Here is a 115,343-nt window from a genome sequence, read left to right as displayed (position 1 = left end):
CGACCACCGGCCGGATCGCCGCGTCCGAGCAGGGTCAGCAGCGATCCCTCCTCGGAGGTGAACAGGTCGTGCCGGCGCAGCACGTGGTCGACGTCGGCGTACCGGGTCACCGACCAGAAGCCGAGATCCGGGCCGGCCTGCTGCCAGTGGACCGGGTCGTGCTCGCGCAGGGCCTGCCAGATCGGGTGCGGGTCCCGGTGGGCGTACAGGCCGGGGTCGATCAGATCGAGGCTCGCGGCGGCGTCGAAGCCGAACGGGCAGCGGCCGGTGGCGGGAACGGCGGTCGCGGTCATGCCGCCACCGCCAGGGTGTCCCGAAGCTCGTCGACGACCGTCGCGAGCCGGCGGATGGTCGCGTCGCGGTACAGCGTGCGGGCCGGGACCCGGACCGCGAACCGGCGGTGCAGTTCGCCGACCAGTTCGGCGGCGAGCAGCGAGTGCCCGCCGAGCTCGAAGAAGTCGTCGTCCACGCCGATCGGCTCGACCTGGAGGGCGCGGCCCCACACCTCGGCGAGCTCGGCCTCGGTGGCCGTGGACGGCGGGTGGTAGTCGCCCTCCACGGTGCGGGGCGCCCGGTCCGCGGCGGGCAGCCGGGAGCGGTCCACCTTGCCGTTGGCGGTGAGCGGCATCCGGTCCAGCGGCAGCACGGCGGCCGGGATCATGTACTCGGGCAGCTCGGTGCGCAGGTCGCGGCGGATGGCGGCGGCGGTCTCCGGCCCGGCGGCGCCGGCCAGCACGACGTACCCGACCAGCCGGGTGCCGGTCAGCGGGTCGACCTGCGCGATCACGGCCGCGTCGGCCACCTCCGGGCGGCGGCGCAGGGTCCGCTCGATCTCGCCCGGCTCGACCCGGAAGCCACGGATCTTGACCTGTTGGTCGGCCCGGCCGAGGTACTCGATCGCGCCGTCGGCACGGACCCGGACCCGGTCGCCGGTGTCGTACATCCGGTCACCGGGGGCGCCCCACGGGTCGGGCCGGAACTTCTCGGCGGTGAGGCCGGGGCGGCCCAGGTACCCGCGGGCCAGGCCGCGGCCGGTGGCCCACAACCGCCCCTCGATGCCCGGCCGCACCGGGCGTAGCTCGTCGTCCAGGACCCGTACGCCGGTCCCGTCGATCGGGCGCCCGATCGGGGTGGTCCCGGTGGCCGGGGCGGTCGTGCTGGTCCAGCAGGTGGTGAAGGTGGTGTTCTCGGTCGGGCCGTACCCGTTGGTGAAGGTGAGCCCGGGCACCGCGTCCAGGACCTGGGCGATCTGCCGTGGCGCGACCACGTCTCCGCCGGCCAGCAGGTGCCGGACGCCGCGCAGGGCGCCGGGGGAGGTGCGGGCGAGCTGATGGAAGATCCCGGCGGTCAGCCACAGCACCGTGACACCCTCGGCCGCGACCGTCGCGGCGATGCTCGCCGAGGTGACCGGGCCGGGCGGATGCAGGGCGAGCCGCCCGCCGGTCGTCAGCGGCGCCCAGATCTCCAGGGTGGACGCGTCGAACGCGACGGGGGACGCCTGCAGGAACACGTCGTCCGGTCCGAAGCTCGCCCAGCGGGTGTCGTGCACCAGCCGGACGACCGCGTCGTGCGGCACGGCGACGCCCTTGGGGCGGCCGGTGGATCCGGAGGTGTAGCTGACATACGCCAGCGTGCCGGGCGCGATCGGCACCGGGACGGCGGGGCCGGCGGCGGGGCCGGTCAGGGGTAGTACCGGCACCGCCGGGTCGCCGGGCGGCGTGTGCCCGGGCCCGGTCAGGATCGCGGCCGGTGCGGCGTCGCCGAGGATCCAGGCCAGCCGCTCGGCGGGCGCGGACGGGTCGGCCACGAGATATCCCGCGCCGGCCTTGAGGATGCCGAGCAGCGCGGCGATCAGGTCGGGGGAGCGATCGGCGAGCACCGCGACGACGTCGTCGGCCCGGGTGCCGGCCGCGGTCAGCCGGGACGCGACGGCGTCGGAGGCCCGGTCCAGGTCGCGGTAGGTGAGCGAATGGTCGCCGGCGCTGACCGCAGTGGCGTCCGGCTGGGCCTGAACCTGGCGGACGACGAGATCCACGATGCGCGGCGGAAAAGAGTGGGTCACGGCTCTTCCTCCGGGGTACGGGCCACGCGGGACGGCGGCCGTCTAGTGCCTTGACTGTAGTTATGCTTACTGGGGTTGACAATGGAGCCGCGAGAATTAACTCTAGTTAACACCCAGGACCGACGGAAGGAGACGACATGACGGCCCCGGAGAACGACGAGCAGTTCACCGTCGTCCGCAACGAGGAGGAGCAGTACTCCGTCTGGTGGAGCGACCGGACGCTGCCGGCGGGATGGTTCGACGCCGGCTTCACCGGCACCCGCCAGGAATGCCTGGACCACATCGATCGGGTGTGGACCGATATGCGGCCGGCGAGCCTGCGCCGGTTCATGACCGCGAACCAGGCGGCATGACCGGGGCCGAACCCGCTGCCGCGGTCACCTGGGAGCAGGTGCTCGCCTTCCGCCTCGGGCGGCACCTGCTCGCCGGGGAGCCCGGCGATGCGGGACACACCGTCACCGGCGTCGCGTCCCGGCTCTGCGGCCTGCACGCGCAGATCGCCTCCTGCGCCGAACTCGCGGTCACGGTCCGGTCGGACAAGCTCGGACCGGGCGACGTGGCCGCCGCGGTGACCGACCGCGCGCTGGTGAAGACCTGGGCCATGCGCGGCACGCTGCACCTGCTGCCGGCCGCGGAAATGCCACTGTGGACCGCGGCCGGCCGGCTGCGGCGCGGGCACCTGACCCCGTCGTGGCTGCGCTACCAGGGCGTCACCCGGGACGAGCTGGACGCGATCCAGGCGGCGATCCCGGAGGTGCTGTCCGGCGCCGAGCTGACCCGCGAGGAACTGGCCGTCGCGGTGTCCGACCGGATCGGCCGACCCGAGATGGCCGAGCGGCTGCGCTCCGGATGGGGTGACCTGTTCAAGCCGTCCGCGTACCGCGGCGACCTGTGCTTCGGCAGCGGACGAGGGCGCAACGTCACCTTCGTCAACCCCCGGGACTGGGTGGACGCCGACTGGGACTCGATCGCCCCGGACGCCGCCCTGGCGGAGGTGGTCCGCCGGTTCGTGGCCGCGTACGGACCGGTGGCCCGGGAGGACTTCGCCCGCTGGTGGGGCTGCCAGCCGGCCGAGGCCGGACGGGCGATGGCCGCGCTCGGCGACGAGCTCACCCCGGTCGACGTGGCAGGGCATCGCGGCTTCGTCCGCGCCGCCGACCTGGCGGAGCTGACGACCGCCGCGCTGCCCTGCGGACCGCACGCCCGGCTGCTCCCCGGCTTCGACCCGTACGTGGTGGCCGCCTGCCCCCGCAACCACGAGGCGCTCCTGCCGCCGGAGCGCAAGGAGGAGATCTACCGGCCGCAGGGCTGGATCTCGGCGGTGCTGCTCGACCGTGGGCGCATCTGCGGGGTCTGGAGGCACGAGCAGAGCCGTGCCGCGGTGACCCTGTCGCTGCAGGGCTTCGGCACGGTCGCGGCCCGTACCCGCAAAGCCTTTGGCGCCCGCGCCGAGTCCCTGGCCCGCGCCCTCGGCGGCACCGCCCGGATCGTCTGGGCCGACGCCTGAACCCACCGACCGCAGGAGACCCGATGTCCGCACCGACGCTGACCGGCGATCGACGCCGGCTCCTCGCCGAACGCCTGCTCGCCCGGCAGGCCCGCCCGGTACCGCGCCGCGACCCGGCGGCCCCGGCGCCGTTGTCCTTCGCACAGCAGCGTCTCTGGCTGGCCGACCGGATGGCCACCCGGCCGGAGCAGTTCTGCGTCCCGCTGGCTGTGCGGCTGAGCGGCCCGGTCGACGCGGACCGGCTCCGGGACGCCTTCCAGTCCGTCGTCGATCGGCACGAGGTGCTCCGGACGCGGTACCGGCCGGGCGCCGACGGGCCGGTGCAGATCGTGGCGGCCGGCGCGGCCGTCGACTTCGTGGTGGACCCGGACCTGGACCCGGCAACGGCCGCCGAGTACCGCTACGACCTGGAGACCGACCTGCCCCTGCGGGTGCGCTTCATCCCGCGCGGCCCGCACGACGCCGTGCTGGTGCTCACCGTCCACCACATCGCCTCCGACTCGTGGTCGGTCGGCCTGCTCTTCGACGAGGTCCGCGAGGCGTACGCGGCCGGGCTGGCGAACCGCCCGGCCGACCTGCCCGAGCTGCCGGTCCAGTACGCCGATTACGCCCTGTGGCAGCACGCCCAGGCGCGCGGCGACCGCCTGCCGGCGCGGGTCGAGGCGGCCCGGCGGGCGCTGGAGGGCGCTCCGGACAGCCTGGAACTGCCGCACGACCGGCCCCGCCCGGCCACCCGCACCGGCCTGGGCGCCTTCCACCGCAGCACGCTGCCGCCCGGCCTCGCCGCGCGGGTGTACGCCGCCGCCCGGGCCGCGAAGGTCAGCCCGTTCACCCTGCTGCTCGCCCTGTGCCGGGTGCTGCTCGGCCGGCATGCCGGGACCGGCGACGTGGTGATCGGCATCCCGGCCGCCGGGCGCGGCCGGCCCGAGATCGACCGGCTGATCGGGTGCTTCCTCAACATGCTGGTGGTGCGCGGCGACATCGGCGCCGCCGGAACGGTGTCCGAGCTGATCGCCGCCGAGCACCTCCGGGTACTCGCCGCCTTCGAGGCCGAGGTGCCGTTCGAGCGCCTCGTCGAAGCGGTCGCGCCGGCGCGCGGTACCGGCGTGACACCGCTGTTCCAGACCACCTTCTCGTACCGGCCCGCCGAGCCCGGCCTGGGCTCGCTGGGCCGGGCCACCGTCACCCCGTACGACCTGCCCGGCGGCGTCGCGCTGTACGACCTCGCCCTGGACCTGACCGGTACCGCCGACGGAGGGATCGCTGCGGTGTGGGCCTACGACGACGAACTCTTCGACGCAGGCACGGTGGCCGCGCTGGCTGGGCGCTTCTCAGGTCTGGTCGCCGCCGCGGTGGCCGCCCCCGCCGGTCTGGTCGCCGACCTGCCCGTGCTGACCCCGGTCGAGCACGACGACCTGCTGCGCCACGGCCGGGCCGGCGTCCGCGGCGAAGACGCCGGCACCGACCTGTGCACGGCGGTGTGGTCGGCCGGACCCGGCCCGGCGGTGTCCGACGCGAACGGTGAGCGCGACCACGCCTGGCTCACCGGGTACGCCGACCGCCTCGCCGCCCACCTGCAGAGCCTCGGCGTGCGGTCCGGCGACCGGGTCGGCGTGCTGGTCGGCCGGCGGGCCGAGCTGCCCGCGGTGCTGCTCGCCGTGGCCCGTACCGGCGCCGCCTGGGTGCCGCTCGACCCCGCGCATCCGGCCGACCGGCTGCGCTACGTGCTGGACGACTGCGGCGCCCGGGCGCTGGTCACCGACGGCGCGCCGGCCGGGCTGGCGGACGGGATCCCGGTGGTCGAGGTGGACGCGGAACGCCCGGACGCCGTCCCGGATCCGGTGCCGCGCTCACCCGAGCAGCCCGCGTACCTGATCTACACATCCGGGTCGACCGGTCGGCCCAAGGGCGTCGCGGTACCGCACGCCGCCCTGTCCCGGGTGTTCCGCGCACTCCGCGAGGAGCTGCGGTTCGGCCGGCACACCCGGTTCGTGGCGGTCAGCACCGTCGCGTTCGACGTCGCCCAGCTCGAACTGCTGCTGCCGCTCACCGCAGGCGGTCACGTCTACGTCGCCGACGCCGTGCAGGCGACCGAGCCCGGCGCGCTGGCGGCCCTGATCGACGCGTGGCGGCCCAGCACCGTGCACGCCACGCCGTCGCTGTGGCGCCTGCTGGCGCAGCTCGACTGGCGGCCCGACCCCGGCATCCAGGTGCTCTGCGGCGGCGAGGCGATGCCGGCCACCGTCGCGGCCTGGCTGAGCGAGCACGTCGCCGAGGCGTACAACTCGTACGGCCCGACCGAGGCGACCATCTTCGCGTCGCTGCACCGGCTCGGCGGGGACGCCGCGAACACCCCGATCGGCTGGCCGCTGACCAGCCACACCATGTACGTGCTGGACGCCCGGCTGCGGCCGGTGCCACCCGGCGCGCCGGGCGAGCTGGTGATCGGCGGCCCCGCGCTCGCGCACGGCTACCCACGGCTGCCGGCCCGGACCGCGGCGCAGTTCGTGCCCGACCCGTACGGACCGCCGGGCAGCCGGATGTACCGCACCGGCGACATCGTCCGGGTCGGACCGGACGGGCGGATGCGGTTCCTCGGCCGCGACGACCACCAGATCAAGGTCCGCGGCTTCCGGATCGAGGCTGCGGAGGTGGAGGCGGCCCTGACCGCGTGCCCGGGCGTCACCGGTGCGGTGGTCACCGCGGGCCGGGACGCCAGCGGCGACGCCCGGCTGATCGGGTACCTGACCGGCGACGTGCCCGCCCCCGCCGCGCTGCGCGCGGCGCTGCGTGAACGACTGCCCGACTACATGGTCCCGTCGCTGTTCGTGACCCTCGACGCCTTCCCGCTCACCCCGACCGGCAAGGTCGACCGGGCCGCCCTGCCCGAACCCGGCCCGGTGACCGGCGACCCGGCAGACCGGCCGCAAGGCCCCACCGAGGAGGTCGTCGCCCGGATCTGGGCCGAACTGCTCGGCCTGGACACGGTGCCGGCGACAGCGAACTTCTTCGACCTGGGCGGCCACTCGCTGACCCTGGCCCGGCTCGCGTTCGCGCTGGGGTCCGAATTCGGCGTCGAGGTGGCCTTCAACGGCCTGTTCGAGCGGCAGACCGTCACCGAGCAGGCCGCCCTGGTCGAGGAGCTGCTGGTGGCCCAGATCCTGGCGCTCGGCGACGACGAGGCCGACGAGCAGCTACGGAGGCTGTCATGACGGTCGCCCGCAGCCCGGTCCGGCTCACCCCGGCCCAGCAGGCGTTGCTCACCCGGCGGCTGCGGGGCGGCGGTTTCCCCGCCGTCGCCCCGCGCCCCGGCCCGGCCGCGCTCACACCCACCCCGGCCGAGGCCCCGCTGTCGTTCGCCCAGGAACGCCTGTGGGTACACGACCGGCTGTATCCCGACTCGGTCCTGTACGCCACCGGGATCGCGCTCCGGGTCGAGGCGCCGCTCGACCCGGACCTCGTGGCCGAGGCGATACGCCGGCTGCGCGCCCGGCACGAGGTGCTGCGCACCCGCTTCGCCGAGCGCGACGGCACCGTCCGGCAGATCGTCACCGACGAGGACCCGCCGCTTCGCGTCAACGACCTGCGCGGCGTTCCGGAGGACGAGGCCGAGGCGCGCGTCCAGGAGGTGCTGCGCGACGACTTCAGCCGCGGGTACGACCTGAGCAGCGGCCCGATGACCCGGGGTCGGCTGATTCGGTTGCCCGGCGACCGTACCGTGCTGTCCTTCGCCACCCACCACGTCGCCGCCGACGCGTGGTCGTTCGAGATCGCCCGGACCGAGCTGAGCGACTGCTACGCCGCGCTCGCGGCCGGACGCCCTTACGACCCGCCGCCGCCCGACCGGCAGTACCGCGACGTCGCCGTGGCCGAGCGCCGGGCGTGGCCGCCGGAGCGGCTGCGCGCGGTGGCCAACGACCGGGCCGACGCGTTGCGCGACGCCCCCGCCCGCCTGGACCTGCCCACCGGGCGGCCACGCGCGAACGGTCGCGGCTCGGGCGACATCCTCGTCGACGGCCACCTGCCCGCCGCGCTCGTCGAGCCGGCCCGGGCGCTCGCCGCCGAGACCCGCAGCACCTTGCTCGCCCCGATGCTCGCCGCGTACACCCTGGTCCTGCACCGTTTCAGCGGCAGCGACGACCTGCTGGTCGGGATGCCGACGGCGGGCCGCACCGACCCCGCCGTGGCCGGGCTGATCGGCTTCTTCAGCAACAACGTGATCGTCCGGTTGCGCGTCGAACCCGGCGCCACCGTGCGCGACCTCGTGCTTGCCGCCCGGCGCGAGTCGCTGACCGCGCTCGGCCACCAGGACCTCCCGTTCGACCACCTGACCGATGCGCTGCGCGACGGGCGCCCGGCCGGCCGGCTGCCGTTCCACGCCTCGTTCAGCACGTTCCGCACCGAGCCGGCCCGGGAGACGTTCGCCGGCCACCCCGCGTCCACCGTGGACGTCGACGTCGCGCACGAGCCGTTCGACCTGGCCCTCAACATCGTCGACCAGGGCGGCACGTGCACCGCGATCTGGAGCTGGGACGGCACCCGGTTCGGGCCGGACGCGGTGGCCCGGTTCGCGGCGGCGTACCGGCGCGCCCTCGCCGTCCTGGCGGACCCGGACCGTCCGGTGGCGGACGCCGACCTGCTCGACCCGGCCGAGCGGGAGCGGGCCCTGTACGCCTGGAACGACACGGCGACTGGCGACGAGCCGGAGTTCCGGGTGCACGCCCTGGTCGAGGCGCGGGCCGCTGCCGACCCGGACGGGGTCGCCGTGTGCTGGACCGGTGGCGCCCTGACCTACGGTGGCCTGGACCGCCGGGCCAACCGCCTGGCCCGGGCCCTCGTCTCCCGCGGCGCCGGACCCGGCACCTGCGTCGGGGTCGCCCTGCCCCGCGGGCCGGAACGTGTCGTGGCGCTGCTCGCCGTGCTGAAATCCGGCGCCGCGGTGCTCGCCCTCGACCCGTTCGCCCCGGCGGAGCGCCGGGCCGGGCAGATCGCCGACGCCGGTGCTCTGCTCACGCTCAGCACGGCCGCGGACACCGAGACCGGCCCGGACGTCCCGGACACCCCGCTCGACGTCGCGCTGCACCCGCAGTCGGCGGCGTACCTCATCTCGACCTCCGGCTCGACCGGCGTCCCCAAGGCCGTCGTCAACACCCACGCCGGGTTCAGCAACGAGATCCGCACCGCGGCCGGTGTGATCCGGCTGGGTCCCGGCGACCGGGTCCTGCACCAGGCGGCCGGCGGGTTCGACCTCGCGCTGGAGGAGGTCTTCCTCGCGCTGACCAGCGGCGCCACCGTCGTCCCGGCCCCGGACGGCGCCGATCCGAGCGGGCTCCTGGACACCATGGCCACGCACCGGGTGACCGTGGCGGACATCGTGCCGTCGGTGCTGCGCGCACTGCTCGACCAGGCCGACCTCAGCGGCTGCGCGACGCTGCGGACCGTGGTGGTCGGCGCCGAGGCGCTGCCGCGGGAACTCGTCCGGCGCTGTCACAGCCGGCTCGGCGTGCCGCTGCTCAACTCGTACGGGCCGTCCGAGGCGGCGATCGCGGTCACGTGCCACCCGATCCCGACGGATTCCACCATCGTCCGCATCGGACGGCCGATCGCCAACACCACTATGTACGTGCTGGATGCCCGAATGCGCCCGGTCCCGCCCGGCGCGGCGGGCGAGCTGTATCTCGGCGGCGTGCAGCTTGCCCGCGGCTACCACGGCCGGCCCGGCTTGACCGCGGACCGGTTCGTCCCGGACCCGTACGGTCCGGCCGGCGCCCGGCTGTACCGCACCGGCGACCTGGGCCGGCAACACGACGACGGCACGGTGGAGTACATCGGCCGCGCCGACGACCAGATCAAGATCCGCGGGTACCGGGTCGAGCCGGGGGAGGTGGAGGCGGTTCTGGCCGGCTGCCCCGACGTTACCGGTGCGGCGGTCGTCGCCGTGCCCCGCGGCGGCACCCACTACCTGGCCGGCTTCCTGCTCGGCGACGCCGACCCGGACGACGTCCGCGCGCACTGCCGTGGCCGGCTGCCCGGGCCGATGATCCCGGACCGGCTGATCCCGGTGCCGGCGTTCCCGGTCACCGGGAACGGCAAGGTCGACCGGGCGGCCCTGCGCCGCCGGGCCGCCGCCGCACCCGAGCGGGCGGTCGTGGCGGGCCGGCCACCGCGCGACGCCACCGAGGAGACACTGGTCCGGATCTGGGCGGCCGCGCTCGGCCGGGAAACCGTGGGCGTGCACGACGACTTCTTCGACCTCGGCGGCAACTCGCTGTTGGCGATCCGGGTGACCACCGGGGCCCGCGAGATCGGCTACGACCTGCCGCCCGCCGCGCTGTTCGAGAATCCCACCGTGGCCGAGCTGGCCGCCCGGCTCCGATCCGTCTCGGACCGGTCCGCGAGCCGCACCAGCCTGGTGACCTTGCGGCGGGAGGGTGCGGGTGCGCCGATCGTGCTGGTGCACCCGGTCGGTGGCTCGGTCTTCGGCTATCGCGAACTCACCGGGCATCTCGCCGGGCATCCGGTGCACGCCCTGGCCAGCGCGCCCGGCCCGGTGCCGGACGTCGGCGGGATGGCCGACCGGTACCTCGCCGAGCTGATCGCCTTCGGCCCGGACGCGCCGGGCGTGCTCGCCGGCTGGTCGATGGGCGGCGTGGTCGCGCTGGAACTGGCCCGCCGGATGCGCGAGCGCACCGGGACCACGCTGCCGGTGGTCGCGATCGACTCCGGCCTGCCGGACGAGCTGGGCGCACCGGACGGCCCGTACTCGACCCTGCAGTCCTTCGTGTACGACCTCGCCCGGCTGCTCGGCGCCGAACCGCCGGTGCTGCCGCCGGACGCGGACGATCAGCCGGTCGACGAGGTGCTGGCGGGGGTGCTGCGCGACCTGCCGGACATCGGGCTCACCACGGACGTGCTCGCCGAGCGGTGGGCGACCTTCGCCGGCAACGACCGCGCCCTGCGCGCCTTCCGGCCGCGTCCCCACCCCGGCCCCGTGCACCTGGTGGTGGCCGGTGACCACCGGCCCGACCTGGACCGGTGGCGCGCGCTCTCCGAATCCCTGCACGTGTCCCGGGTGGGGGCCGATCACTACGACGTCGTGTCCGGCCCGGGCGCCGAACTCACCGCTCGGCTGATCCGGGCCGTGGCGGCGGGCCGGGAGCCGTAGATGCGCGCGGTCCTGTTCGACGTGGACGACACCCTCCTCGACTTCCGCGGCGCGGACTCGGAGGGCTTCCGCCGCCATCTCGCCGACCTGCGGCCTGATCTCGGCCCAACGGAGTTCGCGGTGGCGCAGGAACGCTGGCGGTTCTGGGGCGCACACTTCTTCGCCCGGTTCACCGCAGGCGACCTGACCTTTCCGGAGCAGCGCCGCCACCGCGCCCGCGCGGTCTGCGCCGACCTGGGTCTCCCGCTCGCCGCCGGACCGGCCGCGGCCGACGCCTGGTTCGCCGGATACCTGCGGCACTGCGAGCGGGCGTTGCGCGCGTTCCCGGATGCCGGACCGACGCTCGACGCCCTGCGCGCCGGCGGTATCCGGCTCGGCGCGGTCAGCAACAGCGGCCACGCCAACCAGGACCGCCGGCTGCGCCTCGTCGGCCTGCGCGACCGGCTCCAGGCGATGGTGTGCGTGGACGACGCGGGCGGCGTGGGCAAGCCCGACCCGGGCATCTTCCGGGCCGGCTGCGCGGCGCTGGGCGTAGCGCCCGCCGAGGCCGCGTACGTCGGCGACCACCTCGACCACGACGCCCGGGCGGCCACCGCCGCCGGGTTGACCGGCTACTGGCTGGACCGCGCGGCCACCGGCGCCGAACCGGGCCCGCCGGTGCTGACCGGCCTGGCCGAACTCGTCCCGCTGTTCGTACCCGCCCCGGAAGGAACCTGCCCGTGACAACGCCGTTCGCCCATCGCTGGGCCCGCCTCGCCGCCCACCGCGGCCCGCTCTGCCTCGGTGTGGCGCCGTCACACAAGTGGCTGCGGGCCTGGGATCTATCCCCGGACCTGGCCGGCGCCCGCGCCTACTGCCGGATCGTGCTCGACGCGGCGGGCGACCGGATCGGCGCCGTGAAGGTACAAACCCCGTTCTTCGAGCGACTCGGTCCCGCCGGTCTGGAGCTGCTGGGCGAGTTCGCCGACGCCGCTCACGACCGCGGCATGCTCGTCCTGGCCGACGCCAAGCGCGGCGACGCCGACGACACCATGGCGGACCTGGCCGCGACCTTTCTGGGACCGGACAGCGTGCTGCGGGCGGACGCGGTGAGCGTTGCCGCGTTCATGGGGTTCGGCACCCTGGCGCCGCTGCTGCGCCACGCGCACCGCACCGGCACGGCGGTGTTCGTCCTGGTGCGCACCTCCAACCACGGCGCTACCGAGGCGCAGACCGCGGTGTTGCCGGACGGGCGGACCGTCGCCCAGCATCTGGCCGACGCGGTGGCCACGGCCAACGACGGGTACGGCGACGCCGGTCCGGCCGCGGCGGTGGTCGGCGCCCGCGCCCCCGAGTCCACCGACCTGCTGGGACGGCTGGGCGGTGCGGTGGCCGAGGTGCCCGGGCTCGGGCGGGCCGATCGCGATCCGGACGAGGTCGTCGGGCCGTGCGGGTTGCTCCGACCGGGACGGGCCATGCTGACGGTCACCACCGGGGTGCTGCGGCACGGTCCGGACCCGGCCGCGCTGCGCCGTTCGCTGTCTGCCTGGCAGGCCGAGGGGGCCACGCGGCTGAGCGCTGTGGAGGTGCCGGCATGACCGAGCGGAGCGAGGGCATCAGCCAGCCCAGGCTCAAAGGTCATGACGCCGACGAGCGGAGCGAGGAGGAGGAGGCATGACCAGCGGCGTACTGGTCCGGCCGGAACGTGAGGGCGGGCCGTCGAAGCACTTCACCGCCCGGGCGGGGGAGACCCGCCTGGGTCTGGTCCGGCGGGCCCGGCAGATCCACCGGATCCTCGCCGAGCGGCACCCCGGCGCCCGCCTGCAGCTTCGCTGGGGCGACCCGTTCCAGCTACTGGTGGCCGGGGTGCTGGCCGCGCAGACCACGGACGAACGGGTCAACTCGGTGACGCCGGAGCTGTTCGCGGCGTACCCGGACGCGGCAGCGCTGGCCGGAGCCGACCCGGCCGGCCTTGAGGAGATGCTGCGTCCGGTCGGCTACTACCGGCTCAAGACCGAGGCCGTCCAGAAGGTCGCCCGGCGGCTGGTGTCCGAACACCGGGGTCGGGTGCCCCGGACGCTGGACGCCCTGGTCGCCATCCCGTGGGTCGGCCGCAAGACGGCGAACATGGTTCTGGCCAACGCGTACGGACGCCCCGCGCTCACCGTGGACACCCACGTGGGCCGGCTTTCGGCGCGTTGGGGATGGACCGACGCCTGGGATCCGGCCGACGTGGAGGCGGAGGTCGTCCCGCTGTTCCCACGCCGGGACTGGGCGCCGCTGGCCGACCGGGCGACCGCGCACGGCCGGCGGATCTGCCATTCCCGCAAGCCCGCCTGCGGCGCCTGCCCGCTCGCCGCGCTGTGCCCGTCGTACGGCGTCGGCGAGACCGACCCGGAGCGCGCGGCGGGTCTGGTCAAGTCCTGACGCCGTGGCCCGCCGCCGTTCCGTGAACCGGGGCGGCGGCGGACGCGTCAGCTCTGGTGCTGGTCCCGGATCATCCGGGCGAGCCGCTGGATCCCGTCGCGGGCCCGGGCCGGGTCAAGCGCGGAGCACGACAGTCGGATCTCGTCGCGGCCGCCGCCGTCCAGGGCGAAGAACGCCATCGGGGTCCAGATCACCCCGTACTCCGTGGCGCTGCGCCGCAGCGCCGCCTCGTCCGCCCGGAACGGGACGCGCAGCCGCAGGAAGAAGCCCCCGTCGGGGACGTTCCACCCGACGCCGAGCCGCTCGCGCTCGCCGGCCGGGAAGCACTCGTCCAGCGTCCGGAGCACCTCGTCCAGCGTCTGCCGGTAGTGCGCGGCGGCGGTCGCGGTCGCCTTGTCGAGCCGGAAGTCGTGCCGCAGCAGGAATCCGCCGAGCGCCGCCTGGGCCAGGCCGGGTGCGTTGCAGGTGACCATGCTGCGTACCTTGGCGATCTCGGCGGCGAGCATCGTGCGGCGCCCGTCCGGGCGGCGCACGGTCTGGTCGGCGACCAGATAACCGACCCGCAGCCCGGGATAGGCGGTCTTGGCGAACGAGCCGATCTGCACCACGCGCCGGCCGGTGTCGAGCGACTTCAGCGACGGCATCGGGTCCGGCCCGGTGAACACCCGGTACGGGCTGTCCTCGAGGATCAGGAAGTCGTGCCGTCGGGCCGCGGACAGCAGGGCGACCCGGTCCGCCCGGCTCAGCGTGGCGCCGGACGGGTTGGCGGCGTCCGGGACGACGTAGCAGGCCCGTACCCGGCGTCCGGCCGCCCGCTCGGCGTGGACCACCCGGTCGAGTTCGCCGAGGTCGATCCCGTCCGCGGTCTCGCGAACCGGCCGGACGGTCAGGTCGAGCAGCCGCGCCGCCCCGGAGACGCCGACGTAGCAGGAGCCTGGCACCACCAGCACGTCGTCCCGGGAGGCGAACAGCGTCCGCAGCGCGAGCAGCAGCGCCTCCTGCGCGCCGACGCTGACCACGATGGACTCCGGCGGCACGTGGACGTCCTCGGACGACGCCAGCAGCCGGGCGATCAGGTCGCCGACGAGCCCGCTCGTCGGGCCGTACTGCAGCAGACTCCGCTCCGCCGCACCCGGGTCGTCGCCGGCAGCCCGGTGATCGACGTACGCGCGGACGTCGGCCAGTACGTCGTCGAGGGAGAACTCGGCGTCGTACGGGCGCCCGGGCGCGAACGAGACCGCGTCCGGGAACCGTTCGGTCACCTCGTTGAGGAAGGTCATCGTGTCGAGCAGCGGGTCGGTGACGCTGCCGTGCAGGAGGCCGGCATCCAGGTCGCCCGGGCCGCTGCGGTGGCCGGCGAGGCGTCCCTCGGTCACCGCCCGGCCCGCCGCCGCGTGGCCGGATCCGTCGGCGAGCAGGGACTGGTCGACATCATCGCTGTTCCGGCAGCCGGCGAGCAGCAGGGCGTCGGCGTACTCCTGGGTGAGCCCGGCCAGTGCCTGCTGCACCTCGGACGCGCCGCCCACGGCGAGCGCGTGCAGGACCGGCCGACCGACGAAGGTCGCGGTCGCGCCCCGGGCCAACGCGGCCAGGACGTCGGCGCCGCCGCGGACGCCGCCGTCGACGAAGACGGGTACGTCCACCGCCGCCGCGACGTCTGCGACGGCGTCCACCGCCGCGATCGCCCCGTCCAGTTGCCGCCCGCCGTGGTTGGACACCAGGACACCGGCCGCGCCGGACTCCACCGCCAGAGTCGCGTCGTCGCCGCGCAGCACGCCCTTCACCACGACCGGCAGCCGGGTGCGCGACACCAGCCAGGCCACGTACTCCGGGCCGATCGCCGGCTCGAAGGCCGCCGCGGTGTGCGCCGCCGGGTCGGACGGGTCGGCCGTCACCGGGTACGGGGCCAGGTTGGCCGGGGCCAGGCCGGGCGGCAGCCGGAAGCCGGACCGCCTGTCCCGGCGGCGGTCGCCCAGCCGCGGCGCGTCCACGGTGAGCACGATCGCCTCGACGCCGGCCGTTTCCGCGCGCGCCAGCAGGTCGGCGGTGACGGACCGGTCCCGCAGCGGATAGAGCTGAAGCCACAGTGGACTCAGGGCTGCGGCGGCCAGCTCCTCGAGCGGGTGCCCGGAGAGCATCGCGGCGATCACCGGCAGCCCGGCCGCGCCGGCCCCGGCCACCGTCGCCGACTCGCCGCCCGGATGAGCCAGACCGTGGTAGGCCATCGGCGCGACCCCCACCGGCGCGGACCAGCGCCGGCCGAACACCAGGACGGCGGGGTCGGCGGCGGCGATCCCGCGCAGCATCCGGGGACGCAGCCGGATCGCCTCGAACGCCGTCCGGTTCGCCGCCAGGGTGCGCTCGTCACCCGATCCGCCCGCCACGAAGTCCCAGGCCGCCGGGTCGAACAGCGGCTGCGCCCGGGTGGCCAGGGCGGCCATTCCCAGGTACGTCATGTCAGGCCCGGCCCGACCCGCTGAGCGACTCGGCGCGCAGCCGCTCGACCGCCTCGTACAGCGCGCGGATGTTGTTCGAGCCGAAGCCGCGGGCGTCGTGCCGCTGGATCAGCTCGTAGAACAGCGTCGGCCGGGAGTGCGGCGGGCGGGTGAAGATCTGCAGCAGGTACCCCCACTCGTCCCGGTCGGCCAGCACGCTGGTCTCGCGCAGGTCGCCGAGCTGCTCGTCGAGGTGCCCGACGCGGGCCTGCAGGGTGTCGTAGTAGGAGCCCGGCGTCCGCGCGAAGCCCACCCCGCGGGACGACAGCTCGCGTACCGCCGCCACGATGTCCGACACCGTGAAGGCGAGGTGCTGTACGCCCGGCCCGTTGTTGCCGCGCAGGAAGTCGTCGATCTGGCCGGGCTCGTGGGTGGGGTCAGGCTCGATCATGGTGAACGTCGCGCCGTCGCCGGTACGGACCACGATCGAGTCCATCGCCTGCGCGCCGACCTCGATGTACTCGCCGGAGAACCACTCGAACCCGAACGCGCGCTCGTAGTGCGCGACGGTGTCGCGCAGGGTGCCGGCGGCCAGGCACACGGCGACGTGGTCCAGACCCAGGTCGGCGCCGACCGGCGGGACCGGGCCGAGCCGGTGCCATCCGGCGCCCGGCAGCCAGCCGGGATCGGTGACGGAGGTGGACAGCAGGGTGTGGCGGACCGCGCCGAATCCCTCGACTGCCGGCGCGCCCAACGTCCCGGCCGGGAATGCCCGCGCTCCGGCGGCGATCGCGCGCCGCATGACGTCGGCGGGGTCGTCACAGGTGAACGCGATGTCGGCGATGCCGTCACCATGCCCGTCCAGGTAGTCCCGGACCGGACCGGTGCCGCGCGGCGCCGTGACCACGATGTTCAGCCCGCCGCGCAGCAGGGTCGAGGTCCGGTCCGGTCGCTCGGCCCGGGCCACCGGGGTGAACCCGAAGGCCGAGACGAAGTAGCCGAGTGCGGCGTCCGCGTCCTCGGTCATCAGCTCCACATGGCTGATCGTGCGTACGGTCATCAGGGCTCTCCCTCCGGTCGGCGGGCCGGCTCGTCCGGCGCGCGCAAGTGATCGATGTCCCGCCAGATCTGCACCGCCATTCGGTAGGAGTGCAGGTCCTCGGCGAGGAGCGCGAGTTCGCGCAGGTCCCGGACGGCCTCGGCGCGCTGTCCGGCCAGGGCGAGCGCCCGGGCCCGGGTGACGCGGGTGCGCACCTTGTCCAGATGCGCCAGTCCGCCGGGGTCGCTCAGGATGAGGTCGGTGGTGCGCAGGCAGCGCGCGCTGAGCCCGGCCGCCAGTTCGTACCGGGCCCGCAGCAGGAGCACCCGACGCCGCTCCACGGGCAGCGCGACCAGGCGTGCGGCGGTCTCGGCGTTCTGTAGCCAGTTGCCAACGTCGGCGAGATCGCCGCCGGTGTCGAGCAGGACCGAGGTGGAGGTCCGGCACAGCCGTATCCACTCATGCAGCGGGTGCGTGGGCAGCATCGGTGTGCGGTGGGCGCGGTCCAGGTGGTCGCGGGCCTGCTCCGGGAAACCCATCCGGGCGAGTGCCAGCGCGGCGGCCTCGTGGGCTCGGCCGATCACCGCGGAGCGGCCGGTGGATTGGGCGACCCGGAGCAACCTGTCGATCGCCGTTCGCGCCGGTTCGGTCTCCAGTTGTTCGACGAGGATGGCGATGAGGACGGCGAGCACCTCGACGTGAGTGGCGGTGTGCGCCAGCATCGTGTCGCCGATCCGTTCCGCGGCGGCGGTGGCCAACTCGCGCGCGCGGCGGAGATCGCCGCAGGCGAGCAGTTCGGCTGCCCGGTTCGCCTCGACCATGATGTGCAGCCACGGGTGCCGGCCGATCTGGGGCAGGGCGGCCAGCTCGTCCAACAGCTCGACCCGGGCCGTCCCGTCGTCGAGTGCGGCGAGGATGCGCTGTCGGCGCATCCCGGACGTGGCGGCGAGGTGGAAGTCGCCGGCCGCCCGGGCCGCTCGCCAGGTGACAGCGAGGGCCGCCGAGGCGGCCGCGTAGTCCTCGGCGTCCTCCGGGTGCGGGCTCAGCACCTCTTGGAGAAGGGACGTGTCCGGGGACGGAGTTCCGGCGTCGGTGGGCGGTTCGCCGAGCAGATCGCTCACGGTCATGTCGAGCGCGGTGGCCAGGTTGCGGAGCACATCCTGTGTGGCTCGGCGCCGTCCCGCCTCGAGCCGGGAGACGTAGCTCGGCGTGACGAAGTCCCCGGCCAGCTCGCGCTGCGTGAGGCCCTTCGACTCCCGCAGCGTCCGCAGCCGCCGCCCGAACTCCGTCCGTCGATCCACCCTCACACCGCCTCATCAACTGGAGTTACGTTACTACTGTAACGGCTTCCTGACTCCAGTCAACCGCATGGATAGGAAGCGATCTGCTGCGGTTGGTCGGTGTCTCGGCGGTGTGAAAGTTCGTGACGGGGCCTTGCCTCGACGTGACGGTCATGCATACTGTAGTCATCACGCGGTTAACTGAAGTCAAGTCCAAGTCACGTCGGGGACATCTCCCGAAGGGTTACCTCTGATGCCACAGCTCACCAAGGCGCCGCGCCCCGTCCTCGCCGGCGTGGCCCGCCTCCGCTGCCACCGCAGCGGCTGCCCCAGCCTGACGCGACATGGTGGCCGGTGAATGCCGGTCAATGACCTGGATGCCTCTACCAACGCCGAGCCGGCTGGCAGCCCCGAGATGGGCGCCAGAAGGCAACCTTCGACGCCCGCGAAATGCGACCCTTCAAGAGAGGATCACCCCATGCGACTCAGGCTCCGACTGCTTGTTCCGGTACTGGTGACAGGCGCCCTCCTGCCGCTCACCGTCGCCGCCTCCGTGCCGGCCGCGGAAGGTTGCGCGGCACCCGCTTCCTGTCTCGCCGAGAAGGGGGCCATCACGGTCGTCGCCCACCCCGACGACCCCGGCGACCCGACCGACGATTGGCCGTGGGACCACGCCGGCTGACATTGCACCTTGTTCAACCTGAACCGCGCGGCGCTCACGCACCGCCTCCGACCTCGCCGGACCGCACGGGGAGGTGGAAATAGATTCATTGCACGAGCCCGCGCCGAAACGGCGCGGGCTCACGCGTGTCCGGGGTCCCGACACCGACGGCCCGAACCCGGTCTTCCCCGAGGCGCGATTCAGCTCCTGACGCGCCGTCGGACGGCGATCGTGGCCAGCGGACGCGACCGGGCGCGCAGGATCGTGACCGGAGTCCCTCGTCAGAGGTTCCCGAAGAAGATGTTGGAAGGATGTCGAGAACGGCCTGGCAACTCCGTCCCAGGCACGGAAGCGGTCCCCGTGGCCGTACAACACCGAGGAGACCCAGCATGACGATTCAGCGGATGGACAACGTCCGTCCCGGCCTCTCGCCCGCACAGTTGGCCACGGGTGAGCGTGCTTCAGCTCCTGCTAGGACTCTCCGACCGCGACGCCGCCGAGGCCGTACGCTGCCGTCTCGACCTCAAATACGCCCTCGGCCTCGACCTTGACGACCCGGGCTTCCACCACAGCGTGCTCACTGACTTCCGCGACCGACTGCTCGAGGAGGGCCGGACCGATCGGCTTCTCGACCTCGGTCTGGCCCGACTCAAGGAGACCGGCCTGGTCCGCGGGCGGACCACCCAGCGCACCGACTCCACCCACGTCCCGGCCGCCGTGCGCGACCTGACCCGCCTCGAACTGGTCACCGAAGCGGTGCGCGCCGCCCTCGAGGAACTCGCCAGCACCGCCGACCACGCGCTGGCCGGCCTCGCCGACGAGGAATGGGGCCACCGCTACGGCCGGCCGGTGCGCCTGGGGAAGAACCCCACCCGGCCCAAGACCAGGATCAACACCGCTGGGGCAGACACCCGGCGGCTGCTGGAGCACCTGGCCCGCGACCATCCCACCTTACTGGACGGACGCCAAGTCCAGGCGCTGCGTCGGATCCTGATCCAGAACTACCACTGGGACGGCGCTGGCCGTCTGCGCTGGCGCGAGGATGGCGACGACAGCGGCCTGCCGCCCTCCGCGCACCGTATCGTCTCCCCCAACGACCTGGCGGCCCGATACGCCCGCCGAGGCCGGACGGACCGAGGTCCTCGGCGCGGAACATCCGCATACTTGGCAACCGGTGCGTTCCGGGTCCGAACGCGAAGCGCGATGACCCACCGGACGCCGCGCGTCAGGAACGAGTGAGGCGTTGGCCTGGGCCCTTCGTTAGGGGCTGCCTCGTTTCTTGATCAACACGAGGAAGTGCCTTCTGATCTGGGACGATCTGGTTTGTCGAGGACCTGTGCCATCCGATACGGACGGCACGTGCCAGGTGACGGCTACCGAGGACGATTGGCGCGGGCTGGGTGGCATCCGCTCTCACGAGGTCGACTTCGGCTTGGTCGACCTGGCTCCCCGGAGTGCGAGGGTTTGTGTCACCAGTTCGTCGAGCATGATGGTGAGGTTCTTCTCCTGCGGGTCGCTCGGTGTGAACCGGGTGTAGTCCTCGAAGTCCTCGGCGAGGGTGAGGGCGATGGTGTGGTGCACGTCGGTGACGTTCAGGTCGCTGAGGATCAGACGCAGATGCTCGACGGCCCGGACGCCTCCTTGGATTCCGTAGCCGATGAACCCTGCGACCTTGTCGTTCCATTCGGCGTAGAGGAAGTCGATGGCGTTCTTGAGCGCGCCGGAGATTGAGCCGTTGTATTCCGGGGTCACAAACACGTACGAGTCGAACGAACCGATCTTCTCAGCCCAGTTGCGGGTATGGGCGTGGGTGTACTGGCCTTGCCGGGCCGGGATGGGTTCGTTGAGGTGGGGCAGCGCGTGGTCGGCGATGTCCACCACTTCGAAGGTCGCGTCATCGCGTCGGACGGCGATGTCGAGGACCCACAGAGCGACAGTGTCGGCCTTGCGGCCCGGACGGGTGCTGCCAACGATGATCGCCACCCGTGGCGGGGTGGTGTGGTCCGCCTGGTGGACGGCGGCCAGGTCAACTTGTGCTTGCATGATCGCCTTTCGATGGTCGCGTGGGAGTTTGGGGGCGCGGTGGGGTTGACGCATCGCGGTCAGTGGAAGCGGTACGCACCGAGTTCCTGCATTAACGTCATGACAGGCGGCTCGTCGCACCTGTCGTCGAGGCTCCTCCGGTAGCGCTGAAACGCCTTGAGCTGATGCAGCAGCTCCGGGCCGGCTGCCAGGTCCACGAAGGACACAAACGTCACGTTGTCTTCGAGCTGAAAGGTCGCGTAGCGCAAGTCGTCTGGCTGAACCGAGGCCAGCTCCTCATAGACGGCGCGCAGCAACTCCAACTCGCGATCGACCTCGTCAGGCTTCAGCCTCCAGCGGATCATCACCTGCACGATCTTGCTCCTCACGTCGTTGAACCCTTCGCCGGACGCTCTCCCGGATGCAGGGGTGCACGCCCAGCCGATTTCGCTAGACAGTCTGTATTTCAGAATACAGCTTGTCAAGCTAATGCTAGGATGCTGGTCATGGCCACCCGCAAGTACGAGCAGCGCCTACGGGCAGAGGCAGCTGAGGAGACACGACGCCGCATCCTCGACGCGCTGTATCAGCGACTGCGCGAGGCTCCGGCGGAGCCGGTCAGCATTGACCGCATCGCCCAACTAGCCCGCGTCGCGCGCCCCACCGTCTATCTGGCCTTCGGCTCGCGCGCCGGCCTGTTCGACGCCGTCGGGGCGGATGTGCTGCAGCGAGGCGGTTTTGAACGCATGCTTCAAGCGTCAGCTCACGCGAGCGCCCGCGAGGGTCTGCGCGGCGGAATCCGCGGCGTCACCGAGATGTACGCCGCCAACCGCGACGTGATCCGCGTCCTGTCCTCGATGGCCCAACTCGACGCCGCCGCAGTCGGCGGAGCGACCCAACGACTTGAGCAGGGCCGAGCCAGCGGCATGGCCCACCTCGCGCAGCGCCTGGCCGACCACGGGGCGCTGCGCCCGGACGTGACGGTGGACCATGCCACAGACCTGCTCTGGCTGCTAACCAGCTTCGAGAGCTTCGACCTGCTATACACCGGCCGCAAGCTCTCCGTCGACAAGGTCGCGAAGGCGCTCACTACTACCGCTGAACACAGCCTGCTCCAGTAAGGACGCACACTTCTGGCGTCCGGCTGGTCAGACGGGCGTATCGCGTTGTCCGGTGAGCTTCGAGCCCTGCGGAAACCGGGCGCGTAGGGCTCGGACGCCGACGCTGATCGGCTCCATTCTCCAGTGGTTCGCCGAAACGGTGATCGGCGTGCTGGAGGCCCTGTGGGAACTGCTGTCGGTCACCGCGTTCGTCAGCCTGGACGTGACCGGCCTGCCGCAGGTCACCGCGTTCGCGAGCACATCGCTTCACATCGTGAACGTCTGCTACGTGCTGGCGTTCCTCTGGGCGGCCATCCTGGTGATGGGCCGCGACACCATCCAATCCCGGGTCGGGCCAGGCGAGCTGATCCCTCGCCTGGTCATCGGCCTGATCGCCGCCAACTACGCCATCCCGATCTGTTCCACCGTCATCGGGCTGGCCAACGCGTTGACCGCCGCGTTGACCGGCCAGGACATCACCTCGCCCGGCTCGATGCAGCAGCTGCGGGACACCACGGTCAGCGCGTTGGGCAGCCCGACCGGCGCGACCGCGGGCAGCTTCCTGCTGCTGCTCATCGGCCTGCTGATCGCCGTGCTCACCGGCATCCTCCTCGTGCAGTGGATCATCCGGCTCGGGTTCCTCGTCGTTGCTGTCGGCGTTGCACCGATCGCCCTGGCGTTGCACGGGACCGAGCAGACCGAAGGTGGCGCCAAGCTGTGGTGGCACGCGATTCTCGGCACGAATGGCATCGTGGTCCTGCAGGCGGTCGCCCTGCACACCACGCTGACGGTCTTCCTCAACCCGGACAGCAACCTGGGCGTGCTTGGCCTGCCGGATACCCGTCGGCGACCCCGCAGCGGTCCTGAACCTTCTCATCGTGGTGTGCCTGCCGTGGGGCATCGTCAAGATCCCCGGGCTGATGAGCCGCTACGTCACCCGCACCCCGCCGTACCCGATGGGCATGATCCTGCGCGTCGTGCTCGTGCAGCAGCTGACCCGCGGGATCTCCCGCGCGTTCAGCGGCCGAAGCGCCGCACGGACCGCCGGCCGTGCCAGCGGCGGCGCGGCCGGCGCCAGTGGCACGAATCGGCCGTGGCCGGCGCACTCGGGTGGCGGAGGCGGTGGCCAACCTGCCGACATCATCGCGATCGCTTGGCCGACGCGCCGTCCCAACTACTCCTACAACCGAGAGGAGATCGCCGACGGCGTCGACGTCTACCCGGGCGATGAAAGCCCGCGCCGCTGGTGCGCGGGCGCCCGAGTCACGACGTCACCCCGCACGCCCGAATTCCGACGGGCGCTTCCCGCGAGTACCCCGAACCGGTCGGTCGTGGCCAGCCACGCCTGCCACTCGGCCGGGTCGTGCGCGGCGTCCCACGGTTGGATGAACGTGTCACTCTCCTTCAGCGGAGGCTTGTTCCGCGGTGATCAAACGATGCACAGCTTGGACGTCGGGTCCGAGCCTGGTCAGATGGGCGACGAGGTCGGCGCCGGCTGCCGCGAGTGCTTCATCGGTCATCGGGTCGAGCGCGTCGAGGATGAACAACGCTGCGGTCGTTTCGTCTCGCAGCTGGGTCCGGCGGGCCTGACGCCAGTTCCAGCGGCGGCAGGTCACCCCGGCGTCGTCGCACCACGCCACTTCCCCCGGTGCAGGGTGCTCGATCATGTCGATGCCGTCGGCGACCGTGTCGAACGGCTCCGTGCCGCTGGCTCGGATCAGCCGGGGCGGGCCGATGTACCGTGTGAGGTCCTCGCCGCCGAGGGGGATCTGGTGCAGCACCGAGACCGCGTTGTAGATGTCGGTGAGCCGGTTCACCCGTGGCAGCCCAGAATCCGCGCGCCGCAGCAGCGCCTCCAGGCTGTTGCGGGTGCGTTGCGGCTTGGCCCCGAACGCCCGGTACGCGTCCCGCCACGCCGCCACATGCGGCAACTGCTCCACCGGCCGATCGTGCAGCCACTCGCGGGCGGCGGCCTCCGCCTCCCGCAGCAGCGTGTCGCTGACCTGGTCGCGTGGACCCGGGACGACTCCGTCAACGGCCACGAGCAGGACGCGGTAGTCCGGGCGCAGGGCGAATACCGCGTCGTCGACCCGCCCACCGGCGAGTATCGCCTCCAGCATGCGCAGGTCAGGCACGGCCAGCCTCCGAACGCAGACCTGTCCCCACGACCGGTTCGAACACAGCGAGGCAGAACCTCGCCGGTTGCGTGTGGGGATTCTCGTAGGAATGCGCGACGTCCCCGGCAAACGCGAGCGCATCACCGGCGCTGAGGGTGTTCGACTCGTCGGCGACGTGGACCGTGATCGTGCCGTGCTGGACTTGCAGGAGCTCCTTGGTACCCGCCGCGTGGGCCTCGCTGACGTGCCGGTCGCCCGGTTCCAGGGTCCAGTCCCACAGCTCCACCACTTCAGTCCCGGCCACCAGCACCCCCCGGCCACCCGACTCGCCACTCCACAGCACGGCACCTTCTCCGCTGCGGGTGACCTTGACCGGCTTGGCCTGAGGCTGCTCAACCAGCGCTGGCAGCCCGATCCCGAGCGCGTCGCTGATCCTCAGCAGGGTCCCCACGCTCGGGTTCACGCCACCCTGCTCCACGTTGACCACCATCCTGCGGCTCACCCCGGCGGCCTCCGCCAGCTGATCGAGTGTCCAGTGCCGCGCTTGCCGCTCCCGCTTCACCCGGGCGCCGATCGCCAACGCCAGGTCGGCCGTACCCTGATCCATGAGTGCATGATACTGCACTGCCAGTGCACTTCGCTTTGGCCGGTCGGTCGGTGGTCTTCGATACACGCGCTGGATAGACCGCCGGTCCGCCTGGCTGAGTCCCGCCAACACTGACCATCGCCGAAACGACCGACGCTCGCTTGTCCGACCTGAGCGGCGTCGGGCCTGGGACGAACACAGGCCTGTTCGAACCGTTCCGGCGCCTCCAGGACCGAGTCGTGTCGGGACACGGCACCGGATTGGGTCTGTCGATCGTGCGGTCGATCGCCCACGCGCACGGCGGAGACGTCGCCGCGTACCCCCGCGACGCCGGTGGGTTGATCGTGACGGTGACCCTCCCGCTGGTACCGGCGCCCGATGGCGACGCGGGGCTCCAGCGACGTCGACTCTGAGGGCTGCTGCCCGAAACAACGCCCCGAGCCGTGGCACTCGGTGTTGCCCGGTGCGGGCGGCCCGCCCCATCCCGATCATTGGTCGGCCCGCGCCAGCAGCGACTGGGGTCGGCGCTGGTGGACGCCGCCTCGTACACCAGCGCAGCTTCCCGGGCCTGTCTCGCCAACGGTGTTTCAGGCGATCTCGGTTAGTAGGTTTCGGCTGGTGGGAAGCGGTCGTTGAAGGTGATGGCGAAGGCGTTCAACGCGCCCGGGCGGCCCCGGCGCTCAGGCAGCGGCCAGGTCCGCCGTACTGGGCGACTGGGCGCCCGGCCGGGCGCAGACGTACGCGGACAGCCGCGCCGCGTGGTCGAGTACCCGGTGCAGCGTCGGCCCGTCGACCCGGCGCAGCGCGGCCCGTCGCCCGGCCCCGAGCAGGTCCGCCGCCGCGAGGGCGTCGAGCAGGCCCACGGTGAACGCGTCGCCCGCGCCGACCGTGTCGACGACGGACACCGGCCGGGCGGGGACGCGGGTCAGGCCGTCCCGGGTGAGGGCGAACGACCCGCGTGCGCCCTCGGTCACCACGACGATGGCCGGGCCGGACCCGAGCCACTCGGTCGCCACCGCCTCCGGCGAGGCGTCCGGCCACAGCCAGGCCAGGTCCTCGTCGCTGACCTTCACCAGGTCGCTCAGCCCCACCATCGCCACGATCTGGTTCCGGACCCGATCCGGGTCGGCCGCCAGGGCCGGCCGGATATTCGGGTCGTAGCTGACGGTGGCCCGCCCGCGCAGTTCACGCACGATCCGATCGACCGCGTCCGCGCCCGGCTCCAGGTACGCGCCGATCGACCCGACGTGCAGCGCGACGATCCCGGCAGGCAGCGGCGGGGCGTCCGGCAGCTCCCAGTGCAGGTCGAACTCGTACCGGGCCGCGCCGGTGGCGTCCAGGAACGCCGCGGCGGTCGCGGTCGGCCGGTCGTCGACCGTGGTGCCGACCAGGCGTACGCCGGCCGCCCGCAGATGCCCGCGGACCAGCGCGCCGTGCGGGTCGTCGCCGGTGCGGGTGAGCAGGTGGACGGGCCGGTCGAGCCGGGCCAGGCCGACCGCCACGTTGGCCGGGCTGCCGCCCGCGTGCCGTCGCACCGACCCGCCCCGGCCATGCACCACGTCCACCAGCGCCTCGCCGACCACGAGCAGACCCTCTGCCGGCCCGGAGTCAGCCCCAGAGTCAGCCCACATCGGACAGCACAACCGTCACCGGAGTCTCCAACTGGGTGGCGACGGACTGCCAGGTGTCCCGGAACCTGCCGTACGCGGTCTTGATCTCGACACCGACCGGCAGCTCGGGGCACTCGTTCTCGCCGTTGGTGCCCCAGTTGACCCAGCCGGACTGGCGACGTTGGACGATCTGGAACGCCCCGGACGGCGCGGAGGTCCACCACACCATGGCCCGACCCAGCCGGCTGTGGAACTCGACGGTCTTGTCCGCCGGGCCGGGGAAGATGGTCTCGTCCGGGACGGCGGAGACGTCCACCGGCTCGTCGGTCAGCGTCCAGGCGCGCTCGGGCAGGTCGGCCAGGACGTGCGAGTCGGCGCGTACGCTGGCCAGCCGCCGGGAGATCTCATCCGCGTCCAGGGCGCCCTCCCAGGCGCAGAACAGCCGCCAGTACAGGTCCCAGTGTGCCGCCTCGATGTCCCCGGTCAGCAGGCTCCGGAACGCCGCGAACTTCGCCGACGTCGAGGTCGAGCCGGCGATGGTCTCCGTCACCATCCGCACCAACTGCCGGGCGTACGGGTCGCCGGCCCGGTAGCGGGTGCCGCCGTACGCCGCGAAGCGGTCGAAGACCAGCTCGCCCTGGCCGCCCTCGAACTCGTCCCCGACCGTGATCTTGTTGGTGACGGACCGGCCGTTGACAACCGTACGGAAGTCGTCGAGGTGGTATCGGCGCCGGAAGTACGGGGTGCCGTGGGTGAACCACCAGTCGATCGCGAACCGCTTGTCCCGCAGTTCGGGCAGCAGGCCGTCCGGGACGGTACCGTGCATCCGGTAGTGGTGCAGCACCGGGCCGCGCTCCACGGCCTCGATCTCCACGACGCTGTGCTCCGGCGGGTTGATCAGCCCGTTCTCCGGGGTGAAGAACGGCCCGTAGAAGCCGCCGATGGCGTTGTTTCCCGAGGGCAGCAGGTCGACGCCCTCGGCGGTGGCCGCGAAGTGCCGCAGGCCCCACTTGGCCGAGCCGGTCCCGCCGGCTGTGCCGCGACACAGCTCCAGGTCGAAATAGCCGGTGTCCAGCCGGACGAACGCGTCGGCCTCCCGCGCCGGCAGTTCCCGGATGCCGCCGACCGGGTCGTCGACCGGGCCGACGAGGGTCAGCTCGGTGTCCCCGTCGAGCGAGACCACCGCGACGAACGTGCTGCGTCCGGGCTCCGCGCCGGCGCGGAGCCGCTGGCAGGTCACCTCGTCACCGGCGCTGGTCCGGGCGGTCCAGAGCGCACCGTCGAGGTCGTCCTCGACGGTGAAGGTGACGGGTTCCCGGGTGCGCCGGCCGCGTACGGGGTCGGTGATGACGACGGTGGGAAGGGGCACGTGTTACCTCACTGGGGATGGTGCGGGGAAGGGTGGACGACGGCGGCCGGTACTCAGCCGGCCTCCGCCGGGGCGGGGTCGGCGATCCGCGTGCGTCGGCGCAGCGGCCGGTTCTTCAGGCTGTCGATCGCGACGGCCAGGATGATGACCACGCCCTTGATCAGCAACTGGGTGAAGAAGGGGACGTTCATCAGGATCAGCCCGGTGGTGAGTACGCCGAGGATGATCGAGCCGATCAGCGTGCCGAGGATGCGCCCGCGACCGCCCATCAGGCTCGTACCGCCGAGCACGGCGGCGGCGATGGCGTCCAGTTCGTAGCCGGTACCGGCGGTGGGCTGGGCGGACACGACCCGGGCGGCGAAGATGACCCCGGCCAGGCCGGCGCAGGCACCAGCCACCGCGTACACCGACATGGTGACCCGGCGGACGTTGATGCCGGCCAGCCGGGCGGCCTCGGCGTTGCCGCCGACGGCGTAGACGTGCCGGCCGTAGCGGGTGCGCTCGAGCACGAACCAGGCCACCAGGTAGACCACCGCCATCACCACGACCGGCACGGGCACACCGGTGACGTAGCCGTTGCCGATGTCGCGGAAGTTGAGCGTGTTGGAGACGATCGGCTGGCCGTCGGTCATCGTGTACGCCAGCCCGCGCAGGAACGTCATCGTGCCGAGCGTGACGATGAACGCCGCCAGCGACAGGTACGCGGTGAGTATGCCGTTGAGCAGCCCGGCCACGCCCCCGGCCAGCACGCCGGCCAGTACGGCGACCGGAGTGGGCGCCCCGGCCAGGGCGGCGAGTACGGCCGCCACCCCGGAGACCGCCAGGATCGAGCCCACCGAGAGGTCGATGCCGGCGGTGAGGATGACGAAGGTGATCCCGGCGGCCAGGATCGCGTTGATCGAGATGGAGCGGGCGATGTTGAGCAGGTTGTCGACGGTGGCGAAGTTCGGCGCGATGACGGCCATCAGGGCCACCAGGGCGACCAGGACGACGAGGATGCCCACCCGCTCCCACCAGTACGCCAGGTCGAACGACCGGGGCGCGGGCGGGTGGTCGGCGGACGAGAGCTTCCCCTCGGCCGGGGTGAGGGTCTGGTGTGTCATCGGGTTACTCCTCCAATGGCCTGCGATGCGGTTCCGGTGGCGTGGGCCATCACGGCCTCCTCGGTGGCGGAGACGGAGGCGAGTTCGCCGACGATCCGTCCGGCGCGCATCACGAGGATCCGGTCGCTGATGCCGATCGCTTCGGGAAGGTCCGACGAGACGACCAGGACGGCCCTGCCGTCGGCGGCCAGCTCGTTGACGACGTCGTAGATCTCCTTCTTGGCGCCGATGTCGACGCCCCTGGTCGGCTCGTCCAGGATCAGCACCCGCGCGTCGCGGGCCAGCCAGCGGGCCAGTACGGCCTTCTGCTGGTTGCCGCCGGAGAGCGCCCGCGCGGGCAGATGCTCGGCGGACTGCCGCAGGCGCAGCCGGCGCATCTGCGCCCGTACGGCGGCGCGGATCCGGCCGCGGCGCAGCACGCCCGCGGTGACGTGGTCGCCGAGCGAGCTGACGGAGATGTTGTCCTCGACCGAGTGCTCCGGGAAGAGCGCCTGCTCCTTCCGGCTCTCCGGCACCATGGCCAGCCCGGCGGCGATGGCCCGGGCCGGGCTGCCGGGGCGTACCGGACGGCCGTCGACCGTGACGGTGCCGGTGGCGGCCGGATCGGCACCGAAGATCATCCGGGCGACCTCGGTCCGGCCGGCACCGATCAGACCGGCGAGGCAGACCACCTCGCCGGAGCGCACCCGCAGGTCGACCGGGCCGACGCCGGTACGCCCGGTCAGGCCGGCCACGTCCAGCACGACCGGGCCCGGTCGGCGTACCGGGTGCGCGTAGAGGTCGTCGAGGGTACGACCGACCATCATCCGTACCACGTCGGAGGAGTCGATCTCGCCCTTGTCGCGGGTGCCGACGTACCCGCCGTCCCGGAAGACCGTGACCCGGTCGGCGAGCTGCCACACCTCCTCCATCCGGTGCGAGATGTAGACGAGCGCGACCCCGGCGGCGCGCATCTCCCCGATGATCCGGTAGAGCTGCTGGGCCTCGCCCCGCGACAGCGCGGCGGTCGGCTCGTCGAGCACCAGGATGCGGGCGTTCTCGCCGACCGCGCGGGCGATCTCCACGAGTTGCTGCATACCGACGCTCAGCCCGCCCAGTTCCCGGCGCGGGTCGATCCGTGCGCCGATGCGGGCCAGCTTGTGCCGGGCGGCCTCGACCATGGCCCGCCGGTCCAGGGCGCCGTAGCGGGTGCGCGGCTCCCGGCCCAGGGCGAGGTTCTCCGCCACGGTCATCGCCGGCACCGTGTTGAGCTCCTGGTGGATGACGGCGATGCCGTGCCGTACGGCGTCGGCGGGTGAGGCGATCTCCACCTCCTCGCTGTCGATGAGAATGCGACCCGCATCCCGGTGCACGTTGCCGGCCAGGATCTTCATCAGGGTCGACTTGCCGGCCCCGTTCTCGCCCATCAGGGCGTGCACCTCACCGGCCCGCAGCTCGAAGTCCACTCCGCGGAGCGCCTGGGTGGCGCCGAAGCGCTTGCTGATCCCTTCCAGCCGCAGCAGCGGCTGGCGATCCGACCTGGTCATCTGGTGCCCTCTTCGCTCCCGGGCGGTGCGGCGCCGTCGTCGGCGGCGCCGCACCGTGGCGGACAACTACCAGCCCTGGTACTCGTTCACGCTGTCCCGGGTGACGAGCTCGCTCGGGATGAGGATGGTGGTCTGCGCCGGAGGCTTGCCGTCGATGATGCCCTGGGCCACCTCGACCGCCTGGCGTACCATCTCGGCCGGATTCTGGGTGGCGGTCCCGACGAACGGTGAGCCGGTTCGCTTGAGTTCGGCGACGCTCTCGGGACTGCCGTCAACTCCGGTCACCTTGATCCGGCCGGCGGCCTTGACCTGCTCGACGGCGAGTACCGCGCCGAGCGCCGAGGGGTCGTTCATCCCGAAGATGCCCTGCACGTCGGGGGTCGCGGTGAGCATGTCGGTGGTGACGGCGAGCCCGGAGGCACGGTCGTTCTTGGACGCCTGCTGACCGACGACCTTGATCCCCGGGTTCTTCCGCACCACGTTGTTGCAGCCGGTGATCCGGTCCCGGATCGTCTGGATCGGAGTGCCGTCGACGAGCAGGATGTTGCCCTTGCCGCCCAACTGCTGGATCAGGTACTCGCAGGACTTCTCACCGGCCTGCACGGCATCGGTCATGATGACCGCGTCGGCGCCCTTGGCCGGGGTGTCCACGGCGATCACGATGATGCCGGCCCGCTTGGCCCGCTCGATCGCCGGTTCGATGCCGTTCTCGTCCACGGCACTGATGACGATCAGATCGACGCCCTGCTGGATGAACGCGTCGATCTGGTTGTTCTGGTTCGCCAGGTCGAGCTGGGCGTCCTGGGTGTTGGTGGTGGCGCCGATCTTCGCGGCGGCCTCCTTGGCGCCCTTGTCCATAGCCGAGAAGAACGGGTTGGACATGTCCTGGACCATCAGCCCGATCTTCTCGATCTTGTCGGGCTTGGCGGCGGCCTCACCGTCGCCCGAGGTGCAGGCGGCGGAGGCGAAGGCGGTGACGGCGGCGACGGAAAGGACGGCGACGGTACGCGCGATATGTTTCATGACCTGATTTCTCCAGGGGCGGGGAATGGTTGATAGGTGACCGGGTCGGGTCGGTGGAACCTGGGCTGGAGCCGCAGCCCGCCGGCCCGGGTCGGCGGAGACGGCATTGGTCAGCAGCCGCAGGATTTTCTGACGATCAGTTCGGCGCCCAGCTTCCGACGGTCGTCGGGCCGGTACACGGGCGTGGGATGCTCGCCCCGGCGTTCCGCGGCAACCTGCTCGTCGATGATTCGGGTCAGGGTCTGGGCGGCCAGCACACCGATGGTCTCGCTGTCCTCGTTGAGGACGGTCAGTGGCGGGTTCAGCAGGGGCGCCCAGGCGAACTCGTCGAAGCCGACCACCGCCGTGTCGTCGGGAATCCGGATCCCCTTCTCGTGGAGCACCCGCATCGTCCCGTGCACCATCGGGTTGTTGCCGGCGATGATCGCCTGCGGCCCGGTCGAGCCGGTGGCGTCGAGGTACGCCCGCAGCGTCTCGTACGCCGACTGCGCGTCGTTTCGGCTCTCCAGCACGGTGAGCCGGGCGTCGTGCTCCTGTGCGGCGCTGCGGATGCCCAGTTCGCGCTCGGCACGCGTCGACCAGCGACCGGGGTAGACCAGGAAGAGCCAGTCGGTGAGGCCGTGCTGCGCCAGGTGCGTCCCGACCTTCATGCTGGCCGCGAAGTTGTCCGTGGCGATTCCCGGGAACCGCACCTCGCCCTCCGACGGGACCGAGTCCACGAACACCACGGGGATGTCCCAGTCGCCTAGCAGCCTCGCGTTGTGCGGGCTGAGGGTCAGGGTGGCGATCACTCCGGCGGTGCGGGACTGGATGAGGTCGCGCACGGTCGCGTCCTCCACGGCGGCGGCGTACTCGCCGTCTGCCGCGATGTCGGCCACGATGGCCGTGCGGTCGGTGGCCCGCAGGGTGCGCTGGATGCCCTTCATCAGGTCGATGTAGTAGTAGTTCGAGGTGCTGGCGGTGATCACCGTGACCGAGCTGCGAGTGTTCTTGCGCAGCTCCTGCGCCGCCCGGTTGGGCACGTAGCCCAGTTCGCGGGCGGCCCTGAGCACCAGTTCCCGGCTGGTCGCGGAGACGCCGTCGTTGTTGCTGAGCGCCCGCGAGACCGTGTAGACGGAGACCCCGGCAGCGCGACTCACGTCACGCAAGGTGGGCTTCTTGGCCACCGAACCTCCTAAACGATTAGGCAGAACGCGGAGTAATCGAGGTCTGTCTCCTAAACGATTAGCAGGCAACGTAGTCCGCCGTTGACCAGGGCGTCAAGAGTTGGAAACACGGTTACCCACCGTCATCAAGGCGTGACGGGGCACCCGGCCGGTGAGGAGGGAAGGGGTGTCAGAAACTCTTCGTCGGGTCGGTGATGGCGGGTGCGGGCGGGAAGGTCGCGTGGGTGAGGTTCTCGGAGATGTGCCAGACCCGCTGGGCGTCCACTTCGCTGCGGAGCCGGGAGTACAGGGTCTGTTCGGCGGGTGCACCGGAGAGATGCTGGAAGCCGCTGGGGCCGTAGAAGCGACCGCCGCGGGCGTCTGGGGAGGTCGCGGCGTACAGGGCGGGCAGCATCGCGGTCTCGGGCGTGCCGAACAGGATGCCGCGGCTGCCCAGAGCGCGGATGAGGCGTCCTCCGGAGGTGGCTTGCGCCCGGCCGACCTCGGGGCGGGCCTGAAGCAGGTTGGTGGCGGCGACACCGGGGTGTGAGATGTTGCTGGTGATGCCCCAGCCTGCGGCCCTGCTGCGCCGGTCCAGCTCGAGTCCGAACATCCCAAACGCGATCTTGGACTGACTGTAGGCGTGGAAACCGTCGTAGGACTCTTCCCAGTTCAGGTCGTCCCAGTTGATGCCCCGGCGGTTCGCGGCGATGCTGAGCTGTGAGGTCACTCGGGCGTGTCCCGCGCGCAGCAGGGGCAGCAGGTGACTGACCAGGGCGAAGTGGCCCAGGTGATTGGTGCCGAACTGCAACTCGAACCCGTCGGCGGTGATCTGCCGATCCGGTGGGGTCATCACGCCCGCGTTGTTGAGCAGGATGTGGATCGGCCGGTTGTCGCCGAGCAGCGCCGCACCCAGCGCGGCGACCGAGCGCAGCGACGACAGGTCGAGGTCCCGCAGCGACACGACCGCGCGCGGGTACCGCTCCCTGATCTTCGCGACCGCCGCCTCGCCCTTGCGCGGGTTACGCACGGGCATGATGACCTCGGCGCCGGCGCCAGCCAGCCGTGTCGCCAGGCCGAGACCGACACCATCACTCGCGCCCGTCACCAGCGCGACCTTTCCGGAAAGGTCAGGAACGAGATTGTCCGGTTGCCTGCGTCCCATCGGAAGCTCCTCAACGTTCACGAACGGGTTCCACGCCTCGAGTGGCGTGTTCTCAGGCTGCACCGCCGCTCCGGGGACATCCACGGCCTCTCGATCCCAGGCTGCCCGGACCGAGCCGACGCAAAGGGGGATCAGCAATCCGTGGCTGGCGCTCAGGCAACTGCGGTACAACGGCGAGAGCGCTGATCACGCGGACGGATCAACCGCAGGCTGGGGGAAGCAGTCATGATCGATCGGGCCGGCCTCGCCGAGTTCCTGCGTCACCGCCGAGAATCACTGCAACCCGAAGACGTCGGCCTGCCCCGAGGAGAACGCCGCAGAACCAGCGGTCTGCGCCGCGAAGAAGTCGCCACACTCTGCCACCTCTCCACCGACTACTACAGCCGGCTCGAGCGGGAACGCGGACCCCACCCCTCCGAACGCCTGATCGCCTCGATCGCCCAGGGCCTGCACCTGTCCCTCGACGAACGCGACCACCTCTTCCGCCTCGCCGGGCACAACCCACCCCCACGGGGCTCGACCAGCGAACACATCAGCCCCGGCCTGCTACGAATCTTCGACCGGCTCGCCGACAGCCCTGCCGAGATCGTCACCGAACTCGGCGAAACACTCCGACAGACCCCCCTCGGCATCGCACTCACCGGTGACGTCACCCGATACACCGGCCCCGCCCGCAGCATCACCTACCGCTGGTTCACCGACCCGGCCAGCCGTACCCTCTACCACCCCGACGACCACGAGCGAATGTCGCGGGTCTTCGCCTCCGGGGCACGCAGCGTGGCCACGCTGCGAGGTCCCGGTTCCCGGGCCGCCCGCCTCGCGGATCTGCTGCTCTCCGAGAGCAGGGAATTCGCCGCGCTGTGGGCCGGACACGAGGTCGGCCTGGGTTTCGACCAGGGCAAGCGCTTCGTCCACCCTGCGCTGGGATCCCTTGAGCTTGCCTGCCAGCATCTGGTGGACCCCGAACAGTCGCACATTCTCCTCGTCTACACCGCTGTCCCCGGCACCGAAAGCTACGAGAAACTCCAGCTTCTCTCGGTCATCGGGGCGCAACACGTCGGTTCGTAGCCGCGGATCGCTTCGGCGGTGCCGACGCGGCCACGCCGACCAGCAGCCACGCCCGCTGGCGCGGCTGCCAGCGGGCGTCGACGCTGGGGTCGGGTCGTCGGCCTTCCGGGCCTCGTGCTGCCGGCGGGGTCACCCCTCCTCGGCCACACCCAGGTACAGCAGCCGGGGTGACCGGGGGTGGAACGCCATTGCCGTGACCCTGTCGTACGCGTTGTGCACCGTGCTGACCCGACGGCTGCGGGAGTCGTACCGGTGGATGTCGGTGCCGTACGCCATGAACGACGTACCGAAGACGAAGTAGACGACGTCCGGGTCGGTCGGGTGGGCGACCAGCAGTGGCCCGTTGGGGATGGTGACCTTGCTGTCCTGGTCCACGACCGGGTTGAAGCGGCGACCGCCGTCGGTGGACCGGTAGATGTGCCGCCCGCCGGACGGTGCGCCAGCGTCCAACTCCGCCTGGTCGAGCGCCATCGCGTAGACGACGTTCGGCTTGGCCGGGGAGACGGCGACACTGAACGCGTTGACCGCACCACCCGGCCGGCTGAGCCCGGTGGACGCGGTCCAGGTCCGTCCGCCGTCGACCGTGACATGGGCGCCGATCGACATGCCGCCCAGCACCACATGGTCCAGGTTGGCCGGATCGAACGCCGCGGTGTAGAACGCGGTCAGCGACCCGGCTGCTCGTCCGACGGGCCGCCAGGTGCGCCCGCCGTCACGCGAGTCGTGGAGCTGCCCATCCCCGTCGGAGACCCGCAGGTGGTCGCCGTCCCGCTGGTCGACGCCCAGCCCGGTCACGGTGCCGGCCGGCGAGGTGAGCGGGGTGACCCCGGCCGGCGTGGCGAGCGAGAGGTTGCCGTCCTGGTCCCAGGCGTACGCACGGCCGCCGGGCGCCGCCACCAGCCTGAGGTACCAGCCGGCCACCTTCCCCACCGGAGTCCAGGTGCAGCCGGCGTCCCGCGAACTCGCCAGCAGGTTGTTCGACAGCGAGAGCAGGGTGCCGGGGCGATCCAGCGTGACCAGTCCACTGGTGTAGACGACCGGGGTCAACACCTTGCTGGTCGGTACGATCGACCGGCCCTCGTCGCGGCTGAACGTGACCGAGCCGTCGCCGGTGACCGTACGGCACGTCGGCGTACTCCAGCGAGGTGCGCCAGCGGCGGCCGAGTCGGCGTGTGCCACGGTGGGTACGGCGGCCCCGAGTACCGCCAACGCGGTCGTGAGTCCGACGGTGAACGTGTTGCGCAAAGCTGCCTCCTGCGACGTCGTGCCCCCGGGCACGCCTCTAGATCCACTTCGTTCTTCCTACTGGAGACCTGGTCACCTAGGCTAGACAGACCGCTTGGCGGACTTATGCCAAGGCAGGAATCTGCCAGTTGGAGGTCAGGTGGCGACCGAGACCACCGGGCTGTTGGCCCTCGGGGTCGCGCCCGAGGACGAGCGGCTGTACCGAATCCTGCTGCACCGCCCGCGCGCCACGCTCCCGGAACTCGCGGCGCAGACCGGCCGTACTCCGATCGCCGTGCGCCGGGCCATCTCCCGGCTGGAGGAACTCGGTCTGGTCAGCCGGCTGGCTGGCCGGCCGGTCCGGTTCCTGCCCACCCGGCCGGACGTCGCGGTGGCCGCCCTGATCGCCCGGCGGTCCGAGGAGATGGAGTCGGCCCGGTTGGCCGGCTTGGCGCTGCTCGCCGAACTGCCGCCGGCCGAGCACCGGGCGCCCGAGGATCTGGTCGAGATCGTGCACGGCCGGGCCGCGGTGGCATACCGGTTCAGCCAGCTACAGCAGGCCGCGACCGAGGAACTGCTGGTGCTGGACCGGCCCCCGTACGTGCAGGACCCGGACCGGCAGAACAGCGGCGAACTGGAGCGTCTCGCGCACGGCATCCGGGTACGCGGGATCTATGCCGTCTCGGCCTTCGGGGTCCCGGGCAAGCTACGCCTCGCCCAGGAGGCGGCGGCTGCCGGCGAGGAGGGCCGGGTCAGCCCGGACGTACCGATGAAGATGGCCATCGCCGACCGGAAGTCCGCGATCCTGCCGCTGACCACCGAGGCTCCGGCTCTCATCGACAGCGCCGTCATCGTGCACACCTCCACCCTGCTCGACGCGCTGGTCACCCTCTTCGAGGCGCTCTGGCGTTCGGCGTTGCCACTGCCCGCCGGATCCGGCGACAGCACGGCTGCCCGCCCGGCGAGCCCGCCGGATGCAGAGCTGTTCACCCTGCTGGCGGCCGGGCTCAAGGACGAGGCCGTCGCCCGCCAACTCGGCGTGAGCCTACGCACGGTGCACCGGCGGACCAGTGAGCTGATGGACCGGCTCGGCGCGCGTACCCGGTTCCAGGCCGGACTGCTGGCCGCCCGGCGCGGATGGTTGTAGGCGACCGGAACGGCCGGGCCACGCAGACCGTTGGGAGCGGGGCTTGCGGCGAGCCTAGGCTGTGTGCGTGGAAGGAATGGCCTGGGTCCTGCTGTGCCCGTGTCTCTTCTTCGTGCTGCTGTTCTTCGCCGCGACCGTGATCCTGTGGTTCCAGACCAAGCCGGGCGGCGGATAGCTGAGCCGGCGCAACCGCCCCAGGCACCGGGTGGTGTCCTGGGGCGGTGTCGGCGAGCGGCTAACCGGGTCTGTCAGGCGTGTTCCGCCGGGTGGTCCCGGTCAGGTGATGCCTGGGAACTGGCGTCAGGCGACCTTTTGCAGGTAGAAGGTGCCGGAGGCATCGTCGCGACCGACGCTGTACTGCCGGACGATGGTCTTGTTGGCGAGGCTTCCTCCGCCGGGTGCCAACATCGAGCCGCTGTGCACGTTCTGGATGCCGATGGCGGTGGACGGGGCGACATCGCGGTAGAGGACGAAGCGTTGGCTCGGCCCGTAGTGGCAGTTGGTGATCTCGATCTCGGCCTCGTCGGCGAAGCTCTGGTCCAGGACGTCCATGCACCGGCCGCCGCCCCGGGCGATGATCAGGTGCTCGCCGTACTCGCCTGGGGTGCGGCACAGTTGCCAGTCCAGCCTCGTGCTGGTGGACGATGCGGCGGTCAGGCGTACCGCCTTGTGGTTTTCGTTTTCCGGGGTATAGAGGGCCATCTGGTTGCGGGTCAGGAAGCGGTAGTAGCCGGGCTCGCAGGTGTATTCCGGTGGGATCGCCTGGGTGCCGACGTCTTCGGTGCCGTCTGCCGGCACCGTCGGCCCGACCGGCCGGGTCGTCGGCTCGGGGCCGCAGAGCCGGCGTTGGGCGGCGTAGCGCAGCGTGAAGGGCGGGTAGAAGTCCTCGCAGCGTACGGCGCCCACCTCGGAGTTGCCGAACGTCTTGTAGTCGCCGCCCGGGCGACGGAGCCACTGGGTCTGTTGCGAGCCGTCCGGCAGCGTCACCCGGGAACAGTGCACGCTGTTCAGGGCGCCGGTCACCTGGGTGGTGCCCTTGTAGAGGGCGTAGTAGCCGGGGTAGAGGAATCGCCAGAGCACCCGGGTGCGTTCCAGTTCGGTGTGCTCGGTGACGTTCTTGACCGTGTAGCCGACCTTGCTGCCGATCACGAAGACACTGGCGATGGTCCATTGCGTCGACACTTCGACGTTCTTGGAGACCTCCGTGATGACCTTGTCCGTCACTTCCAGGGTGTATTCGTACTCCGTTTCGGTCCCGCCGGTCACGTTGATGGCGGTGAAGTGCGTGACGGTCGGCGTGGTGACCGCGGTGGCGGCCTCGGGGGCCCGCCGGCCCAGGTCGTCGATGCCGCACGGTTTTTCGGGGACGGGAACGGTGATCGCCTGGGCCGGGCCGATGCCGACGACGAGGGTCGATGCCGCAGCGAGCGCGAGGACCAGGCCGGCCCGACCGATCCGGGCCGGGGTGGTACGGGGAGAAGCCACGTTTCCTCCTTGGGGAGAGCGGCCGGCTATTGGTGGTGCCTGTAGATGGGTATAGTCCTGTAACCGGTTACAGGCCACTGCGCCTTTGAGCAAATGGCGCATTTGCCGTAAGTCGGATTAGATCGACGTACCCGAATCTGTTGATCAGTCCGCCGTGATCAGTCCACTGTGATCCGTACCGGGGAGCGGTCGGGGCCGGTGTCGCGCAGGGTCACCGTGACCTGCGCGCCGGACCGGCTCACCTCGCCACGATCCGCGTGCACCGGACGGTCGGTCTCCAGCACGACGACGTCGGTCTGCTGGGTCGGGCGCAGCACGACCGTCGACCCGAGTCGCTCGACGAGTTCGCAGCTCGTCGCGACCAGCGTCGCCGGACCGACCCGGACCCCGTACGGGAGCATCAGGCCGCTGCGCGCCGGCAGCCGCAACCGCCGGCCGGGCAGCACCGGCTCGCCACGGTACGACGGTGCGCAGGAGATCGCCGCCGTGCCGACGTTGAGCAGGTGCAGCAGCCGCTGGCCGGACCGGTCCACTGTCGACGTCGCCACCAACCCGACCCCGTCGGCGTCCAGCCGCAGCCGGGGGCGTACGCCCAGCGTGTCGAGCGCCTGCCGCCAGAAGTCCAGGTCGCACGGGAGGTCGCAGCAGAGCACCAGGGCACGACCCGTACCCACCTCGACCGACGCCGCGCACGCGGAGCCGCTGCCGACCTCGGTGAGTACCGTCGCACCCCCGTCGGCGACGGCGAGGAGTTCGGCGTAGCCGACCCGGACCTCCGCCCGCCCCGCCGCCCAGCCGTGCCCGACGACGGAGGGGAAGTAGTGCGCGGTCCCCTCGGCCCGGCCGGTCGGGCGCAGGCCGAGCGCGTCGGCCAGGATGGTGCACGGCGTGCCGTCGTGGTCGGCCCGGGGCAGCACCCCGTGCAGCAGCAGCCGGCCGCCGGCGCGCAGGTAGCCGACGATCCGCTCCTGCACCTCGCGGCCCAGGGTGGCGGCACTGGCCAGCGCCAGCACCCGGGGCGGCGAGGTCTCCAGCCCGGTCGACTGGAGGTCGATCGCGGGGAACGAGAAGCCGCCGAGCAGCAGCGCCCGGGCCAGTACGTCGCGCGGCCCCATCCCACGAACCCGTTCGAGGTCCGCGATCTGGGCGGCCCGGGATGCCGACGCCGGGTGGTGGTATTCGGTCAGGTAGTGGTCGGGCACGAAGCCCAGGGCGAGGTCGTCGTGTTCCTCGTCGGAGTCGGCGAGCAGGTCGGCCACGCCGCGCACCGCGCGCAGCGCACGCCGGGTCGGCTCGTAGGTCGGGTTGAGCTGCCCCTCCGGCCCGACCGGGGCGGCGAAGCCGTGCCGTTCGCCGGTGAAGGCGAGCCGGTCGTTGCCGTCGCCGACCGGCACCGCCAGCGGTGGGTTGTGTCCGCCCGCGAAGAGGTAGAGGTTGAGCAGCCGGTTGCCCTGGGCCACGCACAGCCGGGTCTTCAGGTCGACGGCCTCGGGCGAGTAGCACATCGCCAGGTCCTCGCCGTAGTCGCCGTTGCCGGCCTCGAACTCCAGCGAGGTCAACGGCTGGTCGGCGTCGTGCACGGCGGCCATGAACGCGTTGCCGACGTAGAGGTCGGCGACGTTGGTGACGGTCAGGTCGCCGAGGTAGAGGTCCGAGCCCGAGGTCAGTTGCGGCTGTCCCCGGTACGCCTCGAAGAGCTGGCTGATCCCGATCGGGAACGTACGCCCCCGGCCGGCCGAGGTGCCGTGCACGTTCACCAGGAACGGCACCCCGGTCACCCCGTACCGCTCGGCGGTGTCGCGCAGGGTCTCGACGTACCGGCGGTAGCGGTCCCGGGTGTAGCGCCCGAGGTCGTCGTGCAGCGCCAGCGAACGGTCCTCGGCCGGGGTGCGCAGCGCCGCGGCCCAGGCCGTCGGGTCGCCCGGGTCGGCGCCGACCCGCGCGGCGGCCCGCTCCGGACCGTGCCGCTCGACGGCCCAGCGGGCCAGGTCGGCGCAGACGACGTCGGTCAGGTCGGGGGAGTTGGACACCCAGGACAGCATCCCGACCTCGTTGTCGAGCTGGACCGCGACGACCGGTCCGCCCCGGTCCACCAGCCGTTCGGCGAGCACCGGCATCACCTGTGCGTACCAGTCGCGGGCGGCGTCGAGGAACTCCGGTGCCAGGTAGTCGAGCGTGCGGGTCTCGATGCTGGCTCCGTCCCAGGTGGTCGGGAGCAGGTGCGGGGTGTCCTCGTACAGCCGGTAGGGGACGCCCTCGTTCTTGACCTCGGCCATGATGAACGGTCCGGGCCGGACCACGGCGCGCAGGCCGTGCTCGTGGGCGAGGTCGAGGAAGCCGGCCAGGTCACGCTGCGGGTGGGTACGTCCGTGCAGGTCGACGCTGCGATCGGGCAGTTCGTGCCAGAGCCAGGGGACGTACGTGGCCACGGTGTCGCAACCGGACTCGCGGAGCCGGGCGAGTCGGTCGGCCCAGTCCGGCGGGGCGACCCGGAAGTAGTGCACCTCGCCGGCCAGCACCAGCCGGGGCCGCCCGTCGACGACGATCCGGCGATCCTGGAGTACGACACGGGACATCGGCTTCTCTCCCTCTTGGGCGGGGCGTTGCGGGTGTACGCGGTCGGATGTGGCAGCGCGGCCTCTGGTTGGTGCGGGCTGGCTCTTGTGAAGTTTCGGCTACCTGCCTATGGTGCCTGTAACCGGTTTCAGTTAACCGCACGTTACGGACCGAGGGGGCCATGGGCAACAGTCGGATCACGGTGCGGGAGATCGCCCGGCTCGCCGGCGTCTCCGTCGCCACCGTCTCCCGGGTCTCCAACGGCACCGGCCAGGTGTCGGCGGAGATGCGCCGCCGGGTACTCGAAGCCATCGAGGCACACGGATACCGTCCGGACCATCTCGGTCGCGCGCTCGCCGCCCGCAAGCACGGCGCGGTCGGCCTGGTCTTCCCCGGCCTGTCCGGGCCCTACTTCACCGAACTCATCCAGGGATTCGAGTCCGAGGCGGTACGGGCACAGGCCAGCGTGCACATCCTCTGTACGCACCTGCGGGAGGACTCCGACAGCCAGGTGCTGGAGATGGCCCGCCGGGTCGACGGGGTGGCCGTACTCGGCGGCACCGTCTCCGACGAGGCGCTCCGGCAACTCGCCAGCAGGGTGCCGGTGGTGGTGCTGGCCGGGGTCGGCCCGGCGGGTGTGCCCTCGGTACGCGCCGAGAACACGGCCGCGATGACGGAACTGACCCGACACCTGCTGGTCGAGCACGGGCTGCGCCGGCTCGCCTTCGTCGGCAGCCCGGACGGCTCGCCCGACGTCAGCGAGCGCTGGGCGGGCTTCCAGGCGGCACACCGGGAGTTGTCGCTGCCCGACCCCGACGCGCCACTGCGACTGGGCCTGCAACAACAGGACGGCGTGCTCGCCGCGGAACGGCTGCTCTCCGGTCAGCCGGCACCCGAGGCGGTGGTCTGCGCCAACGACGAGACCGCGCTGGGCGTACTGGTCGGTGCCCTCGGGCGTGGGCTGCGGGTGCCACAGGACATCGTGATCACCGGATTCGACGACGCCCCGATCTCGGCCCTCGTGTCGCCCGGGCTGACGACGGTCCGGCAACCCGTACGGGAACTGGCCGCCGAGACCGCCCGACGGATCCTGACCGCTTCGGACGACCCGATCGACGGCGGGCCGGAGGACGTGCTGCTGCCGACCGAACTGGTGATCCGGCACAGCTGCGGCTGCCCGGCCACCGACAACCCCTGACCACCTACCCCACCACACCTACCTGACCAGCCACTGCACCACACCTACCTGACCACCACCGATCCGGCGGTTCCAGTTCTGCTGGGACCGCGGGACGGCTGTACCCACAGGAGGCCCCCGACCGTGAAGAAGCCGCTCCGGATCACCGCGCTCGCGCTGGCGGTGGCGTTGGCCGCCGCCGGTTGCACCGGCACAGAACAGCAGGGCTCCACCACGACCGCCGACGGCATGGTCGACTATCTCGACTACGGGGGGTTCGGTGGCGGGAGCAACCCGCAGGCCAACTACAACCCCTACCTTCCGGCCACCGCGCTGGGCGCGGTCGGCTACCTCTTCGAGCCGCTGATGGTCTTCGACAAGTACCACTGCGAGCCCAAGCCCTGGCTGGCCACGGCGTACACCTGGAAGGACCCGAAGACCCTGGTCTTCACCATCCGGGAGGGGGTGAAGTGGACCGACGGCAAGCCGTTCGGTGCCGACGACGTCGCGTTCAGCTTCAACCTGCTCAAGCAGCACCAGGCGCTGGACAGCACCGGCGTCTGGCGCTATCTCAGCGCCGTCGTCGCCGACGACCCGCGTACCGTGACGATGACCTTCACCGAGCCGGGCGCGTCGGCCTTCCTCCTGGTCAGCGAGTTGCAGATCGTGCCGAAGCACATCTGGTCCACAGTGTCCGACCCGGTGACCTTCACCAACGCGACCGACCCGGTCGGCACCGGTTCGTTCACCGTCAAGGCGTTCAACCCGCAGCAGTTGACGATCGCCCGCAACCCGAACTACTGGCAGGCCGACAAGATCAAGGTCAACGAGATCCGGTTCCACAACGGTGACGGCGGCGGCCAGATCGACCAGCTCAAGCTGAGCCGCGGCGAGTATGACCACAACGGGATGTTCGTCCCCGACATCAAGAAGGCGTACGTCGACCGGGACCCGGAATTCAACCACTACTGGTACCCGCCCGGCGGCACCATCAGCGTCTACCTGAACCTGACCAGGGCGCCCTTCGACGACCTGGCGTTCCGGCGGGCGCTGACCACCGCCTTCGACCGGCAGGAGATCTCCGACAAGGCCCAGTTCGGGTACGTCAAGCCGGCCAGCCAGACCGGGCTGATCGTGCCCGGCCAGGCCGGGTGGCTCCCGCCGGACATCCCCAACCAGGGCGTGCTCGGCTACGACCCGGCGAAGGCCGACGCCGACCTCACCGCGGCCGGCTACCCCAAGAACGCCGAGGGCAAGCGACTGGGCAAGGACGGCAAGCCGATCACCTTCACGTTCAAGGTGCCCGGGAGTTGGACCGACTGGGTGCAGGCCGCCCGGATCGTCACCGAGAACCTGACCGAACTCGGATTCACCGTGCAGACCCAGACGCCGACCCCGGAGTCGTACGAGAACGACCGTGCGATCGGCAGCTACGACGCGCTGTTCGGAGTACACGGCGGAAGCTGCAACATGTTCACCAACTTCCAGGCGCCGCTGGCGAGCGACCAGTCCGCCCCGATCGGCAAGAAGGCGGCCAACAACTTCGTCCGGTGGACCGACCCGCGCACCGACCAGCTCATCCAGGCGCTGAAGGTGGCCACCGACGAGAACGCGCAGAAGGCGGCCGTCGCCGACCTCTCCCGGATCATGATGGACCAGGTGCCGATGATCCCGCTCTGGTACGGCGCCAAGTGGTTCCAGTACCGCACCAAGAAGGCGGTCGGCTGGCCCAGTGAAGAGAACCCGTACGCCAACCCCGGTGACAACCTGCTGATCATCACCAACCTGCGGCCGGCCGGCAGCTCCTGATGCTCTACTTCGTCCGGCGCTTCGCCTTCTTCGTCGCCACCCTGTGGGCGGCGGTGACCCTCAACTTCCTGATCCCCCGGCTCCAGCCGGGCGATCCGGCCGAGGCCATCGTGTCCCGGCTGGCGGGGCGGAACGAGGCCATCGATCCGGCCCAGGTACGGGCGGTCCGGATCATGCTGGGTGCGCCGGACGGCAGCCTGCTGGAGCAGTACGTCCAGTACCTCGGTGCGGTGGCCCGGGGCGACTTCGGGGTGTCGTACAGCTACTTCCCGTACAGCGTGACGCACATGATCGGGCAGACCCTGCTCTGGACCGTCATCCTGGTCGGGGTCACCCAGGTCATCTCGTTCGTGGTCGGCACGCTGCTCGGCACCTGGGCCGCCTACCGGCGCAACAGCCGGGTCGACTCGATCATCACGCTCGGTTCCACCTTCCTCGGTACGCTCCCGTTCTTCTGGCTGGCGCTGCTGCTCATCTACGTGTTCGCGATCACGCTGCGCTGGTTCCCGGAGCGCGGCGGGTACGGCGGCGGCAGCACGCCGGGCTGGAGTTGGCTGTTCGTCTCCGACGCCATCCAGCACAGCGTGCTGCCGGCGACGGCCCTGCTGATCACCGGGCCGATCGGCTGGATCATCGGAATGCGCAACAACATGGTGCAGAGCCTGGGGGAGGACCACGCCCGGCTGGCCCTCGCCCGGGGGCTGCCCCGGCGCCGGATCGCCCTCACCTACGGCGCCCGGCTCGCGATCCTGCCCAACGTCACCGGGTTCGCCATCGCGCTCGGCGGCATCCTCGGCGGCACCGTACTCGTCGAGAGCGTCTTCAACTATCCGGGCATGGGTCGGCTGCTGCTCGAAGCGGTCTCCAACCGCGACTTCCCGCTGATGCAGGCGATCTTCCTGTTCACCACGATCGGGGTGCTGGTGGCCAACTTCCTCGCCGACGTCCTCTACGGCGTACTGGATCCCCGGGTCAGAAGGGCCGAGTCGACATGAGCACGCCGGTTCCCGCGGTCAGGGCTCCCGGTGCCGACACCGAGGCGGTGCAGGTCGCGACCCGGGTACTGGGCCGGGGCACCCGGCTGCCGGGCTGGTTCGTGATCCTCTGGCGGAACGGGAAGTGCCGGCTCGGTCTGCTGATGCTGGCCGGGTTCGTACTGGTGGCGATCTTCGCCCCGGTGATCGGCCGGTACGACCCGCGCGACGACGACTTCGACACGTCGGCGGGTCCCAGCGCCGCGCACTGGCTCGGTACGACGGCGCTGGGCGAGGACGTCTTCGCCCAACTCGTCTTCGGGGCCCGCACCTCGCTGGTCGTCGGGATCGCCGCCGGCCTGCTCTGTACGGTCATCGGACTCGTCGTCGGGTTGACCGCCGGCTACCTGGGGGGCTGGCTGGACGAGGTGCTCTCGTTCTTCATCAACCTCGGGCTGGTGGTGCCGGCGCTGCCGCTGATGGTGACGCTGGCGGCGTACTCGCCGGTCCGCGGTCTCACCCTGATCATCCTGGTGATCAGCGTGACCGGGTGGGCGTACGGCGCCCGGATCAAGCGGTCGCAGATCATCACCCTGCGCACCCGCGACTACATCACGGCGGCCCGGTTCGCCGGGGACCGGACCGCGCGGATCATCGCCCACGAGATCGTGCCGAACATGACGTCCCTGATCGTCGTCGGGTTCATGGGCGCGGCGCTGGGCGCGATCGGCGGCGAGGCCGGGCTGGCCTTCCTGGGCCTCGGCGACCCGCAGACCGTGAGCTGGGGAACGATGCTCAACCAGGCCAGTCTCGGCGGGGCGCTGCTCAGTGGTCAGTGGGCCTGGCTGATCGCGCCCGGCGCGGCGCTGGCCCTGCTGATCACGTCGTTCACGTTGATCAACTTCGGCATCGACGCGCTGAGCAACCCACACCTGCGGGAGGACTGAGCAATGAACCTTTTTCAACCTGAACCGCGCGGCGCTCACACACCGCGTCCGACCTTGCGGTCCGACGAACCGCAAGGGGAGGTGGAAAAAGGTTCAATGGCGTTGCTGGAGGTCGAGAACCTCTCCGTCACGTACGCCCCGCGCGACGCCCCGGTCACCCGAGCGGTCCAGGACGTGTCGTTCCGCATCCGCGAGGGCGAGTTCGTGGGGCTGCTCGGCGAGTCCGGCTGCGGCAAGTCGACGCTGGGCAACGGCATACTGCGGCTGCTCTCCCCGCCGGCCCGGATCAGCGGTGGCCGGGTCGTCCTGGACGGCGTCGACCTGACCGGGGCCGACGAGGAACGGCTGCGCGGGCTGCGCTGGACCAACCTGTCCACCGTCTTCCAGAGCAGCATGAACTCGTTGAACCCGGTGCTCCGGATCGAGGCGCAGTTCGCCGAGACGTTCGCCGCGCACCGGGTCGGCGAGGAGGTCGGGGCGCGGGTCGTCGAGCTGCTGCGGATGGTGTCGCTGGACCCGGGGGTGCTCAGGGCGTACCCACACGAGCTCTCCGGCGGGATGCGGCAGCGGGTGGCGCTCGCCCTCGCGCTCGCCCTGCGCCCGCGCCTGGTGCTGCTCGACGAGCCGACCACCGGGTTGGACGTCGTCGTCCAGCGCAACATCCTCGACCGGCTGGCGACGCTCCGCCACGAACTCGGCTTCGCCGTCCTGTTCATCAGCCACGACCTCGGTACGGTGCTGGAGATGGCCGACCGGGTGATGGTGATGTACGCCGGGGAGATCGTCGAGGACCGCCCCGCCCCGGACCTGGTGCGGGAGGCCCAGCACCCCTACACCCGGGGACTGCTCGGGTCGTACGCCGATCCCCGGTCGGCCGAGGTACGGGTCAGCTACATCCCGGGCCGGCCGCCCGACCTCTCCGTCGAGCAGCCCGGCTGCCGGTTCACGCCGCGCTGCCCGTACGCCGAGGATGCCTGTGGGCAACGGCGGCCGGAACTGCGGCCCGATGACGGTGGGTTGGTGCGCTGCCTCGTCGCCCAGGATGGTCGGCTGCCACGGACGCCCGCCGGCGCCGGGCCCGGACTGCCGGTGTTCGTCGGGTTCCCGGCGGCGGCCGGGCTGGACCGGTCCGCAGACCCCCCGCCGGAGCAGGCGGTCGGTGACCCCGTGCTCCTAGTCGACGACGTCACCAAGCGCTACACCACCCGGCGCGGCCTGCGGACCACCTCTGTGGACGCGGTACGTGGCGTCTCCCTGGCGTTGCGACCGGGGCGGGTGACCGCGCTGGTCGGGCAGAGCGGCAGTGGCAAGACCACGATCGCCCGGCTGGTCACCGGCGTCGAACGCCCGACGTCCGGTCAGGTCCGGTTCACCGCCGCCGACTCGACGACCGAGGTACGCGTCGACCGGCTGCGCGGCCGGGCGTTGCGCGACTACCGCCGGCACGTACAAATGATCTTCCAGGATCCGTTCAGCGCGCTGAACCCCACCCGGACCGTCGGGTACGCCCTGTCCCGCCCGCTGGTGAACTATCACGGCCTGCGTGGTCCGGCGGTCCGGGAGCGGGCCGCCGAGCTGCTGGAGAGCGTCGGGCTCGCTCCGGCCGGGCAGTTCCTGGACAAGCTCCCGCACCAACTCTCCGGCGGGCAGCGGCAGCGGGTGGTGACGGCCCGCGCGTTGGCGCCCGAGCCGGAGATCCTGATCGCCGACGAACCCGTCTCCATGCTGGACGTGTCGATCCGCGCGGAGATCCTCGAACTCCTCGGCAAGCTGGTGCGGACCCGGCGGTTGGCCATGCTCTACATCACCCACGACCTGCTCAGCGCGCGGCTGCTCGCCGACGAGGTGTTGGTGCTCAACCACGGCGACCTCGTGGAGCAGGGCCCGACCCTGGAGGTCGTCGGCGCGGCCCGCGACGACTACACCCGGCTGTTGCTGGACTCCATCCCCAACCCGTTCTCGGCGGCACGCCGCCCCGGATGACGGGTGTTGGCCGGCGCTCGGTGGCGGGGTGACGACCGGAGCAGGACCGGCGCCTGGAGCACGGGCGCCGGTCCCGGAGCCGGGCCCGCCGGCGGTGTGCCGCGCGGACCCGGTGGCCGGTTACGGCCGGGCGTCGAGTTCGACGAGTACGGCACCCGGCTGTGGCAGCTCCAGCTCGATCACCGCCGCGTTGGTGGCCGCGCCGTTCCGCGCCGCCCCGAGCTCCTCGACCGTCAGCGAGTCGGCTGCCCGCAACGCCGCCCACTGCGTCTCGGTCGGCCAGTCGTCGACGCCGAGCTGAGCGGCGAGCGTGGTGACGTCGCCGTGCCCGCGGTCCAGCCGGGTGATCCGTACCGGACGGCCGGCGGCGCCCTCGACGGCGAGCCGGATCCGCCGGGCCAGGCTCGGCTCACCGTCCCGTTTCGACTGGTCGAGCGTTGACACCCAGACGAGTATCGCCAGGCTGCCATCCGTCCGGCGGCTGGCCCAGCTCTGCACCAGCCCGTCGGCGCCGTCGCCGGACGCCCGTACCGGCAGTTCGGTGTCACCGAGCCGGGCAAGCATCCACAGCGCGTGGTAGCGGGGCTTGGCGATGCCGCCGACGGTGAGCAGGCCGAAGCCGCCGTGCAGCAGCCGAGGCGGGCGGCCGAGTTCCTCGAAGTGGTCGCTGGCCACCCAGTAGGACAGCGCGTCGACCCGGCCGGCCGCCGAACGCATGCCACTGAGCAGGAACGTCGCCGCCGACATGCCGTCGTTGACCGGGTGGAAGTGGGTCGGGGTGACACCCCACTCGGTCCACAGGATCCGGGCGTCCGGGAAGCCGAGCCGGCGTAGCGTCGGCCGCAGGTCCAGCGGGGGACTGCCGTAGGTGTGGGTGCTGACGAAGTCGACCGGGGTGCCGGCGCGGCCGGCGTGCTCCAGCAGCGCGTCGACCCAGCCCGCCGCGGCCGAGGAGGGGCCGCCGACGGGGATCCGCGGGTCGACCTCCTTCACGGCTCGGGCGGTCACGTCGTAGAGCCGCATCCACTCCTCCTGGTCACCGGACCAGAAGACCTCCAGGTTCGCCTCGTTCCACACCTCGAAGTCCCAGGTCAGCACGGTGTCGCCGTACCGGTCGAGGAGGTGGCGGACGAGTGCGCGGACCAGGTCGCCCCACCGGTCCCAGTCCTTCGGCGGTGAGACGACGGCGGCGTACCCGAACACCGTCCGGGTCGGGTCGCTGGCCAGTTCGCGGGGCATGAAACCGAGCTCGACCACCGGCCGCAGCCCGGCCTCGAGCACCAGATCGTAGACCTGGTCGACGACGCTGAAGTCGTGTACGGGCTCGCCGTCGACCTCGCGGTAGACGCCGAGGTCGTCGTGCAGGATGGCGTGGGCGCGGACGGTCTCGACGCCGATCTCGGCCCGGATCCGGCGCAGCGCGGCGAGCAGTTCGGCACCGATCTCCCGCCCGCCGGACAGGTCACGGCAGAGCAGTTGGGAAAGGCGTTCGCTGCCGATCATCGGTTGCCAGGGCCGGTGCAGGGGAGTGCCCTGGGCCGAGCCGTCCAGCCGCAACTCCACAGTCGGGACCGCGCCGCCGACCGGTGGCACGGTGGCCGTGGTCGGGGCGACGGGGAAGGGCAGCGCGGCGGCCCGTACCGGTTCGCCGAGCGGGCCGGTGACGGTCACCTCGGAGACGGACCCGACGGCATAGGCGTACGGCTGGCCGGGTTCGCCGGTGGTGTCGACGTACCAGGGGTCGGGGACCGCGAGGACATCACCACCGAGGTGGTCCACGGGTGCGAACGGTCCGTCCACGGCGCCATCCGAGATCGGGGCGCGGTGCACCAGGTAGCCGACCGCCTCGGGCACCGGCGCCCAGCCCAGCCGGACGTGACCGAGGCCGGGTATCGCTGCCAGGTCGTTCGGTGGGGGCAGGACCGGTGTCACCTCGCGGTCGCCTTCATCGCTGCGGAGTGCGATGCGGGACTGCCAGTCGGCTCTGGCGTCGGAGACCGGCTGCTGGTCGGTGGTCACCGGGGCACCTCCTTGGGGCTCGTGTGATTCCGGTCCAGGAACTGTAACCGGTTTCCGTCACGCCCGTCGCCTCGGGCGCCCGCCGCCTCGGCGCTCTGCGGGCTCGTATAGTCGCGCGGTGAACCTGGAACCGGTCCGGCAGGCGTATGCATCCGTCGCGGAGCTCTATATCGAGCTTTTCGGCACAAGTCAGCAGGTACACGCCGACGACCTCGCCTTCATCGGGCGACATCTGGCGGGCCGACCCGGCGCGGTGCTCGATCTGGGCTGCGGGCCTGGCCACCTCACCGATTACCTTCGCTCGCTGGGCGCCGACTCAACGGGAATCGACATGGTCCCGGAGTTCATCGCCCATGCACAGGCAGCCCACCCGAGCGGTAGCTACCAACTCGGGTCGATGGAGGATCTCGCCGTCGCCGACCACTCCATCGCCGGCATCCTGGCCTGGGGCTCGTTGATCCACCTGCCGCCGCACGATCTCGACGGCGTGCTCGCCGGGTTTCGGCGGGTGATGGCTCCGGCCGGAACGTTGGTGGTTGCTCTCTTCGTGGGTGACGAGGTCGCCGCCTTCGACCACAAGGTCGTGACCGCCTATCGCTGGCCCGTCGACGAGTTCTCCGAGCGACTGGCGCGAGCCGGCTTCACGGAGGTCGAGCGCCTTCAGCGGCCCGCTGAAGGCACCCATCGGCCGCACGCCGCCATCGCGGCGATCGCGACCGAAGCGTGAGCTGAGTCGGCGAGCCCCCGTGCCCGCGCACCGGCTGCTATCTATCGGCCGATCAGCGCCACTCGATGAAAATGGCGGTGTCACCCAGGACGGAGAACGCGCCGCCTTGTTCCACCCTCTGCGGCGTGGAACCGGGTTGGGTGGCGGAGATCCAGTACTCGCGCTCCGTCTCGGCCGCACTCAGGAACACGACCTGGCTGCCGTCCGGGGAGATGACCATGGCGATGTTCTGCCGGTTGTTGTCGGGCAGGATGGGGCCGCTCGGCGTGCTCGTCCCGCCGTCGACGTCGAGGGCCGCGAGGTTGCCGTTGCCGAAGGGGCACAGCAGGGTGTCGGCGTCGAGCCACCCGACGGCGCCCGAACATCCGTTGTCGCCGGCCCTTGCGGAACTGTTGGTGAGCCCCGTGCTCTGAGCCGGGACCGCGAACACGCCGTTACCGTTGCCGCTGACCCCGGGCGCCCAGGCGCTGAAGCGTCTGCCGTCCGGCGAGACGGCGACGTCGTAGCCCACCACCCCGCGGACCGGATCTCCGACCAGGAACAGCGGACGCCGGCCGGGCACCTCGGCGGCGGTCCGCTCGGTCCGCTTGTGGTCCCCGGCCACCGACCGGCTACCGATCCTCGTGTCGCCGTCGGTAACCCGGTAGGTGAACCAGACCTCCGCGCCGTCCGGGCTGAGGACCGCGTACTGCTCGTTCGGGGTGGACCCGAAATCGATGTCGGTCGCGGTCAGGTTCGTGAGCTGTCCACCACGGTCGACGTAACCGACGTGGCCGGCGCCGCTGTCCTGGTCCCGGATCACCACGGCGAGCCTCGTGAAGTCGCGGTCGAAGAGGGACCGGACCATCCGGACGATGGCGGTGTCGTCCTCGCCGTCCCGGGCCGACCTGCCGAGCGGCCCGTAATCGCTGGGTGTGCACAGCGCGGTCAGACCCGAACGGGCCTCCGGCGCCGGGTACGCCTCGGTCTGCTGCTCGGTGGCGACGACCGTGGCCGGCACCGTGAAGATGGCCTTCGCCTCGTGCGTCCAGGTCTTCGGATCCCAACCGTCCACCGAGACCTGCCAACCGCCGTCCGCGCCGGCCGAGCAGACGGCCGTGACCAACAGGTTCCGATCTCGGAACTCGGCGTCGGGGCCCGACTGTCCGGTGCCGGGGTCCGCGCCGCGCTCGTCGTTGCCGTCGTCCGGGGAAGTACAGGCCATCAGGGCGCCCGCCAATAGCGACGCGGTCAGGGTGGACAGGACGCGCTTGTGGGGTGGCATGCGTTGCTCATCCTCCGGCGGGTTGCGTGGTCCTGGGTAACCAAACGGATGATATCGGCCATATCCTATATGGCGTCGCACGCCGCCGGGTGGCAAGTGGCCGGCGGAAACCGGCGGGGGTCAGCGTTGTCGTCCCCTCCGGCCGGGGGCCTGCGGTGGTGGCATAGCGTTTGGGTTGTGCGAGGGCTCTCATCGTCGGATCTGACCGGGCGGGCGCGGCTTCGTGAGGCAGCGCTCGCGTTGTTCGCGGAGCGTGGCTTCGAGGCCACGTCGACCCGGGCAGTGGCGGCGGCGGCCGGGGTGTCGCCGGCCCTGGTGATCCACCACTTCGGTTCGAAGGAGGGCCTGCGGGCGGCGGTGGACGAGGAGGTACTGAGCCGACTGGGCGCTGCCCTGCGGGAACTTGACGACGGCTCGCCGGACCTGATGGCCTCGCTCGGGGAAGTGTCCGCCCGGATGTTCGGCGCGGACCAGTTGTTGCGTGGCTATCTGCGCCGGGTGCTGTTGGAGGGCGGCGAGGCCAGCGTCGCACTGTTCGGCCGGCTCCTGGCAGGTGCCCGCGCCGAGCTGGGCCGGCTGGTCGCCGCTGAGCGGACGCGGGCGAACACCGACCCGCAGTGGGCCCCCTTCCAGATGCTCTGTCTGATCCTCGGCCCGCTGCTGCTGGAGCCGGTGATGCAGCCGAACCTGGACCGGTCGATGTTCGACCCGCAGGTGTTGGCGGAGCGCAGCGCCGCGAACCAGCGGTTGTTGCGGCTCGGCTGGTTCGGCCACGAGCCGACGGCAGACTAACCACGTCGATCGGGACGAGCAATCGGGGTCATCCCGGACCTTGGTCCGGGGCCTTCCCCGATTCTGACTGACCAAGTGTTCAGTATTTTGAACGCATGGACAGCATGCCGGTGGGTACCCCCGTCGAGACGCCTTCCCCGCCAACAGTCCGGCCCCGCCCGCATCTGCACTACCTGGACAACCTGCGGGTCGCGATGATCCTGCTGGTGGTGATCCACCACGCGGCCCAGGCGTACGGGCCGCCCGACTGGTGGTACTTCCGCGGCGACCAGCACACCGGAGTACTGGCGACGCTGTCGGCGGTGGGCGGGTCCTTCCGGATGAGCCTGCTCTTCTTCGCCGCTGCCTACCTCGTACCCCGCTCGCACGACCGCAGGGGCGGCTGGGGATTCACCCGGGGTCGGCTCAAGCGGCTGGGTGTCCCGTTCCTGATCGGGGCGGCGACGATCATGCCCGCGCTGATGTACACCTACTACGTCCAGTACCGCGACTATCCGCCGATCTCGTTCGGTCGCTACTACCTGGACGTGTTCCTCGGCCTCGGGCAGCGGCCGGCGGACTGGACCGGCCCGAGTTGGCCCGACCTCCAGTTCGGCCACCTCTGGTTCATCCAGAACCTGCTCGCCCTCAGCCTGCTCTACGTGCTGTTCCGGTGGACCGGCGGCCTCCTGTCCCACCGTCGTACCCGACACACTCCCGCCCGGCTGATCCGGACACCCGGACACCGCGCGCTCGTGCTGTTCACCGTGACCGTGGCCGCCGCGGCGTTCGTGGTCCGGATCCGCTACCCCCTCGACATGTGGGTGCCGCTGCTGGATTTCATCCAGGCCGAACCCGCCCGCCTCGTCCAGTACGCCGCGTTCTTCGCCGCTGGCGTGCTCGCCTACCGGCACGACTGGCTGTCGCGGCTGTCCCGGCGTACCGGCTACACCTGGCTCGCCGTCGGCGTCGCCCTGGCCGCCGTACTGTTCGGCACCGGCGTCGACACCCCCTTCTTCGCCCCGGGCGGCCTGTCGTGGGCGTCGGCGTGCTGGACGCTCGTGGAGACGTTCATGGGTGTCGGGCTCTGCGTCGGCCTGCTGACCCTGTTCCGGGAGAAGGTCGCTGGTCACAGCCGACTGACTCGGTCGCTGGCCGGCGATTCCTACGCCATCTACCTCGTTCACCTGCCGATCGTGGTCGCCCTCCAGTTCGCGTTCGCCCACGCTCGACTGCCGGTGCTGGTCACCTTCGCCGTCGTGGCGATCCTCGCCATGGCCGCCAGTGCGGTCGCGGCCCACCTCCTCCGGCAACTGCCGGGTGCGAAATCCGTGCTCTGACCAGAGCCGTGGCTGACCAGGTGGCGCCGGCCGTCGAGACGTTGCCGCACAGGGCGTCGGTGGCGACCCGGTGACTGGCCCGACCTTGCGCGGACGAGCATCGCGACCGGTTTCGGTGCGCCGGATCGGCGGTAGCCGGGTGCCGAGACACCCTGGTTGCCGCGTCACAGATCCGGTTGCGGTCCCCTGTGGACTGACGCGGTAGGGTGCGGGTGAGATCGTGCCCCTCCGGAGCCAGCGGCCGTTCGGCGTTGACGTTCCTGCCGGGGCACGTTGGCAGCACCGTGACCAGACTTGGAGTTCCCGTACCGCCATGGCCCTTGCCGTCGTGCACCAGTCTCTCCGAACGCGACGAACCGTCGCCCTGCTGACCCTCGGCGTCGCCGTGTCGGGCCTGGTCGGCTGCGGTCGCAGCGAGCCGACCGACTTCGACACCTTCATCGAGCGTCACCGGTGCGAGAAGTTGGTCCGGGGCGGGGATGGTGACATCGACCTCTCCTGCATCGACCCGCAGACCGGCCAGCGGGTGGAGATCGAGTTCGAGGCCAACGACCGGCCCGGCCAATACTTCACCGACACCCCGTTCGGCGGGATCGTGCACGTCTTCTCGCACGACGAGGTCCGCGACTCCAAGATCTACCCGAAGATCAAGAAGGGCTGATCCCCGGCGGGACGACGATCGTGGAATCCCCGTTCGGGGCCGACCTGCGTGCGGCCTCCGCGCGGTGCTGCCGGAAGCTCAGTCCACCCGTGGGTGGGTGTCGAAGAAGTTCCAGATCGACTCCGTGGCGGTCAGCGCCGTCGAGGGCGGATCCAGCCCGAGCAGGCGCTCCGCCGTCGACTGTTTCGCGCCCGGCCACTGGTGCCCGGCGCCGGCAACGGTGATCAGATCGACGTCGCGCCCGCCGGGGCAGTGCGCCGCCGAGGTGGTGACGGCTCCTGCGGTACGGGCCTCCGGGGTGGGACACCGAGCGATTTTCCGCCACCTGTCGATCTGGTCGGACACGGGCCCACCGTCGATCTTGACCGGTAGCGGCCCGACTCCGCCGTTGTTCAGCGTGCTCGGCCGACCGTCGTACGGGATCACGCCGTCGGCCGTGCCGTGGATGTGGAGCAGGGAGATCGGTGCCGGCGTCGGGCACGGCCCGAGGAGCGTACCGGCCACCACACCGATCGCGGCGAAGGTGGTGGTTTCGCAGGCCAACCGGTAGGCGAGCATCCCGCCGTTGGATATTCCGGTGGCGTAGATCCGGCCTGGGGCGACCGGCAGCTTGGTGGAGAGGTCGGCCACCATCGCCGCGATGAACGCGACATCGTCGACCCCGTCCCGGGCCGGCGATCCGCAGCAGTCGGAGCTGACCGCCCAGGACCGGTTCAGCCCGTCCGGGTAGGCGACCACGAAGCCGCGCTGGTCCGCCATGGCGTCCCACCCGTACGCCGTTTCCGCCTGCTGGCCGCTGCCGAGGGCACCGTGCAACATCACCACCAGCGGTACCGGCGTCGACAACGACAGCTTGGCCGGCCGGTACAGCCGGAACGTGCGGTTTCGGCCGTCCACCGTGAGACGGTGCACGGAGGACCCCGGGGCGACGGCCGGCTTCTCCGGCGCGGGCGCGGTCGCGGTCGGCCCGGTCGGGGCGACGCTGGCCGGTGTGGCCGGTGTGGCCGCCTCCCGCCGCGGCGACCGCCCCAGGTCGCAGCCGGTCAGTACGGTGAGCACGCTCGCGATCGCCAGTACCGCCACCGCGGTGCGACAGGCCCTAGCTCGCCGGTCCATGAATCCTCCATCCCTCGTGGGATCCGGTACTCGTCACTGAACCTTTTTCAACCTGAACCGCGCGGCGCTCACGCCCCGCCTCCGACCTTGTGCTCCGCCGGACCGCAAGGGGAGGTTGAAAAAGGTTCACTGGAGGTCGCTGGCCGGTCGGCATCCTGCACCGACCGGCCAACGACCGGTTACGGAATCGGCACTTCCGGCGGATCGTCACTTCCCTACGCTGGGAAGGCTCACCGCTGCGCGCCGACGGCCGTCTTCTCCTTGGCGGTGGACGGGGCGTTGGCCCCGGGCAGCCGGATCAGCTCCCAACCGCCCTCCGGGATATCGTCACTCCGGTCGGTCCTCAGGTTCATCGGGTTCGCCATGCCGAGGTAGACGGCTGGTCCGTCCACCACCATCGTGCGGATCCCGTAGTTGAGGTAGTTGCCGACCCCGCTGGTGTCCACCGGCTTGGCCGGCCCGTTCGTGCCGTCGAACTCCCACAGGTCGCCGCCGTACGACGCGGGATCGACCGCGCCGAGCCCGCCCTCGACCGCGCTGCGGAGCTCCACCGGCAGATCCTTGACGAGGTAGCTCCAGTCCATCGTGCCGATGTAGAGCGAACCCCCGGCCACCAGCATCTTCCAGGTGTAGTTGTTGTAGCTGCTGCCGAATCCCGCCGCGCCGTACCTGGGCTTGTATCCGGTCGGTTTGAGCTGCCAGTCGCCCGCCCCGTTATTCGCCTCCGGGTCGAACGCGGGCAGCTCCGCCGCGCCGTACAGCAGGTCGGCCGTGGCCTTGCCCTTGTCGAACCTGCTGGCCCGGAAGATGCTAGCGCTCCGCTGCGTGTTCTTCGTGGCGAGGAGGTTCTGCGCCTCGCTCTCCGGCGCGTAGCGTGTCGTGTGGGCCTGCGCGGCCTTCATCGGCACGTGCATCGTCCCCCAGTAGAGGTTCCCGTCATACGAGGCGAGACCGCCGAGGCCGTAGGTCGCGGCGACGACCGGGTCGGGCTCGTACTGGCTCACGTTCCACACCTGTTTCCAGGCGTTGATGTCGGCAGTGGTGAGGCCCCGGCTCCCGTCCACCAGGTATGGGCTCATCCAGACGCCGGCGGTGTGTTCGCTGTCGAAGCTGCGGGCGACGCTGGGCCAGGTCGTGACGAACATCCGACCCTTGTGCACCACGAGGTCCGCGACCTGCTGCGGCAGGCTGGCGACCATGCTGAAGGCGAACGGGCTGCGCTTGCTGCCGGCCCAGCGCAGCACCGCTCCGCCGGCCTGACCGTCGATCCCCATACCCACACCGGCGTAGAGAGCGTGGTCGGCGACCAGGAAGTTCCGGATGGTGCCATATGCGGGGAGGGTTGTCGACCCGAGGTACCTGCCCGACGTACCGTCGAACGCGAACAGGTTCAGGCCGAGGATGCTCGGTCCGCCGAGCAGCACGACGCCCTGGTGTGAGCCGGCGGCACGAATTCCCACCGTCGACTCCAACCGTTGCCGGTCGACCTCAGACCTCCCCCTGATGGCTGCTGTCTTGTCCACCATCTTGCGGGTCGGCTTGTTGTAGACGTAGATCTTCGGCGGTCGCCAGTCACCCCCGGCCGGCGGGATGGCCGGGTTCTCCGACCGTTGCGGGCTCTCGCCGTACTCGCACACGTAGTCGTCGTTCTCGATCGGTGCGGTCACCGCGAGACTTGTCCCGATCGTCAGGCACTGCACGTTGGGCGCCGTCCCGAACCACAGGTTGTCGCCGGATGCCGCCAGGCCCCACACGTACGACTGGTTCACCTTCGGCTGCCCGTCCTCGCATCCGGCCCAGGCCCTGGGCGGCGGGCTGCTCCCGCCGAAGCACTCGTCCGGTGCGGCCTTCGCCAGCAGTTCCGGCGCGATGCCCGGCGCCGTCAGCGCCGGGTTGGCTTCGAGCGGCTTGTCGTCTTCCAGGCGCTTCTCCGCCCGTGGTTCGCCGTCGACGGCTGATTCGCTGTCGGGGGCGGCGCCACGGGCGGCCGGCATGGCGGCGAGCGCGAGCGAGGTCGCCACGAAGGTGGCGGCGGCGGTGGAGAGCAGAGACCGGGCAATCCTGGTCCTGTCCATTCGTGATCCTTTCTCGGGTTGGGATTCGTCGCGTGGCTGTCGCCACGAACGTCGGCAGGGCGGACGGCAAGGGGAAGGTGCGGGAGGAACCCTCTGATGGGCGGCATCCACCGACGCGCGGGGGTGACGCCCCGCGGCGAAGGTCGCTGCTGTCGTCCCGGGAATCGCTTGCGTCGTCCGGGACACCGAGGGTGTGCGGGCTCTGCCTGGGTGTGCAGAGCGGGCTAAATCAGCCTGAAGAAGTACTGAAACGGATGTCCTGCGCCATCGGCCCCTCCGGCCTGAGGTGGGTGTCAACCGGTTACATCATGACGTTAGCTCATGAATGGGGCATTAGGTGCAGGCAATGTGAAACTCCGCGAGGGATCTCGGGAGAAAAGACGAGGAGTCGTAGTTCCGACTGGAGTCGGCCGCGCCAGAAAGACGAGGCTGTTTCAGGAAAGAACCGAAAAATAACTCACTTTTAGCACTTTCGAGTCTATGACCTGCCAAAACGTCGTCAAAGAGCGTAAGTTCGCAGGGGTCAAGACGGCGCCCGTGAGCACCGCACCGGCGCGGTGGACGAGGTCCTCGCCGCGCCTGGCCCTAGGACGGGATTTCGCATGAGTACTGCAACCGCCGGGCGTGATCCGGTCATCGTGGTGAACCCGTGCGGCGGGGTCGAGCCTGGTCCACGGATCGTGGCGGCCGCCGGTAGCGGCGGCGGGGTGGGCGTGCTCGATCTTGCCCGGGGCGACCCCCGGGCGTTGTGGGCACTGGAACAGGCGGCGTCGTGGTCGGCGACGCCGATCGGGGTACGGATCCCGGCGGGTTGTGCCGCTGCGATGACGGATGTGGAGCGGGCCGCGAAGGGCAACCTTGGCCAGGTGGTGTTGCCGCCGGACAGCCCGTGGCCGGTGGGTGAGGCCGCCGGGCGGTACCGAGTGCTGGCGGAGGTGACCAGTCGTACGGAGGCACGCGCGGCGGCCACCGCCGGTGCGTACGGGTTGATCGCCCGCGGCTCGGAGTCGGGCGGACGGGGCGGCGAGCTGAGTTCGTTCGTCCTGTTGCAGCAGTTGCTCGCCGACGAGGCGCTGGACCTGCCGATCTGGGTGGCCGGCGGGATCGGGCCGCGTACCGCCGCCGCGTGTGTGGTCGGCGGGGCGACCGGAGTGGTCCTGGACGACCAGTTGGCGCTGATGCCGGAGTCGGACCTGCCGGAGGACGTGCGGGCCGTGATCGCGCGGATGGACGGCTCGGAGACGGTGCTGCGCGACGGCGTGCGGGGCGTACGCCGGGACGGTCGGCCGGACGGCACCGCCGAGCTGCTCCCGGTCGGTCAGGACGGCTGGTTGGCGGCGGTGTTCCGGGAGCGCTGGCGAAGTACGGCCGCCGCGGTGCGCGGCATCCGTGCGGAGATCGACGACGCGCTCACCGACGACGTCCCGGGCGAACTGCTGGCCCCGGGTTCGCCGTTGGCGCGGGCGCTCGGGGTGCGGATCCCGGTGGCGCAGGGGCCGATGACGCGGGTCAGCGACGTGGCGGCGTTCGCGGCGGCGGTGGCCGGTGACGGCGCGCTGCCGTTCGTCGCGCTCGCCCTGGCCAGCGGCGAACAGTCCCAACGGATGCTGCGGGAGGCCGCGCGGGCGCTGGGCGAGCGGCCCTGGGGAGTGGGGGTGCTCGGGTTCGTCCCGGAGGAGGTACGAGCCGCGCAACTCGCGGCGGTGCGGGAGGTCCGGCCCCGGGTGGCGATCATCGCGGGCGGTCGGCCAGGGCAGGCCAAGGCACTGGAGGCCGAGGGCATCACCACGTTCCTGCACGTACCGTCGCCGGGCCTGTTGCGGCAGTTCCTCCGCGCCGGATCGCGGCGATTCGTGTTCGAGGGCGCCGAGTGCGGTGGGCACGTGGGGCCGCGGACGAGCTTTCCGCTCTGGGAGGCGCAGGCGCTGACCCTGGCGGACTTCCTCGACAGCGCCCCAGCCGGTACCGCCGGTGAGGTGCAGGTGTTCTTCGCCGGTGGCATCCACGACGCCCGTTCGGCGGCGATGGTGGCGGCGCTGGCGGGGCCGTTGGCGCGGCGCGGCGTACAGGTCGGGGTGTTGCTGGGCACCGCCTACCTCTTCACGAGGGAGGCGGTCGACTGCGGGGCGATCCAGCCGCTGTTCCAGCGCCAGGCGATCGCGGCGACCGGTACGGCGATGCTGGAGACGGCGCCGGGACACGTCACCCGCTGCCTGCCCAGCCCGTACGTCGACGACTTCCACCGGGTGCGGCAGGAGCTGGCGGCGGCGGGGGCGGCCGGCCGGCAGGTGTGGGAACGGCTGGAGATGCTCAACGTCGGCCGGCTGCGGATCGCCAGCAAGGGCCGACGGCGCGACGGGGACGCGCTGGTCGCGGTGGACGAGGCGGGTCAGCACGCGGAAGGGCTCTTCATGGCGGGCCAGGTGGCCGTGCTGCGTGACACGCGGACGACCGTGGCCGACCTGCACGCCGGGGTGACCGTCGGGGCGCAGCGCCTGCACGCCGAGCGGAGAGCCGCGCTGGCCGCGACGCCCGAGCCGGAGACCGTCCGGGCCGCACCGGTGCCGGTGGCCCCGCTGGACGTGGCCATCGTCGGCATGTCCTGCGTCTTTCCGGACTCGCCGGACCTGCCCAGCTTCTGGCAGACGATTCTCGGCGGTCGCGACGCCATCCGGGAGGTGCCCGCCCAGCGATGGCCGGTGGAGACCTACTACGCGTCCGAGGTGGCGCCGGGCCGGGCGGGCCGGATCAGCGTGTCGAAGTGGGGCGCGTTCATCGCGCCGGTGCCGTTCGACGCCATCCGGTACGGCATCCCGCCGGCGGCGTTGGCGAGCATCGACCCGACCCAACTGCTGGCCCTGGAGGCGTCGCACCGGGCCCTCGTTGACGCCGGGTACGGCTACGACGTGCCGGGCGTCGACCACTCCCGTACCGGGGTGGTGTTCGGTGCCGAGGCGGGCAGCGACATGGGACACGCGCAGACACTGCGTACCATGCTGCCGGCGTACTTCGGCGACGTCCCCGCCGAGCTGGAGAACCAGCTGCCCAGGGTCACCGAGGACTCGTTCCCCGGCATGCTGGCCAACGTGATCGCCGGGCGGGTCGCGAACCGACTGGACCTGGGCGGACCGAACTTCACTGTGGACGCGGCCTGCGCCTCGTCGCTGGCGGCCATGGACGCGGCGTGCAAGGAGCTGGCGGCGGGCAGCAGCGACCTGATGATCTGCGGCGGCGCCGATCTGCACAACGGCATCAACGACTACCTGATGTTCACCTCGGCGCACGCGCTGTCGCCCACCGGTCGGTGCCGCCCGTTCGACAGCACCGGCGACGGCATCGCCCTCGGCGAGGGGGTCGCCTGTGTCGTACTCAAGCGGCTCGCCGACGCCGAGCGCGACGGTGACCGCATCTACGCCGTCGTCAAGGGGGTCGGTGGGTCCAGCGACGGGCGCGCGCTGGGCCTGACCGCGCCGCGCGCCGAGGGGCAGCGCCGGGCGCTCGACCGGGCGTACGCGCGCAGCGGCATCTCCCCGCGACAGGTCGGGTTGGTCGAGGCGCACGGCACCGGCACCGTCGTCGGGGACCGTACCGAGTTGGAGACCCTGACCAGGTTCTTCGTCGAGTCGGGGGCCCGGTCGGGCAGTTGTACGCTCGGCTCGGTCAAGTCGCAGATCGGCCACACGAAGTGCGCCGCCGGGCTCGCCGGTGTGATCAAGACGGCTCTCGCGCTGTACACCGGGGTCCGGCCGCCGACCATCAACCTGAGCCGCCCCAATCCGGCCTGGGACCCGCAGCGCAGCCCGTTCGCCTTCAACACCTCGGCCCGCCCCTGGAGCGCCCCGCCCGGCGAGCGGTTCGCCGGGGTCAGCGCCTTCGGCTTCGGCGGCACCAACTACCACGTGGTGCTCGCCGCGCACCCGCGTACCCCGGAACCGCGCCACGCGCGCCAGGAGTGGCCGGCGGAGCTGTTCTGCTTCCGGGGCCCCGACCGGGCCGCGGCGCACCGGGGCGTACGGAAGCTGGCCGCCACGCTGCGGACCACCGACCGGTACGGCCGGCCGTGGCGGCTACGTGACCTGGCCGGTACGGCCGCCGCCCAGGCCGACCCACGCTCGGGAGAGGCCCAGGTCGCGATCGTCGCCCGGGACGTCACCGAACTCGATCTGCTGCTGAACCGCGCGCTCGCCGGCGAGCACGATCCCGGACAGGGACTCGTCCAGCCGCCACCGCAGCACACCGGATCCGGCACCGCCGCCGGGAAGGTCGCGTTCCTCTTCCCCGGGCAGGGCAGTCAACATCCCGGCGCCCTGACCGACCTGTTCGTCACCTTTCCCGAGCTGCGCCAGTATCTCGGGCTCGGCCAGGAGTGGGCTGACCTGCTCTTCCCGCCGAGCGCGTTCGATACCGCCACGGAGGGCGCCCAGCAGGACCGGCTCCGCGACACCCGGGTGGCCCAGCCCGTACTCGGCATCGGCGGGCTCGCCGTCGACCACCTGCTCCGCCGGCTCAACATCCACCCCGACCTCACCGCGGGACACAGCTACGGCGAACTCGTCGCGCTCTGCGCGGCCGGCGCGTACGACCCGTCGACCCTGCTGCGGCTCAGCCGGCAGCGCGCCGACGCGATCCTCGCCGCCGTCGGTGACGGTCCGGAGACCGATCCGGGCACCATGGCCGCGGTCACCGCCACCGCCGACCGGGTCGGCGCGGTTCTGGCCAGTTCCGGCCTTGCCGAGCAGGTCGTCCTGGCCAACAGCAACGCACCCACCCAGCAGGTGATCTCCGGCCGCACCCCGGCGGTGCGGGCGGCGATCTCGGCGCTCAAGGCCGCCGGTCTGACGGCTCGCGGGCTCAACGTCGCCTGCGCGTTCCACAGCCCCCTCGTCGCCACCGCCGTCGATCACTTCGCGCAGGTGCTCGCCGCTCAACCGGTCGCCGCGCCCACCATCCCGGTCTGGGCCAACCGCACCGCCACCGCCTACCCGGTGGACGCCGACGAGCTGCGGCACGAACTCGCGGCCCAGCTCGGTGCCCCGGTCCGCTTCGTCGAACAGATCGAAGCCATGTACGCAGCCGGCGCCCGTACCTTCGTCGAGGCCGGACCCGGGCAGGTGCTGACCGGCCTGGTCCAGGCCGTCCTCGCCGACCGGCCACACCTCGCCGTGGCCTGCGACCGGCGTACCGGTGAAGGGCTCCGGGACTTCCTCATCGCCGTGGCACAGCTCGCCTGCACCGGGGTACCGGTACAGACCGGCTGGCTCTACCACGGCCGCGACACCGTCGTGGCGGGCACGACCGAGCCCGACGACCGCCCCTTCTGGACCGTCGACGGGCAGCTCGTCCGCGACCGCGACGGAGGCAGCCTCCCGGGCGGCATGACGCCCCCGCGACGCAGCAAGGAGTTGTCCATGATCGCAACAGTCGGGCCCACGGCCGGTGGCAGCGACGACCGTGACCGGCGGGATGGGCGGGACGAACTGCTCGCCGAATTCCTCCGGACCAATCGCGAGTTGATCGCCGCTCAGCACGACGTCATGCTCGCCTACCTCGGCAGCACCGGCGGCGGACATCTCGTCGGACGGTTACCGGGGAACCACCATCCGGCAGGCCCACCGGTCGAGACCACAGCCGTCACGGCAGGCCCGCCGGTACGGGTCACGCCAACGCCAACGCCAACGCCGGTGGCGAACCATGCCGTACCGATCCTGCCGGCGCCGGTGAGTCAGGCCCGGTCCATCTCGCCGGCGCCGGCCACGGGCAGCCCACCCGTGCCCCTCCCGGCCGGGCCGACGTCGGTCACGGTGCCGATGGTCGAGCCGCCCGGCAACGGAAGAGCCAGCACCGGCGCCGGAGGAGCCGGCATCGGGGCCGGAGGAGTCAGCATCAGCGGCGGAGGAGCCGGCGCTGGCGGTGGCACCGGGAGCGCCGTGGCCGCCGTACCGGTTGGCACGCTCGCGACGGAGCCGTCGGGGCTCGGCTTCCAGGCCGCGGTGTTGGTGGTGCTCAGCGAGCGGACCGGTTATCCGGCCGACCTGATCGAACTCGACCTGGATCTGGAGGCCGATCTCAGCATCGACTCGATCAAGCGGGCGGAGGTGGCCGGCGAGGTGGCCACCCGGCTCGGCCTGTCGGCCGAGGGCGATGAATCGGAGTTGGAGGGGTTGGTGAAGGCCCGGACCGTACGGGCGATGGTCGACTGGCTCACCAGCCGGGTGAACGACGCCGTGGCATCTCCGGTGGCGAACGGTGCGGTGGCTGCCCCTCCGGCGGCCGTCGGCGTCGCCCCGGCGGCCCGGACGATGACGGCGAACGTCGCCGCCGTGGCGCCGCCGGCCGGCGGGCCCGTCGCCCCGGCCGTCTCGCCGGCACCGGGCGGGGACGCGATGCCGATCGCGAGGGACTTCCAGGCCGCCGTGTTGGTGGTACTCAGCGAGCGGACCGGTTATCCGGCCGACCTGATCGAACTCGACCTGGATCTGGAGGCCGATCTCAGCATCGACTCGATCAAGCGGGCGGAGGTGGCCGGCGAGGTGACCACCCGGCTCGGCCTGTCGGCCGACGGCGATGAGTCGGAGCTGGAGGGGCTGGTGAAGGCCCGGACCGTACGGGCGATGGTCGACTGGCTCACCAACCGGGTGAACGACGCCGTGGCCGCCACGGTCCCCGTACGGTCCTCGACCGAGGCCGCCCGACCGGCCGTGGCCGAGGTGTCGTCCGCCGCACCGGTACGGGCGCGTACCGGACCGGCCGTGGCGGTGCCCGCCGGGCAGCAGCACCCGGCCCCGTCACCGACCCCGTCACCGGCCCCGGCGCCGGTGACGGCGGTGGGCGGCCCGAGACCGGTGGACGGTGCCACGTCGCTCGGTGTCGCGCCGACGCGGATGCTAGCCACGATGGTTTCGGTCCCGGAGGCACCGAGGCAACCAGCGACGGCGCTCGCGGATAGCACGCTGGTGGTCAGCGGACCCGCACCGGCCGCCGTACGGCTGGTCGACCTGCTACGTGGACACGGGGCGACCGTACGCATCGGCAGCGCGGCCGAGCCCGGCAGTCTGGACGGGGCGGACGGGCTGGTCCTGCTCGACGGGCTGGCCAGCGGGCAGGCACCGGTGCTCCCGGGTGCGTTCGAGCTGATCAAGAGGGCAGTGACCGGCGGGGTGCCCCGGGTGTTGGCGGTCGCCGACCCGAACGCCGGTGCGGAGGCGGACGGGCTGCGCGGCCTGTTCCGCACCATCGGCCGGGAGCACCCGTCGATCAGCTCGCGCCTGGTCGTCGTGGACGGTACGGAGCCCGCGGAGCGGCTCGCCCAGACACTGGTCGACGAGATGCTGGTCGGGGGCGAGGCGGCGGTGGTGAACCGGCGCGGCGGCCGGCGGTCCGGGTACGACCTGATGCCGGCGAGCCTCGGGGCGCTGGCGGCCGGTGGTGCCGGCCCGGCCGGCGACGGCGTGGCGGAGGCGCGGGCGATGGGACTGGACCGCGACTCGGTGGTGCTGCTGATCGGCGGCGCCCGTGGCATCACCTCCTGGGTCGCCCGTGCCCTCGCGTCGGCTGCCCGGTGCCGGATCGAGCTTGCCGGCCGTACCCCGTTGCCGTCCGGCCCCCCGGATCCGGCCCTGGCGACGGCCACCGACGCGGCGGCGGTGCGGGCGGTGCTCGCGCGCCAGCGGATCGGCTCCCCGGCGGCGATCGCCCGCGCGGCCCAGGGGGTCCTCGCCGGCCGTGAGGTCGAGGCCACCGTGCGGGAACTCGGTGAACTGGGCGCCAGAGTGCGCTACCACAACCTGGACGCCCGCGACGCGCAGGCGACCGAGCGGTTGATCACCGCGATCCACGATCAGTACGGCCGCATCGACGGGCTGGTGTACGCCGCCGGCGTGATCGAGGACAAGCTGATCGTCGACAAGGATCCTGAGTCGTTCGGCCGGGTCTTCGACACGAAGGTGACGGGCGCCCGGTCGGTGCTGGACGCGCTGGACGCCCTCGGCAGTCGTCCGAGGTTCGTCGTGTTCTACGGCAGCATCGCGGCGGTGTTCGGCAACCGTGGCCAGTGCGACTACGCGGCAGCCAACGACGCCCTGGAGACGATGGGCGCCCGATGGGCGGCCCGGACCGGCAACCGCTGCCTGACGGTGCACTGGGGGCCGTGGGCGCCGGCCGAGGGGCACGGCGGCATGGTCAGCCCGGAACTGGGCCGGGAACTCGCCCGGCGCGGCATCGGCCTGATCGACCCGGAGGAAGGCGCACAGAGCCTGCTGAGGGAGTTGGCCTGGGGCGACCCGACGCTCACCTCCGTCGTCTACACCGCGTCGGGCTGGTGACCGGCATGCCCGGTGACCCGGTCGCGATCGTGGGGATGGCGGTGCTGCTGCCGGCCGCGGGTGACCTGGACAGCTACTGGCGCAACCTGGTCGAGGGCGTCGACGCGATCACCGAGACGCCGCCGCACCGATGGGACGCGGAGTTCTACGACCCGGACCGGGCAGACCGGCCGGACCGGCTCTACTGCCGTCGGGGCGGGTTCGTCGACGACCTGGCCACCTTCGATCCGCTCAAGTTCGGCATCATGCCGGCGTCCATCGCCGAGATCGAGCCGGACCAGCTCATCGCGCTGAACGTCGCGGCGGCGGCGATCGAGGACGCCGGGGGAATGGACCGGCTGCCCGCCCGTGAGCGGGTGGGGGTGATATTCGGCCGGGGTGGCATCCTCAGCCCGGCCCAGGCCCGGTACGCGCAGCGGGTGCGGATGTCCAGCCAGGTCATCCAGGTGCTCCGCGAGTTGATCCCGGACCTGCCGGAGAGCCGGTTGGACGCGGTACGGGCGAGGTTCGACGAGCGGCTCGGCAAGCATCAGCCGGAGGGGACGATCGGACTGGTGCCGAACCTGGCCGCCTCCCGGGTGGCCAACCGGCTCAACCTGCTCGGGCCCGCGTACACGTTGGATGCCGCCTGCGCCTCGTCGCTGATCGCGGTGGACCAGGCGATCGGCGAGCTGAACAGCGGCCGGCTCGACGCGGTTCTCGCCGGTGGCGTACACCACGTGCACGACATCAGTTTCTGGTCCGTGTTCAGCCAACTCGGCGCCCTCTCCCGACGGGGCGAGATCCGGCCGTTCGACAGCTCGGCGGACGGGCTGCTCATCGGCGAGGGCACCGGGGTCGTCGTACTCAAGCGGATGGCCGACGCGGTGCGCGACGGCGACCGGACGTACGCGGTGATCCGCGGCAGCGGGATGTCCAGCGACGGGCGGGCCGCGAGCATGGTCAATCCGGCCAGCGCCGGTCAGGTGTTGGCCGTCCGGCAAGCCTGGGCGGCGGCCGGGCTGGACCCGACCGCACCGGACGCGCTGGGCCTGCTGGAGGCGCACGGCACCGCGACGCCGACCGGGGACGGCGCCGAACTCACCACCGTCGCCGAGGTGTTCGGTCCGCATCGGGGTGGGGCACGACCGGTGATCGGTTCGGTGAAGTCGATGATCGGCCATGCCATGCCGGCGGCCGGGATCGCCAGCCTGGTCAAGGCGGCCCTGGCCGTGCACCGCGGTGTGCTGCTGCCGACATTGCACTGCGACACGCCGCGGCCGGAGCTGGAGCGTACCCGGTTCGCGCCGATCACCACCGCCCAGCCGTGGGAGAGCGACGGACCGCGCCGAGCCGGCGTCAACGCGTTCGGCTTCGGCGGCATCAACGCCCACGTGGTCCTGGAGGAGACCCCGGACGCATTCGCGGACCGGCGGGGCGGCACGGGCTCGGCCGGCCCGGTGACCGGGCGGGTGCCGGTGCCCGCAGCGGAGTCCATGGCCGTGCGGGAGTCCGTTGCCGCAGTGGAGTCCGTTGCCGCTGGGGAGGTGGGCGGTCCGGCCACGGTACGGGTCACCGTCGAGCAGCCCGACGAGGTGCTGTGGCTGGCCGCCCCCGAGCCGGCCGCGCTCGCCCGCCTGCTCGACACCGACGATCACGACGTACGCCTCCTCGGTGCCGCCCGGGCGCGTCAGGCCGCCCACGCCGGCGTACGGCCGCTGGCGCCGGACGAACGCTGCCGGCTCGGCATCGTCAGCCCCGACCCCAAACGCCTCGGCACCGCCCGGCGAGCCGTCGCCAGAGGACAGTCCTGGCGCGGTGCCCGGGACATCTGGTTCAGCCCCACCCCACTGCTCGCCGACGACTCCGGTGGGCAGCTCGCCTTCGTGTATCCCGGGCTCGAGGCGGAGTTCAGTCCGCGCACCGCGGACATCGCGGCGCACTTCGGTCTGCCGGACCGGCAGTGGTCCGCCGACGATCTCGGCCGGCACGGTACCGGCGTGATCGAGGTCGGCAGGCTGCTCGACGACGCCCTGCGCCGGATCGGAATCACCCCGCACGCGGTCGCCGGGCACAGCATCGGTGAATGGACCGCCGCGGCCACCACCGGGCAGGTCAGCTCGGCATCCATCGACGAGTTCCTCGCCGCGTTCAACTCGACGTCGGTCGAGGTGCCCGGCCGCGCGTTCGCCGTGATCGGCGGGGCCGCGGAACAGGTCACCCCGCGACTCGCCAGCTTCCCGGGGGTGGCGCTCTCCCACGACAACGCGCCCGCCCAGTGCATCGTCAACGGACCCGAGAGCGAGATAGAACTGCTCGTCGAGGCGCTCCGCGACGACGGCCTGCTCTGCCAGAAGCTGCCGTTCCGCTCTGCCTTCCACACGCCGATGTTCGCGTCCGGGTTGGAGTCGATCGGCGCGGCCCTGCGTCGCTGGCAGGTCCGCCCCACCCGGGTACCCGTCTGGTCCAGCACGCTCAGGGCGCCGTTCCCCACCGAGCCGGCCCGGGTACTGGAGATCTTCGTCCGGCACATGCTCGAACCGGTCTGGTTCCGGCAGACCGTCGGGGCCATGTACGACTCCGGCGTCCGGGTGTTCCTACAGGTCGGCGCCGGACAGCTCGCCTCGGTCATCGGCGACAACCTGCGTGGCCGCGACCACCTCGCCATGCCGGTCAACGTCACGCACCGCAGCGGGCTGGACCAACTGCGCCGGGTCGCCACCGCACTGTGGGTCGAGGGCGCCGCACCGGACCTGCGCGTCCTCGCCGCGCGTACCCGGGTCACGGCGCCCGCCACCGCCCAGCCCGCCCGCCGAGGCCCGACCGTGCGGCTCGACCTCGGTGGCCCGCTGGTCCGCCTCGGGGAGGGAGCCGACGGTCTGCTCGGCGTCTCGGTGCACCTCGCGCCGGGCGGCAGCCCGGAGGACGCCGGTGGCGCCGGCGCCACGTCCAGCCCGATCGAGGTAGCGGGCAGACCCGGCTCAGCCGCTGTGGAAGGAGCCGTCCCCGTCCCGGCGCAGGACTCCGTGGGGGCGCGGGCCTCGGCAACGGCGCGGGACTCCGTGCCGGCGCCTGCCTCGACAACGGCGCAGGACTCCGTGCCGGCGCGGGCCTCGACAATGGCGCAGGACTCCGTCCCGGCGCAGGATTCCGTGCCGGCGCGGGCCTCGACACTGGCGCAGGATTCCGTGCCGGCGCGGGCCTCGATAACGGTGCAGGACTCCGGGTCGGCGCAGGGCTCGGTGGTGGCGCCGGCCGATGCGGCGCTGCCAGGATCGTCGGCCCTGGCCACGCTGCACAGGCTCGCCGGCCACTCCAGTGCTGCGGCGGAACTCGCCACGCTGCTCTCCGCCACACCGGCCGTCGAGGCCACCGATGGTGGGACCGGGCAGACGACCCCGACACCACCGCCGCGCCCGTACCGCACGGTCCTGCGGGTCGCCCTCGACACCATGCCGTACCTGCGTGACCACTGCTTCTTCGTCCAACCCGACGACTGGCCCGACGCGGAGGACCGCTGGCCGGTGGTACCGGCCACCACCGTCGTCCAGCACATGGTGGACGCCGCCGAGCAGGCCGCCCCGGGTACCCGGGTGGTCGGGGTACGCGCCGCGCGGTTCAACCGTTGGTTGATCGCGGCGCCGCCGCAGGACGTCGAGATCACTGCCCAGCCGGTCGGACCGGGCCGACTCGATGTGGTCCTCGACGGTTACGCCCGCGCGACGGTGGAGGTGGCGCCGGACTACCCGGCCGACCCTCCGGCGGTCTGGCGGTACGACCCGGCCACCGAGCGCCCGCCAGAGTTGCCCGCCGACGAGATGTACGCCGAACGCCTGATGTTCCACGGTCCCCTGTTCCGGGGCGTGACAAAGGTGCACGCCCTCGGCGACATGCACGTCCGTGGCGTGGTGACCGCCCCGGCCCCGCCCGGCGCGCTGCTCGACAACGCGCTCCAGTTGGTCGGCAACTGGCTCATCACGACGCAGCCGGTGCGGACCGTGGCGCTGCCGATGGAGTTCGGCCACGTCCGGTTCTTCGGGCCGTCACCGGCGCCCGGTACGACGCTCGAGTGCGTGGCCCGGGTGCGCTCGATCGACGACCGGCAACTCGTCGCCGACACCCAGCTCTCCGTCGACGGCCGGGTGTGGGCACAGATCGAGGGCTGCGTCGACCGGCGGTTCGACAGCCATCCCACAGCCCGTCCGGCGGAGCGCTTTCCCGAGCGCAATCCGATGTCGCTGCGCCAACCGGAGGGCTGGAACATGGCCTTCGACTGCTGGACGGACCTGGTCACCCGCGGCATGGCCGCTCGCGGCATCCTTGGTACCAGCGGTTACGCCGACTACGAGCGGCAGCCGCCCAGGGAACGCAAGCACTGGCTGCTCGGCCGGATCGCGGTCAAGGACGCCGTCCGCTTCCAGCAGTGGGAAGCCGGCCATACCGACGTCTACCCGATCGAGTTGACCGTCACGAACGAGCCGAACGGCCGGCCCCGGGTACGCCTGCGGCCCGGTCGGGGCTTCCGCGACTGTCACGTCTCACTCGCCCACACGGCCGAGGTCGGAGTGGCGATCGCGAAGCCCCGCCCGCCCGACGCACCGCCCGGTGCCCCCGGCGTCGGCATCGACGTCGCCGAGATCGCGGACCAGCCGGACGGCACGGTCATGGCCGCGCTGTCCGAACCGGAACGGCGGCTGCTCGCCTCGGTGGCGACCGGCGAGGACCTGTCCCCGTGGCTCGCCCGCTTCCAGGTCGCGAAGGAAGCCGCCGCCAAGGCGGAGGGCACCGGCCTCACCGGGGACCCGGGCCGGTTCGCGGTGGTGGACGCCAACCCGAGCACGCTGATCGTCGAGGTCGGCGACCGCGTCTACCAGGTCGCGCACCGAGACGTGGCGAATCCTGAAGACCTGCCGGTACGGCGGTACGTCGTCGGCTGGACCTGGGGGCCGGAGCCTGCCCACCGAACCGGCCGCCCGTAGCGACCGGACCACGAGAAGGGACATCACATGCCTGTGGACCGGGCCGTGATCCTCGCCGAGGTTGGCGAGATGCTGCACGCGATCCTCGACGACGCCGGAGTCGACGGTGAGATCACCATGGCGACCAGGTTCCAGGACGACCTGGAGATGGAGAGCATCGACGTCGTCTCCCTCGCCGGTCGTCTACAGGGGCGCTACGGCGACGCGGTCAACCTCGCCCAGCTCGTGGCCGGCCTCGACCTGGACTCGATCCGGCAACTACAGGTCGGCCAGCTCGTCGAACACATCGCCGCCGCGCTCGACCGGACGGAAGCCAGCGGCACCCCGGACACCAGCGTCGGCACCGTAGACACCAGCCAGGGCAGAGCGGGTACGCCGGCATGAGCGAGCTTGGCGAGCGAATCGTGTGGTTCAGGGTGTGTGTGCCTCGTGGCGGCATGGAGCGAAGCGGAGTGCCGGCATGAGTATGGTTCGGGCCAACGGGCTGTCCGTGCACGTGGAGGAAGTCGCCCCAGCCGAAGCGGTCGCCGGCCGGCACGGTGCCGCACCGACCGCCGTGTTGATCCACGGCCTGACCACGGACACCCTGGCCAGCTGGTATCTCACCCTCGCCCATCCGCTCGCCGCCGCCGGCCTCCGCGTGATCATGTACGACCTGCGCGGCCACGGGCACACCGAACGCCCGCCGGAAGGCTACGCGTTGGACGACTTCGTCGACGACCTGACGGCGCTGCTGGCCGCGCTCGACGTGACCGGCCCGATCCACCTGTTCGGCAACTCCTTCGGCGGCACGATCGCGTTCGGCTACGCGGTACGACACCCCGAGCGGGTCACCGCCATCGCCGCGATCGAGTCCTCCCCGCCCACGGCGGCGTGGTTCGAGCAGGTGGCCCAGCAGCTCGACCACGCCGCCGCGTACCTGCCGCGTGAACACGCGCTCGCCGAGATCAGGGCCGAACGCGGGGAACTCGCCAGCCGTCGGGCCAGGACCGCCCGGGAGGTGCTCGCCGGCACGAGCCTCGTACGCGACCTGCCGGCCAGCCGGCTACCGGCGGAGGAGGTGATCGCCGCGATCGGCTGCCCGGTGCTGTGGGTGTACGGCGGCGCCTCGCCCGTGGTCGGACTGGTCCCCGAGGCCCGGCGGCTGTTGCCGCGGGCGCGGTTCGTCACCGTACCCGGCCAGCGGCACTCCCTCCTCGTCGACCAGCCGGCTGCCGTACGCGACATCGTGCTGTCCTGGCTACGCGAGGACTGCGGCCTTCCACCCGGCCAGCCGGGCCACACCGGGCTCTCCGGTCAGGACGGTCGGGATCAGCCGTCCGCCCCGGCGACCACCCACTGATCCGCTCACTGATCGACTCACTGACTCCGCTTACTGATTTCGCTCACTGATCCGCATCGCAGAGGAGGACCTTCGATGGAGTCACCGCCCGCTGGCCAGGCGATCATCATCAGTACCGGTCGGTGCGGGTCGACGCTGCTGTCCGACTTGGTCGCCGAGCAGTCCGACACCCTCTCGGCCCATGAGTTCTTCGCGTCGGTGGAGACCTGGACCGGCGCCAGAGGGGTGCTCAGCGGAGCCGAATACTGGTCACGGTTGAGCAGCCCCAGACCGGAACTCGCCACGCTGTTCCGGATCGGCCTCGGCCCGGCCGAGGTGTGCTACCCGGCCGACGGTCGATGGGCCGGCAACCTCGTCGAGCTGCCCCGGGTCCTCGCGACCACGCTGCCGAAGATCTCGTCCGACCCGGACCACCTGTTCGACATGCTCGCCGAACTGGTGCCCGGGTTTCCGGCTCAGTCGTTGGCTCGGCACCATCAGATGTTCCTGGACCTGCTCACCTCGCTCGCCGCCCGGCGGCGGTGGGTCGAGCGTTCGGGCGGTTCCAGCCACCTCGCGCGGTACCTGCTGGAGGAGTTCCCCACCGCGAAAATCGTCTACCTGACCCGCAACCGGGAGGACACCGCCCGGTCGATGAGCCGGCACTCCTCCTTCCAGCTTCTCCAGCTCAGGCTGGAGTTTCTCGGCCAGTACGGGATCGACCCGTTCGAAGTCGGCGCCGACCAGCAGGTGCCGGAGGAGCTGGAGCGCTACCTGCCGAGCCGATTGACCGCCGAGACGATGAGCGAGCGTGGCCAGGACGTCCAGCGTTACCGGGGGTTGTGCGCGTTCCTCACCAGCGAGGCCGAGCAGGCCATCGCCGATGCCGGGCCGCGGGACCTGTTGCGGATGACGTACGAGGAACTCGTCGACGACCCGCTGGCGCAGCTCGCGCGGCTGGGCCGGTTTCTGGAGTTCGACGACTGGGAGCAGTGGGCGCAACGGGTGGCCGGGGCGGTCGAGTCGGGCCCCCGCCAGCGCGATGCGGCGGCTATCGCCTGATCGGCGGAACGACGCGCCGCCCCGCCGCCAATTCGCATCGAGGAGTCCAGCGGTGGTTGTCGGTCACCGGCCACCCGTCAGGGCGGCTCGGGTGTGTGGCGCGGTCCAGTCCAGATCGGGCCCGGCCGGAACGATCCGGGTCGGGTTCAGCCACGGGTGGGTGACGAAGTAGTGGCGCTTGATCTGTGCGAAGTCGGTGGACTCGCGGAACGCCGGCCGCTGGTAGAGGTCGCGGGCGTACGCCCACAGGTGGGGGTAGTCGACGATTCGGCGCAGGTTCGCCTTGAAATGGGTCGCGTAGACCGCGTCGAACCGGGCCAGGGTGACCCAGAGCCGTACGTCGGCTTCGGTGAGCCGGTCGCCGAACAGGTAGCGCTGCCGTGCCAGCCGAGCGTCGAGCTGGTCCAGCGCCTCGAACAGGTCACGCACCTCCCGCTCGTACGCCTCCTGTGAGGGGGCGAACCCGCACCGGTAGGGGCCGTCGTGGACCCGGGTGTAGAGGAAGTCGTGCAACTCGTCGATCTCGGTACGCAGGTCGGCCGGGTAGAGGTCGCCGTCGTCCGTCGCCCACTCGTCGAACGCGGTGGCGAGATCCGTACTCAGTACCCGGTAGTCGTTGCAGACGATCCGGCCCGTCCTCCGGTCCCAGAGCACGGGTACCGAGACGTGGCTGTCGTACTCCGGATCGGTGGCCTCGTACGCCTCCGACAGGAAGGCGAAGCCGTTCACCTCGTCCGGGCCGTGCCCCTCCCCGGCACGGAACGCCCAGCCCCGGCCGTCCCGGATCGGATCCACCAGAGAGATCGACACGACGTCGGTGAGGCCCCTCAACCGCAGGACGATGGTGGACCGGTGGGAGAACGGGCAGGGCGCCGCCGCGTACAGGTGGTAGCGCTGCGGCTCGGCCCGGAACCCGCTCGACCCGTCCGCGGTGATCCGGTCGCGAAATGCCGGGTCGGCCCGTTGCAGCGGCTGGCCGGCGCGGTTCTTCGGCAGGTAGGGACCGAACTCGTCGAAGTCGACGGGGCTGGCGGTGCGGGCGGCGACGGACATCGCGAGGAGTACCTCCGGTGATCGTGCGGAGCGGACTCGTTCGTCCGATGGTGACGTGTCAGGCCGAGGCTTTCACCGCGGTCCAACCGCCGTCCACCACCAGGGTGGTACCGGTGACGTAGCCGGCGTCCGGCGAGGCGAGGAAGGCGATGGCCGCCGCCACCTCGTCCGGGGTGCCGAACCGGCCGGCCACGGTCTCCGCGACGCTGCGCTGCCGGTCCACTTCGGACACCCTGTCCCAGGCGGCGGTGCGGATCGGGCCGGGCAGGACGGTGTTGACCCGCACCTCGGGGCCGTACTCGACGGCGAGCTGGCGGCCGAGCGCGACCAGCCCGCCCTTGGCGGCGGCATAGGCGGGGTGCCCGGGCAGCCCGACCAGCGCGTGCACGGAGGAGACGAGCACCGCCGCGCCCCGACCGGCGCGCAGGTCGGCCAGGCAGGCCCGCAGGCCGAGGAAGGTGCCGGTGAGGCTCACCGCGAGCTGTCGGTCCCAGGACTGCCGGCTGGTCTGGTGCGCCGGGGCGACCTCGCTGAAGTAGGCGTTGCTGACCAGGATGTCCACCGGGCCGAATCGATCACGCAGCGTCGTCACCGCGCCGTCCCAGGCGGTCTCGTCGGAGACGTCGGCGACGATCGGGAAGGCCCGGCCACCGGCCGCGACGATCTCCTCCGCGACCTGGTCCGGAGCCCGGAGATCGACCAGGCCGACCGCCGCGCCCTCGGCGGCGAGGCGTCGGGCCGTGGCCGCGCCGATGCCGCCGTAAGCCCCCGTGACCAGGGCAACCTTGCCGTCCAGTCGTCGCATCCGCTGGTTCACCACCCGTCGCCGTCCGGCCCGTCGCCGTCCGGCAGAGCACGACATCAAGCACGACCTCAATCAGGAAGAAATCCTTCCGGCCACGATCCCCGGATGCAACCTTCCGGGTCCTCGGCCACCTCGGACTCGCCGGGCACCTCGGCACCCCCCCGGTCCTCATCCGGCTCCGTCCTCATCCGGCCGGCTCGCCGCCTGGCCGACCGCGACCAGGTCGGTGGGGCGGTCACTGGGGACGACCAGGGTGCCGCCGCAGGCCAGCGTCCAGTAGATCCCGGCGACCGAGCTGTCGAACGAGATCGAGGAGCAGAGCAGGAACGTCGTGGGGTCAGCGCAGCGGTGCGGGCCGGATCTCCGGCGGTGCCGGTTCGACCAGGAACACCTGACCGGCGTGCCCCGGATCGCAGGGCCGCTGGACCAGTTCGGCCCACTCGGCGTCCAAGTGGTCGACGGTGACGCAGAGCCCGCTGTGTACGAGCCGGAGCCGGAAGCCCGGCCGGGGCGACTCGACCGGGTCCAGGTGGAACTGCTCCCCGGCCCCCTCCTGGCCGCAGTAGTCGTCCTCGACCCGGGCACCCACCTTCCGGCTGCCCTCCCGGATGCCCATGCAGCCGGGTCCGAACTCCGGGTGGTCGGTCCGGATCAGATAGCTGATGCCGCCACCTGAGGCGGTGATCGGGGCACTCAGGCTCCTCGCCGGGAACGCCCCGGCACAGCTCGCCTGGAAGACCTGTCCGTCGCCGCGTCCGGCGCGTTCGGAGAGGCAGAGCCCGGAGTGCGCCACCCGGATCCGGGTCGCGCCTTGGCCGCCGGCCTCCCGGGTACCCGGGTCGACGTCGCCGGTCGGAGCGGATCGGACGGTCCCGGTCGGACCGGTCCGGGCGGTGCCGTCCCGGTCGGCCGGTCGGGACAGCCACCATCCGGTGAGGACGGCGGCGATCGCCACCACCGCACCCGTGGCGACGGCCAGCAGCAGCAGGCCGGGCCGGGGTCGCCGGTCGGGCGGGCCGGGGAGTACGGCCGGCTCCGGCCCGGCCGGCCCGGCAGTCGGCGGCATCGCGGCGGCGTCCACGAGGCGTCGGCGTGCCGCCAGCCACCGGTCCACCGACTCCGGGGACTCACCGCAGGCCCGGGTCAGCGCCCGGACCAACTCCTCGCGGGGCAGGGTGTTCCGACCCAACATGGTGGCGAGGGTGCTCGCCGGCAGGTTGTCACCGGCCGCCCGGGCCAGCCGCTCGATCCGCCGAAAGCTCAACCCCGACCGGTCGCGCAACTGCCGGAGCAGCCCGACGAGGTCGGTCGGCGTCTCGGCGCTGCCAGGATCGAGGTCGTCGGTGCCATCGGGCATCGGTGGGGTACCTCCGGCGGACGGTGCCACGAGGCCGCCGGCGGGACGGGCAGCCGGTGCGGACAGGTGCGGACCGGAGCCTCGGCACGGGACCGATCGCCGATCATGGACATGTTAGCGCGCGTCCCTTCCGCGCCTCGGGTGACCGATGGTGCTGGGTCGCTGACCACCGTCGTCGTGCGGCTGCGATACGACGCCGCGCGTGGTGACCCGGCATGCGATACGACGCCGCGCGTGGTGACCCGGCATGCGATACGACGCCGCGCGTGGTGACCCACATGCGATACGACGCCGCGCGTTGTGACCCGCACCGGACAACGGCCATACTGACAGCCTTCCATGGTGGCGAGACCGACACGCTTTCCAGAGCGGCCAGCGCGACGGCGTTCCGGGGAAGGTCGGCGAGGAGCACAGGAGGTGGCACCATCAGCGCCCGCAGGGTTCTCTTCGTCGGTGGCAGCGGCATCATCAGCTCCGCCTGTTCCCGGCTCGCCGTCGAGCGGGGGATCGAGCTGACGGTGCTCAACCGGGGCACCACCACCCGACGACCGCTGCCGGCCGGGGTCACCGTGCTCCGGGCCGACATCCGCGATCCGGACTCGGTCCGGGCCGCGCTGGGCGGTCGGGAGTTCGACGCGGTGGTCGACTGGATCGCCTTCACCCCGGCACACCTGCGTACCAGCATGGAGCTGTTCCGGGACCGGACCGGCCAGTACGTCTTCATCAGCTCGGCCTCGGCCTACCAGACCCCGCCGGCCCGGCTGCCGATCGTGGAGTCGACCCCGCTGCGCAACCCGTACTGGCGATACTCCCGGGACAAGATCGCCTGTGAGGACCTGCTCGTCCGGGCGTACCGGGAGGAGGGGTTCCCGGCCACGATCGTGCGCCCGTCGCACACCTACGACCGGACCGCGGTGCCGTTCGACGGCGGCTGGACCGTGCTCGACCGGATGCGCCGGGGTCGGGAGATCGTCGTGCACGGGGACGGCACATCACTGTGGACACTCACCCACCACACGGACTTCGCCCGGGGCTTCGTGCCGCTGCTCGGGCATCCCGCCGCGATCGGGGACGTCTTCCACATCACCTCCGACGAAGCGCTCACCTGGAACCAGATCGCCGAGACGCTGGCGGCGGCGGCCGGCGTACCGGCCCGGATCGTGCACGTGCCGTCGGACGCGATCGCGGCGGCGGATCCCGAGTGGGGTGCCGGGCTGCTCGGCGACAAGGCGCACTCGATGGTCTTCGACAACACCAAGCTGCGCCGGCTGGTGCCGGACTTCGTGGCGACGGTGCCGTTCGCGCAGGGCGCTCGGGAGATCGTCGACTGGTACGACGCCGATCCGGTCCGGCAGCGGGTCGACGTCCGGCTGGACGCGTTGCACGACCGCCTGGTCGAGACGTACCGGATCCGCGACCTGGTCCCGGCCGGCTCGGAGGACTGAGACTCGTCAGCGGACCAGGGCTCGGAGGGCTAGGGGCTGTCTCGCGGATCTCTGGCGGGCTGCGGCGGGCCCAGACGGCGCCCGGCGGCGTTGGAGGTTCGCCCGGATACGACACCGGTATCCGGACAAACCTCCGCCTTGCCGGATCACCGCCTGGACTCCGCCTCGCTCCACCGAGATCCGCGAGACAGCCCCTAGCCCCTGGGTACGGTGGCCAGCCGGATCCGGACCAGCAGGTCATGTACGGCCGGCTCCGCCGTCGGCCGCTCGGGCAGCCGGGACGCCTGCTGCGCCTCGTCCAGCGCGGCGTGCAGGGCGGTGAGATCGGCGTCCAGCCGGTCGGCTCCGGGCGCCTCGGCGACTCCGGCGAGCAGGTCGTGCTCGCCGGCTGCCTTGGCTCCGATCAGCGCGCCGAGGTAGTTCGGCGCCTCGGCCAGTTCCGCCGCCAGGGTCGGTAGCTGGGCCACCAGTCGGCCGGTCCGCATCAGGTGGATGCCGGTGAGCAGGGTCCGGAACGTGTAGAGCAGCGGCTTCAACTCTCCGGTCTGGTCGAACAGCCGGTGCTGGGTCTGCGCGAAGCCCCGGTAGTGGTGCGCGTGGTGCCGGGTGAGACAGCCGGGCGCCAGCGCGGCCAGCTCGGCGTGCGCGTCCCCGGTCAGCACGACGAGCGGGGAGAGGAGCTGCTCCAGGACGTACCCGTTGCGCCGCAGCAGCAGTTGGCCGAACTTCGCCGCGTCGTGGGTGACCAGGTCTATCTCGACCCCGTCCCGGGTCCAGCTCCGGTCCACTGTGGCCGGACCGTGCCGCAGCCCGACCACCTCGGCGGCCGGCAGCAGGTGCGCGCCGCGCAGGTCGACGTCGGAGTCCCGGGACGGGAAGCCGTAGAGGTGGGCGCCGGAGACGGTGGCGAAGAGCAGCGGGTAGGGCTGGTCGGCCAGCACGTCGCGCAGCGCGGCCGGGTCCAGCCGGGTCAGGTCGGGTGCGGCTCCGCTCCGGCCGGTGTCGCCGGTCGCCCGGGAGCCCTCCGGGCGCGTCATCCCGGTGCCTTCCGAGCGCGTCATCCCAGTGCCTCCCGGGTGCGTCATCTCCGTGCCCTCCGAGTGCGTCATCCCAGTGCCTCCCGGGCGCTGCGGGCGCGTACCGAGTAGAGCCAGGCGTCGACCCGGGCCGCGTCGGGCGCCGCCGGCAGCGGGGTGTGGGTGACGGCGTCGTCGAGGTCGGCGTGCAGGGCCAGCCGCCAGCGTTCCACCTCGGCCCACGGGACCTCGCCCCGGCGTACGGCCAGCAGCCGGTCGCGGTACGGCCCCACGTCCAGTTCCAGCCGGCCTTGCCGGAGCAGGTCACCGGCGGCTACCAGCAGCCGGAGCAGGTGCATGACGTGCTTCCACCGGGGCTCGCCGCGTTGCCGCAGGTCCGCCTCCAGCTTCTTGAACTGACTGAGCACATAGCCGGAATAGGTCTGGTAGACGAGCTGGGACAGGAACGCCGGCCGCAGTTCGAGGAGTTCCTCGCCGACCGGGGTGACGGTGAGCACGGTGCGGGAGTGCAGCACCTCCAGCAGGTTCGGGTTGGCCTTCAGGGCCAGCTCGCAGAAGCGCTCGACCTCCCAGGAGAACCGTTCCGGCTCCGGCCCGTCGAGGTGGCTCGGTGGCTTGGCCAGCGACCAGAAGGCGGTCGCCGGAGCGGCGTAGACGCCCCGGACGTCGGTGTCGGACTCCTCGGTGGCCAGCCCGAAGGCGCGGGAGCCGACCACCGCGGCATAGATGGTGTGCCGGGCGACCAGGCCGGGCCCGTCGACCGCCGCCGTCCCCGCCTCGACCGCCAGGTTCCGCTGGTACGCCTTGCGCAGCGCGAGCTGCCCGCGCGGGCTGCGTAGCCGCCGCCCGTCGGTGAGCTGGACCAGGTAGCCGTCGTCGGTCGGGTCGTGGCCGAGTACCCGGCCGGTGGCGCCGCGCTGCACCCGGGTACCCGCCAGGTCGGCGGCGGTCTGCCGCAGCACCACCTGGGTACCGTCGGGCAGCCGGGGAGCCGTTGATCGCCTGGACATGGCGGACATCGTGCCGTACCCGAGGTCCCGGCCGCATCCGAGATCACACCCGCACCGCCCGCACCAGCCGTGCCAGGGACGGCGCGGCGGGCCCTCGGTCGACTCCTGTCGTACCCGGCGGCGACAATCGGGTGATGTTCCTCGCCACGCGGCCCGGCCCGGCCGGACGGTGCCGTCCCCCGGTCGACCCAGTGGGTACGCTCGCTACCGGCGTGGGGCCCACCCCGGCGCCCAGCCCGCCGACCAGCGGCGCACGACCGGCAACTCTGGGAGTTCACCTCGTTGACTGCACAGCCTGAAATCCTGTACGGGGCCGACGACCTCACCCACCTCGAGGGTCTGGACGCGGTCCGGAAGCGGCCCGGCATGTATATCGGGTCGACCGACGGCCGTGGCGTGGGTCACCTCTTCAACGAGATCGTGGACAACTCCACCGACGAGGGGGTCGCCGGTCACGCGACCCGGGTCGAGGTCACCCTGCACGCCGACGGCTCGGTGCAGGTCGACGACGACGGCCGGGGGATCCCGACCGACGTGCACGCCAAGTCCGGGCTCTCCGGCGTCGAGCTGGTGCTGACCCGGCTGCACGCGGGCGGCAAGTTTGGCAACTCCGGCTACAAGACCTCCGGCGGCCTGCACGGGGTGGGCGCCTCGGCGGTCAACGCGCTCTCCCGGCGGTTCGACGTCACGGTGCGCCGGGACGGCAAGATCCACCAGATGTCGTTCCAGCACGGCGTACCGGGAATATTCGACGGGGCAGGCGCCGGGGCCACCTTCGCCGCCCACCCCGGGCTGCGGCTGCTCGGCAAGATGAAGCGCGGCGAGTCGACCGGCACCTCGATCCGCTACTGGTACGACGCGCGCTACTTCGAGAGCGGCGCCACCCTCGACGTCGAGGCGGTCCGCACCAAGCTCCGGCACACCGCGTTCCTGGTGCCCGGCGTGACCTACGTGCTGCGGGACGCCACGGGCGGGGCGATCAGCGCCGAGACGTTCCACTTCCCGAACGGCCTGGCCGACATGGTCGACTACCTCGCACCGGCCGCCGACAAGCCGGTCTCCGGCACCCTGTTGATCACCGGTGAGGGCAGCTACCGGGAGAACGCCGCCGACGCCAACGGCGTGATGCGGAGCAACGTCGAGCGCCGGGCCGAGGTCGAGGTGGCGTTCCGCTGGGGCACCGGCTACGAGCGCACCGTCGAGTGCTTCACCAACACCATCCGGAACGTGCACGGCGGCACCCACCGCCGGGGCTTCGAGCGGGGCGCCACCCGGGCCCTGGTCGACGCGATCCGCAACGCCCGTGGGCTGCTCAAACCGAAGGAGGACGCGCCGGTCCTGGACGACATCCTCGAGGGCCTCACCGCCGTCGTGCACGTCCGGATCCCGGAGCCGCAGTTCACCTCGCAGACCAAGGACGAACTCTCCACCGCCCCGGTGACCAAGGTGGTGCAGGCCGTCGTCGAGCAGCACATCCGGGCCTGGCTGGAGGATCGCAAGACCAAGACCGAGGCGCGTACGGTGCTCCAGAAGATCGTCGACGCGGCCCGGGTCCGGCTGACCCAGAAGCAGCAGAAGGACGCCGCCCGGCGTAAGACCGCGCTGGAGGGCGCGGCGATGCCGCCGAAGCTGGTCGACTGCCGCTCCACCGGGGTCGAGCGCAGTGAACTGTTCATCGTCGAGGGGGACAGCGCGCTCGGCACCGCCCGGCTGGCCCGCTCCAGCGAATACCAGGCGCTGCTGCCGATCCGGGGCAAGATCCTCAACGTGCAGAAGGCCAGCCTCCAGCAGGTGCTGGACAACGCCGAGTGCTCGGCGATCGTCCAGGTGCTCGGGGCGGGTTCCGGGCGTACTTTCGAGCTGGCCTCGCTGCGGTACGGCCGCATCCTGATCATGGCCGACGCCGACGTGGACGGCTCGCACATCCGTACCCTGCTGATCACGCTCTTCGCCAAGTACATGCGGCCGGTCATCGAGGCGGGCCGGCTCTACGCCGCCGTGCCGCCGCTGCACAAGATCAGCACCAAGGGCAAGAACGCGGAGACCCACTACACCTACACCCAGGCGGAGATGGTCGCCACGGTCGGCCGGCTGGAGAAGGCCAAGAAGCAGGTGGTCACCCCGATTCCCCGGTTCAAGGGGCTCGGCGAGATGGACGCCGACGAGCTGTGGGACACCACCATGAACCCGGCCAGCCGGATGGTCCGGCGGATAACCATGGACGACGTCGAGGCGGCCGAGCAGGTCCTCGAACTGCTGATGGGTGAGAAGGTCGAGCCCCGGAAGAACTGGCTGATCGACTCGGCCAACCGGGTCGACCAGGAGGCGATCGACGCCTGATCCGCCGGGCGGACCAGCACGCGGAACCGACAGCGGCCGGGGGCACCGGCCGGGCGAGGGAAGAGAGCGCTCAAAGTCATGGCACGCCGTACGGGTAAGGGACCCAAGGTCGACCTGTCCTCCTTCGACCAGGCGGGGGCCCGGGTCCTCGACAACCCACTGGCCACCGAGGTCGAGGACTCCTACCTGGAGTACGCCTTCTCGGTGATCCACTCCCGCGCGCTCCCGGACGCACGGGACGGCCTCAAGCCGGTGCACCGGCGGATCCTCTACTCGATGAACGAGCAGGGGCACCGGCCGGACCGGGCGCACGTGAAGTCGGCCAGGGTCGTCGGCGACGTGATGGGTAAGTATCATCCGCACGGCGACACCGCGATCTACGACGCGATGGTCCGGTTGGCCCAGGACTTTTCGTTGAACGTGCCACTCATCGACGGGCATGGAAATTTTGGATCCCCGGACGATGGACCGGCAGCCGCGAGGTACACCGAAGCGCGGATGTCCCGGGAGGCGATGCTGCTGGTCGGGGAGCTCGGCGAGGGGACCGTCGACTTCAAGCCGAACTACGACGGCTCGCTGACCGAGCCCTCGGTGCTGCCGGCCGCGTTCCCGAACCTGCTGGTCAACGGCACCTCCGGGATCGCGGTCGGAATGGCCACCAACATGATCCCGCACAACCTCGGCGAGGTCGTCGCGGCGGCCCGGTGGTTGATCGACCACCCGGATGCCGACCTGGACAGGCTGATGGAGTTCGTCCCCGGTCCGGACCTGCCCACCGGTGGCCTGCTGCTCGGGCTGGACGAGGTGCGCAAGGCGTACGAGACGGGGCGGGGCGTGGTGCGGATGCGGGCCCGGGTGGAGACGGGGCCGCTGGAGGGGAGCCGGGGCCGGCAGGCGATCACCGTGGTCGAGTTGCCGTACGGGGTCGGCGCCGAGAAGATCATCGAGGCGATCACCGACGAGGTACGCGGCAAGCTGATCACCTCCGGCCCGCGCAAGGGGCAGCGGCAGGCGGCCCGGCTCCAGGGCATCGCCGACGTCAAGGACCTGACCGACCGGGAGAACGGCACCCGGCTGGTGATCGAGTGCAAGGTCGGGGTCAACCCGCAGGCGCTGCTCGCCGACCTCTACCGGCTCACCCCGCTGGAGCAGTCGTTCGGGGTCAACAACCTCGTCCTGGTGGACGGCCAGCCGCAGACCCTCGGGCTCAAGCGCCTGCTGGAGGTCTTCCTGGCCCACCGCTACGAGGTGGTGACCCGGCGTACGACGTTCCGCCGGCAGAAGCGCGCCGACCGGCTGCACCTGGTCGACGGCCTGCTGATGGCGCTGCTCGACATCGACGAGGTGGTCCGGCTGATCCGGGCCAGCGAGAACGCCCAGGCGGCCAAGGACGGCCTGATGAGCCAGTTCGGGCTCTCCGAGATCCAGGCGACCTACATCCTGGACACCCCGCTGCGCCGGCTCACCAAGTTCGACCGGATCGAGCTGGAGGTGGAGCGGGAGCGGCTGCGCGACGAGATCGCCGCGCTGACCGAGATCCTGGACGACGACCGGGTGCTCCGCAAGGTCGTCTCCGACGAGTTGGCCGCGGTGGTGGACGAGTTCGCCGCGCGTCGGCGTACCACGCTGATCGACGGGGACCTCAAGGAGGTACTGGCGGCGTCGGCCCCGGCCGGGCCGCTGGAGGTCGCCGACGACCCGTGCCAGGTGATCCTCTCCGCCACCGGGCTGGTCGCCCGGACCGCCGCCGAGTCGGAGGAGGCCGCCGAGGGGCGGCGGCGCAACGGTCGGACCAAGCACGACGCCGTACGCGCCGTGGTGCACACCACCGCCCGGGGTCAGGTGCTGCTGGTGACCAGCGCGGGGCGGGCGTTCAAGACCGATGTACTGCCGCTGCCGGTGCTGCCGGAGCAGGCCGGTACGGTGTCGCTCTCCGGCGGGATGTCCACCGCCGAGTTGGTGCCGCTGGAGCCGGGGGAGACGGTGGTCGGGTTGGCGCCGCTCGGTGAGCGCGGTGCCGGTTCGCCCGGCCTGGCACTCGGGACCAGGCAGGGTGTGGTCAAGGTCTGCGCCCCGGACTGGCCGGTCCGGTCCGACGAGTTCGAGGTGATCGGGCTGCGCGACGGCGACGAGGTGGTCGGGGCGACCTGGCTCACCGACGGCGCGGAGACGCTCGCCTTCGTCGCCTCGGACGCCTCGCTGCTGCGCTTCCCGGCGACGCTGGTCCGGCCGCAGGGTGTCAAGGGCGGCGGCATGGCCGGGATCAACCTGGGCGCCGACGCCGAGGTGGTCTTCTTCGGCGCGGTCCGCACCGACGAGGCGGAGCACGGCGAGTCGATGGTGGTCACCTCCAGCGGCAGCGGCGTGAAGGTGACCCCGTTCGCGCTCTATCCGGCGAAGGGCCGGGCCACCGGCGGGGTACGCGCACAGCGCTTCCTCAAGGGGGAGTCCAAACTGGTCGTCGCCTGGATCGGGCCGCGACCGGTGGGCATCAGCAAGCGCGGCGAGCCGATGGCGCTGCCCGAGCCGGACCAGCGCCGGGACGGCTCCGGGGCGGCGATGTTCGGCCCGGACAAGGTGGGTCACCTGATCGAACGCGGCTGACCCGGTTGCCCGGCCGCCCCTGCCGAGTCAGCGGGGCGGTTCCGGGTCGGTGACGTCGGCGATCCGGCCGTCGAGGGCGGCCACCGCCGCGTCGGCGTCCAGCGCCACGGCGCTGCCGCGCTCGCCGGTGCCGAGCGTGATGGTGCGGCCCCGGATCCGTTCGTCGGCCACCACCGGCCACGCCGTCCGGGAGCCGAACGGGGTGATGGTGCCGCGCTCGTAGCCGGTCGCCGACCTGGCCTCGTCGGCGTCCGGCAGGGCGAGCCGGTTGACCGCGAGCAGGGTACGCAGCTTCGGCCAGGAGATCACCCGGTCGCCGGGTACCAGGACGAAGACGAAGTCCTGCGTGGCGCGGCGTACCACGATGGTCTTCACCACGTCCGGCACCTCGACGCCGATCGCCTCGGCGGCCTCGGCGACGCTGCGGACCGGCCCGTGCCGGATCACCCGGTGCGGGACACCGGCCGAGGTGAGAGCGGTGATCGCGGACATGGCGCCACCGTACCCGCCGGCCGCTCGGCGTCGCGGCGGGTCCGGCGGACCCGTGCCGACCGCGACCGGCTGGACGTTCGGACATCGTTCCGAGCGTCCGAGCCATTCACCGTCCCGGCTCGGCGCGGTTGACTCGGTGGCATGAGCGACGCACCCATCCTTGTCCCCGGGACCGGATCCGCCGGCCCGGGACTGACCAGTCGGGAGATCCGGCTGGCCGTCCGGCCGCAGGGTGAACCCGGTCCGGAGAACTTCGAACTGGTCGGCACCACCGCACCGGCGCCGGGACCGGGGCAGGTCCTGGTGCGGAACACCTGGATGTCGGTCGACCCGTACATGCGGGGGCGGATGGACGACCGGGAGTCGTACATCCCGCCGTTCCGGGTCGGTGCCGCTCTGGACGGCGGTGCGGTTGGCGAGGTCGTCGCCTCCGAGGCCCCGTCGGTACCGGTCGGGGCGACCGTGTCGCACTTCCTCGGCTGGCGCGAGTACGCCGTCCTCGACGCGGCCGCCGCGACCGTGGTCGACACCGCCGTCGCGCCTGCCGAGGCGTACCTCGGAGTGCTCGGGATACCCGGGCTGACCGCGTACGTCGCGCTCACCGACACCGCCCCGGTCCGCCCCGGTGACGTGGTCTTCGTCTCCGCCGCCGCCGGTGCGGTGGGCTCGCTCGCCGGGCAGTTCGCCCGCAGGCTCGGCGCGGCCCGGGTGATCGGCTCGGCCGGCGGCCCGGAGAAGGCGAAGCGGCTGGTCGAGGAGTTCGGCTACGACGCGGGGCTCGACTACCGGGCGGATGCGATCGGCGCGCAGTTGGCGGCGGCGGCGCCCGACGGCATCGACGTCTACCTGGACAACGTCGGCACCGACCATCTGGAGGCAGCCCTGGCCGCCCTGCACGTCGGCGGCCGGGTCGCGCTGGTCGGCGCGATCAGCGTCTACAACGCGACCGCGCCGGTGCCCGGCCCGACCAACCTGATGCTGGCGCTGACCAAGCGACTCAGCCTGCGCGGCATGCTGGTGACCGACCACCTGGACCGGTTCGCCGAGTATCTTCCGCTGGCCGCCGGCTGGCTGGCCGACGGCACACTGCGGACCGCGACCACCGTCCGGGAGGGGATCGAGGCGGCTCCGGGCGCCTTCCTGGAGATGCTCCGGGGCGGCAACGTCGGAAAGATGCTGGTCCGGCTCGCCGACGAGGCCCGCTAGCGGCCGTTAGCGGTCGACCGTCTCGGGCCCCGGCACCGGGGTCCGGGACGCGGCACGGTGCTCGCTGGGCCGTACGCCCTGGGTGCGCTTGAAGGCGACGCTCAGGGCGTAGCCGTTGGCGTACCCGACCTGTCGGGCGATGGCGTCGACGGTGGCGTCGGTCTGCCGCAGCAGGTCGGCGGCGAGGCAGGTTCGCCAGTCGGCGAGGTACGCCATCGGTGCCTGCCCGACCAGCTCGGTGAAGCGCTTGGCGAATGCCGCCCGGGAGATGCCGATCTTGGCGGCCAGGGTCGCCACCGTCCACGGGTGTGCCGGGTCGTCGTGCAGCAGTCGCAGTGCCGGACCGACGACCAGGTCGCCGTGTGCGTGGTACCAGCGTGGCGTGCACGAGCCCGGCCGGTCGAACCAGTCCCGCAGGGTGGCGACGAGCAGCAGGTCGAGCAGGCGGTCGAGGACGACCCGCTGGCCGGGTTTGTCGCGGCCGATCTCCTGGACGATCATCTGCATGGTCGGGGAGCCGGCGGGGTCGGCCGGTACCAGAGCGACCCGGGGCAGTGCGGTCAGGACCCGCCGGGCGACGCTGCCCCGGATCCGGTAGGTGCCCTTGAGTACCACCGACCGGGCCGGATCGCCGTCCATCCGGCACATCGGAAGTCCCTCGTCGACGGCGAGCCCGTCCGGGGTGGTGCAGTGGTCGTTGCCGTGCACCACGACCAGCGGGGTGGTCTCGGGGGCGTCGGCGACCTCGTACGGTGCGGTGCCGACCACGAGCGCCACGTCCCGGTGGCGCAGCGGGACCGGCGCGCCGCCGTCCGGCCGCAACCACGCCTCCCCGCCGAGCATGGTCAGCAGGGTGAGCGGGGCGGCCTCCACGACCCGCAGCGACCAGGGCGGCCGGACCGTCGACCGGTCGAAGATCACGCCCTCGGGCCGGACGTCCTGGAGCAGGCTCGACAGGGCATCGCGCACGGCGTCAGTGTAGACACGCGGACATCGAACCCGCCAAATCAGCTCACCGCCGTCCACGCTGGCCGGTGCCGGCGCGGTGAGAACCGGCCGGAGGCGAGAAGTCCGGCGGACCGGACGGGGGTAACCGGACGGACATGTCCGTCCGGTCCGCGAGGCTATCCGGCCTGCTCGGGGGTCGTCCGGCTAGCGTCGACCTGGAAACAAATCGGCAATCTTCTCTGTTCTGTCGCGGAAACACACCCCTTACAGACTCGGCGTCCCACGGATCTTCGAAGGGGGGACGGCATGAGCGAAAGCGGTGGACGACGAACCAGGCAGCTCGGTCTCCACGGCCGTGACGACGAGCGCGACGACAGATGCGGCGAAGACGGACGCGGCGGGGAGGCAGGATGAACCAGTACGACCAGTCCACGGTCAGCCGGCGCGGTTTCCTGCGTGCGGTCGGCGTCAGCGGCGGGGCGGGCGCGATGCTCGCCACGATGGGTGCGCTCGGGCTCGCCCCGACCGCCGCCTCGGCGGCACCGCCGTTCCGGGCACCGACCCGTGCCGACTTCCACCTGACCGGCCGGTCCGGCGCCCGGGTGGTGGTGCTCGGCGGCGGCGTCGCCGGCCTCGCGGTCGCGTACGAGCTGGGCAAGGCCGGGTACGACTGCACGGTGCTGGAGGCGCGATCCCGGGCCGGCGGCCGGAACCTGACCGTCCGGGGCGGCACCGTGGAGACCGATCTCGACGGGCACACCCAGCGGGCCGGGTTCTCCGACGGGATGTATCTCAACGCCGGCCCGGGCCGGATCGCGCAGTGGATGGTCACCATGGACTACTGCCGCGAGCTGGGCGTACCGGTGGAGGTGTTCACCAACGCCAACGCGGACGCCTGGATCTACAACGAGTCGGCCGGGATGACCTCGCCGGTCCGCTACCGTACCGCCAAGGCGGACGTCTACGGCTACGTCTCCGAGCTGCTGGCCAAGGCGACCGACCAGGGAGCGCTGGACGACCGGCTGACCGTCGACGACAAGCAGCGGCTGCTCTCGTTCCTCCAGAGCTACGGCGCGATCGGCGGTCGCACCAGTGGGTGGGCGTACACCGGCACCGGCCGGCGAGGGTACGCCAGCTATCCGGGCGCGGGCAACGACGAGGGCGTACCGCTGGGTGCCCCGCCGCCGCTGGCCGACGTCTTCGCCAGCAACGTCGGCCGGTACTTCTCCTTCGAACTCGGCTATGACCAGGCGATGTTGATGTTCCAGCCGGTCGGCGGGATGGACCAGATCCCCCGGGCGCTGGCGAAGGCGATCGGTACGCACCGGATCCAGCTCGGTGCCGAGGTGACCGGGGTGACCGACCGGGGTGGCCGGGTCGAGGTGACCTACCGGCAGGGTGGCCGGGAGCGCCTGGTCCGGGCCGACTTCTGCGTGGCGACCCTGCCGCCGCACCTGATGGCCCGGGTGCCGCACAACCTCGGTACCGGCCTGACGGCGGCGCTCGGCAGCTTCCCGGTCACCGCCTCCGGCAAGATCGGTCTGGAGTACCGGAGCCGCTGGTGGGAGCTTGACCAGCGGATCTACGGCGGCATCACGGAGACCGACCTCGACCTGTCGCACATCTGGTACCCGTCGTACGGCTTCCACGGCCGGCGGGGCCTGATCGTCGGCTACTACAACACCGGCGCGAACGCGCGGGCGTACAGCGCGCTGACTCCGGCGCAGCGCCAGGAGCGGGCGGTCATGCAGGGCGTGAAGATCCACGGCGGGAAGTACCGTTCCGAGCTGGTGACGGCGTACTCACACGCCTGGGATCGGACCCGCTATCTGGAGGGCGCCTGGACCTCGCCGCCGCACGGTACCGCCGGCTACGAACTGTTGCTCCGGCCGGCCGGTCGGGTCTACTTCGCGGGTGACTGGCTGAGCCACGAGGTGGCCTGGCAGCACGGCGCCTTCGTCTCGGCCCGCTCGGTGGTCACCGCGCTGCACCAGCGGGTGATGGCGAGCTGACCACCCGCCGGGCGGCGGTCCGGCGCCGGAACCGTCAGAGCAGCGGGGCGACGTCCCGGGTGATGGGTACCGCCAGTACGGTCGGGCTCTCCGTGCCGAGCGCCGCCCGGAACGCCGCCCGGAACTCGTCGACCGACTCCACCTGGTAGGCGGTGCAGCCGTAGCCACGGGCGATGCCGGGGATGTCTAGTCCGGGAAGTTCCAGTCCGGGCACCCCCGGCGCGTCCTCCAACTCGGCGAAGGCTTTCAGCACGCCGTACTCCTGGTTGACCGGCACGACGAAGACGATCGGCAGCCGGTGCTGGGCGGCGGTCCAGAGCGCCTGCGGCGAGTACTGGAACGAGCCGTCCCCGATCACCGCCACCACCGGCCGGTGCTGCCCGGTGTCCCGCTGGGCGAGCGCGATGCCGACCGCCGCCGGCAGCGCGAAGCCCAGGCCACCGCTGGCCATCTTGAAGTACGAACCCGGCCGGGTGATGGTCAGTTGCCGGTGCAGCACGCTGAGGTTGGAGGGGGACTCGGGGACCACGATCCCGTCCGCCGGCCACTCGGCGGCGAGCGCGCCGAAGAGCGCCTCCGGGTGCAGCGGGGTGCCGTCGGCCCCGTCCGGCGCGGCGGCCCGGGGCGGTGGCATCGGCCGGTCGGTCGGCGGCAGCCGCTCGGCCAGCCCGGCGCAGGCCAGCGTCACGTCGCCGACCAGGCTGTCCCCGACCGGTGCCCGGGCCGCCTCGGCCGGATCGTCGGTGACGTGCAGCAGCCGGGTACCGTCCGGCAGATAGCCCTGCCGACCGGGGACGTACGGGTAGTAACGGAACACCGGGGCACCGACCACCAGTACGGTGTCGTGGCCGACAAGTTTCTCGGCCAGCGGCCCGATCGCCGGCGGCAGCAGTCCCTGGAACTGCGGGTGGTCCTGCGGGAAGCCGACCCGGTCGGCGAACGGCGGCTGCCAGACCGGTGCCCGGGTCCGCTCGGCCAGGGTGACCGCCTCGGCCCAGCCACCGGCCCGGTCGACTCCGGAGCCGATCACCAGCATGGGCTGCCGGCTGGCCGCCAGGATCTCGGCGAACCGGTCCAGTTCCGCCGGATCGGGCGCGACCCGGGTGCTCACCCGGCGTACCTGGGCGGTGCCGGTGGCCGGCTCGTCCCAGTCGTCCAGCGGCAGGGAGAGGTACACCGGCCCGGCCGGCGGCTGTACGGCGGTGGCGAGCGCACGCATGAATGCTTCCGGGATGTCCTGCGCGCGCAGTGGCTCGTGACTCCATTTGACGTACGGCTCGGGCAGTTGGGTCGGGCGCACATTCGTCAGCATCGGCTCGGACAAATTCATCGTCCGGGTCTGCTGTCCGGCGGTCACGATCATGGGTGTCTTGTTGTGCCAGGCGGTGACGAGGCTGCCCATTCCGTTTCCGGTGCCGGGCGCGGTGTGCAGATTGACGTGTACCGGCCGGCCGCTGGCCTGGGCGTAGCCGTCCGCCATCGCGACCGCGCTGGCCTCCTGGAGAGCCAGGACGTAGGAGAAGTCGGCCGGAAAGTTCTTCAGGAATGGCTCCTCGGTGGAGCCCGGGTTGCCGAACAGGGTGGTCAGGCCGAGGGAACGGAGCAGGTCGTAGGTCGCTTCGTGCACCGTTGTCATCGGAAGGAGCCTCCTGGAGTCCTCGTCCCATGCTGGGACCACCCCGCCAAGCCGGTCATTTCCGTCATACCGTACGCGTACATGATCATGCTGGTTTATCTGCCCGCCAGGGGTGGCCCAGGATCCCGGCCGCCGGCCGTCCCAATCGCGCTCTCAATCACTGTTTTCGCTGTTCAGCGCGGTTGGCAACGGCAGAACACGGCCAGTAATGTCGGCGGGTCTGCTCCGGCCCCTTGGTCGCCATGCGGGTGACACCGGAGCGGACCCGCCGAGTCGTTCGGTAACGAGCCGGGGACCCATAGTTATCTGGGGTGAATCCGCGAGCCGCTGGCCCGTGGTAGGGCTGCCTTCCCCGCCCGAATCCGTCAGCTAACCCGGTAGGCGGTGTCGGAAGGAGTAGCTGTTCGTGCCGCATCACCCGGGCCCCGGCCCGTCCCCCCAGTTCCCTCGCTGCGTCGCGGCGCCGCCCCCGGCCACCGCGACCGTCCCGGACCGCCCGGCCCCCGGCCGGCACCCCAAGCTGGCCCGATAGCGATCTGTGCCGCGTAAGCCGTCGACGCGTGGGCGCTCCGGGCCCGCCGGCCAAGCTGGCCGGCAGTTCCCGGTGAGGCCGCCGATCGGCCCAGGATCGTGGTGGCGCTGATTCCACCGGTACGCCGATAGCGGCGCAGCCACCGGTCGGCGCAACCGTCGGTCCGACCCCGCCGAATGCGAATCGGCGGACCTTTCCCGTGCGATTTCGCGCGACCCGCGACACATTCCGGCAGCGACAGAAACGTCGCGTCATTCCATGCCCCCCGGTAGCAATGACGCGCATTTCCCCTGGAGGATAACGTTGAAGCACGCAATTAACGGGCGGTTCAGGACCGCCATGTCGAGCCGGCGCAACCGGCTCGCGCTCGCCTCGGCCGCGGTACTCGCCGCCGCCGTGTCCACCGGGATCGTGCTGACCTCGACCGGCTCGGCGGAGACCCCGGACGCCTCGACCGTCGCGGTCGCCGAACTCGGCGCCCCGGCAGCGGGTCAGGCCGGAGCGGCCGTCACCGCCGCACCCGAGAGCACCGCACCGGAGACGACCGCCCCGGCGACCCCGTCGCAGCCGGCGACCACCGAACCGGCCCCGGCGGCCACCAAGGCGAAGGCGGCCCCGGCCAGCACCCCGAGCAAGCCACCGGCGCCCCCGAAGTCGAAGCTGCTGGACTACCAGTTCCAGACCCAGATCAACGGCTGGTACTGCGGCCCGGCCGCCACCCGGATCGCGCTGACCGTCCGGGACAAGCAGCCGAGCCAGGACGCCGTCGCCGCCGAACTCGGCACCACGACGAGCGGTACGAACTCGGCCGAGGACACCACCCGGGCGCTGAACAAGATCACTGGTACCGACTTCTACGGCACCACCGCCATCCCCGGCGGCGCGGCCACCTCGGCCCAGATGGACCGACTCCAGGCGGACGTCGTGCACGCCGTCACCAGCGGGTACGCCGTGGTCGTCAACATCGCCGGCTCGGCCACCGATCTCGACGGCGGCTGGCACAGCTACCCCGGCGGGCACTACCTGACCGTGGTCGGCTACCGCGACAACGGCCGTACGGTGAAGATCGCCGACCCGGCCATCCCGGGCGAGGACAGCAACTACTGGATGAGCACCGTCGACCTGGCGAACTGGGCGGCCACCCGGGGCTACTCGTCCTGATCCGACCCACCCGCCGGTAGCACCGACAAGACGCCGGCCCGCCCCACCCACCCGGACGACCCGTGCCGACCGAGGGTGTGGGGGCGGGCCGGCGTCGTCGTGTCGTCGGCCGGGCCCGTGGTCAGGCGGGGATCACTGGCCCTCCCACACCGCCTTGGCGCCCGTGTCACCAGTACGGAACACGAAGTAGAGGGTGATCCCGGCAGCAGCCAGGGTCAGCACCCCGAGCACCACGGTCAGCAGCACCGATGACCCCTTGGCGGTCGCGGCGGTCGCACCGGCCGCAGCGTCCCCGCCGGTCCCGTCGGTCCCGGCGGCCCCAACGGTCACGGGCGTGGCGGTGACCCGGGGCTTGGGCTTGACCAGGAAGACCAGTGCCAGGGTCAGCACCCCGAGCGCGATCGTCGCGTACAGGGTGTTGGTGCCGAGGTCCTGGTGCTCGGCCAACCGGGGGACGTACTCCGGGCTGACCCGGTTGCGGGACTCCAGCCGGGCGAGGAACTGGTCACCGGAGAGCTTGGCTCCCAGCGCGGCGAGCGGGGTGGCGACCGCGAGCAGTCCCAGTACCCACCGCAGGTGCGGGCGGACGAACGGAAGGAACGCGTACCCGACCGCGGTCAACGCGAGCAGTGGCACGAAGACCACCGCGGCATGGACCAGGAAGGGGTGGGCGGGAATGCCCATGAACTCCTCAAGCACCGGCGCCTCCTCGGCGACAGATCAGCTGACGAAAGACAGGTGGGCGACAGGCGTACGGACCGGGCGGACGAGAGGTCCGGCAGCCTGGCGGACTGGCGGCTTTCGAGAACGTTGACATGGTGCCCGGGGTGCCGACCGTTGACAAGGGTCGGACAGGTCCAAGCCGGTGATCCGGTTCAAGTCGGTGATCCGGTCCATGTCGGTGATCCGGTTCAAACAGGACGGACGTCCGAGGCCGGTGCCGGCGGCTCGCCGACGACGTACTCGGCGTACTCGGCGACCGGGGTGAAGCCGAGCCGGTCGTAGAGCTTGTACGCGGCGGTGTTCTCCGCGACGACGTTCAGTGCCACCGTGTCGACGGTCTCCAGCAGCCGCCGGCAGAGCGTCGCCACCACCGTGCTGGCCAGCCCCTGCCCCCGGTACCCCGGAACCGTCGCCACGTTGCCCAACGCGCTCACCCGGTAGCGCGGCGACCAGACGTGCACCCCGGCGACGGCGACGAGTTCACCGTCCCGGCGCAGCCCCACGTAGTGGCCGGTCTCGACCATCCGGGGATCGAACCAGTTTTCCGGATAGGCCGTCCGGTAGAACGCGGTCAGCTCGGGTACGTCGGCCTCGGTCAGCACCTCGCCGCCCGGCGCCACCCGGGCCAGCCGGTCCGGGTCGGTGAGCGCCATCTTCAGGTGCGCCCCGCGCGACCTGACCGGGTATTCCCGGGCCAGCACCGTTTCGCCGCCGGGGGAGAGGTGCGCCTCGAAGTGCCGGGGCAGCACCGGGAGCAGGCCGGTGAGCAGTTCGCTCAGCACCGCCGGTGAGCGGTGCAGCGCCAGCAGCACCGGAGTGGGCCCGCCCTGGTAGAGCAGCGCCACCGCCTCGTCCAGCCGATACCAGGTGGTGTACGGCCAGTAGAAGTCGTCGAGGTCGCCGAGTTCGTACGCGTGCAGGTGGGGGTCGCGGCGCAGCAGGCCGGCCAGCTCGTTCCGGTCGTGGCTGGTCCTGATCATCGTCACCGACGCATCATGGCACAACCGCCGACGGTGCTCCGGAGACCGCCGCCGCCCGTGCCCAGCCGAGCGGCATCGACACCGCTCAGGAGACCGGTGTCGACGCGCCGCTCAGGAGACCGGCGCGGGGCGGGGGGACGGCACGGTCGGCGCGGCAGCGGCGCTGTCCAACTGCCGGCGGGCCTCGTCGAGGAACCCGTCGGCGTACCGCTGCTCCGGGAAGTCGCCGAGATAGCGGGTACGGGTCCGCCACCGGGTCTCGGCCAGCGGATCGCTCTCCAGCAGCCGGCCCAGTACGTCGTCCAGATTGGACATCTGCGAGTCCAGCACGTAGCCCGAGCCGGCCAGCGGGAAGCCCTCGACGAACCGGTCTCCCTCGCCGACCCGGTCGGTGACCGCGTACGGCTTGCCGGAGTAGAGGTAGTCGGAGATCACCGCGGAGACGTCCGAGATCAGCGCGTCGGAGGCGTTGACGCAGTCGACCAGGCTCATCTTCTTCGCCGCGTCGGCGCCGAAGACGTGCCGCCGCCCCGTACTGGTCCGGTGCTCGGCGAGGAGCTGCTCGATCCGGGCGAGCTGCCGGGCCGACGCCGGATTCTGCGAGGTGTACGGGTGGGCCCGGAGGATCACCGTCGCGCCCCGCTCCAACAGCTTGCGGACCAGGGTCTCGCCGACCGGCAGCGAGCAGTGGTCGACGTCGGCGTTGTGCCCGGTCCAGGTCGGCGTGTAGAGCACCACCTGGTCGGCCCGGTCCCGGATCGGCTCCCGGCTGACCGCGATCGACTCCACCTGTGGCCGGCCGACGATGGCGAACTTCTCCCGGGGGATCGTCACGCCGTTGCGGGCGTACCGGTCGATCGCCGCCTGCCCGGCCACGAAGATCCGGTCGAAGATCGCGGAGACCGGGTTGGCGCTCGGCGCCTTGTCGCTGTCGCCGTGGTGCAACTGGATGTGCGTGAGGTGCGCGAACCGGATGCTGTGGCTGTTCTTGGCGCCGTGGTTGACGTAGAACGCCACCCGCAGGCTCGGCACGATCGCCTCGTCGATCGAGCGCGGCGTCGGGCAGACCACCACCGGCGCCCTGGTGGCGGCCGAGATCGTCGGCAGGAAGTTCGGCTCCCGGAGCAGCACCATGAACGGCCGGCCGATCCGCTCCAGGTACGGCAGCCACATCATGACCTGGTATTCCGAGCCGGGCGGCGCGGAGAAGTAGAGCAGGAACTCGGGCTGGTGCCGCCGGAGTGCCTGGGTGACCGCGCTCTGCCCGCCGGAGGGCCGCAGCCGGCGCAGCGCGATCGGCCCGACCGCACCGACCGTGGCACCGGCGCCGACCAGCACGGTGAGTATCAGGGCGGGCCAGACCGGCAGGGTCAGCGCCGCGGTGCCGGCGAGTACGACCAGCAGGACCAGCACCGCCGGCCCGAGCCGGTCGGCGACGAGCAGCGGCGACGACCGTACGCCGAGGTTGGCCGCGCGCACCTCCAGCTCGGCGGCGCCCCGCAGTGGCCGCTCGGCCAGGGTCAGCCCGAGCAGCGCCACTCCGGTGAGCGCCAGCGCCACCCAGTTCAACCGGGCCTCCGGCACCCGGTGGGCGTATCCGACCAGCACTCCGGCGATCAGCAGGACCGGCTCGGCGACCAGGTCGGCGCGGGGATTGACCCGGCGCTCCAGCCAGACCGCGACCGCACCGGCCACCGCCAGGGCGAGGCCCAGCGGCTCGGCCGAGGTGAGGGCGAGGACCAGGAAGGACAGCACGGCCAGGCCGGCACTCAGACACCGGACGGTCAGTTTCCTGACCAGATCGCCACGCATGCGCTTCCTTCCCTGAGACGGATCGCCGGACGGTGGTCCGGCCGGTGCGGAACCTGGCTAGGCGGTGCCGACCCGGGGCGGCGGCACCAGTTCGGCGGAGCGTTGCCGCCCGATCCGGCCGAGCCCGTTCCCCTGGCCGGAACTGTCCGGCTCGGCGTCGTCCGCGTCGGCGGACTGGTCGGTGGGCTCGGCGGCCGGGTCGCCGGGGGAGCGGCGGACGTCGACCACCTGGCCGGTCAGCCCGGAGAGCAGCACGTCCAGCGAGACCCGGGCCACCGTGTCGGCCGCCAGCAGGGTGTGCTCCGGCTCCTCCCCGAACGCCCGGGTCCGCATCGGGGTCGCGGTCCGCTCGGGGTTGACGCAGTTCACCCGTACGCCGCACTCGGACCACTCGTCGGCGAGCGCCTGGGTGAGGTTGACCACGGCGGCCTTGGTGGCGGAGTAGAGGGCGTACCGGGCCCGGCCCCGGGTGTAGGAACTGGAGGTGTAGAGCAGCAGTTGGCCCCGGGTCTGCCGCAGATAGGGCAGCGCCCGCCGGGCGATGTCCACCGGCGCGACCAGGTTGACCTGGAGCATGTGCGCGATGGTCGCCTCGTCCATCTCGGCGAGCGCGCCCATCCGGAGCACCCCGGCGGTCACCACCACGTGGTCGATCCGGCCGGTCGCCTCGAACGCGCCACGCAGCGCGGCGGCGACGTCCTCGCCCCGCTCCACGTGGGTGCCGGTGCTCGACCGGCTGACCGGGAAGACGTCCGCGCCGTAGCTCCGGGCCACCTCGGCCAGCCGCGCTCCGATGCCCTCGCTGCCGCCGAAGACCACCACCGTCCGGCCGCTCAGCTCCTCGACGTACGCCCGCTCGTCCACCAGCCGGGGCGCCTGGGCGGCGGCGAGCTGGAACAGTTTGTCCGCCAGGTGTACGTCGACCGGGTGGGTCACCTTGATGTTCTCGTCCGAACCCTCGATGACCTTGATCGGCACCTCGGGCAGGTAGCGCAGTACCACCCCGCAGTCGTCGGTGGCACTGAACTCCGGATCCTCGGCGGCCAGCGCGTACGCGGCCCGGATGGTGCCCGACCGGAACGCCTGCGGTGTCTGCCCCCGGCGCAGCCGGGACCGTACCGGGATGTCGGTGATGCAGTCGTCCTCGTCCACCTGGATGATCGTGTCGGCGGACGGGATGGCCACGTCGACGGCGGAGTACGTCCAGAGCGCGTTGACGCACTCCCGGACGATCCGGGGGCTCAGCAGCGGCCGGACCGCGTCGTGGAAGAGCACGTTGCAGTCGTCCGGCCCGATCGCGGCCAGCGCCAGCCGGGTGGTGGCGTTGCGGGTGTCGCCGCCCTCGATCACCTGGCTGACCTTGCGGAAGCCGGCCTTGTCGACGATCTGCCGCGCCTCGGTGAGGAAGCCGGGCGCCATCAGCACGATGATCTCGTCGATCTCCGGCGCGGATTCGAAGACCGTGATGGTGTGTTCGAGGATCGGCTTGCCGGCGATCTTGAGGAGCTGCTTGGGGATGCCCAGTCCGACCCGGGTTCCGGTGCCCCCGGCCAGCACCACCGCCACGGTCCGGGCGGGCCGCCACCGCGCGGCGGTGCCCGTGGTCAGGTCATGCGCCATTGCCGATCCTCACTGAGCTACCACTGTTCCGATTAGGGGCTGTCATCGCACCGGTTGGGGGGTCTGACTGTGCCGTGGCGACCGCCGTCCGGCCCGCCCCACAGCCTCTAGGACCCTAGCGCGGCACGACGCCAACCGGTGCCGAGGGATAGTGGTCCACTCGACACCGGCCAGGCGGGTTGGGTTACTTCTTCATGAACTTCTCGTACTCCGGCACTACCAGTCCGGTCGGGCCGTCCGCCCGGATCTCCCCGGACTCCAGCCAGATGGTCCGCTCGCAGGTGTCCCGGATCGTCCCGATTCCGTGGCTGACCAGGAAGATCGTGCCGGCCTCGGCCCGCAGTTCACGGACCCGGGCCTCGCTGCGCCGCCGGAACCGGACGTCACCGGTGGCCAGCGCCTCGTCGATCAGCAGTACGTCGTGCTTCTTCGCCGCCGCGATCGAGAACCGCAGCCGAGCCGCCATGCCCGAGGAGTACGTCCGCATCGGCAGCGAGGCGAAGTCGCCCCGCTCGTTGATCCCGGAGAACTCGATGATCTCCGGGGTGAGCTTGCGGACCTGCTCCGGCGACATGCCCATGGCCAGGCAGCCCAGCACCACGTTCCGCTCACCGGAGAGGTCGTTGAGCAGGGCGGCGTTGACGCCGAGCAGGGACGGCTGCCCCTGGGTGTAGATCGCGCCCCGGTTGGTCGGCATCAGCCCGGCGATCGCCCGGAGCAGGGTCGACTTGCCGGAGCCGTTGCTGCCGATCAGCCCGATCGCCTCGCCCCGGTACGCCGTGAAGCTGACTCCCTTGACCGCGTGCACCTCGCGGACGTTGGCCTGCGGGGCCCGGGAGACGATCCGCTTGAGCGTCGCGACCGGGGTGGTGCCGGAGGCGGCCCCGTGCACCCGGTAGATCAGGTGCACGTTGTCGGCGATGACCGTGGGAATGCGCCGGTCGGCGGTGCTCGTCACGCCGGGGGAGATCTCGTGCTGCTCAACCACGACCGTACTCCTGTTCGCCACGCCAGAAGTAGACATAACCGCCGATGCCGGCCAGCAGGGCCCAGCCGAACGCCAGCAGCCAGAGCCGGGGTGCCGCCGAGGTCAGCGGTGCGTTCTCCAGCAGGGCGTGCCGGACCAACTCGATGTAGACCAGCAGCGGGTTCGCCTCCACGAGCGTCGCCGCCCAGGCCGGCAGGTTCTCGGCGAAGTTGTCCACGCTGTAGAGCACGCCGGAGCCGTACATCCAGGTCCGCATGACGAACGGCATGAGCTGCTTCAGGTCGGTGACCTTGGAACCGAGTCGGGCCATCCCGAGGGCGATCCCGGCGTTGAAGACCGACTGGAGCAGCAGCGCCGGCACCAGCAGCAGCCATTGCAGGGTGATCGGCTCCCCGGTGACCAGCACGATCGCGATCAGCACCACCATCGCCGAGATCAGGCTCTGGAACTGGGTCAGCGTCACCGCGGTCGGCAGGGCGGCCCGGGGGAAGTGCAGCGCCCGGATCAGCCCGAGGTTGCCGGTGATCGACTGGGTGCCACCGAGCACCACCGTCTGGCTGAAGTTGAAGACGAAGAGGCCGACGCAGAGGTACGCGATGAAGTTGTCGATGCCGTTCTGCGTGTTCAGGATGACGCCGAAGATCAGGTAGTAGATCGCCGCGTTGGTCAGCGGGGTCAACACCTGCCAGACCCGGCCGAGGCGGGCGGTGGCGAACATCGCGACCAGCTTCGCGTTCGCGTACGCCGAGATGAAGTGCCGGTAGGACCACAACTGCTTCGTGTAACCGACCAGCGTGGGTCTTTCGCCAGCGACTGTCAGGCCGTACCGGGCGGCGAGTTCTGCCCCGGTCAGGCCCGAGTCGGGATCGGCTACCGCCGTGGGGGCCATAGCTGGGCGCTCCGATCTGTTCGGGCTGCAAGATGGGCGCGACAGGGTGACCGTGGCGGGGGGAAAGGGTGCCAATCGGTCGTCGCTTGCGTGGCAACGTAGTCGATCCTACGTCGGGACGCAACCGTACCGTCCTCGCGCTATATTGGCCGACGTGGCGACCGACAACCGGCGTGCTCCAGCGGGAGCGGCGGTACTCCGAGGGGAGATCACCGACGCGATCCGCCGAGCCGTCATGCAGGAACTCGCCGCGGTCGGCTACGGACGGCTGTCGATCGAGGCAGTCGCGCGCCGGGCCGGCGTCGGCAAGACGGCGATCTATCGCCGGTGGAACTCGAAGCTGGAGCTGGTGCTGGAGATAGTCTCCCGGGTCGCGGGGCAGAGCCTACCGTTGCCGGACACCGGCAGCCTACGGGGAGACCTGGAAGTGCTGCTGCGGATCCTGGCCCGGGCCCTGCGACACCCGCTGGCCTCGCAGATCATCCCGGATCTGCTGGCCGAGGCGGCCCGCAACCCGCAGATCGCCCAGACCCTCGAAGAGGCCCTGCGGGCGAACCAGCGGGACATCGGCATACTGTTGCTCGGCCGGGCGGTCGACCGTGGGGAGCTACCCTCGGGCGCGGATCCGGACGAGGCCGTGGACCTGATCGTCGGTCCGCTCTACTGGCGGCTCGCCGTCGCCCGTACCCCACTCCCGGAGGCGTACCTGCCACGAATGGCCGCCGCGATCGCGGCCGGACTCGGTGCCGACTCCACCCCGACCGCTGAGCGGATCAACTCCAGCCCGACGCGGATCGACTCCACCCCGACCGGTGAGCGGGTCGACGACCCCGCCCCGGCCGACCCGGTGCTGCCTGACCCCGCACTGCCCGACTCCGCTCTGCCCGAACCTGACCCCGCTCTGCCCGACGCCGTGCCGAACGGTGCCGGTGCCGTCCGCCCCTCGTGACATACCCCGCACCACTCGATCCCGCTATCCCGAAACCAGCTAGCATCGCATGCCGATTGCGATCCCCCCATCGACAGGAGGATGCCCATGGCCGGGCAGAACGCAGACCTGATCCCGCCCGCGAAACCAGTCATCGGAGACGCCGAGGTCGAAGCCGCCGTCCGGGTGCTGCGCAGCGGCCGGGTGGTGCAGGGCCCGGAGGTGGCCGCGTTCGAGGAGGAGTTCTCCGAGCTGGTGGCCGGCCGGCACTGTGTCGCGGTCAACTCGGGCACCTCGGCCCTGCACCTGGCCCTGCTGGCGATGGACCTCGGCCCGGGTGACGAGGTGATCGTCCCCTCGTTCTCCTTCGCGGCCACCGCCAACGCGGTCCGGCTGGTCGGCGCCGTGCCGGTCTTCGCGGACATCGAGGCCGGCAGCTTCTGCCTGGACCCGGCCGCGGTGGAGGCGGCGATCACCCCGCGGACCAAGGCGATCATGCCGGTGCACCTCTACGGCCACCCCGCCGCGATGGACCGGCTGATGCCGATCGCGCAGCGGCACAACCTGGCCGTGATCGAGGACGCCGCCCAGGCGCACGGCGCGGCGCTGGCCGGCCAGCCGGTCGGCTCGTTCGGCATCGCCGGCTGCTTCAGCTTCTACCCGACCAAGAACATGCACTCCCTCGAGGGCGGCATGATCACCACCCCGGACCCGGAGTTCGCCCGTACCCTGCGGCTGCTGCGCAACCAGGGCATGGAGCAGCGGTACGCCAACGAGATCGTCGGGGCGAACATGCGGCTCACCGACGTGGCGGCGGCGATCGGTCGGGTGCAGCTCAAGCAGCTCCCGGAGTGGACCGAGCAGCGGCGGGCGAACGCCAAGTTCCTCGACTCCCGGATCACCGGTGTCCTCACCCCGCCGGTGGCCGACGCGGCGCGGCACGTCTACCACCAGTACACGGTGCGGGTGTCGGGGGACCGGGACGCCGCCCAGCAGAAGCTGCTGGAGCAGGGGGTGGGGAACGCGGTCTACTACCCGACCCCGATCCACCGGCTCAAGCCCTTCCTCGACGCCGACGGCAAGCCCGGCCCGTGGGAGCTGCCGGAGACCGAGCGGGCCGCCCGCGAGGTGGTGTCGCTGCCGATCCACCCGTCGCTGACCCAGCACCACCTGGAGCGGATCGCGGACGCCGCCAACAGCCTGGCGGGCGCCCGATGAGCGAGCGTTGCGAGCGAATCATTCGGCACAGTGCGGTCGTGTCTCGTCGGGCCGGCGAGCGAAGCGAGGCGGGCCGATGAGCAACCAGGGAGGGGGTACGTTGCGGGCCGGGCTGATCGGGCTCGGCGCGATGGGCCGGAACCATGCCCGGATCCTGTCCAACCTGGACGGTGTGCGGTTGGTCGCCGTGGTCGATCCGGCCGGTGACTCCACCGGCGCGCTCGGCGTGCCGGTGCTGTCCACGGTCTCCGAGCTGATCGACATGAAGATCGACTATGCGGTGGTGGCCTGCCCGACCGCGCTGCACGAGCCGGTCGGCCTGGAGCTGGCGGCCAACGGCGTCAGCGCCCTGATCGAGAAGCCGCTGGCCCAGTCGGTCGACGCGGCCACCCGACTGGTCGAGGCGTTCGAGGCGGCTGGCCTGGTGGCCGGCGTCGGGCACATCGAGCGGTACAACCCGGCGTTGCAGAACCTGCGGCTCCGGCTGGAGGCGGGGGAGCTGGGCGAGGTCTTCCAGGTGGTCACCCGCCGGCAGGGCCCGTTCCCGCACCGGATCGCCGACGTCGGCGTGGTGATGGACCTGGCCACCCACGACATCGACCTGACGAGCTGGGTCACCGGCCAGGAATACACCTCGGTGTCGGCCCGTACGGTGTCGCGCAGCGGGCGGCTGCACGAGGACATGGTGGCCGCCGTCGGCCAACTCGCCAACGGCACCATGGTGAACCACCTGGTGAACTGGCTGAGCCCGCTCAAGGAGCGGTCGACGGTGATCACCGGTGACCGGGGCTGCTTCGTCGCGGACACGCTCACCGCCGACCTGACCTTCTACGCCAACGGCGCCATCGACACCGAGTGGGAGGCGCTGCGGGCGTTCCGCGGCGTCGCCGAGGGCGACATGGTCCGGTACGCCATCCCGAAGCGTGAGCCGCTGCTGGTGGAGCACGAGCGGTTCCGGGATGCCGTGGAGGGCAAGGAGAGCGACATCGTGACGCTGCGCCAGGGTCTCCGTACGGTGCACGTCGCCGCCGGACTGTTGGAGTCGGCCACGGCGGGCGTGACAGTATCCGTGGCGCCGTCGGCGTCGACCAGCGCCAGCGCGTCTACTGTGGACGTTCCTGCTTCCGTCTGACCGACCGTCGGGAAGGGCTTACATGAACAACGAGGGCAGCGCGCCACCGCCCGGGCGTGGGCGCGTGGTGATGCTCGTCGACAACGGTGTGCAGGGTGACTCCCGCGTACAGAAGCAGGCCCGGTCCGCCGCGGCGGCGGGCTGGGACGTCACCCTGGTCGGGATCTACAGCAACTCGTCACCGCAGCAGACCTGGACCATCGGGGAGGCGGCGGTCCGGCTGGTCACGGTGCCGCGACCGCTGGGGCAGCACCCCATGAACCACCGGCGGTCGCCGCGCCGCCCGCTGGCCTACCGACCCGGCCGCTACTCGGCGCAGCGGATCAACGCCATCAAGGCATGGCAGCGGGACATCCAACAGCGGCGGGCGGTGCTGGCGGCGGCCCGGCGGTCCGGTGGCGGGCAGGCCGGATACCTGCTCGGCAACCTGCTGCTGCTGCCGTCCCGGGTCGTCGGCAAGTTCCTCGCCCGGTGGGCGAGGTTCCGGGGCGGCGAACTGCACCGGCTCCGCCAGGGCCAGCAGGATCCGAAGACCCTGCTCACCCGGCTGTCGATGGGCTTCTGGCAACGCACGATGGGTAACCGGAGCTGGCGGCGGCTGGACCCGGGGCTGTGGGACTTCGAACTCGGGTTCGGGCCGGTGGTCGACTCGCTGAAACCCGACATCATCCACGCCAACGACTTCCGGATGGTCGGTGTCGGCGTCCGGGCCGCACAGCGGGCCCGGGCCCGGGGACGCGACGTCAAGGTCGTCTGGGACGCGCACGAGTACGTCGCCGGGGTGACCGGCCGGGCGGACAACCCACGCTGGCTTCCCGCCCAGATCGCCTACACCGCCGAGTACGCCCCACAGGCCGACGCCGTGGTCACCGTCTCCGCCACCCTGGCCGAGTTGCTCCAGCAGGTGCACAAGCTGCCGGAGCGCCCGGAGGTGGTGCTCAACGCCCCGTCCGGCTCGTCCGCCGAGGGCCCGGCCGACCAGCCGGTGCCCGATCTCCGCGCGATGTGCGGGATCGGGCGGGAGACGCCGCTGCTGGTCTACTGCGGCGGGGTGAACCCGTCGCGGGGCGTGGACCTGATGGTCGAGGCGCTGCGCGAGCTGTCCGACGCGCACATCGCACTTGTCACCCTGCATCCGAGCGCCAACAACGCCCCGTCGGAGGCGTTGCATGCCCGAGCCGTGGAACTCGGCGTCGGCGACCGGGTGCACCTGCTGCCGTACGTGCCGCACTGGCAGGTCTCCGCGTTCCTGGCGACGGCGAACGCCGGGGTCATCCCGATCCTGCACAAGCCGAACCACGAACTCGCGCTGATCACGAAGTTCCTCGAGTACTCGCACGCCCGGCTGCCGATCGTGTGCAGCGACGTCCGCACCATGGCGGAGACCACCCGCTCCACCGGGCAGGGCGAGGTGTTCCGGGCCGGTGACCTCGCCGACTACCTGCGGGCGGTCCGGACCGTACTCGCCGATCCCGACCGCTACCGAGCCGCGTACGACCGGCCGGGCCTGCTCGAGAACTGGACCTGGGAGGCGCAGGCGGAGGTGCTCGACGGCGTGTACCGACGGTTGCGGCCCGACGTCGCTCCGGTGGTCAGGGCGCCGACACCGCTGGAGGTGGTAGCGGCTTCCTGACTGCCCCCACAGGATGGCGGAGGGCGCTTAAGATACGGGCTCGCCACGGTCCACCGTTGGCATTCCTGCTGACTCCAATGAGGACACGTGCGCCGTTTTTCCCGCCGAGCTGCCCTCGGCCTCCTCACCGCTGCCCTGCCGTTGGGCACGTTGACGTCTGCCGAGGCCGCATTGCTGCTGACATACCGGGGCGAGGTGGTGAAGCCCGAGAACAAGCTGCCCGGCACGACCGCCTGGCGGCCCGCGGGCGAGGGCCCCCGCGACGCCGACGACCCGGCACCGCAGATCCAGGGGTACGCCTCGGCGACCAGCGTCCCGCACGGCGGGAAGATCGACTTCCACGTCGCGGTCGGCTCGCCCCAGCGCCTCACCATCGCGATCTACCGGCTCGGCTGGTATGCCGGCGACGGGGCCCGGCTGATGCTCACCACCGAGCCGCTGCCCGGCGAGGTCCGCTCCGTGCCACCCGCCGACCCCGTGACCGGGACCATCGAGTGTCACTGGCCGGTGACCTGGAGCCTGTCCGTGCCCGCCGACTGGCTCTCCGGGGTGTATCTCGCGGCCTTCGTCGGCGCGGACGGGCAGACCGGGTACACGCCGTTCGTGGTACGCGACGATCGGCACCTCGCGCAGCTCTGCGTCGTGATGCCGTTCTCGACGTACCAGGCATACAACCTGTGGCCCCGGGACGGGCGTCGGGGCAAGAGCCTCTACTACGGCTACCCCGCGCCGGGTGTGCCGATGAGCTACGAGTCCCGGGCCGTCCGGGTCTCCTTCGACCGTCCGTATTCAGGGATCGGCTGGCCGAAGCAGTTCGACCGCGACCACGACTTCGTGCAGTGGGTCGAACGGCTCGGTTACGACGTCACGTACGCGTCGACCATGGACCTGCACACCGGTCGGCTCGACCCGGGACGCTACCGGGGACTGGTCTTCTGCGGTCACGACGAGTACTGGACGGCGGAGATGCGGCGGGCGACCGAAAGGGCCGTGGACCAGGGAGTGAGCCTGGCCTTCCTGGCTGCCAACAACGTGTACTGGCAGATTCGGCTGGGCCAGTCGAGTGACGGCCGGGCGAACCGGGTCGTCACCTGCTACAAGACCGATCCGGATCCAGAACCTGGGCTCGACGGCCGGGTCTGCACCACCAAGTGGCGCGACGTCCGCCCGGGGGGTGAGGACGCCGAGCAGCGGCTACTCGGGGTGCAATACAACGGCATCATCGCAGCCCCGCAACCACTCGTGGTGCGTGGCGCCGACCACTGGTTCTGGGGCGGTTGCAAGGTGGCCGACGGCGATCTGCTCCCACGGCTGGTCGGCGGTGAGGCCGATGGGTTCGACCCGGCGATGCCGGTGCCGACCGGGGTCGACGCCACCGTGCTCTCCGCGTCCCCGTACCCGCAGCGGAACGGTTTCTGGCTCGAACAGAACACCCATCTCTACGAGACCTCGCAGGGTGCCGTGATCTTCGACGCGGCGACGCTGCACTGGACGCTGGCGCTCAACCGGCGGGGTTTCGTCAACCAGAAGGTGCAGGTCGCCACGCGGAACCTGTTCGACCGGATCGTGCGCCAGCCGTCGAAGGCGAGCGGGTAACGGCGGGCGGCGGCGGCCGGTCGTCCGACCGGCCGCCGCGACGACCGACTGGCTAGCCGACCGGATCGGCGAGCGGGATCCGGAGCAGCTCGTCGAACTGCCGTCCGGAGGCATCCCCGCCCCAGGTGGCCAGGGCCTCCGCTGCGGCGGCGGCACCGTTGTCCCGCCAGCTCTGCTCGGTGGCCGTCAGGTCGAGGATCCTCCGGACCGCCTGCTCCGGGGTGTCGGCCACCCACTCCGCCGGGACGAGCGTCCGGACTCCCCGCGCCGTGCCGGAGAGGATCGGCCAGTTGCGGAGTATCGGTGTGGCGCCGCTGGCCGCACCCTCGATATGTGCGTGGTGGAAGGTCTCCCGGACCGGGCTGCCCAGGATCACGCCGATCCCGGTCAACGCCTCCGGCACGTCCGCCACCTGTTCGACCCGGGTCACCGCCCCGGACCGTTCCAGCTCCGCCAGCTCAGCCAGGATCTCCTCGTGGTAGCGCCGGACCGAGGCGCCCGGTGGTGGAGTCAGGTCGTCGCCGCCGACGAACAGCCGGTAGCGCGGGTCGGTGGCCCGGAGCCGGCGGAGCACCTCGACGGCCCAGCGGGCGTCGACCGAGTTCGTGCCCAGCAACCCGAGGGTGTAACGGGCGGCGGGGTCCTTCGGGCGCTGGTGGGCCCGCAGGTCCGGCGCGTCGCCGACGACCGACAGCTCCGGTGCCTGGTCGGCACGCAGCCGTGGCAGCATCGTGGTGGCCAGGTCCAGCAGGTCGGTCGAGGAGAGGACCAGCTCGTCCACCCTGGAGAAGTCGGTGAGCTGCGGCCAGGGGCCGAGCAGCTCGAAGTCGGGCAGGCAGACCACGATCCGGGTATCGCCCGGGTCGACCAGCGTCATGGCGGCAGCCGCCTCGGCGCGGTCCGCGACCGCGATGTCGGCCCACTCCAGATGGGGCCGCAACCACTCGCGTACCCGGTTGCCGTACTCGCTGGAGCCGGCGAGCAGGTGACCGAGCTGCGCCGCCGGGTCGGTCCTGAACGGCCCGTCTCCGACATCCTCGCCGAGGTCGACGTACCGGACGTGTACGTCGGGACGGCCGTCGTACCGCTGCCGGAGCGCTCCGGCGGGATGTCCGGCGCCGTTCGTCAGGATCAGCAGATGTAGTGGCCGGTCCGTCGGCGGAGTCGCGGCGGCCTGCGCCCGGCCCTGTGCCGCGGCGAGGGCACGGCCGGTGGCGCTGTCCCAGAGCGGCGCCAGGAACTCCGCGGGGTTTTCGGCGAGCGGGGACGTCGGCTGCTCGAAGTGCACCACCCGGTGGAACAGCAGCTTCATCGCCCGGTGGGCCGCGTGGGCCGCCTTCAGGGTGCTCTTCTTGCGGAGCATCTCGTCGGCGACGGCCAGCTCGGCGGCGACCGCCTCGCGGAGGCAGACCGGGACGTGACCGATTGCCAGTTCCCAACTGGCCTCCCGGTTCAGCAGGGTGGCCCGGGCCCGGGGGTCTTCGAGCCTGGCGGCAGCCGCGGCCGAGGCGGCAGCCGCCTGCTGGGGCCGGTCCGCCTCCACCGTGCGCTGGTGCACCCGGTATGCGACAGCGGTCCGGATCCGGTCGGGCAGGGCCGGTGCCGCTACTGCGGTGCGCCAGAACCAGGCCCCGGCGCCGCTGCGCATCACGGCCGGAGCCATCCCGATCCGCATGGCCCGGCGGGCCCGGCTCGTCGCGTTCCGCCGGGTGCCGCGTACGACGATGCCGGTCCGGGTCGCGACCGTGTCCCGCAGGCCACGCTTTGGCCGGGGCACCCCCGCGAGCCGGGCCTGTACCGCTCTGGCGGCCGGGCCCACCCCGTGACAGGCGTCCGCGTCGGGCCGCCGGTGCCCCATCTCCCACACCGCGTACACGGCCATCATGTCCATCGACACCAGCACGTCGGCCTCGTGGACCCACTGCCGGACCACCCGGTCGTGCCAGGCCCGCACCCAGACCGCGCGAGAGCCTTCGATTCCACCCATGGCCCGGCGCAGCCGGTCGTCCGGCTCGGTCTCCCGGAGTCCACGCAGCTCGGCCAGGGCCGGGTCGAGCGAGATCCGGCTCAGGTCGAAGTCGACGATCAGCCGGACCCGTACGCCCTCCCGCCGGAATCGCTCCAGGGCGTCGGCCAGCACCGAATCCTGCCGTGGTGCCGTGCCCGCGACGATGAGCACGTTGATCATGGAAGTTGCCTGCCTCCGGTCGGTCCGGTGATGGTCGGTGTGCCGGCGGCGGAGGCGCCCAGGGCCAGTCGGGCGGCCTCGGTGACGGCGGGGGCGAGCAGGGCGCCTCGGGCGAAGCGTTCCGCGTGGGCTCGGGCGGCGGCCCGATCGGCGTCCGTGGCGTCGAGCGCGAGCCTGGCCGCCTCGGAGAACGCCGTCGCGAGCCGCTCCACGTCCAGCCCGACCGCCCCGGTCCAGAGTGGATGCCCGGACAGGATGTTCACGGCGTCGTGGTCCACGTCGTGGGCCGACATCACCGGTAGCCCGCTGGCGGCGTACTCGTAGACCTTGCCGGAGGTGACGTACTGCCCGCCGACCAGCATCAGGACCAGAGCGTCCCAACGCCCGAAGACGTCGACGACCTCGGCCTTCGGCACCGGCCCGCCGAACTCCACGTCGTCCCGGGCCGCCGCGCCCAGCAGTTCGCTGTGCGCGTTCGCCTCGCGCAGCGCACCCGCGCCGATGTGCCCGCGCACCTCGAACCGGCTGCGGGCGAGCACCGGGTCCGTGCGCCGGGCCATCCGCCAGGCGGTGAGCACCGAGTCCAGCAGCGCGGGAGCGAAGTTGATCGAGCCCAGGTAGCCGAAGGTGAGTCCGGCGGCGGGATCCGGCCGGTGCGGCACGGACGGGATGGAGTCGCTGTCGAAGCCGTTGCGGACCACCCGGACCCGGTCGGCCACCACCGGATAACGGTCGCGGTAGAACCGCGCGATCGGTTCGTTGACGCACCAGACCGCCTGGGCCTGTTCGAGTACCCGTTTCTCCCACTGACCGGCGGGGGACTTCTCGGTGAACGCCGTCTCACCGCTGATCACGTCGACCGACCAGCCGTCCCGGAAGTCCACCACGTACGGCACCCGGTGCTCCTGCCACAGTTGCCACGTCGCGGCGAGGTTGACGTACGGTGCGCAGGTCGTCATGAGCAGGTCGGCGGCGTGTGCCCGGTGTTCCCGTACGACCGCCTTCTCCAGGGCGTACCGCCAGCCGCCGAAGGCCGGCTCCGGGAAGACCTTGAGTTCCTGTTTGCGCTGCCGCTCGATCCACTCGCGCGGGCGGAGCGCTCTCGCCTCGGAGAAGTTGCGGATGTCGGTTTCCAGGTCCGCGCGCATGAGCGGCAGCTCGACCACCTTGATCCGTGGGTCGACCCCCTCGGAGAGGGTGTGGTCCAGCCCGTACTCCCGCTCCCACGCCTCTTCGCAGATGGTGATGACGGTGACGTCCCAGCCGATCGCGCAGAACTGGTTGGCGGTCTCGCGCAGTCGGTACGCCGAACTCTTCGCCGCGGGTGGAAACCCGATCGCCAGGTAGATCACGTGTGGCCGGGCACCACGGCGTGGCCGGGAACGGACGGCGCGGGTCAGTTGACTGAGCGAGGACGGTATCGGGTTTGGCATCGCGCTATTGCCGATCTTTCCGGGGACGGGTCTTTCCGGGGACGGGCTGGTCGAGGGGCCTGTGCTGGGCCGATCAGATCGGCGTGCCGGTGAGTGCCTCCACCACCCGCCGGGCCGCCTGCCCGTCGCCGTACGGCGCGTTGCGGGCGGCGGTGGGCATGGGGCGGGTGGCGATCTCCACCCAGGCGTCGGACGGCAGCTCCAGCGGATGCGGGACGAGTCGGTTCCAGTCCCCGTCGAGGGTCTCCGGCCACTCGGTCTCCGGGCGCAGCGTGGTGCACGGGCGACCGAGCAGGTAGGCCTCCTTCTGAAGGCCACCCGAGTCGGTGACGACTCCCGCCGAGCCGAGGACCACGCTCACCATGTCCGCGTACGGCAGGGGGCGCCCGATCCGGATCGCGCCCCGGGCCAGCTTCACGCCGTATTCGTCGGCGCGCGCGACGAGTCGCGGGTGGGCGAGCAGGGCCACCGGCAGTGGCAGGGTGGCCAGCGCGTCCACCAGCGTGGCGAGGCGCGCGGGATCGTCGGTGTTCTCGGCGCGGTGCACGGTGGCGAGCAGGTACGGGTGGCGGGCGTCGATGCCGTCCGGCAGCGCGGCCGGACGCTGCTCCCCGGAGAGTATCGAGTCGCGGACACTCTGGCAGACATCGACCATGACGTCGCCGACCAGGATCGAGCGCTCGGCCAACCCCTCGGCGGCCAGGTGCCGCATCGCCTCCTCGGTCGGCGCGAGCAGCAGGTCGGCGGCGTGGTCGGTGAGCACCCGGTTGTGCTCCTCCGGCATCACCCGGTTGAACGACCGCAGTCCGGCCTCCAGGTGCGCCACCGGCAGGTGCAGCTTCACCGCGCTGAGCGCACCGGCGAGGGTCGAGTTGGTGTCCCCGTAGACCAGCACCCAGTCCGGTCGCTCGGCCTCGAGTACCGGGTCGAGCGCGGCGAGGGTTCGGCCGGTCTGTACGCCGTGCGTGCCTGATCCGATGCCGAGGTGTACGTCCGGTTGCGGGATGCCGAGTCCGGAGAAGAACACGTCGGAGAGGTCTGCGTCGTAGTGTTGGCCGGTGTGCACGATGACGTGGCGGTGCTCGGTTCGCGCGAAGGCACCGGCTACCGGTGCCAGCTTCACCAGTTGGGGTCGGGCCCCGACGATACTTACAACCTTCACGTGGTGATACTCCAGGTTGTCTACGGGAGACGCGGGCGACCGGCTGTGCCGGCGAACCCCACCGCCTGTGGTGGCGGTTGAAAGTCTAGTCGCGCCCCTGTGTGGATCGGTGGGGCGGCGGGGTCTCGGCGCATGGTACGCGAACGGGGTGCGGAGTCCTGATCGCGACCGGGTCCGGCTTTTTCGGTGGGATCCGGGGAGATCGTCCCCGGCGTCGTGTTACGGCTGGTCAAGGCGCCTGTCGACGGTATTGACCGGTGCCACCCGCCGAATTCCGGGAGCCGATACCGGTGCGACTGTCCGGAGTTCCCACCCATGCACCCGAACTGTCCGTGAGTGCCTGGTCACACGGCTGCTCTGGATGCCGCCTCGACGGTTTGCCGGTGCTTTGCTCGCTGTGGCAGACTGCGACGCGCTCGTCGCCAAGGGATAGCCGTCGAACGCCAGTATCCAGGGGGCCTTGCCACAATGATCCTTGATCCTCCGCCGGCGCGGGTGACCTGGTTCGGGGTCGGGCGATGAGTCTGGGACGCACCATGGTCCGATCGGTTCGCCGGACGGCGGCCCGCTCGGCAAAGGTCGGACTGCGCTGGACGGCATCGCCGGCGGTCGTGCGCTCCCGGGTGGGGTCCGGATTGTGGGGAGCGGTGCTTTCCACCCCTGGCATCCCCGAGCGCGCCCGGGTCCGGCTCGCGGACCAGGTACACGCGAGTCTGTTGCGGGCGGGCCGGCCGGACCAGGCCGTTCGGGCCTCGCGGTCCGCGCTGCGCCGGATCGGCAACCGCCGGCTCCGGGCCGACCTGCTGATGCGCCAGGTCGGTGCCGAACTGGAGGCCGGCACACCGCCCACGCTGCCCGCCGCGGTCTCCGCCGAACTGGCGTTCGCCGACAGCCTGCTGGCGAAGGGCAACGTCCGGGCGGCGGCCAACTCCGTGCAGACGGTTCACCGGCAGTTGTTCCATCGGCGGCTCCAGTTCGACCGCATGTCGTCGCCGCTGGCCGACGACGCGGCGGGTTTTCTCGCGCAGTGGCACGCGAGTGCCACCGTCAAGGCGCTGTCGGCGCCCAGGGGTCGGAGCGGCGTCGCGGGACCCGCGCCGAGCGGCCGGCCGCTGCGGCTACTGATCGCCACGTACGGAAACCACGGCTTCCTCAACCTCATCCGGCGACACTTCGAGCAGTTGCCGGACGTCGAGGTGCGTTTCCTGGATCCGGGCGAGGACGGCATCCACGTCCCACTGCTGAACAACAGCCGGGCGATGATCGAGCACATCCTGTCCGGTCGGTCGACCTTCGGCGACCGGGTCGAGGAGTGGCTCGGCCCGCAGGTGGAGTGGGCCGACGTCGTCTTCGTCGACTGGTGCGCGGCGCTGGCGGTGCTGTTCACGATGGTGGACCCCGGGTCGACCCGGGTCGTCGTCCGGCTGCACAGCTTCGAGGCGTTCGCCCACTGGCCCCATCTGGTCGACTTCTCGCGGGTGGACGACGTCATCTTCGTCTCCGACCATCTGCGGGATCTCTCCGTCGCCGCGATCCCGGCGTTGACGTCGGCGGGATCCCGGCTGCACGCGATCAGCAACGCGATGGACCTCTCCTCGTACCGGCGTGCCAAGCACCCGGACGCGCGGTTCACCCTGGCGGTCGTGGGGATCAAGGCCGTTGCCAAGGACCCGGGCTGGGCGGTGCAGGTCCTCCGGCACCTGCGGGCGTACGACGACCGATACCGGCTGGCCCTGTACGGCCACGACCTCAACGCGGATGCGAGCCCGGACGCCCGACGGTTCTGGGACGAACTGCTGGCGGAGATCGCCGACCTCGAGGCGGCAGGTGCGGTGGTCCGGATGGGCCAGACCGACGACATGCCGGAGGCGTTCCGGGAGGTCGGGGTCATCGTGAGCAGTTCGGTCCGGGAGAGCTTCCACTGTGCCCTCGTGGAGGGTGCCGCCAGCGGGGCGGTACCAGTGGTCCGGGACTGGCCGTTCTTCGCCGGCTGGGCGGCGAGCGCGCGCAGTTTGTTCCCGGCCGACTGGGTGGTCGACTCTCCGGCGGAGGCCGCCGAGCGGATCCGTTCGCTGACCGCCACCGAGGAGGTGTGGCGGGAGGCCGGCGAAGCCGCCGCGACGCACGCCGTCGCCACCTGGGACTGGGAGATCGTCAAACATCAGTTCGATGAGGTCGTGTACGGTATGGCCGTCGCGGCGCCGGGTGGAGGCCCGAGCAGCGCGAAATAGCGCGTCAGCCAACTTTCTTTATGCACAGCGTGGGCGTACGAGGTCGTGCGCGGTCCACCCAGCGGTGGGCGGCCGACCTCTATGAAGAGGAGAGGACCAATGGTCGCGACGGGGACGAACGAGCCGACGGCGCCCGCCCGCATCGTGATACTCGTCGACAACGGGGTGAACGGCGACTCGCGGGTGCAGAAGACCGCGAGGTCGGCCGCTGACGCCGGCTGGGACGTGATCCTGCTCGGCCGTTCACCTAACGGTCAGCCGCAGAGCTGGAAACTCGGTGACGCCCAGGTCCGGCTGGTACGCATGCCCAGCCCGTTGCGGCAGCGGCGACACGAGTACCGCCGGCGCTGGTTCATCGGGCCGCTCGCGTACCCGCCGACCGGAATCGCCGCGCAGCGCGCCCAGGTGGTCAAGGCATGGCAGGCGGACCTGGTGATCAAGCGGGCGTTGCTGGCCTCCGGTGGCCGGTCCGGCGGATCGGTCCTGAAGCGCGGATCGCTGCGGGTCCAGGAGGTGGCGGCCAAGGTTCTCAAGCGCTGGGTCTCGTTCCGGTACTGGCAGCTCACCACCGCCCAACGGCTGCGCGGCTCGTTGCGCAGCCCCTGGGACCGTGCGTACACCTGGTTCTGGCGGCGGCTGCTCGGCGTCCGGTCGTGGCGCCGGCTGGAGCCGCAACTGTGGGACTACGAGCTGGCCTACGGCCCGACCGTCGACCAGTTGCGGCCCGACGTCATCTACGCGAACGACTTCCGGATGCTCGGCGTCGGTGCGCGGGCGAAGATCCGGGCCCGGACCAAGGGCCGGCAGATCAAGCTCATCTGGGACGTGCACGAGTACCTGCCCGGGGTGAAGCCGAGGTCCAACAACGCCCGGTGGATGACGGCCAACCAGGCGCACGAGCACGAGTTCTCGCCGTACGCCGACGCGGTCATCACGGTGTCGGCCCAACTGGCCGAGTTGTTGAAGCGCGACCACTCGCTCCCGCTGCTGCCGTCCGTCGTCCTCAACACGCCGAACGTGGCCGATGTCGAGTGGGACGAGGGCGCCCCGAACCTGCGTAACCGGATCGGGCTCGGCCCGGAGACGCCGCTGCTGGTCTACAGCGGGGCGGCGGCGGCCCACCGTGGCATGGGGGTCATGGTGGAGGCGATGCCCCACCTGCCGGAGGCGCACGTCGCGTTCGTCGTCAACGATCCGCAGAGCGCATACCTGAACAGCCTGGTGGCGAGGGCGAAGGAACTCGGAGCGGCGGACCGGTTGCACGTGCTGCCGTACGTCGCGCACCACGAGGTGGTCGGCTTCCTCTCCACGGCGACCGCGGGCGTGATCCCGATCCACCACTGGCTCAACCACGAGATCCAGCTCATCACGAAGTTCTTCGAGTACTCGCACGCGCGGCTGCCGATCCTGGTGAGCGACGTCGAGACGATGGCCGCGACGGTCCGGGAGAACGAGCAGGGCGAGGTGTTCCGGGTGGACGACGTCGAGGGGTACGTCCGGGCCGCCAAGGCGGTGATCGCCGACCCCGACCGGTACCGGGCGGCGTACAAGTCCATCGATCTCGCGGCCTGGACCTGGGAGGTCCAGGCGGAGGTGCAGGCCGGGCTCTACCGTCGGCTGGCGCCGGACCGGATTCCCGGCCGGGCCTGACGGGGATAGCATTCGCAGGTTGTCGTAGCCGGAGATCGGTAGATCCACCCAGCGTGAGGGACGGGTAATGGCAGACGTGGTGATTCTTGGGCTCGGGTACGTGGGCCTCCCGCTGGCCCGGGAGGCGGCGCGTTCCGGGGCGTCGGTGCTCGGATTCGACGTCAGCGCGCGCGTCGTCGACGGCCTCAACGCGGGG

Annotated in this window: 79 protein-coding genes, 4 pseudogenes and 1 riboswitch (2 of these 84 cut by a window edge); of the genes and pseudogenes, 42 read left to right on the top strand and 41 right to left on the bottom strand. The window is 71.7% G+C overall.

The genetic code is table 11. From position 1 onward, the window contains the following. Both Pma05_RS02820 and Pma05_RS02815 read right to left on the bottom strand, forming a co-directional pair. Window positions 1–293 carry the beginning of a cytochrome P450 gene (locus Pma05_RS02820; protein ID WP_203855658.1) on the bottom strand. It extends 970 nt beyond the left edge of the window, so the window shows 293 of its 1,263 coding nt (coding positions 1–293); its start codon is at window positions 291–293; its stop codon lies off the left edge, out of view. After that, window positions 290–2,062, bottom strand: a complete 1,773-nt coding sequence (locus Pma05_RS02815) for a non-ribosomal peptide synthetase (RefSeq protein ID WP_203855657.1) — start codon at window positions 2,060–2,062, stop codon at window positions 290–292. Before Pma05_RS02815 ends, Pma05_RS02820 begins: the two co-directional genes overlap by 4 nt. Window positions 2,063–2,199: 137 nt before the next feature. Between Pma05_RS02815 and Pma05_RS02810 the strand changes: the two genes are divergently transcribed. The 7 genes from Pma05_RS02810 to nth all read left to right on the top strand — a co-directional run bounded on the left by Pma05_RS02810 (window position 2,200) and on the right by nth (window position 13,140). Next, complete coding sequence (locus Pma05_RS02810; protein ID WP_203855656.1) at window positions 2,200–2,415, top strand: MbtH family protein; 216 nt, start codon at window positions 2,200–2,202, stop codon at window positions 2,413–2,415. Then, the gene (locus Pma05_RS02805; protein WP_203855655.1) at window positions 2,412–3,569 is read left to right on the top strand and encodes a winged helix DNA-binding domain-containing protein; all 1,158 of its coding nucleotides are present in this window, start codon (window positions 2,412–2,414) and stop codon (window positions 3,567–3,569) included. Before Pma05_RS02810 ends, Pma05_RS02805 begins: the two co-directional genes overlap by 4 nt. 23 nt (window positions 3,570–3,592) lie before the next feature. Further along, the gene (locus Pma05_RS02800; RefSeq protein ID WP_203855654.1) at window positions 3,593–6,781 is read left to right on the top strand and encodes a non-ribosomal peptide synthetase; all 3,189 of its coding nucleotides are present in this window, start codon (window positions 3,593–3,595) and stop codon (window positions 6,779–6,781) included. After that, window positions 6,778–10,734: a non-ribosomal peptide synthetase gene (locus tag Pma05_RS02795; RefSeq protein ID WP_203855653.1), complete on the top strand. Its 3,957-nt coding sequence runs from the start codon at window positions 6,778–6,780 to the stop codon at window positions 10,732–10,734. Before Pma05_RS02800 ends, Pma05_RS02795 begins: the two co-directional genes overlap by 4 nt. Next, window positions 10,735–11,457 carry an HAD family hydrolase gene (locus Pma05_RS02790; protein ID WP_203855652.1) on the top strand — a complete coding sequence of 241 codons (723 nt, stop codon included), beginning with the start codon at window positions 10,735–10,737 and terminating at the stop codon, window positions 11,455–11,457. Then, window positions 11,454–12,311 carry an orotidine-5'-phosphate decarboxylase gene (pyrF, locus tag Pma05_RS02785; protein WP_203855651.1) on the top strand — a complete coding sequence of 286 codons (858 nt, stop codon included), beginning with the start codon at window positions 11,454–11,456 and terminating at the stop codon, window positions 12,309–12,311. The genes Pma05_RS02790 and pyrF overlap by 4 nt, the downstream gene beginning before the upstream one ends. Window positions 12,312–12,387: 76 nt before the next feature. Next, on the top strand, window positions 12,388–13,140 hold the full coding sequence (gene nth, locus Pma05_RS02780) for an endonuclease III (protein ID WP_203855650.1): 753 nt from the start codon (window positions 12,388–12,390) through the stop codon (window positions 13,138–13,140). Between the two features lie 47 nt (window positions 13,141–13,187). Here nth and Pma05_RS43885 read toward each other — a convergent pair. The 4 genes and pseudogenes from Pma05_RS43885 to Pma05_RS02765 all read right to left on the bottom strand — a co-directional run. After that, window positions 13,188–14,258: pseudogene (locus Pma05_RS43885) on the bottom strand (aminotransferase-like domain-containing protein); the annotation flags it as partial. Window positions 14,259–14,561: 303 nt separating this feature from the next. Continuing rightward, a pseudogene (locus Pma05_RS43880) lies at window positions 14,562–15,596 on the bottom strand (alpha-hydroxy acid oxidase); the annotation flags it as partial. 1 nt (window position 15,597) lies between these two features. Next, window positions 15,598–16,635 (bottom strand): 4-hydroxyphenylpyruvate dioxygenase, encoded by a 1,038-nt coding sequence (hppD, locus tag Pma05_RS02770; protein ID WP_203855648.1) that lies wholly within the window; start codon window positions 16,633–16,635, stop codon window positions 15,598–15,600. Beyond that, complete coding sequence (locus Pma05_RS02765; protein WP_203855647.1) at window positions 16,635–17,915, bottom strand: helix-turn-helix domain-containing protein; 1,281 nt, start codon at window positions 17,913–17,915, stop codon at window positions 16,635–16,637. Before Pma05_RS02765 ends, hppD begins: the two co-directional genes overlap by 1 nt. A gap of 457 nt (window positions 17,916–18,372) precedes the next feature. Here Pma05_RS02765 and Pma05_RS02760 point away from each other — a divergent pair, with 457 nt between their 5' ends. Both Pma05_RS02760 and Pma05_RS02755 read left to right on the top strand, forming a co-directional pair. Next, window positions 18,373–18,576 (top strand): hypothetical protein, encoded by a 204-nt coding sequence (locus Pma05_RS02760; RefSeq protein WP_203855646.1) that lies wholly within the window; start codon window positions 18,373–18,375, stop codon window positions 18,574–18,576. A 423-nt stretch (window positions 18,577–18,999) separates the two neighbouring features. Continuing rightward, a pseudogene (locus tag Pma05_RS02755) lies at window positions 19,000–19,794 on the top strand (transposase); the annotation flags it as partial. A gap of 174 nt (window positions 19,795–19,968) precedes the next feature. Here the strand turns inward: Pma05_RS02755 and Pma05_RS02750 are convergent. Together Pma05_RS02750 and Pma05_RS02745 are read right to left on the bottom strand one after the other, a co-directional pair. Next, the gene (locus Pma05_RS02750) at window positions 19,969–20,598 is read right to left on the bottom strand and encodes an NADPH-dependent FMN reductase (RefSeq protein ID WP_203855821.1); all 630 of its coding nucleotides are present in this window, start codon (window positions 20,596–20,598) and stop codon (window positions 19,969–19,971) included. 59 nt (window positions 20,599–20,657) lie between these two features. Then, window positions 20,658–20,951: a PH domain-containing protein gene (locus Pma05_RS02745; RefSeq protein ID WP_203855644.1), complete on the bottom strand. Its 294-nt coding sequence runs from the start codon at window positions 20,949–20,951 to the stop codon at window positions 20,658–20,660. Between the two features lie 132 nt (window positions 20,952–21,083). On the opposite strand from Pma05_RS02745, the gene Pma05_RS02740 reads away from it, so the two are divergent. Next, complete coding sequence (locus Pma05_RS02740; protein WP_203855643.1) at window positions 21,084–21,698, top strand: TetR/AcrR family transcriptional regulator; 615 nt, start codon at window positions 21,084–21,086, stop codon at window positions 21,696–21,698. A gap of 52 nt (window positions 21,699–21,750) precedes the next feature. Then, on the top strand, window positions 21,751–22,908 hold the full coding sequence (locus tag Pma05_RS02735) for a hypothetical protein (RefSeq protein WP_203855642.1): 1,158 nt from the start codon (window positions 21,751–21,753) through the stop codon (window positions 22,906–22,908). Window positions 22,909–23,071: 163 nt separating this feature from the next. On the opposite strand, the gene Pma05_RS02730 is transcribed toward Pma05_RS02735, so the two are convergent. Both Pma05_RS02730 and Pma05_RS02725 read right to left on the bottom strand, forming a co-directional pair. Next, a complete protein-coding gene (locus Pma05_RS02730) occupies window positions 23,072–23,812 on the bottom strand; it encodes a B3/B4 domain-containing protein (protein ID WP_203855641.1) in 741 nt (246 codons plus the stop codon). Beyond that, window positions 23,805–24,401, bottom strand: coding sequence for a helix-turn-helix domain-containing protein (locus Pma05_RS02725; RefSeq protein ID WP_203855640.1), 597 nt, complete (start codon window positions 24,399–24,401; stop codon window positions 23,805–23,807). The genes Pma05_RS02730 and Pma05_RS02725 overlap by 8 nt, the downstream gene beginning before the upstream one ends. A gap of 140 nt (window positions 24,402–24,541) precedes the next feature. Between Pma05_RS02725 and Pma05_RS02720 the strand changes: the two genes are divergently transcribed. After that, on the top strand, window positions 24,542–24,793 hold the full coding sequence (locus Pma05_RS02720) for a sensor histidine kinase (protein ID WP_372441426.1): 252 nt from the start codon (window positions 24,542–24,544) through the stop codon (window positions 24,791–24,793). A gap of 267 nt (window positions 24,794–25,060) precedes the next feature. Here Pma05_RS02720 and Pma05_RS02715 read toward each other — a convergent pair whose 3' ends face one another. The 7 genes from Pma05_RS02715 to Pma05_RS02685 form a co-directional block, all read right to left on the bottom strand. Continuing rightward, window positions 25,061–26,011 carry a carbohydrate kinase family protein gene (locus Pma05_RS02715; protein WP_203855639.1) on the bottom strand — a complete coding sequence of 317 codons (951 nt, stop codon included), beginning with the start codon at window positions 26,009–26,011 and terminating at the stop codon, window positions 25,061–25,063. Continuing rightward, entirely contained in the window at window positions 26,001–27,359 is a 1,359-nt protein-coding gene (locus tag Pma05_RS02710; RefSeq protein ID WP_203855638.1) for a hypothetical protein, read from the bottom strand. The genes Pma05_RS02715 and Pma05_RS02710 overlap by 11 nt, the downstream gene beginning before the upstream one ends. 53 nt (window positions 27,360–27,412) lie before the next feature. Next, window positions 27,413–28,462 carry an ABC transporter permease subunit gene (locus Pma05_RS02705; RefSeq protein ID WP_203855637.1) on the bottom strand — a complete coding sequence of 350 codons (1,050 nt, stop codon included), beginning with the start codon at window positions 28,460–28,462 and terminating at the stop codon, window positions 27,413–27,415. After that, entirely contained in the window at window positions 28,459–29,988 is a 1,530-nt protein-coding gene (locus Pma05_RS02700; RefSeq protein WP_203855636.1) for a sugar ABC transporter ATP-binding protein, read from the bottom strand. Before Pma05_RS02700 ends, Pma05_RS02705 begins: the two co-directional genes overlap by 4 nt. A gap of 66 nt (window positions 29,989–30,054) precedes the next feature. Further along, window positions 30,055–31,011 carry an ABC transporter substrate-binding protein gene (locus Pma05_RS02695; protein ID WP_203855635.1) on the bottom strand — a complete coding sequence of 319 codons (957 nt, stop codon included), beginning with the start codon at window positions 31,009–31,011 and terminating at the stop codon, window positions 30,055–30,057. 110 nt (window positions 31,012–31,121) lie between these two features. Beyond that, window positions 31,122–32,150 carry a LacI family DNA-binding transcriptional regulator gene (locus Pma05_RS02690; RefSeq protein WP_239311613.1) on the bottom strand — a complete coding sequence of 343 codons (1,029 nt, stop codon included), beginning with the start codon at window positions 32,148–32,150 and terminating at the stop codon, window positions 31,122–31,124. A 196-nt stretch (window positions 32,151–32,346) separates the two neighbouring features. Then, window positions 32,347–33,384: an SDR family oxidoreductase gene (locus Pma05_RS02685; RefSeq protein ID WP_239311564.1), complete on the bottom strand. Its 1,038-nt coding sequence runs from the start codon at window positions 33,382–33,384 to the stop codon at window positions 32,347–32,349. Window positions 33,385–33,546: 162 nt separating this feature from the next. Here Pma05_RS02685 and Pma05_RS02680 point away from each other — a divergent pair, with 162 nt between their 5' ends. Further along, window positions 33,547–34,389: a helix-turn-helix transcriptional regulator gene (locus tag Pma05_RS02680; RefSeq protein WP_203855633.1), complete on the top strand. Its 843-nt coding sequence runs from the start codon at window positions 33,547–33,549 to the stop codon at window positions 34,387–34,389. Window positions 34,390–34,518: 129 nt separating this feature from the next. Here Pma05_RS02680 and Pma05_RS02675 read toward each other — a convergent pair whose 3' ends face one another. Next, entirely contained in the window at window positions 34,519–35,634 is a 1,116-nt protein-coding gene (locus Pma05_RS02675) for a WD40/YVTN/BNR-like repeat-containing protein (protein ID WP_203855632.1), read from the bottom strand. A 139-nt stretch (window positions 35,635–35,773) separates the two neighbouring features. On the opposite strand from Pma05_RS02675, the gene Pma05_RS02670 reads away from it, so the two are divergent. Beyond that, window positions 35,774–36,760 (top strand): helix-turn-helix transcriptional regulator, encoded by a 987-nt coding sequence (locus Pma05_RS02670; protein WP_203855631.1) that lies wholly within the window; start codon window positions 35,774–35,776, stop codon window positions 36,758–36,760. Window positions 36,761–37,060: 300 nt separating this feature from the next. On the opposite strand, the gene Pma05_RS02665 is transcribed toward Pma05_RS02670, so the two are convergent. Next, window positions 37,061–38,245 (bottom strand): RICIN domain-containing protein, encoded by a 1,185-nt coding sequence (locus Pma05_RS02665; protein WP_203855630.1) that lies wholly within the window; start codon window positions 38,243–38,245, stop codon window positions 37,061–37,063. Between the two features lie 158 nt (window positions 38,246–38,403). Next, window positions 38,404–40,821: a beta-galactosidase gene (locus Pma05_RS02660; RefSeq protein ID WP_203855629.1), complete on the bottom strand. Its 2,418-nt coding sequence runs from the start codon at window positions 40,819–40,821 to the stop codon at window positions 38,404–38,406. A 161-nt stretch (window positions 40,822–40,982) separates the two neighbouring features. On the opposite strand from Pma05_RS02660, the gene Pma05_RS02655 reads away from it, so the two are divergent. From Pma05_RS02655 to Pma05_RS02635, 5 genes are all read left to right on the top strand, one after another. Next, window positions 40,983–41,999 carry a LacI family DNA-binding transcriptional regulator gene (locus Pma05_RS02655; protein ID WP_203855628.1) on the top strand — a complete coding sequence of 339 codons (1,017 nt, stop codon included), beginning with the start codon at window positions 40,983–40,985 and terminating at the stop codon, window positions 41,997–41,999. A 123-nt stretch (window positions 42,000–42,122) separates the two neighbouring features. Then, window positions 42,123–43,787: an ABC transporter substrate-binding protein gene (locus tag Pma05_RS02650; protein ID WP_203855627.1), complete on the top strand. Its 1,665-nt coding sequence runs from the start codon at window positions 42,123–42,125 to the stop codon at window positions 43,785–43,787. After that, window positions 43,787–44,782 carry an ABC transporter permease gene (locus tag Pma05_RS02645; protein WP_203855626.1) on the top strand — a complete coding sequence of 332 codons (996 nt, stop codon included), beginning with the start codon at window positions 43,787–43,789 and terminating at the stop codon, window positions 44,780–44,782. Before Pma05_RS02650 ends, Pma05_RS02645 begins: the two co-directional genes overlap by 1 nt. Continuing rightward, window positions 44,779–45,708: an ABC transporter permease gene (locus Pma05_RS02640; protein WP_203855625.1), complete on the top strand. Its 930-nt coding sequence runs from the start codon at window positions 44,779–44,781 to the stop codon at window positions 45,706–45,708. The genes Pma05_RS02645 and Pma05_RS02640 overlap by 4 nt, the downstream gene beginning before the upstream one ends. 96 nt (window positions 45,709–45,804) lie before the next feature. After that, entirely contained in the window at window positions 45,805–47,691 is a 1,887-nt protein-coding gene (locus tag Pma05_RS02635) for an ABC transporter ATP-binding protein (protein ID WP_203855624.1), read from the top strand. Between the two features lie 120 nt (window positions 47,692–47,811). Here Pma05_RS02635 and Pma05_RS02630 read toward each other — a convergent pair whose 3' ends face one another. After that, window positions 47,812–49,710: a GH39 family glycosyl hydrolase gene (locus Pma05_RS02630; protein WP_203855623.1), complete on the bottom strand. Its 1,899-nt coding sequence runs from the start codon at window positions 49,708–49,710 to the stop codon at window positions 47,812–47,814. Window positions 49,711–49,828: 118 nt separating this feature from the next. On the opposite strand from Pma05_RS02630, the gene Pma05_RS02625 reads away from it, so the two are divergent. Next, entirely contained in the window at window positions 49,829–50,437 is a 609-nt protein-coding gene (locus Pma05_RS02625) for a class I SAM-dependent methyltransferase (protein WP_203855622.1), read from the top strand. Window positions 50,438–50,489: 52 nt separating this feature from the next. Here the strand turns inward: Pma05_RS02625 and Pma05_RS02620 are convergent, their stop codons facing one another. Then, window positions 50,490–51,701: a hypothetical protein gene (locus Pma05_RS02620; protein WP_203855621.1), complete on the bottom strand. Its 1,212-nt coding sequence runs from the start codon at window positions 51,699–51,701 to the stop codon at window positions 50,490–50,492. Window positions 51,702–51,770: 69 nt separating this feature from the next. Here Pma05_RS02620 and Pma05_RS02615 point away from each other — a divergent pair, with 69 nt between their 5' ends. The 3 genes from Pma05_RS02615 (at window position 51,771) to Pma05_RS02605 (ending at window position 54,473) form a co-directional block, all read left to right on the top strand. Next, on the top strand, window positions 51,771–52,493 hold the full coding sequence (locus tag Pma05_RS02615; protein ID WP_203855818.1) for a TetR/AcrR family transcriptional regulator: 723 nt from the start codon (window positions 51,771–51,773) through the stop codon (window positions 52,491–52,493). A 104-nt stretch (window positions 52,494–52,597) separates the two neighbouring features. Continuing rightward, window positions 52,598–53,812: an acyltransferase family protein gene (locus Pma05_RS02610; RefSeq protein WP_203855817.1), complete on the top strand. Its 1,215-nt coding sequence runs from the start codon at window positions 52,598–52,600 to the stop codon at window positions 53,810–53,812. A 313-nt stretch (window positions 53,813–54,125) separates the two neighbouring features. Continuing rightward, entirely contained in the window at window positions 54,126–54,473 is a 348-nt protein-coding gene (locus Pma05_RS02605) for a hypothetical protein (RefSeq protein WP_203855620.1), read from the top strand. 78 nt (window positions 54,474–54,551) lie between these two features. On the opposite strand, the gene Pma05_RS02600 is transcribed toward Pma05_RS02605, so the two are convergent. Both Pma05_RS02600 and Pma05_RS42265 read right to left on the bottom strand, forming a co-directional pair. Further along, complete coding sequence (locus Pma05_RS02600; protein ID WP_203855619.1) at window positions 54,552–55,589, bottom strand: CE1 family esterase; 1,038 nt, start codon at window positions 55,587–55,589, stop codon at window positions 54,552–54,554. A 230-nt stretch (window positions 55,590–55,819) separates the two neighbouring features. Further along, window positions 55,820–57,664, bottom strand: a complete 1,845-nt coding sequence (locus tag Pma05_RS42265; RefSeq protein ID WP_239311561.1) for a hypothetical protein — start codon at window positions 57,662–57,664, stop codon at window positions 55,820–55,822. A 602-nt stretch (window positions 57,665–58,266) separates the two neighbouring features. Between Pma05_RS42265 and Pma05_RS42260 the strand changes: the two genes are divergently transcribed. From Pma05_RS42260 to Pma05_RS02570, 5 genes are all read left to right on the top strand, one after another. Beyond that, window positions 58,267–65,985: a type I polyketide synthase gene (locus tag Pma05_RS42260; protein ID WP_239311560.1), complete on the top strand. Its 7,719-nt coding sequence runs from the start codon at window positions 58,267–58,269 to the stop codon at window positions 65,983–65,985. 5 nt (window positions 65,986–65,990) lie between these two features. Further along, the gene (locus tag Pma05_RS02585; RefSeq protein ID WP_239311611.1) at window positions 65,991–70,943 is read left to right on the top strand and encodes a type I polyketide synthase; all 4,953 of its coding nucleotides are present in this window, start codon (window positions 65,991–65,993) and stop codon (window positions 70,941–70,943) included. 27 nt (window positions 70,944–70,970) lie between these two features. After that, window positions 70,971–71,327, top strand: a complete 357-nt coding sequence (locus tag Pma05_RS02580) for an acyl carrier protein (protein ID WP_203855617.1) — start codon at window positions 70,971–70,973, stop codon at window positions 71,325–71,327. A gap of 76 nt (window positions 71,328–71,403) precedes the next feature. Beyond that, window positions 71,404–72,285 carry an alpha/beta fold hydrolase gene (locus Pma05_RS02575; RefSeq protein ID WP_203855616.1) on the top strand — a complete coding sequence of 294 codons (882 nt, stop codon included), beginning with the start codon at window positions 71,404–71,406 and terminating at the stop codon, window positions 72,283–72,285. 75 nt (window positions 72,286–72,360) lie between these two features. Then, the gene (locus tag Pma05_RS02570; RefSeq protein ID WP_203855615.1) at window positions 72,361–73,326 is read left to right on the top strand and encodes a sulfotransferase; all 966 of its coding nucleotides are present in this window, start codon (window positions 72,361–72,363) and stop codon (window positions 73,324–73,326) included. A gap of 63 nt (window positions 73,327–73,389) precedes the next feature. Here Pma05_RS02570 and Pma05_RS02565 read toward each other — a convergent pair whose 3' ends face one another. The 3 genes from Pma05_RS02565 to Pma05_RS02555 all read right to left on the bottom strand — a co-directional run bounded on the left by Pma05_RS02565 (window position 73,390) and on the right by Pma05_RS02555 (window position 76,541). Next, window positions 73,390–74,379, bottom strand: a complete 990-nt coding sequence (locus Pma05_RS02565) for a glutathione S-transferase family protein (protein WP_203855614.1) — start codon at window positions 74,377–74,379, stop codon at window positions 73,390–73,392. 58 nt (window positions 74,380–74,437) lie between these two features. Next, on the bottom strand, window positions 74,438–75,184 hold the full coding sequence (locus Pma05_RS02560) for an SDR family NAD(P)-dependent oxidoreductase (RefSeq protein WP_203855613.1): 747 nt from the start codon (window positions 75,182–75,184) through the stop codon (window positions 74,438–74,440). 337 nt (window positions 75,185–75,521) lie between these two features. Then, window positions 75,522–76,541 carry a helix-turn-helix domain-containing protein gene (locus Pma05_RS02555; RefSeq protein ID WP_203855612.1) on the bottom strand — a complete coding sequence of 340 codons (1,020 nt, stop codon included), beginning with the start codon at window positions 76,539–76,541 and terminating at the stop codon, window positions 75,522–75,524. A 278-nt stretch (window positions 76,542–76,819) separates the two neighbouring features. On the opposite strand from Pma05_RS02555, the gene Pma05_RS02550 reads away from it, so the two are divergent. Further along, window positions 76,820–77,986 (top strand): SDR family oxidoreductase, encoded by a 1,167-nt coding sequence (locus tag Pma05_RS02550; protein WP_203855611.1) that lies wholly within the window; start codon window positions 76,820–76,822, stop codon window positions 77,984–77,986. 194 nt (window positions 77,987–78,180) lie between these two features. Here Pma05_RS02550 and Pma05_RS02545 read toward each other — a convergent pair whose 3' ends face one another. Further along, window positions 78,181–78,960, bottom strand: coding sequence for a nucleotidyltransferase domain-containing protein (locus Pma05_RS02545; protein WP_425567572.1), 780 nt, complete (start codon window positions 78,958–78,960; stop codon window positions 78,181–78,183). 131 nt (window positions 78,961–79,091) lie between these two features. Next, the gene (locus Pma05_RS02540) at window positions 79,092–80,033 is read right to left on the bottom strand and encodes a nucleotidyltransferase domain-containing protein (RefSeq protein WP_203855610.1); all 942 of its coding nucleotides are present in this window, start codon (window positions 80,031–80,033) and stop codon (window positions 79,092–79,094) included. Window positions 80,034–80,315: 282 nt separating this feature from the next. On the opposite strand from Pma05_RS02540, the gene Pma05_RS02535 reads away from it, so the two are divergent. Both Pma05_RS02535 and Pma05_RS02530 read left to right on the top strand, forming a co-directional pair. Further along, window positions 80,316–82,373, top strand: coding sequence for a DNA gyrase/topoisomerase IV subunit B (locus Pma05_RS02535; protein WP_203855609.1), 2,058 nt, complete (start codon window positions 80,316–80,318; stop codon window positions 82,371–82,373). A 78-nt stretch (window positions 82,374–82,451) separates the two neighbouring features. Next, on the top strand, window positions 82,452–84,977 hold the full coding sequence (locus Pma05_RS02530; RefSeq protein WP_203855608.1) for a DNA gyrase/topoisomerase IV subunit A: 2,526 nt from the start codon (window positions 82,452–82,454) through the stop codon (window positions 84,975–84,977). Between the two features lie 27 nt (window positions 84,978–85,004). Here the strand turns inward: Pma05_RS02530 and Pma05_RS02525 are convergent, their stop codons facing one another. Next, a complete protein-coding gene (locus Pma05_RS02525) occupies window positions 85,005–85,469 on the bottom strand; it encodes an aminoacyl-tRNA deacylase (RefSeq protein WP_203855607.1) in 465 nt (154 codons plus the stop codon). A gap of 141 nt (window positions 85,470–85,610) precedes the next feature. Between Pma05_RS02525 and Pma05_RS02520 the strand changes: the two genes are divergently transcribed. Next, window positions 85,611–86,675 carry an NADP-dependent oxidoreductase gene (locus Pma05_RS02520; protein ID WP_203855606.1) on the top strand — a complete coding sequence of 355 codons (1,065 nt, stop codon included), beginning with the start codon at window positions 85,611–85,613 and terminating at the stop codon, window positions 86,673–86,675. Between the two features lie 6 nt (window positions 86,676–86,681). Here the strand turns inward: Pma05_RS02520 and Pma05_RS02515 are convergent, their stop codons facing one another. Next, window positions 86,682–87,644, bottom strand: a complete 963-nt coding sequence (locus tag Pma05_RS02515; RefSeq protein WP_203855605.1) for an AraC family transcriptional regulator — start codon at window positions 87,642–87,644, stop codon at window positions 86,682–86,684. Window positions 87,645–88,033: 389 nt separating this feature from the next. Between Pma05_RS02515 and Pma05_RS02510 the strand changes: the two genes are divergently transcribed. Next, complete coding sequence (locus Pma05_RS02510; protein WP_203855604.1) at window positions 88,034–89,635, top strand: flavin monoamine oxidase family protein; 1,602 nt, start codon at window positions 88,034–88,036, stop codon at window positions 89,633–89,635. A 34-nt stretch (window positions 89,636–89,669) separates the two neighbouring features. Here the strand turns inward: Pma05_RS02510 and mdlC are convergent, their stop codons facing one another. After that, window positions 89,670–91,271, bottom strand: coding sequence for a benzoylformate decarboxylase (gene mdlC, locus Pma05_RS02505; protein ID WP_203855603.1), 1,602 nt, complete (start codon window positions 91,269–91,271; stop codon window positions 89,670–89,672). 256 nt (window positions 91,272–91,527) lie between these two features. Further along, window positions 91,528–91,670: riboswitch (cyclic di-AMP (ydaO/yuaA leader) on the top strand. Between the two features lie 472 nt (window positions 91,671–92,142). Here mdlC and Pma05_RS02500 point away from each other — a divergent pair. Continuing rightward, window positions 92,143–92,964, top strand: a complete 822-nt coding sequence (locus Pma05_RS02500; protein ID WP_203855602.1) for a C39 family peptidase — start codon at window positions 92,143–92,145, stop codon at window positions 92,962–92,964. A gap of 132 nt (window positions 92,965–93,096) precedes the next feature. Here the strand turns inward: Pma05_RS02500 and Pma05_RS02495 are convergent, their stop codons facing one another. The 6 genes from Pma05_RS02495 to Pma05_RS02470 form a co-directional block, all read right to left on the bottom strand. Next, window positions 93,097–93,663 (bottom strand): hypothetical protein, encoded by a 567-nt coding sequence (locus Pma05_RS02495; RefSeq protein ID WP_203855601.1) that lies wholly within the window; start codon window positions 93,661–93,663, stop codon window positions 93,097–93,099. Between the two features lie 212 nt (window positions 93,664–93,875). Continuing rightward, entirely contained in the window at window positions 93,876–94,667 is a 792-nt protein-coding gene (locus Pma05_RS02490) for a GNAT family N-acetyltransferase (protein ID WP_203855814.1), read from the bottom strand. Between the two features lie 111 nt (window positions 94,668–94,778). Next, window positions 94,779–96,479: a CDP-glycerol glycerophosphotransferase family protein gene (locus tag Pma05_RS02485; RefSeq protein WP_203855600.1), complete on the bottom strand. Its 1,701-nt coding sequence runs from the start codon at window positions 96,477–96,479 to the stop codon at window positions 94,779–94,781. A 57-nt stretch (window positions 96,480–96,536) separates the two neighbouring features. Further along, on the bottom strand, window positions 96,537–98,099 hold the full coding sequence (locus tag Pma05_RS02480; protein ID WP_203855599.1) for a bifunctional cytidylyltransferase/SDR family oxidoreductase: 1,563 nt from the start codon (window positions 98,097–98,099) through the stop codon (window positions 96,537–96,539). 184 nt (window positions 98,100–98,283) lie between these two features. Beyond that, complete coding sequence (locus Pma05_RS02475) at window positions 98,284–99,087, bottom strand: ABC transporter ATP-binding protein (protein WP_239311558.1); 804 nt, start codon at window positions 99,085–99,087, stop codon at window positions 98,284–98,286. After that, a complete protein-coding gene (locus Pma05_RS02470) occupies window positions 99,080–99,976 on the bottom strand; it encodes an ABC transporter permease (RefSeq protein WP_203855597.1) in 897 nt (298 codons plus the stop codon). The genes Pma05_RS02475 and Pma05_RS02470 overlap by 8 nt, the downstream gene beginning before the upstream one ends. A 154-nt stretch (window positions 99,977–100,130) precedes the next feature. Here Pma05_RS02470 and Pma05_RS02465 point away from each other — a divergent pair. The 5 genes and pseudogenes from Pma05_RS02465 to Pma05_RS02445 form a co-directional block, all read left to right on the top strand. Then, window positions 100,131–100,736 (top strand): annotated as a pseudogene (locus Pma05_RS02465) (TetR/AcrR family transcriptional regulator); the annotation flags it as partial. 276 nt (window positions 100,737–101,012) lie between these two features. Then, window positions 101,013–102,122 carry a DegT/DnrJ/EryC1/StrS family aminotransferase gene (locus Pma05_RS02460; protein WP_203855595.1) on the top strand — a complete coding sequence of 370 codons (1,110 nt, stop codon included), beginning with the start codon at window positions 101,013–101,015 and terminating at the stop codon, window positions 102,120–102,122. Between the two features lie 76 nt (window positions 102,123–102,198). Beyond that, window positions 102,199–103,254, top strand: a complete 1,056-nt coding sequence (locus tag Pma05_RS02455) for a Gfo/Idh/MocA family protein (protein WP_203855594.1) — start codon at window positions 102,199–102,201, stop codon at window positions 103,252–103,254. A 22-nt stretch (window positions 103,255–103,276) separates the two neighbouring features. Continuing rightward, window positions 103,277–104,887, top strand: a complete 1,611-nt coding sequence (locus tag Pma05_RS02450; protein ID WP_203855593.1) for a glycosyltransferase family 4 protein — start codon at window positions 103,277–103,279, stop codon at window positions 104,885–104,887. 87 nt (window positions 104,888–104,974) lie between these two features. Next, the gene (locus Pma05_RS02445) at window positions 104,975–106,483 is read left to right on the top strand and encodes a N,N-dimethylformamidase beta subunit family domain-containing protein (protein ID WP_203855592.1); all 1,509 of its coding nucleotides are present in this window, start codon (window positions 104,975–104,977) and stop codon (window positions 106,481–106,483) included. A gap of 52 nt (window positions 106,484–106,535) precedes the next feature. Here Pma05_RS02445 and Pma05_RS02440 read toward each other — a convergent pair whose 3' ends face one another. From Pma05_RS02440 to wecB, 3 genes are all read right to left on the bottom strand, one after another. After that, window positions 106,536–108,671 carry a glycosyltransferase family 1 protein gene (locus Pma05_RS02440; RefSeq protein WP_203855591.1) on the bottom strand — a complete coding sequence of 712 codons (2,136 nt, stop codon included), beginning with the start codon at window positions 108,669–108,671 and terminating at the stop codon, window positions 106,536–106,538. After that, entirely contained in the window at window positions 108,668–110,023 is a 1,356-nt protein-coding gene (locus tag Pma05_RS02435) for a glycosyltransferase (RefSeq protein ID WP_239311557.1), read from the bottom strand. The genes Pma05_RS02440 and Pma05_RS02435 overlap by 4 nt, the downstream gene beginning before the upstream one ends. Before the next feature lie 154 nt (window positions 110,024–110,177). After that, on the bottom strand, window positions 110,178–111,266 hold the full coding sequence (gene wecB, locus Pma05_RS02430) for a non-hydrolyzing UDP-N-acetylglucosamine 2-epimerase (protein WP_203855589.1): 1,089 nt from the start codon (window positions 111,264–111,266) through the stop codon (window positions 110,178–110,180). 647 nt (window positions 111,267–111,913) lie between these two features. On the opposite strand from wecB, the gene Pma05_RS02425 reads away from it, so the two are divergent. The 3 genes from Pma05_RS02425 to Pma05_RS02415 all read left to right on the top strand — a co-directional run. Next, window positions 111,914–113,497 (top strand): glycosyltransferase family protein, encoded by a 1,584-nt coding sequence (locus tag Pma05_RS02425; RefSeq protein ID WP_239311556.1) that lies wholly within the window; start codon window positions 111,914–111,916, stop codon window positions 113,495–113,497. 99 nt (window positions 113,498–113,596) lie between these two features. Further along, window positions 113,597–115,147 (top strand): glycosyltransferase family 4 protein, encoded by a 1,551-nt coding sequence (locus Pma05_RS02420; protein ID WP_203855588.1) that lies wholly within the window; start codon window positions 113,597–113,599, stop codon window positions 115,145–115,147. 67 nt (window positions 115,148–115,214) lie between these two features. Further along, window positions 115,215–115,343, top strand: partial view of a nucleotide sugar dehydrogenase gene (locus tag Pma05_RS02415; protein ID WP_203855587.1) — the 5' portion only. The gene runs 1,128 nt beyond the window's last position; only the first 129 of its 1,257 coding nucleotides appear in the window; the start codon lies at window positions 115,215–115,217; its stop codon lies beyond the right edge, outside the window.

It is taken from the genome of Plantactinospora mayteni, from assembly GCF_016862935.1.
In the GTDB taxonomy this organism is placed as follows: Bacteria; Actinomycetota; Actinomycetes; order Mycobacteriales; family Micromonosporaceae; genus Plantactinospora; species Plantactinospora mayteni.
Note: the sequence above shows the minus strand (reverse complement) of the source record. Positions and strands in the feature narration are given on the sequence as shown.

Bases quoted from the DNA above. Each gene is read 5' to 3' on its own strand.
- Pma05_RS02805 (WP_203855655.1), top strand. From the start codon at position 2,412: ATGACCGGGGCCGAACCCGCTGCCGCGGTCACCTGGGAGCAGGTGCTC.
- Pma05_RS02680 (WP_203855633.1), top strand. From the start codon at position 33,547: ATGATCGATCGGGCCGGCCTCGCCGAGTTCCTGCGTCACCGCCGAGAA.
- Pma05_RS02550 (WP_203855611.1), top strand. From the start codon at position 76,820: ATGCGATACGACGCCGCGCGTTGTGACCCGCACCGGACAACGGCCATA.
- Pma05_RS42260 (WP_239311560.1), top strand. From the start codon at position 58,267: ATGAGTACTGCAACCGCCGGGCGTGATCCGGTCATCGTGGTGAACCCG.
- Pma05_RS02560 (WP_203855613.1), bottom strand. From the start codon at position 75,184: ATGCGACGACTGGACGGCAAGGTTGCCCTGGTCACGGGGGCTTACGGC.
- Pma05_RS02655 (WP_203855628.1), top strand. From the start codon at position 40,983: ATGGGCAACAGTCGGATCACGGTGCGGGAGATCGCCCGGCTCGCCGGC.
- Pma05_RS02585 (WP_239311611.1), top strand. From the start codon at position 65,991: ATGCCCGGTGACCCGGTCGCGATCGTGGGGATGGCGGTGCTGCTGCCG.
- Pma05_RS02750 (WP_203855821.1), bottom strand. From the start codon at position 20,598: ATGCAAGCACAAGTTGACCTGGCCGCCGTCCACCAGGCGGACCACACC.
- Pma05_RS02620 (WP_203855621.1), bottom strand. From the start codon at position 51,701: ATGCCACCCCACAAGCGCGTCCTGTCCACCCTGACCGCGTCGCTATTG.
- Pma05_RS02480 (WP_203855599.1), bottom strand. From the start codon at position 98,099: ATGGCGCATGACCTGACCACGGGCACCGCCGCGCGGTGGCGGCCCGCC.
- Pma05_RS42265 (WP_239311561.1), bottom strand. From the start codon at position 57,664: ATGGACAGGACCAGGATTGCCCGGTCTCTGCTCTCCACCGCCGCCGCC.
- Pma05_RS02660 (WP_203855629.1), bottom strand. From the start codon at position 40,821: ATGTCCCGTGTCGTACTCCAGGATCGCCGGATCGTCGTCGACGGGCGG.
- Pma05_RS02705 (WP_203855637.1), bottom strand. From the start codon at position 28,462: ATGACACACCAGACCCTCACCCCGGCCGAGGGGAAGCTCTCGTCCGCC.
- Pma05_RS02450 (WP_203855593.1), top strand. From the start codon at position 103,277: ATGAACAACGAGGGCAGCGCGCCACCGCCCGGGCGTGGGCGCGTGGTG.
- Pma05_RS02470 (WP_203855597.1), bottom strand. From the start codon at position 99,976: ATGGCCCCCACGGCGGTAGCCGATCCCGACTCGGGCCTGACCGGGGCA.
- Pma05_RS02530 (WP_203855608.1), top strand. From the start codon at position 82,452: ATGGCACGCCGTACGGGTAAGGGACCCAAGGTCGACCTGTCCTCCTTC.
- Pma05_RS02800 (WP_203855654.1), top strand. From the start codon at position 3,593: ATGTCCGCACCGACGCTGACCGGCGATCGACGCCGGCTCCTCGCCGAA.
- Pma05_RS02570 (WP_203855615.1), top strand. From the start codon at position 72,361: ATGGAGTCACCGCCCGCTGGCCAGGCGATCATCATCAGTACCGGTCGG.
- Pma05_RS02740 (WP_203855643.1), top strand. From the start codon at position 21,084: ATGGCCACCCGCAAGTACGAGCAGCGCCTACGGGCAGAGGCAGCTGAG.
- Pma05_RS02600 (WP_203855619.1), bottom strand. From the start codon at position 55,589: ATGGACCGGCGAGCTAGGGCCTGTCGCACCGCGGTGGCGGTACTGGCG.
- Pma05_RS02455 (WP_203855594.1), top strand. From the start codon at position 102,199: ATGAGCAACCAGGGAGGGGGTACGTTGCGGGCCGGGCTGATCGGGCTC.
- Pma05_RS02520 (WP_203855606.1), top strand. From the start codon at position 85,611: ATGAGCGACGCACCCATCCTTGTCCCCGGGACCGGATCCGCCGGCCCG.
- Pma05_RS02605 (WP_203855620.1), top strand. From the start codon at position 54,126: ATGGCCCTTGCCGTCGTGCACCAGTCTCTCCGAACGCGACGAACCGTC.
- Pma05_RS02580 (WP_203855617.1), top strand. From the start codon at position 70,971: ATGCCTGTGGACCGGGCCGTGATCCTCGCCGAGGTTGGCGAGATGCTG.
- Pma05_RS02525 (WP_203855607.1), bottom strand. From the start codon at position 85,469: ATGTCCGCGATCACCGCTCTCACCTCGGCCGGTGTCCCGCACCGGGTG.
- Pma05_RS02700 (WP_203855636.1), bottom strand. From the start codon at position 29,988: ATGACCAGGTCGGATCGCCAGCCGCTGCTGCGGCTGGAAGGGATCAGC.
- Pma05_RS02635 (WP_203855624.1), top strand. From the start codon at position 45,805: ATGGCGTTGCTGGAGGTCGAGAACCTCTCCGTCACGTACGCCCCGCGC.
- Pma05_RS02420 (WP_203855588.1), top strand. From the start codon at position 113,597: ATGGTCGCGACGGGGACGAACGAGCCGACGGCGCCCGCCCGCATCGTG.
- mdlC (WP_203855603.1), bottom strand. From the start codon at position 91,271: ATGACAACGGTGCACGAAGCGACCTACGACCTGCTCCGTTCCCTCGGC.
- Pma05_RS02440 (WP_203855591.1), bottom strand. From the start codon at position 108,671: ATGATCAACGTGCTCATCGTCGCGGGCACGGCACCACGGCAGGATTCG.
- Pma05_RS02640 (WP_203855625.1), top strand. From the start codon at position 44,779: ATGAGCACGCCGGTTCCCGCGGTCAGGGCTCCCGGTGCCGACACCGAG.
- Pma05_RS02645 (WP_203855626.1), top strand. From the start codon at position 43,787: ATGCTCTACTTCGTCCGGCGCTTCGCCTTCTTCGTCGCCACCCTGTGG.
- hppD (WP_203855648.1), bottom strand. From the start codon at position 16,635: ATGACCGTACGCACGATCAGCCATGTGGAGCTGATGACCGAGGACGCG.
- Pma05_RS02810 (WP_203855656.1), top strand. From the start codon at position 2,200: ATGACGGCCCCGGAGAACGACGAGCAGTTCACCGTCGTCCGCAACGAG.
- Pma05_RS02555 (WP_203855612.1), bottom strand. From the start codon at position 76,541: ATGCCCGATGGCACCGACGACCTCGATCCTGGCAGCGCCGAGACGCCG.
- Pma05_RS02610 (WP_203855817.1), top strand. From the start codon at position 52,598: ATGCCGGTGGGTACCCCCGTCGAGACGCCTTCCCCGCCAACAGTCCGG.
- Pma05_RS02485 (WP_203855600.1), bottom strand. From the start codon at position 96,479: ATGCGTGGCGATCTGGTCAGGAAACTGACCGTCCGGTGTCTGAGTGCC.
- Pma05_RS02725 (WP_203855640.1), bottom strand. From the start codon at position 24,401: ATGGATCAGGGTACGGCCGACCTGGCGTTGGCGATCGGCGCCCGGGTG.
- Pma05_RS02460 (WP_203855595.1), top strand. From the start codon at position 101,013: ATGGCCGGGCAGAACGCAGACCTGATCCCGCCCGCGAAACCAGTCATC.
- Pma05_RS02510 (WP_203855604.1), top strand. From the start codon at position 88,034: ATGAACCAGTACGACCAGTCCACGGTCAGCCGGCGCGGTTTCCTGCGT.
- Pma05_RS02615 (WP_203855818.1), top strand. From the start codon at position 51,771: ATGGCGTCGCACGCCGCCGGGTGGCAAGTGGCCGGCGGAAACCGGCGG.
- Pma05_RS02795 (WP_203855653.1), top strand. From the start codon at position 6,778: ATGACGGTCGCCCGCAGCCCGGTCCGGCTCACCCCGGCCCAGCAGGCG.
- Pma05_RS02500 (WP_203855602.1), top strand. From the start codon at position 92,143: ATGTCGAGCCGGCGCAACCGGCTCGCGCTCGCCTCGGCCGCGGTACTC.
- Pma05_RS02540 (WP_203855610.1), bottom strand. From the start codon at position 80,033: ATGTCCAGGCGATCAACGGCTCCCCGGCTGCCCGACGGTACCCAGGTG.
- Pma05_RS02565 (WP_203855614.1), bottom strand. From the start codon at position 74,379: ATGTCCGTCGCCGCCCGCACCGCCAGCCCCGTCGACTTCGACGAGTTC.
- Pma05_RS02760 (WP_203855646.1), top strand. From the start codon at position 18,373: ATGCGACTCAGGCTCCGACTGCTTGTTCCGGTACTGGTGACAGGCGCC.
- Pma05_RS02790 (WP_203855652.1), top strand. From the start codon at position 10,735: ATGCGCGCGGTCCTGTTCGACGTGGACGACACCCTCCTCGACTTCCGC.
- Pma05_RS02575 (WP_203855616.1), top strand. From the start codon at position 71,404: ATGAGTATGGTTCGGGCCAACGGGCTGTCCGTGCACGTGGAGGAAGTC.
- nth (WP_203855650.1), top strand. From the start codon at position 12,388: ATGACCAGCGGCGTACTGGTCCGGCCGGAACGTGAGGGCGGGCCGTCG.
- Pma05_RS02695 (WP_203855635.1), bottom strand. From the start codon at position 31,011: ATGAAACATATCGCGCGTACCGTCGCCGTCCTTTCCGTCGCCGCCGTC.
- Pma05_RS02715 (WP_203855639.1), bottom strand. From the start codon at position 26,011: ATGTGGGCTGACTCTGGGGCTGACTCCGGGCCGGCAGAGGGTCTGCTC.
- Pma05_RS02490 (WP_203855814.1), bottom strand. From the start codon at position 94,667: ATGATCAGGACCAGCCACGACCGGAACGAGCTGGCCGGCCTGCTGCGC.